Origin of the sequence: Solibacillus sp. FSL H8-0523 (genome assembly GCF_038051985.1) — a bacterium.
In the GTDB taxonomy this organism is placed as follows: Bacteria; Bacillota; Bacilli; order Bacillales_A; family Planococcaceae; genus Solibacillus.
The window spans coordinates 2,940,059-3,055,401 of record NZ_CP150291.1; the positions used below are offsets into that span (position 1 = coordinate 2,940,059).

Annotated in this window: 105 protein-coding genes, 1 tRNA gene, 1 riboswitch and 1 other annotated feature (2 of these 108 running past the window's edge); of the genes, 28 read left to right on the forward strand and 78 right to left on the reverse strand. The window is 39.0% G+C overall.

What is annotated here, in order from left to right; translation table 11 throughout:
• From NSQ62_RS14735 to NSQ62_RS14750, 4 genes are all read right to left on the reverse strand, one after another.
• On the reverse strand, positions 1 to 709 hold the start of the coding sequence (locus NSQ62_RS14735) for a GGDEF domain-containing protein (protein ID WP_341320891.1). 980 nt of this gene lie to the left of the window's left edge; the window shows 709 of its 1,689 coding nt (coding positions 1–709); the start codon lies at positions 707 to 709; its stop codon lies off the left edge, out of view.
• Positions 710 to 784: 75 nt separating this feature from the next.
• The gene (locus NSQ62_RS14740) at positions 785 to 2,035 is read right to left on the reverse strand and encodes a folylpolyglutamate synthase/dihydrofolate synthase family protein (protein WP_341320892.1); all 1,251 of its coding nucleotides are present in this window, start codon (positions 2,033 to 2,035) and stop codon (positions 785 to 787) included.
• A complete protein-coding gene (locus NSQ62_RS14745; protein ID WP_341320893.1) occupies positions 2,036 to 3,301 on the reverse strand; it encodes a folylpolyglutamate synthase/dihydrofolate synthase family protein in 1,266 nt (421 codons plus the stop codon). It abuts the gene before it with no gap.
• Positions 3,302 to 3,398: 97 nt separating this feature from the next.
• Entirely contained in the window at positions 3,399 to 6,041 is a 2,643-nt protein-coding gene (locus NSQ62_RS14750) for a valine--tRNA ligase (RefSeq protein ID WP_341320894.1), read from the reverse strand.
• A gap of 176 nt (positions 6,042 to 6,217) precedes the next feature.
• Positions 6,218 to 6,599 (reverse strand) — a binding site (T-box leader).
• A gap of 105 nt (positions 6,600 to 6,704) precedes the next feature.
• Here NSQ62_RS14750 and NSQ62_RS14755 point away from each other — a divergent pair.
• On the forward strand, positions 6,705 to 6,896 hold the full coding sequence (locus NSQ62_RS14755) for a hypothetical protein (RefSeq protein WP_341320895.1): 192 nt from the start codon (positions 6,705 to 6,707) through the stop codon (positions 6,894 to 6,896).
• Between the two features lie 64 nt (positions 6,897 to 6,960).
• Here the strand turns inward: NSQ62_RS14755 and NSQ62_RS14760 are convergent, their stop codons facing one another.
• The 16 genes from NSQ62_RS14760 to NSQ62_RS14835 all read right to left on the reverse strand — a co-directional run bounded on the left by NSQ62_RS14760 (position 6,961) and on the right by NSQ62_RS14835 (position 28,034).
• Positions 6,961 to 7,584 (reverse strand): alanine racemase, encoded by a 624-nt coding sequence (locus NSQ62_RS14760; RefSeq protein ID WP_341320896.1) that lies wholly within the window; start codon positions 7,582 to 7,584, stop codon positions 6,961 to 6,963.
• 57 nt (positions 7,585 to 7,641) lie between these two features.
• Positions 7,642 to 8,931 carry a glutamate-1-semialdehyde 2,1-aminomutase gene (hemL, locus tag NSQ62_RS14765; RefSeq protein WP_341320897.1) on the reverse strand — a complete coding sequence of 430 codons (1,290 nt, stop codon included), beginning with the start codon at positions 8,929 to 8,931 and terminating at the stop codon, positions 7,642 to 7,644.
• 1 nt (position 8,932) lies between these two features.
• On the reverse strand, positions 8,933 to 9,913 hold the full coding sequence (gene hemB, locus NSQ62_RS14770) for a porphobilinogen synthase (protein ID WP_341320898.1): 981 nt from the start codon (positions 9,911 to 9,913) through the stop codon (positions 8,933 to 8,935).
• Positions 9,910 to 10,647 (reverse strand): uroporphyrinogen-III synthase, encoded by a 738-nt coding sequence (locus NSQ62_RS14775; protein ID WP_341320899.1) that lies wholly within the window; start codon positions 10,645 to 10,647, stop codon positions 9,910 to 9,912. Before NSQ62_RS14775 ends, hemB begins: the two co-directional genes overlap by 4 nt.
• The gene (gene hemC / locus NSQ62_RS14780; RefSeq protein WP_341320900.1) at positions 10,637 to 11,569 is read right to left on the reverse strand and encodes a hydroxymethylbilane synthase; all 933 of its coding nucleotides are present in this window, start codon (positions 11,567 to 11,569) and stop codon (positions 10,637 to 10,639) included. Before hemC ends, NSQ62_RS14775 begins: the two co-directional genes overlap by 11 nt.
• 84 nt (positions 11,570 to 11,653) lie before the next feature.
• Positions 11,654 to 12,481, reverse strand: coding sequence for a cytochrome c biogenesis protein CcsA (gene ccsA, locus NSQ62_RS14785; RefSeq protein ID WP_341320901.1), 828 nt, complete (start codon positions 12,479 to 12,481; stop codon positions 11,654 to 11,656).
• 211 nt (positions 12,482 to 12,692) lie between these two features.
• Positions 12,693 to 14,048, reverse strand: coding sequence for a glutamyl-tRNA reductase (hemA, locus tag NSQ62_RS14790; protein WP_341320902.1), 1,356 nt, complete (start codon positions 14,046 to 14,048; stop codon positions 12,693 to 12,695).
• 220 nt (positions 14,049 to 14,268) lie between these two features.
• On the reverse strand, positions 14,269 to 17,247 hold the full coding sequence (locus tag NSQ62_RS14795) for a vWA domain-containing protein (protein ID WP_341320903.1): 2,979 nt from the start codon (positions 17,245 to 17,247) through the stop codon (positions 14,269 to 14,271).
• 12 nt (positions 17,248 to 17,259) lie between these two features.
• Entirely contained in the window at positions 17,260 to 18,714 is a 1,455-nt protein-coding gene (locus tag NSQ62_RS14800) for an S-layer homology domain-containing protein (protein WP_341320904.1), read from the reverse strand.
• Positions 18,715 to 18,807: 93 nt separating this feature from the next.
• Positions 18,808 to 20,505 (reverse strand): phosphate ABC transporter ATPase, encoded by a 1,698-nt coding sequence (locus NSQ62_RS14805; protein ID WP_341320905.1) that lies wholly within the window; start codon positions 20,503 to 20,505, stop codon positions 18,808 to 18,810.
• Between the two features lie 98 nt (positions 20,506 to 20,603).
• Entirely contained in the window at positions 20,604 to 20,777 is a 174-nt protein-coding gene (locus NSQ62_RS14810; RefSeq protein ID WP_341320906.1) for a YjfB family protein, read from the reverse strand.
• A gap of 138 nt (positions 20,778 to 20,915) precedes the next feature.
• Positions 20,916 to 21,497, reverse strand: coding sequence for a ribosome biogenesis GTP-binding protein YihA/YsxC (yihA, locus tag NSQ62_RS14815; protein ID WP_341320907.1), 582 nt, complete (start codon positions 21,495 to 21,497; stop codon positions 20,916 to 20,918).
• The gene (lon, locus tag NSQ62_RS14820; protein ID WP_341320908.1) at positions 21,497 to 23,839 is read right to left on the reverse strand and encodes an endopeptidase La; all 2,343 of its coding nucleotides are present in this window, start codon (positions 23,837 to 23,839) and stop codon (positions 21,497 to 21,499) included. Before lon ends, yihA begins: the two co-directional genes overlap by 1 nt.
• A 152-nt stretch (positions 23,840 to 23,991) precedes the next feature.
• Positions 23,992 to 25,263, reverse strand: coding sequence for an ATP-dependent protease ATP-binding subunit ClpX (clpX, locus tag NSQ62_RS14825; RefSeq protein ID WP_341320909.1), 1,272 nt, complete (start codon positions 25,261 to 25,263; stop codon positions 23,992 to 23,994).
• A 402-nt stretch (positions 25,264 to 25,665) separates the two neighbouring features.
• Positions 25,666 to 26,952, reverse strand: coding sequence for a trigger factor (tig, locus tag NSQ62_RS14830; RefSeq protein ID WP_341320910.1), 1,287 nt, complete (start codon positions 26,950 to 26,952; stop codon positions 25,666 to 25,668).
• 107 nt (positions 26,953 to 27,059) lie between these two features.
• Complete coding sequence (locus tag NSQ62_RS14835) at positions 27,060 to 28,034, reverse strand: tetratricopeptide repeat protein (RefSeq protein WP_341320911.1); 975 nt, start codon at positions 28,032 to 28,034, stop codon at positions 27,060 to 27,062.
• Positions 28,035 to 28,276: 242 nt separating this feature from the next.
• Between NSQ62_RS14835 and NSQ62_RS14840 the strand changes: the two genes are divergently transcribed.
• The 4 genes from NSQ62_RS14840 (at position 28,277) to nspC (ending at position 32,368) form a co-directional block, all read left to right on the forward strand.
• Complete coding sequence (locus NSQ62_RS14840) at positions 28,277 to 28,735, forward strand: hypothetical protein (RefSeq protein WP_341320912.1); 459 nt, start codon at positions 28,277 to 28,279, stop codon at positions 28,733 to 28,735.
• Positions 28,736 to 28,896: 161 nt separating this feature from the next.
• Complete coding sequence (gene proC, locus NSQ62_RS14845; RefSeq protein ID WP_341320913.1) at positions 28,897 to 29,706, forward strand: pyrroline-5-carboxylate reductase; 810 nt, start codon at positions 28,897 to 28,899, stop codon at positions 29,704 to 29,706.
• A gap of 233 nt (positions 29,707 to 29,939) precedes the next feature.
• Positions 29,940 to 31,175 carry a saccharopine dehydrogenase family protein gene (locus NSQ62_RS14850; protein ID WP_341320914.1) on the forward strand — a complete coding sequence of 412 codons (1,236 nt, stop codon included), beginning with the start codon at positions 29,940 to 29,942 and terminating at the stop codon, positions 31,173 to 31,175.
• Between the two features lie 32 nt (positions 31,176 to 31,207).
• The gene (nspC, locus tag NSQ62_RS14855; protein ID WP_341323947.1) at positions 31,208 to 32,368 is read left to right on the forward strand and encodes a carboxynorspermidine decarboxylase; all 1,161 of its coding nucleotides are present in this window, start codon (positions 31,208 to 31,210) and stop codon (positions 32,366 to 32,368) included.
• A gap of 52 nt (positions 32,369 to 32,420) precedes the next feature.
• Here nspC and NSQ62_RS14860 read toward each other — a convergent pair whose 3' ends face one another.
• From NSQ62_RS14860 to NSQ62_RS14870, 3 genes are all read right to left on the reverse strand, one after another.
• Positions 32,421 to 33,563 (reverse strand): hypothetical protein, encoded by a 1,143-nt coding sequence (locus tag NSQ62_RS14860; protein ID WP_341320915.1) that lies wholly within the window; start codon positions 33,561 to 33,563, stop codon positions 32,421 to 32,423.
• Positions 33,550 to 34,047, reverse strand: coding sequence for a sigma-70 family RNA polymerase sigma factor (locus tag NSQ62_RS14865; RefSeq protein ID WP_341320916.1), 498 nt, complete (start codon positions 34,045 to 34,047; stop codon positions 33,550 to 33,552). Before NSQ62_RS14865 ends, NSQ62_RS14860 begins: the two co-directional genes overlap by 14 nt.
• Before the next feature lie 323 nt (positions 34,048 to 34,370).
• Positions 34,371 to 35,822, reverse strand: a complete 1,452-nt coding sequence (locus NSQ62_RS14870; protein ID WP_341320917.1) for a YdiU family protein — start codon at positions 35,820 to 35,822, stop codon at positions 34,371 to 34,373.
• A 210-nt stretch (positions 35,823 to 36,032) separates the two neighbouring features.
• Between NSQ62_RS14870 and NSQ62_RS14875 the strand changes: the two genes are divergently transcribed.
• Positions 36,033 to 36,623 carry a biotin transporter BioY gene (locus tag NSQ62_RS14875; RefSeq protein WP_341320918.1) on the forward strand — a complete coding sequence of 197 codons (591 nt, stop codon included), beginning with the start codon at positions 36,033 to 36,035 and terminating at the stop codon, positions 36,621 to 36,623.
• Positions 36,624 to 36,776: 153 nt separating this feature from the next.
• Positions 36,777 to 37,355: a TetR/AcrR family transcriptional regulator gene (locus tag NSQ62_RS14880; RefSeq protein ID WP_341320919.1), complete on the forward strand. Its 579-nt coding sequence runs from the start codon at positions 36,777 to 36,779 to the stop codon at positions 37,353 to 37,355.
• Positions 37,356 to 37,417: 62 nt separating this feature from the next.
• On the opposite strand, the gene tatA is transcribed toward NSQ62_RS14880, so the two are convergent.
• From tatA to tatC, 4 genes are all read right to left on the reverse strand, one after another.
• Positions 37,418 to 37,597 carry a twin-arginine translocase TatA/TatE family subunit gene (tatA, locus tag NSQ62_RS14885; RefSeq protein ID WP_341320920.1) on the reverse strand — a complete coding sequence of 60 codons (180 nt, stop codon included), beginning with the start codon at positions 37,595 to 37,597 and terminating at the stop codon, positions 37,418 to 37,420.
• A gap of 15 nt (positions 37,598 to 37,612) precedes the next feature.
• Entirely contained in the window at positions 37,613 to 39,334 is a 1,722-nt protein-coding gene (locus NSQ62_RS14890) for a GMC family oxidoreductase (RefSeq protein ID WP_341320921.1), read from the reverse strand.
• 20 nt (positions 39,335 to 39,354) lie between these two features.
• Positions 39,355 to 40,095, reverse strand: a complete 741-nt coding sequence (locus tag NSQ62_RS14895) for a gluconate 2-dehydrogenase subunit 3 family protein (RefSeq protein ID WP_341320922.1) — start codon at positions 40,093 to 40,095, stop codon at positions 39,355 to 39,357.
• Between the two features lie 205 nt (positions 40,096 to 40,300).
• Positions 40,301 to 41,035: a twin-arginine translocase subunit TatC gene (gene tatC / locus NSQ62_RS14900; RefSeq protein ID WP_341320923.1), complete on the reverse strand. Its 735-nt coding sequence runs from the start codon at positions 41,033 to 41,035 to the stop codon at positions 40,301 to 40,303.
• 128 nt (positions 41,036 to 41,163) lie between these two features.
• Between tatC and NSQ62_RS14905 the strand changes: the two genes are divergently transcribed.
• Together NSQ62_RS14905 and NSQ62_RS14910 are read left to right on the forward strand one after the other, a co-directional pair.
• Entirely contained in the window at positions 41,164 to 41,415 is a 252-nt protein-coding gene (locus tag NSQ62_RS14905) for a hypothetical protein (protein WP_341320924.1), read from the forward strand.
• Positions 41,416 to 41,641: 226 nt separating this feature from the next.
• Entirely contained in the window at positions 41,642 to 42,091 is a 450-nt protein-coding gene (locus tag NSQ62_RS14910) for a universal stress protein (RefSeq protein WP_341320925.1), read from the forward strand.
• Positions 42,092 to 42,141: 50 nt separating this feature from the next.
• Here NSQ62_RS14910 and NSQ62_RS14915 read toward each other — a convergent pair whose 3' ends face one another.
• Positions 42,142 to 45,321, reverse strand: coding sequence for a DEAD/DEAH box helicase (locus tag NSQ62_RS14915; protein WP_341320926.1), 3,180 nt, complete (start codon positions 45,319 to 45,321; stop codon positions 42,142 to 42,144).
• A gap of 175 nt (positions 45,322 to 45,496) precedes the next feature.
• Between NSQ62_RS14915 and NSQ62_RS14920 the strand changes: the two genes are divergently transcribed.
• Together NSQ62_RS14920 and NSQ62_RS14925 are read left to right on the forward strand one after the other, a co-directional pair.
• Complete coding sequence (locus NSQ62_RS14920; protein WP_341320927.1) at positions 45,497 to 45,967, forward strand: DUF2975 domain-containing protein; 471 nt, start codon at positions 45,497 to 45,499, stop codon at positions 45,965 to 45,967.
• 9 nt (positions 45,968 to 45,976) lie between these two features.
• Positions 45,977 to 46,183 carry a helix-turn-helix transcriptional regulator gene (locus NSQ62_RS14925; protein WP_341320928.1) on the forward strand — a complete coding sequence of 69 codons (207 nt, stop codon included), beginning with the start codon at positions 45,977 to 45,979 and terminating at the stop codon, positions 46,181 to 46,183.
• A gap of 44 nt (positions 46,184 to 46,227) precedes the next feature.
• On the opposite strand, the gene NSQ62_RS14930 is transcribed toward NSQ62_RS14925, so the two are convergent.
• The 3 genes from NSQ62_RS14930 to NSQ62_RS14940 form a co-directional block, all read right to left on the reverse strand.
• A complete protein-coding gene (locus NSQ62_RS14930) occupies positions 46,228 to 47,211 on the reverse strand; it encodes a M23 family metallopeptidase (protein WP_341320929.1) in 984 nt (327 codons plus the stop codon).
• A gap of 6 nt (positions 47,212 to 47,217) precedes the next feature.
• Positions 47,218 to 47,937, reverse strand: a complete 720-nt coding sequence (locus tag NSQ62_RS14935; RefSeq protein ID WP_341320930.1) for a polysaccharide deacetylase family protein — start codon at positions 47,935 to 47,937, stop codon at positions 47,218 to 47,220.
• Positions 47,938 to 48,270: 333 nt separating this feature from the next.
• Positions 48,271 to 48,519, reverse strand: coding sequence for a hypothetical protein (locus NSQ62_RS14940; protein WP_341320931.1), 249 nt, complete (start codon positions 48,517 to 48,519; stop codon positions 48,271 to 48,273).
• 430 nt (positions 48,520 to 48,949) lie between these two features.
• On the opposite strand from NSQ62_RS14940, the gene namA reads away from it, so the two are divergent.
• Positions 48,950 to 49,960: an NADPH dehydrogenase NamA gene (gene namA, locus NSQ62_RS14945; RefSeq protein ID WP_341320932.1), complete on the forward strand. Its 1,011-nt coding sequence runs from the start codon at positions 48,950 to 48,952 to the stop codon at positions 49,958 to 49,960.
• Positions 49,961 to 50,016: 56 nt separating this feature from the next.
• Here namA and NSQ62_RS14950 read toward each other — a convergent pair whose 3' ends face one another.
• The 6 genes from NSQ62_RS14950 to NSQ62_RS14975 all read right to left on the reverse strand — a co-directional run bounded on the left by NSQ62_RS14950 (position 50,017) and on the right by NSQ62_RS14975 (position 58,455).
• A complete protein-coding gene (locus tag NSQ62_RS14950) occupies positions 50,017 to 52,380 on the reverse strand; it encodes a bifunctional 2',3'-cyclic-nucleotide 2'-phosphodiesterase/3'-nucleotidase (protein WP_341320933.1) in 2,364 nt (787 codons plus the stop codon).
• Positions 52,381 to 52,587: 207 nt separating this feature from the next.
• The gene (locus tag NSQ62_RS14955) at positions 52,588 to 53,073 is read right to left on the reverse strand and encodes a hypothetical protein (RefSeq protein WP_341320934.1); all 486 of its coding nucleotides are present in this window, start codon (positions 53,071 to 53,073) and stop codon (positions 52,588 to 52,590) included.
• A gap of 223 nt (positions 53,074 to 53,296) precedes the next feature.
• Positions 53,297 to 54,706 (reverse strand): 4-hydroxyphenylacetate 3-monooxygenase, oxygenase component, encoded by a 1,410-nt coding sequence (gene hpaB, locus NSQ62_RS14960; RefSeq protein ID WP_341320935.1) that lies wholly within the window; start codon positions 54,704 to 54,706, stop codon positions 53,297 to 53,299.
• 94 nt (positions 54,707 to 54,800) lie between these two features.
• Positions 54,801 to 55,484 carry a TraR/DksA C4-type zinc finger protein gene (locus tag NSQ62_RS14965; RefSeq protein ID WP_341320936.1) on the reverse strand — a complete coding sequence of 228 codons (684 nt, stop codon included), beginning with the start codon at positions 55,482 to 55,484 and terminating at the stop codon, positions 54,801 to 54,803.
• A gap of 95 nt (positions 55,485 to 55,579) precedes the next feature.
• Positions 55,580 to 56,560, reverse strand: a complete 981-nt coding sequence (locus NSQ62_RS14970) for a VanW family protein (RefSeq protein ID WP_341320937.1) — start codon at positions 56,558 to 56,560, stop codon at positions 55,580 to 55,582.
• Positions 56,561 to 56,790: 230 nt separating this feature from the next.
• Positions 56,791 to 58,455, reverse strand: coding sequence for a ribonuclease J (locus tag NSQ62_RS14975; protein ID WP_341320938.1), 1,665 nt, complete (start codon positions 58,453 to 58,455; stop codon positions 56,791 to 56,793).
• 132 nt (positions 58,456 to 58,587) lie between these two features.
• On the opposite strand from NSQ62_RS14975, the gene NSQ62_RS14980 reads away from it, so the two are divergent.
• Both NSQ62_RS14980 and NSQ62_RS14985 read left to right on the forward strand, forming a co-directional pair.
• A complete protein-coding gene (locus NSQ62_RS14980) occupies positions 58,588 to 59,028 on the forward strand; it encodes a cell wall hydrolase (RefSeq protein WP_341320939.1) in 441 nt (146 codons plus the stop codon).
• Between the two features lie 91 nt (positions 59,029 to 59,119).
• Positions 59,120 to 59,626: a ferritin gene (locus tag NSQ62_RS14985; RefSeq protein WP_341320940.1), complete on the forward strand. Its 507-nt coding sequence runs from the start codon at positions 59,120 to 59,122 to the stop codon at positions 59,624 to 59,626.
• Between the two features lie 243 nt (positions 59,627 to 59,869).
• Here NSQ62_RS14985 and NSQ62_RS14990 read toward each other — a convergent pair whose 3' ends face one another.
• A complete protein-coding gene (locus tag NSQ62_RS14990; RefSeq protein ID WP_341320941.1) occupies positions 59,870 to 60,439 on the reverse strand; it encodes a carotenoid biosynthesis protein in 570 nt (189 codons plus the stop codon).
• 187 nt (positions 60,440 to 60,626) lie between these two features.
• On the opposite strand from NSQ62_RS14990, the gene NSQ62_RS14995 reads away from it, so the two are divergent.
• Complete coding sequence (locus tag NSQ62_RS14995) at positions 60,627 to 60,812, forward strand: hypothetical protein (RefSeq protein WP_341320942.1); 186 nt, start codon at positions 60,627 to 60,629, stop codon at positions 60,810 to 60,812.
• Between the two features lie 108 nt (positions 60,813 to 60,920).
• Here the strand turns inward: NSQ62_RS14995 and NSQ62_RS15000 are convergent, their stop codons facing one another.
• The 12 genes from NSQ62_RS15000 to NSQ62_RS15055 form a co-directional block, all read right to left on the reverse strand.
• The gene (locus NSQ62_RS15000; RefSeq protein ID WP_341320943.1) at positions 60,921 to 61,979 is read right to left on the reverse strand and encodes a hypothetical protein; all 1,059 of its coding nucleotides are present in this window, start codon (positions 61,977 to 61,979) and stop codon (positions 60,921 to 60,923) included.
• A 366-nt stretch (positions 61,980 to 62,345) separates the two neighbouring features.
• Positions 62,346 to 62,419 (reverse strand) — tRNA-Arg (locus tag NSQ62_RS15005).
• A 179-nt stretch (positions 62,420 to 62,598) separates the two neighbouring features.
• The gene (locus NSQ62_RS15010; protein ID WP_341320944.1) at positions 62,599 to 63,099 is read right to left on the reverse strand and encodes a metallophosphoesterase; all 501 of its coding nucleotides are present in this window, start codon (positions 63,097 to 63,099) and stop codon (positions 62,599 to 62,601) included.
• A 91-nt stretch (positions 63,100 to 63,190) separates the two neighbouring features.
• On the reverse strand, positions 63,191 to 63,784 hold the full coding sequence (locus NSQ62_RS15015; protein WP_341320945.1) for an XTP/dITP diphosphatase: 594 nt from the start codon (positions 63,782 to 63,784) through the stop codon (positions 63,191 to 63,193).
• Positions 63,784 to 64,536, reverse strand: coding sequence for a ribonuclease PH (rph, locus tag NSQ62_RS15020; RefSeq protein ID WP_341320946.1), 753 nt, complete (start codon positions 64,534 to 64,536; stop codon positions 63,784 to 63,786). Before rph ends, NSQ62_RS15015 begins: the two co-directional genes overlap by 1 nt.
• A 124-nt stretch (positions 64,537 to 64,660) precedes the next feature.
• Positions 64,661 to 65,461 (reverse strand): glutamate racemase, encoded by an 801-nt coding sequence (racE, locus tag NSQ62_RS15025; protein ID WP_341320947.1) that lies wholly within the window; start codon positions 65,459 to 65,461, stop codon positions 64,661 to 64,663.
• A gap of 16 nt (positions 65,462 to 65,477) precedes the next feature.
• Positions 65,478 to 65,921 carry a MarR family transcriptional regulator gene (locus NSQ62_RS15030; RefSeq protein WP_341320948.1) on the reverse strand — a complete coding sequence of 148 codons (444 nt, stop codon included), beginning with the start codon at positions 65,919 to 65,921 and terminating at the stop codon, positions 65,478 to 65,480.
• A 72-nt stretch (positions 65,922 to 65,993) separates the two neighbouring features.
• On the reverse strand, positions 65,994 to 66,215 hold the full coding sequence (locus tag NSQ62_RS15035) for a LuxR C-terminal-related transcriptional regulator (protein ID WP_241369357.1): 222 nt from the start codon (positions 66,213 to 66,215) through the stop codon (positions 65,994 to 65,996).
• 69 nt (positions 66,216 to 66,284) lie between these two features.
• Complete coding sequence (locus NSQ62_RS15040; protein WP_341320949.1) at positions 66,285 to 66,728, reverse strand: thioesterase family protein; 444 nt, start codon at positions 66,726 to 66,728, stop codon at positions 66,285 to 66,287.
• A 160-nt stretch (positions 66,729 to 66,888) separates the two neighbouring features.
• A complete protein-coding gene (sdhB, locus tag NSQ62_RS15045; protein ID WP_341320950.1) occupies positions 66,889 to 67,665 on the reverse strand; it encodes a succinate dehydrogenase iron-sulfur subunit in 777 nt (258 codons plus the stop codon).
• Between the two features lie 17 nt (positions 67,666 to 67,682).
• The gene (gene sdhA, locus NSQ62_RS15050; RefSeq protein ID WP_341320951.1) at positions 67,683 to 69,428 is read right to left on the reverse strand and encodes a succinate dehydrogenase flavoprotein subunit; all 1,746 of its coding nucleotides are present in this window, start codon (positions 69,426 to 69,428) and stop codon (positions 67,683 to 67,685) included.
• 90 nt (positions 69,429 to 69,518) lie between these two features.
• The gene (locus tag NSQ62_RS15055; RefSeq protein WP_341320952.1) at positions 69,519 to 70,133 is read right to left on the reverse strand and encodes a succinate dehydrogenase cytochrome b558 subunit; all 615 of its coding nucleotides are present in this window, start codon (positions 70,131 to 70,133) and stop codon (positions 69,519 to 69,521) included.
• Positions 70,134 to 70,402: 269 nt separating this feature from the next.
• Between NSQ62_RS15055 and NSQ62_RS15060 the strand changes: the two genes are divergently transcribed.
• Positions 70,403 to 70,825: a YslB family protein gene (locus NSQ62_RS15060; protein WP_341320953.1), complete on the forward strand. Its 423-nt coding sequence runs from the start codon at positions 70,403 to 70,405 to the stop codon at positions 70,823 to 70,825.
• Positions 70,826 to 70,868: 43 nt separating this feature from the next.
• Here NSQ62_RS15060 and NSQ62_RS15065 read toward each other — a convergent pair whose 3' ends face one another.
• The 3 genes from NSQ62_RS15065 to trxA form a co-directional block, all read right to left on the reverse strand.
• Positions 70,869 to 71,366, reverse strand: a complete 498-nt coding sequence (locus tag NSQ62_RS15065; protein WP_341320954.1) for an ACT domain-containing protein — start codon at positions 71,364 to 71,366, stop codon at positions 70,869 to 70,871.
• Between the two features lie 99 nt (positions 71,367 to 71,465).
• A riboswitch (Lysine riboswitch) is annotated at positions 71,466 to 71,668 on the reverse strand.
• A 29-nt stretch (positions 71,669 to 71,697) separates the two neighbouring features.
• Entirely contained in the window at positions 71,698 to 73,491 is a 1,794-nt protein-coding gene (uvrC, locus tag NSQ62_RS15070) for an excinuclease ABC subunit UvrC (RefSeq protein ID WP_341320955.1), read from the reverse strand.
• A gap of 100 nt (positions 73,492 to 73,591) precedes the next feature.
• Positions 73,592 to 73,906, reverse strand: a complete 315-nt coding sequence (gene trxA / locus NSQ62_RS15075) for a thioredoxin (RefSeq protein ID WP_341320956.1) — start codon at positions 73,904 to 73,906, stop codon at positions 73,592 to 73,594.
• A 255-nt stretch (positions 73,907 to 74,161) separates the two neighbouring features.
• Here trxA and NSQ62_RS15080 point away from each other — a divergent pair, with 255 nt between their 5' ends.
• Positions 74,162 to 75,199, forward strand: a complete 1,038-nt coding sequence (locus NSQ62_RS15080; protein WP_341320957.1) for a M42 family metallopeptidase — start codon at positions 74,162 to 74,164, stop codon at positions 75,197 to 75,199.
• Positions 75,200 to 75,406: 207 nt separating this feature from the next.
• Here NSQ62_RS15080 and NSQ62_RS15085 read toward each other — a convergent pair whose 3' ends face one another.
• The 10 genes from NSQ62_RS15085 to zapA all read right to left on the reverse strand — a co-directional run bounded on the left by NSQ62_RS15085 (position 75,407) and on the right by zapA (position 86,475).
• Complete coding sequence (locus NSQ62_RS15085; protein WP_341320958.1) at positions 75,407 to 76,384, reverse strand: electron transfer flavoprotein subunit alpha/FixB family protein; 978 nt, start codon at positions 76,382 to 76,384, stop codon at positions 75,407 to 75,409.
• Between the two features lie 56 nt (positions 76,385 to 76,440).
• Positions 76,441 to 77,214: an electron transfer flavoprotein subunit beta/FixA family protein gene (locus NSQ62_RS15090; protein ID WP_341320959.1), complete on the reverse strand. Its 774-nt coding sequence runs from the start codon at positions 77,212 to 77,214 to the stop codon at positions 76,441 to 76,443.
• A 47-nt stretch (positions 77,215 to 77,261) separates the two neighbouring features.
• Entirely contained in the window at positions 77,262 to 78,035 is a 774-nt protein-coding gene (locus NSQ62_RS15095; protein ID WP_341320960.1) for an enoyl-CoA hydratase, read from the reverse strand.
• A gap of 16 nt (positions 78,036 to 78,051) precedes the next feature.
• Entirely contained in the window at positions 78,052 to 78,633 is a 582-nt protein-coding gene (locus tag NSQ62_RS15100; RefSeq protein ID WP_341320961.1) for a TetR/AcrR family transcriptional regulator, read from the reverse strand.
• Between the two features lie 98 nt (positions 78,634 to 78,731).
• Positions 78,732 to 80,423: a long-chain-fatty-acid--CoA ligase gene (locus tag NSQ62_RS15105; RefSeq protein WP_341320962.1), complete on the reverse strand. Its 1,692-nt coding sequence runs from the start codon at positions 80,421 to 80,423 to the stop codon at positions 78,732 to 78,734.
• A gap of 381 nt (positions 80,424 to 80,804) precedes the next feature.
• Positions 80,805 to 81,218 (reverse strand): DUF350 domain-containing protein, encoded by a 414-nt coding sequence (locus tag NSQ62_RS15110; RefSeq protein WP_341320963.1) that lies wholly within the window; start codon positions 81,216 to 81,218, stop codon positions 80,805 to 80,807.
• Between the two features lie 69 nt (positions 81,219 to 81,287).
• Positions 81,288 to 83,651 (reverse strand): endonuclease MutS2, encoded by a 2,364-nt coding sequence (locus tag NSQ62_RS15115; RefSeq protein ID WP_341320964.1) that lies wholly within the window; start codon positions 83,649 to 83,651, stop codon positions 81,288 to 81,290.
• A gap of 192 nt (positions 83,652 to 83,843) precedes the next feature.
• Positions 83,844 to 85,547, reverse strand: a complete 1,704-nt coding sequence (polX, locus tag NSQ62_RS15120) for a DNA polymerase/3'-5' exonuclease PolX (protein WP_341320965.1) — start codon at positions 85,545 to 85,547, stop codon at positions 83,844 to 83,846.
• A 122-nt stretch (positions 85,548 to 85,669) separates the two neighbouring features.
• Positions 85,670 to 86,209 (reverse strand): CvpA family protein, encoded by a 540-nt coding sequence (locus NSQ62_RS15125; protein ID WP_341320966.1) that lies wholly within the window; start codon positions 86,207 to 86,209, stop codon positions 85,670 to 85,672.
• 5 nt (positions 86,210 to 86,214) lie between these two features.
• Positions 86,215 to 86,475 carry a cell division protein ZapA gene (gene zapA, locus NSQ62_RS15130; RefSeq protein WP_341320967.1) on the reverse strand — a complete coding sequence of 87 codons (261 nt, stop codon included), beginning with the start codon at positions 86,473 to 86,475 and terminating at the stop codon, positions 86,215 to 86,217.
• Between the two features lie 256 nt (positions 86,476 to 86,731).
• Here zapA and rnhC point away from each other — a divergent pair, with 256 nt between their 5' ends.
• A complete protein-coding gene (gene rnhC / locus NSQ62_RS15135) occupies positions 86,732 to 87,667 on the forward strand; it encodes a ribonuclease HIII (protein WP_341320968.1) in 936 nt (311 codons plus the stop codon).
• Positions 87,668 to 87,691: 24 nt separating this feature from the next.
• Here the strand turns inward: rnhC and NSQ62_RS15140 are convergent, their stop codons facing one another.
• Positions 87,692 to 88,063: a VOC family protein gene (locus NSQ62_RS15140; RefSeq protein ID WP_341320969.1), complete on the reverse strand. Its 372-nt coding sequence runs from the start codon at positions 88,061 to 88,063 to the stop codon at positions 87,692 to 87,694.
• A gap of 104 nt (positions 88,064 to 88,167) precedes the next feature.
• Complete coding sequence (locus tag NSQ62_RS15145; protein WP_341320970.1) at positions 88,168 to 89,679, reverse strand: DHA2 family efflux MFS transporter permease subunit; 1,512 nt, start codon at positions 89,677 to 89,679, stop codon at positions 88,168 to 88,170.
• Between the two features lie 166 nt (positions 89,680 to 89,845).
• Between NSQ62_RS15145 and NSQ62_RS15150 the strand changes: the two genes are divergently transcribed.
• Positions 89,846 to 90,742 carry a TetR/AcrR family transcriptional regulator gene (locus NSQ62_RS15150; protein ID WP_341320971.1) on the forward strand — a complete coding sequence of 299 codons (897 nt, stop codon included), beginning with the start codon at positions 89,846 to 89,848 and terminating at the stop codon, positions 90,740 to 90,742.
• A gap of 115 nt (positions 90,743 to 90,857) precedes the next feature.
• Here NSQ62_RS15150 and NSQ62_RS15155 read toward each other — a convergent pair whose 3' ends face one another.
• Both NSQ62_RS15155 and NSQ62_RS15160 read right to left on the reverse strand, forming a co-directional pair.
• The gene (locus NSQ62_RS15155) at positions 90,858 to 92,303 is read right to left on the reverse strand and encodes a DEAD/DEAH box helicase (RefSeq protein WP_341320972.1); all 1,446 of its coding nucleotides are present in this window, start codon (positions 92,301 to 92,303) and stop codon (positions 90,858 to 90,860) included.
• A 19-nt stretch (positions 92,304 to 92,322) separates the two neighbouring features.
• A complete protein-coding gene (locus NSQ62_RS15160) occupies positions 92,323 to 93,216 on the reverse strand; it encodes a LysR family transcriptional regulator (RefSeq protein WP_341320973.1) in 894 nt (297 codons plus the stop codon).
• 123 nt (positions 93,217 to 93,339) lie between these two features.
• On the opposite strand from NSQ62_RS15160, the gene NSQ62_RS15165 reads away from it, so the two are divergent.
• From NSQ62_RS15165 to NSQ62_RS15175, 3 genes are all read left to right on the forward strand, one after another.
• Entirely contained in the window at positions 93,340 to 94,530 is a 1,191-nt protein-coding gene (locus NSQ62_RS15165; protein WP_341320974.1) for a coenzyme F420-0:L-glutamate ligase, read from the forward strand.
• A gap of 186 nt (positions 94,531 to 94,716) precedes the next feature.
• The gene (locus NSQ62_RS15170) at positions 94,717 to 96,102 is read left to right on the forward strand and encodes an amino acid permease (RefSeq protein WP_341320975.1); all 1,386 of its coding nucleotides are present in this window, start codon (positions 94,717 to 94,719) and stop codon (positions 96,100 to 96,102) included.
• Positions 96,103 to 97,162: 1,060 nt separating this feature from the next.
• A complete protein-coding gene (locus NSQ62_RS15175; protein ID WP_341320976.1) occupies positions 97,163 to 98,089 on the forward strand; it encodes an NlpC/P60 family protein in 927 nt (308 codons plus the stop codon).
• A gap of 99 nt (positions 98,090 to 98,188) precedes the next feature.
• Here NSQ62_RS15175 and murF (NSQ62_RS15180) read toward each other — a convergent pair whose 3' ends face one another.
• The 4 genes from murF (NSQ62_RS15180) to murF (NSQ62_RS15195) all read right to left on the reverse strand — a co-directional run bounded on the left by murF (NSQ62_RS15180) (position 98,189) and on the right by murF (NSQ62_RS15195) (position 102,927).
• Positions 98,189 to 99,502: a UDP-N-acetylmuramoyl-tripeptide--D-alanyl-D-alanine ligase gene (murF, locus tag NSQ62_RS15180; protein ID WP_341320977.1), complete on the reverse strand. Its 1,314-nt coding sequence runs from the start codon at positions 99,500 to 99,502 to the stop codon at positions 98,189 to 98,191.
• A 125-nt stretch (positions 99,503 to 99,627) separates the two neighbouring features.
• A complete protein-coding gene (locus tag NSQ62_RS15185) occupies positions 99,628 to 100,902 on the reverse strand; it encodes a YheC/YheD family protein (RefSeq protein WP_341320978.1) in 1,275 nt (424 codons plus the stop codon).
• Between the two features lie 68 nt (positions 100,903 to 100,970).
• Entirely contained in the window at positions 100,971 to 101,408 is a 438-nt protein-coding gene (locus NSQ62_RS15190) for a hypothetical protein (RefSeq protein WP_341320979.1), read from the reverse strand.
• A 148-nt stretch (positions 101,409 to 101,556) separates the two neighbouring features.
• On the reverse strand, positions 101,557 to 102,927 hold the full coding sequence (gene murF, locus NSQ62_RS15195) for a UDP-N-acetylmuramoyl-tripeptide--D-alanyl-D-alanine ligase (protein ID WP_341320980.1): 1,371 nt from the start codon (positions 102,925 to 102,927) through the stop codon (positions 101,557 to 101,559).
• A 143-nt stretch (positions 102,928 to 103,070) separates the two neighbouring features.
• On the opposite strand from murF (NSQ62_RS15195), the gene NSQ62_RS15200 reads away from it, so the two are divergent.
• Positions 103,071 to 104,285, forward strand: a complete 1,215-nt coding sequence (locus NSQ62_RS15200) for an ATP-grasp domain-containing protein (RefSeq protein WP_341323948.1) — start codon at positions 103,071 to 103,073, stop codon at positions 104,283 to 104,285.
• Between the two features lie 167 nt (positions 104,286 to 104,452).
• On the opposite strand, the gene NSQ62_RS15205 is transcribed toward NSQ62_RS15200, so the two are convergent.
• Together NSQ62_RS15205 and NSQ62_RS15210 are read right to left on the reverse strand one after the other, a co-directional pair.
• Positions 104,453 to 106,624 (reverse strand): YheC/YheD family protein, encoded by a 2,172-nt coding sequence (locus NSQ62_RS15205; RefSeq protein WP_341320981.1) that lies wholly within the window; start codon positions 106,622 to 106,624, stop codon positions 104,453 to 104,455.
• Between the two features lie 25 nt (positions 106,625 to 106,649).
• Positions 106,650 to 107,072 carry a CotY/CotZ family spore coat protein gene (locus NSQ62_RS15210; RefSeq protein WP_341320982.1) on the reverse strand — a complete coding sequence of 141 codons (423 nt, stop codon included), beginning with the start codon at positions 107,070 to 107,072 and terminating at the stop codon, positions 106,650 to 106,652.
• Between the two features lie 276 nt (positions 107,073 to 107,348).
• Here NSQ62_RS15210 and NSQ62_RS15215 point away from each other — a divergent pair, with 276 nt between their 5' ends.
• On the forward strand, positions 107,349 to 107,888 hold the full coding sequence (locus tag NSQ62_RS15215) for an ECF transporter S component (RefSeq protein WP_341320983.1): 540 nt from the start codon (positions 107,349 to 107,351) through the stop codon (positions 107,886 to 107,888).
• A 247-nt stretch (positions 107,889 to 108,135) separates the two neighbouring features.
• Here NSQ62_RS15215 and NSQ62_RS15220 read toward each other — a convergent pair whose 3' ends face one another.
• Positions 108,136 to 108,405 (reverse strand): hypothetical protein, encoded by a 270-nt coding sequence (locus tag NSQ62_RS15220; RefSeq protein ID WP_341320984.1) that lies wholly within the window; start codon positions 108,403 to 108,405, stop codon positions 108,136 to 108,138.
• A gap of 118 nt (positions 108,406 to 108,523) precedes the next feature.
• On the opposite strand from NSQ62_RS15220, the gene NSQ62_RS15225 reads away from it, so the two are divergent.
• A protein-coding gene (locus tag NSQ62_RS15225; RefSeq protein WP_341320985.1) for an IS3 family transposase occupies positions 108,524 to 109,881 on the forward strand; the annotation gives its coding sequence in 2 pieces (ribosomal slippage) (positions 108,524 to 108,977 and positions 108,977 to 109,881; 1,359 coding nt in all).
• Positions 109,882 to 110,029: 148 nt separating this feature from the next.
• Positions 110,030 to 110,191 carry a hypothetical protein gene (locus tag NSQ62_RS15230; RefSeq protein ID WP_341320986.1) on the forward strand — a complete coding sequence of 54 codons (162 nt, stop codon included), beginning with the start codon at positions 110,030 to 110,032 and terminating at the stop codon, positions 110,189 to 110,191.
• Positions 110,192 to 110,282: 91 nt separating this feature from the next.
• On the opposite strand, the gene NSQ62_RS15235 is transcribed toward NSQ62_RS15230, so the two are convergent.
• Positions 110,283 to 110,510 (reverse strand): phosphoglycerate mutase, encoded by a 228-nt coding sequence (locus NSQ62_RS15235; RefSeq protein ID WP_341320987.1) that lies wholly within the window; start codon positions 110,508 to 110,510, stop codon positions 110,283 to 110,285.
• Between the two features lie 316 nt (positions 110,511 to 110,826).
• On the opposite strand from NSQ62_RS15235, the gene NSQ62_RS15240 reads away from it, so the two are divergent.
• Complete coding sequence (locus tag NSQ62_RS15240) at positions 110,827 to 111,225, forward strand: pilus assembly protein PilB (RefSeq protein WP_341320988.1); 399 nt, start codon at positions 110,827 to 110,829, stop codon at positions 111,223 to 111,225.
• A gap of 526 nt (positions 111,226 to 111,751) precedes the next feature.
• Here NSQ62_RS15240 and NSQ62_RS15245 read toward each other — a convergent pair.
• Positions 111,752 to 112,291 carry a hydrolase gene (locus NSQ62_RS15245; RefSeq protein WP_341320989.1) on the reverse strand — a complete coding sequence of 180 codons (540 nt, stop codon included), beginning with the start codon at positions 112,289 to 112,291 and terminating at the stop codon, positions 111,752 to 111,754.
• A gap of 126 nt (positions 112,292 to 112,417) precedes the next feature.
• Here NSQ62_RS15245 and NSQ62_RS15250 point away from each other — a divergent pair, with 126 nt between their 5' ends.
• Positions 112,418 to 112,912 (forward strand): nucleoside-diphosphate sugar epimerase, encoded by a 495-nt coding sequence (locus NSQ62_RS15250; protein WP_341320990.1) that lies wholly within the window; start codon positions 112,418 to 112,420, stop codon positions 112,910 to 112,912.
• Positions 112,913 to 112,959: 47 nt separating this feature from the next.
• On the opposite strand, the gene NSQ62_RS15255 is transcribed toward NSQ62_RS15250, so the two are convergent.
• Both NSQ62_RS15255 and pheT read right to left on the reverse strand, forming a co-directional pair.
• Positions 112,960 to 114,678, reverse strand: a complete 1,719-nt coding sequence (locus NSQ62_RS15255; protein ID WP_341320991.1) for a methyl-accepting chemotaxis protein — start codon at positions 114,676 to 114,678, stop codon at positions 112,960 to 112,962.
• 273 nt (positions 114,679 to 114,951) lie between these two features.
• Positions 114,952 to 115,343, reverse strand: partial view of a phenylalanine--tRNA ligase subunit beta gene (pheT, locus tag NSQ62_RS15260; protein ID WP_341320992.1) — the final stretch only. It continues 2,014 nt past the right edge of the window; the window shows 392 of its 2,406 coding nt (coding positions 2,015–2,406); its start codon lies beyond the right edge, outside the window — the gene reads right to left on this strand; the stop codon is at positions 114,952 to 114,954.

Consider the following 115,343-nt stretch of genomic DNA (forward strand, 5'->3'; position numbering starts at 1 on the left):
GCAAATCTACAATATTTTCAAGGGTTTTGGACTTTTGCTTTGTTTCATCATAATTACGCGAAATACTCGCGACCATTAAATAGCAAAGTAACGCACCAATCAAAGAAATTTGTCCGTACATTTCAATAGAGGCATATAGCACCGTCCCTAATAAAATAAACACTACTCCATATAGTAATTCCGTAAGAGCAAGTTCTTTTTTTGCCAGAGAAACGGCCGACTTTTTTTGAATTAACATAAAAATCAAGCCACTAAACACTAAAAAGATGCTATAAAATAAGCCATTCACAAATATCATCTGTAAAAAAGACTGTTCTACAAATTCAAAACCTAACATCACCATTACATAATAAGACAAAAATGGGCCAACAAAAAACACAAAAGCATATACTGGATAATGGGTGTAATTCCCTTCTTTTGTCCGACTAAAAAATAAAAAAATCATAATTGCTAATTGATAAAATAGTAGCATCGCCATAGGTCCATACAAGTAAAGCAATGGAATGACAAGCCAATAAACATGCATTCGCTTAACATTATTTATCTTTATTGGATAACAGGCGGCTATCATTGTTACAAACGTAAAATCTAAAATCGTTAATATATCCATGTTACTTACTGATGTTATATTCATCACAAATACAAGAGTAACTACACCAGCAAGCAGATATATAATATTTCGCCTACTTTTTTCTAGATTGCTAAACATATTTTCCCCCATTAGAATCCCTCAAACTAATACCATAGTATCAAAAAAGGAAATACCTGTCATCTTAGTCCCCCGTTAAAGTTGAAGCTTTTGTCTAATCTCACTCAGTAAATAAAGGGACCCTGTTACAATTCGAATTTTCCCTAATTCAACCGGCTGACGTAAAAAAGCACCTACATTTGCTAACATCACCTTATGTTGTGCATGACTTTTTTTCATTAATAGCTGTGCAGGCATTGCACGTGGGTTATGAATATCCACAAAATAAAAGACATCGCTCACTTGCTCAAGTTGCTGTAAAATCGTTCCTACATCTTTGTCTGCCAATAAGCCAATGACAAATTCGATTGTTTGATCAGGAAACTGCTGCTGAATGGTTTGGACGAGCATGTCGATGCTTGCTGGATTATGTGCGCCGTCGAAATAAACATTTGGTAACACCTCTTCAAAACGCCCTGCTAACTGTGCTTGCATAACAGCTTGTTGAATTTTTTCAGGATGCAAAGGTTGGTCGAAAAATTCCAGTACATGTAAAAATGCCGTAATTGCTAACGCCATATTTTTCCCTTGATGCGGTCCTTTAAATTGACGTGTTAACTGTTCAAGTTTCACATGACGTTCGAGATTAGTATACGTTTCACCATGCTGCTCTTCTATGATAAAAAACGTCTCACCGTACGTTTCAAGATGTGCTTGCTTGTGCTTCGCCTCTTGTTCAAAAACCGGCTGCACTTGCTCTGGCATTTCACCTAATACAACAGGACGTTCCTTTTTAATAATCCCGGCTTTATGCGCAGCAATACTTTCTAACGTCGTACCTAAAAAATTCGTATGCTCAAGTGCGATGCTTGTAATAATCGAAACGATTGGTTGTACCACATTTGTGCTATCCATACGTCCCCCCATGCCCGCTTCAAGTAACACTAAATCCACTTGCTGCTGCTTGAAAAATAACAGCGCCACTACCGTTAATAGCTCAAAATCAGTAAGTTTGCCACTTAAGCCTGCATCACGAAGCTGTTTAAAAATTATATCCAGTTGCTGTGGTTCCATCGCAAGCCCGTTGATTTGAATTTGGTCGTGAACATCAACAACGCACGGCGACATAAATTTCCCTACGGATAGATCATACGCACGTGCCATCGCCTCCACAAAGGTTAAGGTAGAGCCTTTACCATTCGTCCCAGCAAAGTGCACCACCTTAAGCTCGCGTTGTGGATTACCGAGAACATCCAGTGCGTGTTCGATGGAAGCAAGGCCGGGTTTAATCGCCGTATCACTCACAACCTGCCAGCGTTCTTTATATACATCTAATAACGGAATCATTTACAACCACCCTTTATGCACAAAATAGCCACGCACTTCTGCGATAAAATACAGAGAACCGGTAATGACAAGCACGTCTCGATCGGATAACTCGGACATTTTTTGCTCCACTAGAGTCGTCCAATCCGCATGTGCAGATTTGTTTCCATGTGTGCTTTGTTCCAATAACTGCTGTGCGGTTGCCGCTCGTGGTAATGCAATTTGTGTGAAATGTATTTCTGAAGCGACTTGATCCATTAGCCCAATGCTCACACCATGGTCCTTATCTTGTAATGCCGCGTAAACAAAGACATAATTTTTATCAGGTACAACTTGCTGCAACGTTTCAATTAATGCTGTAGTCCCTTCTGAATTATGCGCACCGTCTAATACGATGTTGTCACGCACCCATTCAAAGCGCCCTTCCCATTTGGCATGTTTTAGCGCATCACGCAGCTTCACTTCATCTAGCGCACCTAAAAATAGCTGTGTTGTCGTAATAGCAAGGGCTGCGTTGGCAATTTGATGCTCGCCAAACATGGCAAGCTCGACATTCGCTAGCCTTATTTCCCCTGTATAATCAAATTGCGTCGTATGTGAATTTACGAAAAACTGCTCATTTAATGCGTAAATTGGCGCTGTTAACTTTTGCGCTGTTTCTTTAATAACGCTAAGGGCTTTCTCATTTTTCACACCAATCACGACTGGTTTTCCCGTTTTAATAATCCCGGCTTTTTCAGCTGCAATTTGAGCATACGTATCTCCTAGCATATCGGTATGCTCAAGAGAAATTGTCGTAATGACGGACACTTCCGGCACAATCACGTTCGTTGAATCTAACCGCCCACCAATACCTGTTTCAAGTAACGCCACATCCAATGCTTTTTCAGAAAAATAAATAAGTGCGAGTAATGTCATAAATTCAAAAAAGCTCGGGAATTTACCATCAAGTTTATTAACAACTACTTCGGCTAACTTGTTTGCAATGCGTAAAAAATCCTCATCCGAAATTTGCTGTTTATTAATCGTCACACGCTCATTGGCACGTTCTAAATGCGGTGAAATAAATGCGCCTACCGTTAAACCATGTGCCATTAAAATTTCACGTGTTGCATTTAATGTAGAACCCTTACCATTTGAACCGGCAAAATGAATGAACTTTGTTTTCTGCTGTGGATTGCCAAGTGCTGCTAAAATGATCTTCGCTGACTCTAATGGTTCCCCTTTATACTGACTCGCCTTTAAGCGAAAAATAAAGTCTGTGCATTCTTCCATTGATTGAAACATATTCTCTCTCCCTAACGATAACTATGTAATAGCTCCTATTATAACGGACTATGCAAAAAAGAGGCACCGAAAATTCGGTACCTCCACTTAATGAAGTTTACATTGCTTTTAATTCTGCAATACGTTTTTCAACAGTTGAATATTTTGCTTCGTAGTCTGCAAGCTTTTCACGCTCTACCGCTACTAACGCTTCCGGTGCTTTTGAAACGAAACGCTCGTTTGATAATTTACCAGAAACTAATTTTACTTCTTTTGCCCATTTTTCAAGCTCTTTTTCAAGACGGACAATTTCTTCATTAATATTGATTAAACCAGCAAGTGGCATGAAGATTTCCGCGCCTGAAATAACTGCTGACATCGCTTGTGCTGGTGCTTCAATTGCCGCACCAATCGTTAAGCCGTCTGGGTTACAGAATTTCTCGATATAGCCTTTGTTCGCTTCAAGTACTGATGCTGTTGCAGCGTCTTTTGCTGAAATCGTCATCGCTACTTTTTTACTCATTGGCGTATTTACTTCTGCACGGATATTACGAACCGAACGGATTAAGTCCATTAATAATTGCATGTCGCCAGCTTCTGCTTTGAAGTTAAATGCAGGGTTTACAGTTGGCCAAGCCGCTACTGTAATTGATTCGCCTTCATGCGGTAAATGCTGCCAAATTTCTTCTGTTACGAATGGCATTAATGGGTGTAATAAACGCATTGTGTTATCTAATACGTATGCTAATACTGAACGCGTTGTTAATTTCGCTGCTTCGTCTTCACCGTATAATGGTAATTTCGCCATTTCGATGTACCAAGAACAGAAATCATCCCAAATGAAGTTGTATAATTCACGGCCAACTTCACCGAATTCGTATTTATCAGATAAGGCTGTTACGCGCTCAATTGTTTCGTTTAAGCGTGTTAAAATCCATTTGTCCGCAGTAGAAAGGTCGCCTGTTAAATCGATTTGCTCGAATGTTAAGCCTTCCATGTTCATTAATGCGAAACGAGATGCGTTCCAAATTTTGTTTACAAAGTTCCAAGTCGATTCAACTTTTTCTGTTGAGTAACGTAAGTCTTGACCTGGAGAAGAACCTGTCGCTAAGAAGTAACGTAATGAATCGGCACCATACTCTGCGATTACTTCCATTGGGTCAACACCGTTACCTAATGACTTCGACATTTTACGGCCTTCTGCATCACGTACTAAACCATGGATTAATACGTCTTCAAATGGACGCTTGCCTGTGAATTCTTTCCCTTGGAAAATCATACGGCTTACCCAGAAGAAGATGATGTCATAACCCGTTACAAGTGTACTTGTTGGATAATAACGCTTGAATAGCTCTGCTTCCTCGTTTGGCCAATCCATTGTTGAAAACGGCCATAATGCAGAAGAGAACCACGTATCAAGTACGTCTTCGTCTTGTGTCCAGTTTTCTTTATCTGCAGGTGCATCTTTCCCTACGTATAATTCACCAGTTTCATTGTGGTACCAAGCTGGAATTTGGTGACCCCACCATAATTGACGAGAAATACACCAGTCATGAATGTTTTCCATCCAGCGGTTGTATGTGTTTTCGAAACGGTTTGGTACGAAGTTTACTTTTTCCGCTTCATCTTTTTGCATTTCTAATGCTTGTTCAGCAAGTGGTCCCATTTTTACGAACCATTGTTTTGACAAGTAAGGCTCTACTACTGCGTTCGTACGCTCAGAGTGACCTACTTGGTGTACGTGTGGTTCGATTTCAACAAGCACGCCGGCTTCTTGTAAATCCACAACAATTTGTTTACGGCATTCGAAACGATCCATGCCAGCATATTTACCAGCTAAATCATTCATTGAACCATCTTCGTTCATTACTAAAATACGCTCTAAGTTATGGCGATTACCTACTTCAAAGTCGTTCGGGTCATGTGCTGGTGTCATTTTTACAACACCTGTACCGAAGTCTTTATCTACATAGTCATCTGCTACGATTGGAATTTCGCGGCCTACGATTGGTAAAATAACCGTTTTACCTACTAAGTGTGCATAGCGCTCATCTTCAGGGTGTACAGCTACACCAGAGTCACCCAGCATTGTTTCTGGACGTGTTGTCGCTACGCGTAATACGCCCGAACCATCTGCAAGTGGGTATTCCATATGGTAGAATGCGCCTTCTACTTCTTTGTGAATAACTTCAATGTCAGAAAGAGCTGTTTTTGCAGCTGGATCCCAGTTAATAATGCGCTCACCACGGTAAATTAAGCCTTTTTCGTATAATGTTACGAATACTTCATTTACAGCTTTGTTTAAGCCTTCATCTAATGTGAAGCGCTCTTTTGAGTAGTCTAAGGCTAAGCCTAATTTCGACCATTGTGCACGAATGTGAGAAGCGTATTCTTCTTTCCATTCCCATGTTTTTTCTAAGAATTTTTCACGGCCTAAATCATAGCGAGAAACGCCTTCACTGCGTAATTTTTCTTCTACCTTTGCTTGTGTGGCAATCCCTGCATGGTCCATACCTGGTAACCATAATGCATCATAGCCTTGCATGCGTTTCATACGGATTAACATATCTTGTAATGTTGTATCCCAAGCGTGACCAAGGTGTAATTTACCTGTTACGTTTGGTGGTGGAATTACGATAGAATAAGGCTCTTTATCGCTTGTTGGGTCTGCTTCAAAAAATTTACCGTTTAACCACCATTCATAGCGGCCGGCTTCTGTTGACTGTGGATCATACTTTGTTGGCATTGTTAATTCAGTCATGTGTCTCTCTCCTTTAAAATGAATTCAACTTAAATCAAATTCGCCTTGGCGTATTTGCCTCCAGTTTTTTCGAGGTAACTCGAAAAGTTCCTTTAAAAAACTGTGACATCTGCCAGAGGCTTGTTTTAGCGCGTTTGTAAATATGCGCTAAAACACAAAAAACTCCCGTCGTCTAAAAAAAGGACGAGGGAGTTAAGTCGCGGTACCACCTTTAATTCCGTTTGGATTTAGTAAAGCGCTCGCATACGTCGTCACTTGCTTCACTCGTCCACTCGTGAACTACATGTTCAACTCGTGTCTTCGCTCAGCTACGTTCCTCGTCTGACAAGCGCTTTCTTTAAATCCAAATCATTTAAATAAGCGCTCGCATATGCGTGCGTTCCTATGCCCAATCGGCACTTCATTCGATAACGGTGTTTAACCGGAACTTAGCTACTCATGGTTCACTAAGTCAGCTCCTAGGCTACCTTCTGTAAATGCTATGTAGAAACTTTTCAGCTACCGTTTCCTCTCTAGTACATCGCAGGATTACATACTCTTCCTATTCAACGCTTCAAATATATAGTTGGTCTTTATTTTATGATGTTTTACATGAAATATCAAGTGCTGTGTTTACACATGTTCATTTGACCGAACATATACTGTACAAAAGGAGTTTTTTTGTTGCGAAGAAATTATAATCCCTACCTATTACCCCCATGGCTTCGGAAATTTCGCTTTTTAATGCGGCAGTGTATTCTCCCGTTAACGATTTTCCAGGCAATCCGAACAATTTTTCTCCCGACAACCGGTGATATTATTTTGTTGTTTATCCTCATTTTATTTAGTTATCTATTATTAACAGATTTCATTTGAACTTTTCTCTAATAAAACGTTAAAAAGGCAATAAAGATTCGACTTCATCTTTATTGCCCTTTCATTATTTACGCGCTGTATTAAGGTGTACTTGTACAACACTATATGCTTCTGCTAGCTGCTCTAAAAAATCAACCTCTTCACTTGAAAGCTGCGGCGTTTCTTCGATGAGTGTTTTCACATATTCTAGTGGCTCTTTTGCTGGTGATTCTTCCTTTATTGCCTCTGTAACCGGCACCTCTTCGATGATTACTTCTGATTTCTTCTCTTCTTGAACCGGTTCCACTTCTTGAACGAGCGTTTTTTTCTCTACATCACAGCGTACATCCCAACTACATACGCATTGCCCCGCTTCATTAATTTCAACCGAGGATTTCAATACGTTTACAGCGACATTTTCTATATCGTCATTCGGTAAATCAATTGAAAACGGCATAGCGTACTCAAAATAAGCCTCATCCTTTTCAATGTCTACATGCTCAATGAACGTGCCTTCTTGAGCAGATGCGTCACGTTCCTTAAAATCAAATTGCATATTACCCTTTAACACGTATACGCCTTTTATGACGATGGAATCCTCTTTATTTTCACTGTGCCAATTCGGTTCAACCTTAATAACAGAGCCCTGTTGGACGGTACCGAAATGAGCTGGGAAACATAATACTTCTTGCATTTGCCAATTTTGCATAAAAAAATCCCCTCCCTACGCTTTACGATATGCGTAGAAAGGGAATTTATGAACATTTTAGCGTGCTAACTTCTCAAATACGTTATGGAAGGCTGCTACTGTTTTTGCAATATGCTCTTCCGTATGAGCAGTTGAGATAAACAAACCTTCAAATTGTGATGGTGGTAAGAAGACACCTTCCTCAGCCATTAATTTAAAGTATTCAGCGAATAATACTAAATCAGATGTTTTCGCTGATTCGAAGTCTACTACGTCTTCATTTGTGAAGAAGAAGCCAATCATCGAGCCTGCACGGTTGACTGTATGCGGAATATTGAATTTCGTTGCAGCTGCGCGGAAACCTTCTTCTAATTGATCACCAAGTTTTTGGAAATATTCATAAGAAGCCGGTGTTAATTGCTCTAATGTCGCGCGGCCTGCCGTCATTGCAAGTGGGTTTCCTGACAGTGTACCTGCTTGATAAATCGGACCAGCTGGCGCGATTTGCTCCATAATTTCACGTTTACCTGCAAATGCACCAACTGGTAAACCACCACCGATTACTTTACCTAGCGTTGTTAAGTCCGGTGTTACACCGTAATAACCTTGTGCACAGCCGTAGTCTACACGGAAGCCCGTCATTACTTCGTCGAAAATTAATACTGTACCATATTGTTCCGTTAACGCGCGTAAGCCTGTTAAAAACTCTGGCTTTGGTGGGACAACGCCCATGTTCCCAGCTACCGGCTCTACAATAACAGCCGCTAATTCTGAACCAAATTTTTCGAATACGATTTTCGTTGCTTCTAAATCGTTATAAGCAACGGTTAACGTGTTTTTCGCGATATCTGCTGGAACCCCTGGAGAATCTGGTAAGCCTAGTGTAGCGACACCAGAACCTGCTTTAATTAATAATGAATCGCCGTGTCCATGATAAGAACCTTCGAATTTCAAAATTTTATCGCGACCTGTATACCCGCGCGCTAAACGTAAAGCTGACATTGTTGCCTCTGTACCAGAAGAAACGAAACGGATCATTTCAATACCAGGTACGCGGTCCATTACTAATTTGGCTAATTCATTTTCAGAAAGAGACGGCGCACCAAATGAAGTTGCTTTTGCCGCTTGCTCTTGAATCGCTTGTACTACTTTTGGCTCTGAGTGACCTAAAATAAGCGGCCCCCAAGATAATACATAATCGATATACTCGTTGCCATCGATATCGGTAATGATTGCCCCTTTACCTGAATCCATGAAAATTGGATCTAAGTTGACTGATTTGAATGCACGAACTGGTGAGTTTACACCACCTGGCATTAAGTCAATTGCTTCAGTGAATGCTGCTTTTGATTTTTCGTAACTACGCATCTTATTTTTCCCCCAACCAACGACATACGTCTTTTGCATGATAAGTAATAATTAAGTCTGAACCTGCACGCTTCATACCTAGTAATGTTTCCATTACGACTGATTTTTCATCAATCCATCCATTTTGTGCAGCCGCTTTTACCATTGAATATTCACCTGAAACGTTATACGCAACAACTGGTAATGTGAAGTTGTTTTTCACATCACGGATAATATCCATATATGCTAAAGCTGGTTTTACGATTAAGAAATCTGCGCCCTCTTCTACATCAGAAGTTGCTTCTCGGATTGCTTCCATACGGTTTGATGGATCCATTTGATATGTTTTACGGTCCCCGAATTTCGGTGCACCCTCTGCCGCTTCACGGAATGGACCATAGTAGCTAGACGCGTATTTTACCGCATAAGACATGACTGGAATATGCTCAAAACCAGCAGCATCTAAACCAGCACGAATCGCTGTTACAAAGCCGTCCATCATATTTGATGGTGCAATAATATCAGCGCCCGCCTCAGCTTGAGAAATCGCTGTTTGTGCTAATAAATTTAAAGATGGGTCATTTAAAATTTGCTCATTTTCAACAACGCCACAGTGACCATGGTCTGTAAATTCACATAAACATGTATCAGCAATAACTAATAGCTCTGGGTGGCGTTCTTTAATCAGACGCGTTGCCTGTTGAACAATACCGTGATTGTTGTAAGCACCCGTTCCAACTGCATCCTTCTCAGCCGGAATCCCGAATAAAAGGACCGCGCGAATGCCTAAGTCGGCGATTTCATCCACTTCAGCACCTAAATTATCTAATGATAATTGGAACACACCCGGCATTGAGCTTACTTCATTTTTAATATTTTCACCTTCAATGATGAATAACGGGTAAATTAAATCTTCTTTGTGTAAGTAGGTTTCTTTTACTAATGCACGCATCGCGGACGTTTGACGTAGGCGACGATGACGTTGGAAATAAAGTTCTGTCATGATGATTCCTCCATGATAAGCTGCTCGATGACAGCTTGCATCGTATAGATTTTCGGTTGCACAATCGGTATAACACCGTATTTCTGTAATGCGGCTGTTGTAATATGACCAATCGATGCATATTTCGCCTGTTCCCACGCGGCATCAGGTACGATCTTTTGTGCGTACAACTCTACCGCCGAGGGACTTGCGAAAATGACGATTGGGTTTGGTTCATTTAGAACGCATGCTTTTAAATCCTCTACATATTGCTCACACGGCTTTGTTTCATATACCGTCCATTCATCAGCGCCTGTACCATCATGAATGGTGCTTTTCGCCAGCGAGCCACGTATAAATAACGCACGCTCATTTGCTTCAAGCTCAAATTCCTGTATAAACACATCTGCGCTATAAATCGTCGGCATAAAATCAATCGAAATTCCGTGTTGATTCAGTAAAGCGGCTGTCTTTTCACCGACAGCCGCAATTTTTATATGGTTTGGTAAAGTTCCTTCAGAGCGTTCGAGCTTATTCACAAAAAACTTCACTGCATTTTGACTTGTGAAAATCAGCCAAGCATACGTCTTAAGATTACGTAAGTAAGTTTGCTCTTCTTTTGTCACTTTTTCAACTGTTTCGATTAACGGATAGCAAAAAACTTTGCCACCATGCTGTGTGATTAGTTCTTTAACAGACATGACTACACGTGAACCCGTTAAAATAATCGATTTTGTAGCCAGTCTACTCAGCATCTAGCTCAGCCTTTACTTTTTGAATCAAATCAAAGGCACCCTGCTCTGTTAATTTTGCTGCAACTTGTTTCCCTAACGCGTCCGCATCTGTACCCGTTAGTGTTTCTTTGTAGCTCACAGATGCATCTGGTGCAGCCACTAAGCCTGTTAGTGTAATGGTTTCCCCATCAACCGTCGCATAGCCTGCGATTGGCACCTGACAACCGCCATCCATTGCTGCTAAGAACGAACGCTCTGCATGCGCCGTTTGCCACGTAGTAGCATCGGTTAATTTCGCTAACTCCGATAGTAACTCCGCATCATTCGCGCGACACTCAATTCCTAGTGAACCTTGTGCTACAGCTGGTAAGCAAATATCTGTATCTAAATATTCTGTTACGACATCGTCACTCCAACCAAGGCGCTTTAAGCCTGCTGCCGCTAAAATTATCGCATCATAATCTTCTGTTTCAAGCTTATTTAAACGTGTATCTACATTTCCACGAATCCACTTAATCTCAAGGTCAGGACGTACAGCAAGTAACTGAGCAGAACGGCGTAAAGAACTAGTGCCTACGACTGCACCTTGTGGCAATTCAGCAAATTTCACATTGCCTTTTGAAATAAACGCATCACGCGCATCTTCACGAGGTGGGATACAGCCAATCACTAAACCTTCTGGCAGTACAGCTGGCATATCCTTCATTGAATGCACAGCAAAGTCGATTTCTTTATCGAAAAGTGCTTGCTCGATTTCTTTTACGAATAAGCCTTTACCCCCAACTTTAGAAAGCTGCACGTCTAAAATACGGTCACCTTTTGTGACGATTTCTTTAATTTCAAATTCAAACGGTACACCCGCTGCTTTTAATTCATTAATAAACCAATTCGTTTGTGTTAATGCTAATTTACTTTTACGTGAACCTACAATAATTTTTCTCAAGTTACTCCGACCTTTCTGTTATACCTCAGCAAAATTGTGTATGAATTCGGCATGTGCAAATTCAGGACAATCCGCTGAAAGAAGTTATACCCATAGATGGAAATTCGATAGCTTGCTGCCGAGAAAGAAATTCACGACAACGAGTAAAAATAAATAAATATGTACGCGCGCATACGTCGTACCAAGTAATGTGCCTTTACGGTGTAATAAGAAAATGATTAAATACACAACCGACACAATAAATGAACCCATAATCTTCACATCAAAAATTGATACTTCTTCTATTGTTAAAAATGCCCACTCTAGCCCTAAAATTAAACTAATTAATAGTAGTGGTACCCCAACAATCGTTGAATAATTAATCCAGCTTAATGTTTGCTGTAAATTTGGTAACCTTGACCATAAATTATTCAATTTCTTTTGCTTCAACAAGCGGTACAAGATTAAATATAAGAGCGCAAAAATAAATGCGACAGAAAACGCAGCATACGATAAAATCGCAAAACTTATATGAATCATTAGCATTTCTGAAATGAGTGATTCCCCGACAATTTGTTGTGCCGATTGCGGTGAAAATAAATGAATCGTCACAAAAATAAAGCTCAATACATTGATAAAAAACACCGGCAAATCAACACGAACGATGCAATGTAAAACAATCGACAACATCGTGAGAAGCCACGCATATATAAAGACGCCTTCATACAGAGACAATATCGGGAAGCGTTTTGTTTCCAATATAAAGAGCATTAAAAATACCGTTTGTAAAACCCATACAATTGAAACAATCCAAAATGCCACGCGTCTACATTTCACATTTTTATATAAGTAATCAATAAAATATAGCACGATACTGAGCGCATAAAGAATAATCATGAGCTCATATAATCTTGCCATCACAACTTCGGTCATATTATGCACTATCCCCTATATAAAATTTGCTCTAATCATCATTTATTGATACGGCAAACATTAAGCAAACCTCGCGTTTATTCGCCTATAACACTAAATGAAAAAAGCGCTTTCGCTATCTATAAGTTTACCATATAGATACGAAAACGCTTATGTTTTATTTGAAGAAAGTCTGTCAATAAGGCCTAGTTTCTATTGGCGAAGCGACCAATCAATAAGATAAACGTGGCTCTAAATTTGCATTTTGAGGCTGTTCATCTTGCTGCGCTTTTTGTTGCATTTGATTTACTTCACGCTCAACATCTTCTTCGATTCCGAAGATTTGTTGGAACAATTGAAGTTGTGCCGCAGCATCATTCGAATTAGCTAATTCTTTCGCCTGTAAAATCGGATTTTTCAACAGCTGATTAATAATCGACTTCGTATGCTTATTTAAAATTTTACGTTCGCGTTCTGTTAACTCTGGCATTTTATTTTCAATACTTAGCATTGTTTCCTCTTGGATCGATGCCGCTTTTTTACGTAATGCGGAAATGACCGGAACAACACCTAATGTTTTAAACCATTCTTTAAATTCCACAATTTCATCTTGAATCATCGCCACAATGTCATTCGCAGCACGTTCACGCTCTGCTAAGTTGGCTTGTACAATTCCTTGCAGGTCATCGATATCATAAAGGAAAATATTTGGTACATCGCTAATTTTCGGATCTAAATCACGTGGGACCGCAATATCGACCATAAATAGCGGGTCACCTTTACGGAACTTTGCAACGTCCTTCATTAGCTCATAATCAATCACGTACTCTGTCGCACCTGTAGAACTAATTAAAATATCGGCTTCAAGTAACGTACATTGTAATTCTGTCATACCCTTTGCATCGCCATCAAACTTTGATGCTAAGTTTTGAGCTTTTTCAAATGTACGGTTAATTACCGTTACTTTTCCAACACCGTTCCCATGAAGATTTTGAATCGCGAGTTCACCCATTTTACCAGCACCTAAAATCGCGACATGCTTGTTTTTTAATGAACCGAAAATCTTTTTTGCTAATTCAACCGCTGCATATGAAACCGATACAGCGTTTTCCCCAATCGCCGTTTCACTATGAGCGCGCTTTGCAAACGTCACAGCTTGTTTAAATAAATGATTATAGACGGTGCCCGTTGTCCCTAACTCTTGTCCTTGTAAAAAGCTTTTTTTCACTTGACCTAAAATTTGCGTCTCACCTAACACCATCGAGTCAATTCCTGCTGTTACACGGAATAAATGATCTAATGATGCATCCTCTTCTCGAATGAATAAATGATCCTCAAATTGTTCCATCGGGATGTTAAACCAGTTTGCTAAAAACTGTTTAATATAATAACGACCTGTATGCAATTGATCCACGACCGCATAAATTTCTGTACGGTTACATGTAGAAATAATTACATTTTCTAATATGCTTTTTTGATTTTGTAGCGCTTCCATCGCATTCGGAATATCAGATTCGATAAATGATAATTTCTCACGGATTTCGACTGGCGCTGTTTTATAATTCAAGCCTACTACCAATGTATGCATGAATCCCCCACACCTCACACGTTCAAATTGACAAATTTTATTGTAACATAATTACAGCATGTTTCACTTCGATATTGTGAACATGCTATGAAATAAATATGACGACCTAAATTAGAATTATTCTAAAGTAAGTTTAACAAAGTTCCGTTAACAATTCAATGCGTTTGGCTTAGAAAAAGGTTCCGCCAACATAATTATTACTGGCGGAACCTCATTTTTTTTACATATTATGAATTTTCATTGCAATGACATTTCCGTCCGCGTTTAATGCTTGGAATTCAACCTCTGTAAATAGATCGAATTCTGGGAACTCATACAAGTTCGGTCGATGCATATAACGCGATGAACCACGTGCCGGTAAATCGTATTGCGTATTACCACTTGTTGTGTAGAAAATAACACGAACACCTTTTACTTCTGTACAGCTTGTATTCACATCTGCAATAATCGTCACTTTTTCTGTCTCAATTCGTACATCTGTATTATTAAACAGTGTATCCCCAACTAAGCAACTATTATTACTTACTGGTGTTTTACATAAAATCGAATTAATAATCGATTGTAACGCACCGTGTAAATTTTCGATTTCTAAAATATTTTGATACGTGCCTTTCGTTTCAGAGGCAATATCTTTTAACAACTTTTCATTGACTTGCTTATACGAGCCTACAGAAACGGTATGAATCACAATGCCGCGTTGCTTCGCTGTACGTAACACATCATCTAAACCACTCGTATTAGAATAACCATCTGTAATTAAGATAATCGCTTTGTTCGTATATTCGTTCGTTGTAAAGTTATTTAGCGCAGTTTTTAACGATGTTACAATGTTTGTTCCGCCCCCACGTTTTTGATTTAACAAGCTATCCATTTGAGCAATTTCTTCTGCCTTATCCGTCACCTCATGGATTGCTTTTGTGTTAAATCGATATACATGTGTTGGGTCTGCTTGTAATTGTGCGGCTGTTTGCTTCACCTTATCTTTTGTAAAGTTTACTGGATCACGACCATTCATCGAACCTGAATGGTCAACTACAAACATAACCTCTGATTCTACTGAACATAAATTGTTCTCAAAACGTTGATTCGCAAAAATCTTTTTCGTAATTGTTTGCCCTTTTAATGATCCAATTACTTTATCGTAACGAGCATCTAGATCCACTAAACGAACCTTTACATCCGATTTACCATAAACAATATCATCAAAGTAAACAACTGCTGAGCCTGGGCTACCTGTTCCTTTATTGTAGTCCTTTGTATTCGTATTAAATGATACGACACGAGTTTTACCGTTATATGTTACTTCTACTGTACCGCGGTAATCAGTAATAATATAACCACTTGGCGCTACTAGATTGACAATAATCTTTGTATAACGGTCCATACCTTCTGGACGCTCTTGCAATTCTTTCCCTTTTAGTAATACTTCAATTTTTGAAATGGCCCCTTGTAATTTACCAATTAATTCAGGACGCTCTTTTTGTAAAATGTTTTTATCCATTAAACTTAATCGATCATACATTGCTTGAATGACTCTAATTGTATCTTCATGTGCTAATGTAATGCCATCTGAATTCGGGACAAACTCATTATTATCTAATAGATAAATAATAACTGCATGAATCATAGAATCATATTTTGCTGTATATTCATCACTAATGACGCCTTGTAAATCGTAAGAAGCACGCCCCTCACTATTGATTGTATAGGTCACCTTTGCTGAACCTAAGCCCCCCCATGATGAATCATTTTCAGGGCCCTCAATCATGTAAGTTAAAATTTGTTCGAATAATTGTACAGAAATGATTTGTCCGTGTAATTTCAACTCAGCATTGCCGTATTGAATTTCATCAGAAGTGACGTCACCTTGAGTTAACGTCCCTTGTTGATTTGTATACATTTCCCATTTTGTACCTGTCATTAATTTCTCATCGACATCGAAACTTTCTATATCAATTGTACCATTTGGCGTAAATGGAACTGTTACTGTATTTACCAGACCACTAGGTAATGCGGGTAATGGCTTAATACCCGGGTCAACGTTACCACTGTTCCATTCGGTTTGCTCTGGATCATATACTTCATACGTCACACGTAGCTCTGCTTTTGGTATGTAACGAACAGAGGCTTCAATCACTTGATTTTTATAGGTGTGATATTTTTCCGTCGGGTTCACCATTTCAAAGCGAATCGTATCTACTAACGATTTAGATGATGCTGGTGCTGTGACAAATACATTTAAGTGCGGACCATCCGTATACACAGTTGTTGCTTCTTTACCTGTACTTGTATTTGTATCCGAAACTTTTGCACCTGCCACCGATGTCACTTTAAACGCTAATGACTCCTCATACGAAATATCATTCCCATAGCTATCTCGTAAATCAATCGAAATGAGTGTTGAATCGACTCCATTGGCAATCAACTCTTCATTTGCTACAGAAATACTTTTTACAGCTTTATAGATATCTGGTCGTGTTTGTTTATCATTTGTACTTTGCCCAGGTGTTGTTGGAATATTTACTGTGCTATTTTTAGATGTAACAAAATTTGTTGGTAACGTAATTTTGTTATTGTCTTTTCCTGCAGCAGTAGTTGCTAAGCCTTCAATTTCAAGCTTACCTTGGTTATGAATACGATACATAAAAATCGCAAAGTCTCCACGTTTTAATGTATTATTCGGCACATAATCTTCATATGTTTTCTTGCCCGTTGTCCCAACTGTAATATCATTCATGTACAAATAACGTACAGCTTGAATTTCCGATAAGTCTAAACCGCTTGCTGCTGCATAAATACGTGCAAACTGACCACGTGATAATGTAGCTGAACGTTTACTTTTGTTTGTTACACCGTACAGTGGGATATTTAAATTGCCGTAGTAATTATAGTAAAAATCATTTTGGTTTGTATCCATTGTTGAAAGATCAAATTGGAAGTTTTGATCTAGTTTAGAAAATGCCTTTATTAATTCTAATTCCGAAACAGCATCACTTGGTTGAAATTTATTACCTGGCTTAATTTCTAAATAGTTGTTATCGATAACCCATTTGATTGCAGTATATTTCGCATTTGTTGTCGGAATATCCGCAATTTTTGTATTAGCCGCTTCAACTGGTGAAGCACTAAATGGCAACATTAACGAAAGAATGAGAACGCTTGATAAAACAAGCGCCATATAACGCTTTAGTTTTTTCATAAAAGTACCTCCCTAGTTGAAGAACAGAATATTGTCACGATAGTTTTCTTTTAAGTCTGCTTCTAAATAGCGTAAGAAGCGTTCAATAATTGCAGCTGATTCTGCACGTGTTAACTTCCCTCTTGGATCGAATGTGTTATTGTCTTTTCCTTCTAAGAGACCGATTTCTGTTGCAACATACACTGAATCACGTGCGTAGTCTGAAATTTTCTTGTCATCCTTATAATGGGTAGCAAAATTTGGATCTGGTGCTTTTTGTTCAAGACCCAATGCACGCACCATAATTGTTGCAGCTTGCTCACGTGTTAAAAAGCTATCTGGTTCAAACGTTTCAAGGGTAATTCCTTTAATAACGCCTTTATTCACAGCTGCTACCAGATAATTGTGATCTTTGACTGTACGTTTTACATCTTTAAAAATCGTCTTTGTTGGTGTTTTTTTCTTCGTATTCTCTAATACACGAATGTCAATTGCTTTACCAATTGCAATTGCAAAATCATAGCGCTCAGCTGGCGTATTCGGAGAGAAGAAATTCGATTCGTCATCTAAAATACCTAAAGAATATAACTTTTCAATTTCCTCACGTGCCCAACTTGATGAAAGGTCACGGAATTTCGGGATTTTTAGCATTTCGATTAATGGCATATACGCAATATCAATCGCTACTTTCCCACTAGCATTCGGTAAATCAAATTCATACTCTGACAATGTATCGGCTGAGCTAATTGTTTTATAGTTCCCATCAAAACTCGATAAACTCGCTTCGCTTTCGTTGTACTCTAATGTGCGTGATTTAGCCGTAGAAACTTTATTTTTAACAATGCCTACCGTTCCATTAGCAAAATGAATTTCGATTTCGTTTGTTTGGGTTTCCGTAGCACCCCAGAAGTTTTCATAACCTTCGTCACGACTATCAATATGCACGGTAATTGTTTGCGTTGTCGATGATTTCCCTCTACCGCCTTCAGCTGATACAACTGAATACGTTTTTCGTGCAATCGCATTGCCTGCATAATAGTCAGAAGCTGGACGTTTGTCTGTAACAGTACTATCTGAAAGCTGATAATCTAACAGCGTAAACGTCTGTGAACCAATCGTTACTTTTTCTGTGAATTTTGTAACTGTTCCCGTTGCTGTGCTTTGCCCAATTTGTTCATAATTTGTTACATCATATGTATAGGCAAAATTTCGCGATAATTTTTCACCATTAGGACCTGTCAGCGTTAATTTATAGGTTTCTGTAAGCTTGCCTTTACTTTCCTTCGTGGTTACAGTAACTGCCTTATTCGTTCCAGTGAATTTAACCGGTTGGCCTGTCAAGAAAAAGTATTCTTCATATTCATACTCATTTTTTATGCCACCTGAAAAATCAATCGATTGAGCTGAACCTTTAAGTGGTACTGCTAGTAACAGCATCAACACAAACGAACTGCTTAACAGAAACAAAAGCTTAAACTTCTTGTTCACGCATACTTCCCTCATTTCATATAAATACATAGATTATTGCTACTCATGAAATAATGATTGGCATGAAGGGTGTATACCTTCATGCCAGATACTTTATTCATTTACCATTAATACATATACGTTTGATGTTGAACTAGCTATTGCAGTAATATGATCTGTTGCTTTCACGTCATTAATAGTGATAACTTTACCGTTTTTCACAATCATCGCTTTCGATACATCAATCGATAACGCACCATAGCGTGAGCTCCAGCTACCATCTCTATTCCATTGGCTACTATCTTTTATCGATATTTTTTGTGTACTATAGTTCACCGAGTCAACGCGTCCTGTTAACGTTAATGTTGCAAGTTTTTCACCAGGAACAAAGTGAATCCCTTGAATATGACCATCATTTACATAAAAATACCCGTAATACGGATTTGGTGAGTTTGAATAGCTATCATATAAATCTAAATCAAGCTCAGGAATTACTTTGAATTTTGAAGAACGGTCGATTTCTGAAGCAATAGTTGAATTACTAAATGCAAACGGTGTAATTGTGCTATTCGAATTCCAGAAATGATTATTAAAGTGTTCTAAATTTGATAATTCCACCTGATAAGCACCTACATCAGCTACATCAATACGACCAAAGTATAGGTCATATTTTGATAAGTTTGGAGCAATAAATGCATCATTTGAAATGTTTACAACATGAGCATACTCACTTTTCGTTGCACCATCCGTTAATACAAATGCCGTAGTAGCAATTGGCGATTGATTTGAACCTAATGAAATTAACCCCTCCGGCTCTACTAGACGCCCATTACGAATTAAAATCGAACCTTTATGATATTGAATTTTTAATGTATTACGTAATGTCAACGTGTTGACATTTAACGATACACGATCAATAGGTTGATAGTACGTTCGTTCATTTTTAGCTAAGACAATCATTTTATCTACGACTTCTTTGCTAAATTGTTTTTTCGTTACAAAATAAATTTCACTATTTTTATAGTTCTTTAACTGTGCCTTTGAAATTTTTTTATTGCCTACATAAATCGAAGTCTTATTTGTAAATGTATATGTCTTTTGCGCTGTTGTCGTATCTGTGCCAAAGCGCCAATTCAATAATGGGTGTATATTTTTAACAACCATTGAATTTTTCGTAGTGTTAACTGAATTCACGTTTGCCTTATATAATTCTTCAACTAATGCCGCTGAACTAATAATATAAATTTCGGCTATACGAGACGTTTTTGCCGTTGCAAACTTTAAGCGCACACGGTCACCAACATAAATTGCACTCACATCAACAGATCCGTTATTTTTGAACACTTCTGTACTACTTGAAATCGAATAATTCTTTGCAGAAGAGCCATCCACCTTCACTTGAAGTTGTAAGCCGTTCGGATCTACCGATGTAACCGTACCTGTTAATTGCTTTGTATTTGCAACAATTGAGCCATCCTCAACATTTGTTAAAGCTCGCATTTCTTTGATTTTATTAAGTTTTGTCGTTATTGTAACGGTCATCCCGTTTTTAAAGCCTTCAATCGTTGTTAACGTATTATTAATGTAAAACTGGTTTGTATTGGCTACTTGGAATGTACCTAATGTACCACTATTATTTTTCAATGTGATCGATTTTAGCGTACGTGTCACCGTACCATCTTTTGCTTCAGTTTCTGTATATTGTGCGCTTACAAAAGTATATGTAGTTGCTGCCTCAGCTGTCTTTCCCATTGGAAAAATTGCTAAAACAACCATAATTGCCAATAACGCTATTGCCCATTTCTTTAGCAACTTACTTTCCCCCTCTTATATTAATTCCCTGTAATAATTATATCAAAATGGATTGTAAAATAGTTCATTGAATACCATCCGTGGATTTGATTGTATATTTATATTGACACATCAATCGTGTGACCTAATGTTGGGTGTGGAGCATCTAAAATTTCAAGTAACTGTTCTGTAGATTGCTCTTGAAATTCCAACGTTTGTTTTGTAACAGCCAATGAAACGTTTTGCATTAATTCTGCCTGTTTCATCGACATTGCTAATGCTGCAATATCCATCTCTAGCACCTCCCTACACCTTTTATCGACAAATACGCATAAATATCAAGTATTTAATATAGATTTGAGAAGTCAATTGCTCATTTTTGCATATAAAAAAAGCAATCCCACCAAAAAAGTGAGATTGCTTTTTTCCACTTAAAAACGTCCTTCGATTTCAGCCCAAGCTTCTTCAAAACCAAGACCTTTTTCTGAAGAGAAGATTAATAACGGATCTTCTCGTTCCATTTGTAATACTTCGCGGACAATCTTTTTGTGTTTATCCCATTTACCTTTCGGGATTTTGTCTGCCTTTGTCGCAACAACGATTACTGGAATGTTGTAATGCTTTAAGAAATCATACATCATTTGGTCATCATTTGTTGGATTGTGGCGGATATCGATGATTAGCACAACTGCACGTAACTGCTCGCGGCCCATGAAGTACTTTTCAATCATTTTCCCCCATGCTGCGCGTTCAGATTTTGACACTTTCGCGTAACCATAGCCTGGTACGTCAACGAAATACAGCTGCTCTTCAATACGATAAAAGTTTAACTGTTGCGTTTTACCGGGCTTTGACGAAATACGTGCCATTGCTTTACGGCCAATCATACGATTAATGAACGAAGATTTGCCGACATTCGAACGCCCCGCTAACGCAAACTCAGGTAAACCGTCTTCTGGGAATTGTTCTTCTCGGACAAAACTTCCGATCATTTCTACGTTATGGACTTTCATTACTTCCTAAAACCTCCATCTAGTGCAATCGCTAATACTTCTTCAGCTTGCGACACTAGTTTAAATGTGAGCTGCTCACGAACTGTTTCTGGAATATCATCAATATCACGTTCATTGTCTTGCGGAATAATAATCGTTGTTAAGCCAGCGCGGTGAGCACTTAACGATTTTTCCTTTAAACCACCGATAGGTAAGACACGACCACGAAGCGTCACTTCACCTGTCATACCGACTTCGCGTTTAATCGCTTTGCCTGTAATCGCTGAAACGATTGCCGTTGTCATTGTAATACCTGCAGAAGGGCCATCCTTTGGTACAGCACCTTCTGGAACGTGAATATGAATGTCATGCTGCTCGAAATAATCGGCATCTAGTCCTAAATTGTTTGTTAACGTACGGACAAATGATAACGCGATTTGAGCAGATTCCTTCATCACATCGCCAAGCTTCCCTGTTAATACTAACTTTCCTTTACCAGGCGTTAACGAAACCTCAATTTGAAGTGTATCGCCACCAACCGTTGTGTACGCAAGACCTGTTGCGACCCCAACTTGGTTTTCCGTTTCGGCTTGACCGTAACGGAAGCGGTGTTTACCTAGCATATCAACTAAAATTTTTGATGAAACCGTTACTTTTTTCTTTTCATTAGAAACGATTTTCTTCGCCGCTTTACGACAAACTGTTGCAACTTGGCGCTCTAGGCCACGCACACCAGCTTCACGCGTATAATAACGAATTAAATCTGTAATTGCTTCATCTTTAATTAGTAATTGTGCTCTCTTTAAACCATGTTCCGTCATTTGCTTAGGAATTAAATGGTTTTTTGTAATTTCCACTTTCTCATACTCGGTATAGCCTGCGATATTAATCACTTCCATACGGTCAAGCAGAGGTGCTGGAATTGTACTTAAATCATTCGCTGTTGCAATGAATAATACGTCTTGTAAATTGTACGGCTCTTCGATGTAGTGATCGCTGAACGTATTGTTTTGCTCAGGATCTAACACTTCAAGCATTGCTGCTGATGGGTCGCCACGGAAGTCATTCGACATTTTATCGATTTCATCCAGTAAGAATACAGGATTTGTCGTCCCTGCTTTTTTCATTCCTTGAATAATACGACCCGGCATTGCACCAACATACGTACGGCGGTGACCACGGATTTCTGATTCATCACGCACACCACCAAGTGATACACGCACAAATTTACGGTCTAAGCTTTCGGCGATTGAACGCGCTAAGCTTGTTTTACCAACACCTGGAGGTCCTGCTAAACAAAGAATCGGTCCGCGTAAGTTATTCATTAATTGACGCACAGATAAATATTCTAACACTCGCTCTTTGACTTTTTCTAAGCCATCATGATCGCGGTTTAAAATCTCCTCTGCATACTCAATATCAATGCGGTCCTCTGTTTTTTCACTCCAAGGAATTGACACTAACCATTCTAGGTAGTTACGAATAACACCACTCTCAGCACTTGCTGCTGGCAGTTTTTCGTAACGATCCAGCTCTTTAAACGCAACCTTTTGTGTCGATTCCGGCATGCCTGCAGCTTCGATTTTTTTACGAAGCTCCGCAATTTCGCCCGTTTTACCGTCGCGATCGCCAAGCTCTGTTTGAATGGCTTTCATTTGCTCACGTAAATAGTATTCCTTTTGCGTGCGCTCCATCGCTTGTTTTACTTTTGAGCTGATTTTCTTTTCTAAGTTCAGAATTTCTTGCTCATCATGCAAGCGAATCATTAAATGATCTAAACGTTTTTTAATGTTTGTAATCGCTAATACTTCTTGTTTTTCACCGATTTTAAATGGTAAATGAGAAGTGATGACATCCGCTAAACGACCTGGTTGCTCAATGTCTAAAACTGATTCAATTGTTTCTGTCGTAATTTTGTTCGACGATTTTGCATATTTTTCGAAGTAGGTTAATACCGTACGCATTAATGCTTCTGTTTCAGAATCTTTATACGTTTCGTCCTCAAAAATCTCTAGGTCAGCAATTGTAAATTTATCTGATTCTTCATAGCTCAGCATTTTTGCTCGGTGTAAGCCCTCTACTAAAATGCGTAGTGTACCGTTTGGTAATTTTAGCATTTGCTTCACTTTTGCTAATGTACCCATTTCAAACAAGTCTGATTTTACCGGAGCTTCAACACGTAAATCTTTTTGTGTAACTAAAAAGATTGTGCTATCTCCTAACATTGCATGTTCTAGTGCAGCGATTGAACGCTCACGTCCCACATCAATATGTAAAACCATTGTGGGGTATACTAAAAGTCCTCTTAAAGGTAAAACTGGCATATTCGTTAATTTTTTCGTCACGCGGGTATTCACCTCCATCCGAATCTTTAAAAAAAACCCGCATTTGTAGTATGTGTCAGCTATTGATAAAATTTTCATCGCCAATATGTATTTTCTATTTGTAAGAAAAAGCTGACTTTGGACTTGTTTATGAAGTCTAAGTCAGCTACATCATTGGAAAACTTCAGCGATTATGCTGTTGTTTTTTCATTATCATCTTTTGTATAAACTGTACCGTCTTCTAATAATAGTTTTGGTTCAGCCTTGTCGCGAATTGTTTCTGCTGTGATGACACATTTTTTAATGTCTTCACGAGATGGTAATTCGAACATCACATCTAACATTGTCGCTTCGATGATTGAACGTAAGCCACGTGCACCTGTTTTACGCTCAATTGCTAATTTTGCAATTTCAACTAACGCATCAGGTTCGAACTCTAGTTCTACTTCATCAAGCTCTAACATTTTTTGATATTGTTTTGCTAATGCATTTTTCGGCTCTGTTAAGATTTGAACTAATGCATCAACATTTAATTGCTCTAATGTCGCTAAAACTGGTAAACGACCAATAAACTCTGGAATTAAACCGAATTTTAATAAGTCTTCAGGAATTAACTGAGCCATTAATGAACCGTCTTCCTCGTTCTCTTTGTTCGGGTTTGAGCCGAAGCCGATTACTTTTTCGCCTTGACGACGTTTAATAATAGATTCGATACCGTCAAATGCACCACCTACGATAAATAGGATGCTAGATGTATCAATTTGTAAAAATTCTTGGTGTGGATGCTTACGTCCGCCTTGTGGAGGAACGCTTGCTACTGTACCTTCTAGAATTTTAAGTAATGCTTGTTGTACACCTTCACCTGAAACATCGCGTGTAATCGATGGGTTTTCAGATTTACGTGCTACTTTATCGATTTCATCGATGTAAATAATCCCTTTTTCAGCGCGCTCGATATCATAATCGGCAGCTTGGATTAATTTTAATAAGATGTTTTCTACATCCTCACCAACGTAACCAGCTTCAGTTAAGCTTGTTGCATCTGCAATAGCAAATGGCACATTCAGAATACGTGCTAACGTTTGAGCAAGTAATGTTTTACCACTACCAGTAGGTCCTATTAATACGATGTTCGATTTTGCTAATTCTACGTCATCAATTTTTGAATTTGAATTAATGCGCTTGTAGTGATTATATACAGCAACCGCTAATGCTTTTTTTGCACGTTCTTGCCCGATTACGTATTCACCTAAAATATTTAAAATTTCTTTAGGCTTCGGAATATCTTGGAATTCAATTTCTTCTTCGATACCAAGTTCCTCTACTACGATCTCTGAACATAATTCGATACATTCATCACAAATATAAACACCTGGTCCTGCAACCAGCTTTCGAACTTGTTCTTGTGGCTTACCACAAAAAGAGCATTTTAAATTGCCTTTTTCATCATTAAATTTAAACAATTCGGTTCACCCCTATTCAAGCAACAATCTTACAAGATTCTATTCGTTTTATCAAATAAATTGACTGCACCTTGTTGCCTCGTTGTTATCAGTTATTATAGTTCAATATTGGAAAAATGCTAGATAAATAGAATAATTTTGCACTTTCATTATATTTACCATAATAAAAGAATAAAAATCACATGTATGTATTATTGCACATTTTTCTAGTATGTATAAACTTTAAACGCTTATGTGATAAAACAAGGTACGGAAAAAACCGTACCTTGTCATTCATTTCATCTGATTTAGTTCGATTCGCATTAGTAGATAGACGGTAGCCCAAATATGAACGCGATTAAACCGCTATTTATTCATTTCCATGGTAAATAAATAGTTTAATGAAATGGATTCATATTAAAATTAGTTAATTTTAGCGTTTTCTACTAATAACTCAACTGTTTTTTGAGTGCGGATATCATTCGCAAGGATTGATGTACCACCTAAAGCAGTTAAGATTTGGTCTTTGTTCATACCAAATTGAGTAGCCATTTTTTCGATTTCTGCATTGATTTCTTCTTCAGTAACTTCGATGCTTTCAGCTTGACCGATTGCTTCTAATACTAAAGATACTTTTACGCGGTTAGCAGCTTCTTCAGCCATTTGTGTACGTAATGCAGCTTCGTCTTGACCTGAGAATTGGTAGTAAAGGTCTAGATTCATACCTTGAGTTTGTAAACGTTGACCAAATTCTTGGATCATACGGTCAACTTCTGTGTTGATCATACCTTGTGGAATTTCAACTTCTGCATTTTCAGCAGCTTTTTCAACTAACTCATCGCGCAATGTTGCTTCTGCGTCAGCTTCTTTGTTAGCTTTTGTAGTTTCTGTTAATTTAGCTTTTAAAGCTTCAACCGTTTCAACTTCTGGGTCGATTTCTTTTGCGAACTCATCTGTTAATTCTGGTAAAACTTTCGTTTTAACTTCTTTAACTGTTACTACGAATTTCGCTTCTTTACCTGCTAATTCAGCAGCGTGGTATTCTTCTGGGAAAGTAACTGTTACGTCTTTAGTTTCGCCAGATTTAGTACCTACTAATTGCTCTTCGAAGCCTGGGATGAATGAACCAGAACCGATTTCAAGTGGGTAATCTTCACCTTTACCACCTTCGAATGCTTCTTCACCTACGAAACCTTCGAAATCGATTACAGCTGTATCGCCTTCAACGATCGCTTCATCTTCTTTAATTTCTAATTCTGCTTTTTTAGCTAATTGAGCGTCAATCATAGATTGGATCTCTTCATCAGTTACTTCAGCAGATTGTTTAGTTACTTCTAAACCTTTGTAATCGCCTAATTTTGGTTCTGGTTTCACTGTTACTGTTGCAGTGTAAGTGAAGTCAGTACCTTTAGCGAAGTTTTCAGTACCAGAAACTTCTGGGTAGTCAACTGGCTCGATACCAGCTTCGTCTAATGCTGTTGGGTAAGAACCGTTAATAACGATTTCTAAAGCATCTTGGTATAATGCTTCTACGCCATACATTTTTTCAAATACTGGACGAGGCATTTTCCCTTTACGGAAACCTGGTACGTTGATTTGTTTAACTACTTTTTTGAAAGCTTGGTCTAAAGCATTATCCACTTCTGTAGCTGGTACAGTAACTGTTAATAAGCCTTGATTACCTTCTTGTTTTTCCCATTTTACTGACATGTATATTACCTCCAAAGTTAACATTCGTTTGATTTACAAACTGTCATATATATTGTTTGACAACCATTTTAGTATAACATAGATGCACAATGTTTCAACTTTTTTCACTACCGTTGTAAATCCGACATATATTCTAATTTTTGTAAAAAATCAACAAATTCATGATTCGTCTCTGTTAATTCACCAAACATCATTTTCACAAATTCAACATAGCCTACCGCTACATCCTCATTATTATAACCAATCCATTCGAATGGGTACAGTACAATTGCATGTTTTGCTAGTAAATGCCCTAAAACTTCTAGCATTGATGGATGTCGTTCTAACATTTCCGTAATTTTTGCTGTAACAGCTTGAAATTGAGGGAGCTTTGTTGGGAGCTCAAGCTGTGAAGGGTTTACGGTAGCCATCTTTTCAAACTTCGTAATCGCAATGTCTACATTTACTTGCTGCTCTACTAATAAAATAAGAAGTAAGCTTTGAATGAATGGATGCACCGATTCTGTTTCAATAATGGTTTTAATTTCTTCTACTAATGGGCGGATATTTTTTTCTGTCATTTCGTGAATTTGTAATAATTGTTGCTGCACAGGCAAGCCTAAGAATTGCGTTGCTTCAAACACTTCATCATCTTCGATCTCAGCTTGCTCATAATATGCGTCTTGATTTTGTGCAATTTCTTCGTTTAAATTTTTTAACCGTTGAAACTTTTCAATTTCTTCTGGTGGAATAACCTCTTCCTCTAATAGAGACTGAATGATTTTTTCTACTTGTTTAAATTGGCGTAGTTGCATGCAAATGGTTAAATACAGTTCCATTACTTCAAAATACATACTAGGGCCCTTCGCAAGTATATCTTCACAAATCTCTTTTGCACGATCATAATTTTTCGCCTCATATAGCGAGTAGGCAAACACACTTAACGATAATTCGTCCCCCTCGTCTAACGTGAGTGCCTGTTCAAATAAGTCATTTGCCTCCTCAAAGCGATTTTCCTCTGCGAAAGCTTTCGCTTCATTAAACAGACGTTCAACCATACCAGGAAATAAAATGACCTTACGTTGTTCTTTTTTATTTTTCATCTCTATCAGCTCCATTAATGGCTTACATCCTTTAGTTCGCATAATACTATTTTACGCTAATATTTTTTTAAAATGCCATAAAAGTTCATAATTTTAACACTTGAAATAATTTACATCGTTTGAAAATTGTATATACTAAGAACCAAGTTAGATATTTTTTCCATCTTTTTTCGTGTTTACTAATTCATTATTCCCGTTCGATTCCATTAATAATCTAATTCATTTTAAAGGAGTGTTACTTTATGGTTGTACTTTCTCAAAACGTCTTATTAGATTTTAAGCCACGATTTGAAAAATCAGTAGAAAATTTACCGATTTCTGTTGTTAGCCGTAGTACAGCGATCGTCAACGATGCTGAGTATCCAGTGAAATTCGACTTCATTACTGAAACATTTGTCGATTACAAAAAGCAAGTAGTGACCACAAATATTATTCAAATTGATGGGACAATTCCAGGTACCATTAAAATCGGTGCGTTAATGGTTGTCCCACAACATATCAACATTACATGTGAATATGAAATTTTATCCATTACGAACAATGAATTAAAAGCGTTAGTACAGGATGAAAACCCCATGCTATTATATAGTAACTGGCTACTTGAAGCGATTGAAAATGAAACACTTGTGCTTGAAGTAAAAACAGATACTGGACAATATGTTGATTGGCCCGTTGGTATTAAAAATGCTTACTTCTTATAACCCCCTTTGCGATGCTAATTCGTTAGTATCGCTTTTTCTATTTTAAAATAATCTTCTAAAGGCAGGAATCACTATCATTTTGTTTTCTTTGTTGTCTATTGTATACTAATCGCTATGCACATTTTAGTAGATAGCTATGTTAGAAAGAAGGAAAACTTTACATGAAATATGGATTTATTGGGCTTGGAAATATGGCAAGTGCCATCATTCACGGGATGATTACGAGTGATCAATTTGCCCCTACAGATGTATACGGAATTAACCGTTCTTCGGAAAAGACAACAAAATTAGTAAATAAATATGCAATTCAAGCGGCTTCTTCAATCGAACAATTAATGCAGGAAGTTGACGTTATTATTATAGCAGTCAAACCTCAAATGTTTGAAGATGTCATACCTACGATTCAGCAGCACCTAACAGACAATCATGTAATTATTTCAATCGCAGCCGGTAAATCACTTGAGTATTTACATGATCAACTCGGTCAAAGCACACCAATTTTCCGTGTGATGCCGAATATTAATGCAACAATTGGTGCTTCAACAAGCTGCTTCTCTACCCTTTCGGCAACTGATTCACAAAAAGCACTTGTAGAGCAATTATTTTCAACAGTTGGAACGATTGTCGAACTACCTGAAAAACTATTCTCTATTTTTACGACGATTGGCTGTGCTTCGCCTGCATTTACTTATCTTTATATCGATTCTTTAGCACGTGCAGCAGTTCGCGAAGGAATGCCAAAAGATATGGCATTAGAAATTGCAGCAAGCTCTGTACTTGGAAGTGCCAAAATGGTGCTCGAATCCGATTCACATCCATGGGCGTTAATCGATCAGGTGTGCTCACCAGGCGGCACGACAATTCAAGGTGTCACATCACTTCAAGTCAACCATTTCGAAAGCACAATTTACGATGCAGTCGATGCTGTCACAAATAAAGATGCATTGCTTCAAAAACAAACAGCAAAATAATCGTTCACCTAGTGGTTCCACATCACTAGGTTTTTTTGACTTGTTTTTTTCATATATCATTACTATCAAATTCACAACACTTAAAGACAATGGGAAATAGTGAAATTTTTTCACAATTGATACATTCCTGAAAAAAATTAAAAAACACAATTGCTAACTTTCATACTATTTTATATAATCAATCTTGTTTCAGTGAAACAACAATAAAAAATGATTGGGAGCGTGACAAGAAATTGGGTAAAGCATTGATTATTGGAGCTGGCGGTGTCGCTAGCGTAGTGGTACATAAATGTGTACAAAACGCGGAAAGTTTCGAGGAGATTATGATCGCAAGCCGAACAAAATCTAAGTGCGATGCTTTGAAGGAAAAATTAGACGGTGGGAAAACGATTATTCACACAGCACAGGTGGATGCGGATAACACAGAAGAGCTAATTGACTTAATCAATGGATTTAAACCAGATGTGGTGATCAACGTAGCTTTACCATATCAAGACTTAACAATTATGGATGCATGTTTAGCAACTAAGACGCATTATATCGATACGGCGAACTATGAACCGTTAGAGACTGCGAAATTTGAATATAAATGGCAATGGGAATATAAAGAGCGCTTTGAAGAAGCTGGTATTACTGCGCTTCTAGGTTCTGGTTTCGATCCAGGTGTAACAGGCGTATTCACTGCGCATGCACAAAAGCATCACTTCGATGAAATTCATTATATCGATATCGTGGATGCAAACGGTGGCGACCACGGCCTTCCATTCGCAACAAACTTCAACCCGGAAATCAACATTCGCGAAATTACTGCGAACGGCCGTTTCTGGAAAGAAGGCGAATGGGTTGAAACAAAGCCTTTAGAGCACAAAATGGTCTACAACTTACCTGAAATTGGCGAAAAAGATTGCTACCTTCTCTACCATGAAGAATTAGAATCTTTAGCGAAAAATATTAAAGGATTAAAACAAATCCGCTTTTGGATGACATTTGGCGAGAAATATTTAACACATTTAAATGTTCTTGAAAACGTGGGCATGACGTCAATCGAGCCAATCGAATTCCAAGGCCAAATGATTCAACCAATCCAGTTCTTAAAAGCCGTTTTACCAGACCCAGCAACGTTAGGACCTCTTACAAAAGGGAAAACAAACATCGGCTGTATCGTACGCGGCTTAAAAGATGGCAAAGAAAAAACATATTACGTATACAACGTATGTGACCACCAAGAGTGCTACCGTGAAGTAGGCTCTCAAGCAATTTCTTACACAACAGGTGTACCAGCGATGATCGGGGCAATGCTTGTGATGAACGGCGAATGGCAAAAACCAGGCGTTTGGAACGTAGAAGACTTCAATCCAGACCCATTCATGGATGCGTTAAATAAATGGGGCTTACCATGGCAAGAAACTGAAAATCCTGAATTAGTAGACTTAGACTTTACGAGCCAAAACGTTGAGGTTAAAGCGTAATGGCGAGCGTGAAGGAGGATCATAAGCCTTTAATGACAGCTGCTCTTGAAAAAGAAACAGGCATTGACTGGCATACAGCACCCTCACCGGCCTTCGTTGTTGACGAACGCCTACTCGAGCGTAACTTAACACTCTTAAAATCAGTTCAAGATCGTACAGGTTGCGAAATTTTACTTGCGCTTAAAGGATTTTCAATGTGGTCTACATTCCCAATGGCTCGCAACTACTTAGCCGGGATTACATCGTCTTCTTTATTTGAAGCGCGCTTAGGCTTTGAGGAGTTCGGCAAGGAAGTACACGCCTATGCACCTGCATACGCGGAACACGAAATTGACGAATACTTAACGTATGTCGATCACATCGTCTTTAACTCATTTGACCAATTAAATAAGTACAAAGACAAAGTGCTAAATCACGAGAAAAACATTTCGATTGGTTTACGCGTGAACCCTGGTTATTCTGAGGTGGAAACACCACTTTATGACCCATGCTACATTAACTCACGCTTAGGCATTCCAGTGGAGTCATTCCGCCCGGATGAACTAGATGGTGTCGAAGGGATTCACTTCCATGCGATGTGTGAGCAAGGTGCTGATGTATTAGAACGTATTTTAGTTCATTTTGAAGAAAAATACGGCCAGTACTTACACCAAATGAAATGGGTGAACTTCGGTGGTGGCCATCATATTACAAAGCCTGGCTATGATGTCGAGCTACTTGTAAAACTTATTAATCGTATTCAAGAAACGTATGATGTGAAGGTCATTTTAGAGCCAGGTGAAGCAATTGCTTTAAATACGGGCTACTTAGTGGCTACTGTTCTTGATATCGTACACAACGGTATGGAGCTTGCGATTGTTGATTCTTCGGCAACATGCCATATGCCAGACACGTTAGAAATGCCGTACCGCGCGCATATTATCGGCTCAGGTGAAGCAAATGAAAAAGCCTACACATACCGTTTAGGTGGCATGACATGCTTAGCCGGTGACATTATCGGCGACTATTCGTTTGATGAACCATTAAAAGCGGGTGATAAGCTCGTGTTTACCGATATGGCGCACTACACAATGGTAAAAACGCATATGTTTAACGGTGTGAACTTACCAAGTATTTGTTCTTATAATGAAGAAGAAGGTATGAAAGTTATTCGTACGTTCCACTACGAGGATTATAAAGGGCGCTTGTCTTGAGAAAAGTGCTAAAGAAAAAGCAGAAACGCGTAATCATGCGTTTCTGCTTTTTTTAATTTAGCGGGGTATAAATAGGACGCCCAAACGATGGCTGCCAAATCCCTTGTTCATTTTTCGCCATTCCCGCCTTAGATGGAAGCCCATTTTCCCCTGTAAAGACGATCCAGCCTTTCGTGTCAGACTCTTGCTCAAACGTTGCATTCTCTATTCCATTAAAGTATCTTGCAATTGATAGACGATTCAGTTCAGGTGTAAACATCTGCTTCCGTACTGCTTTTGTTTTTTCATAGTATGCTTTCACTTCAAGTGTCTCTTTATTTTCTACAGTTGTATAAAGTGCTTCATACGTTTTAAAGTCTTGCTCGATGTCACTGAAGATAAACATTTTCACAATCGTAACAGGTGAAATATCACGTAACCGCTCTAAATCATAATCAGTTTTGAACGCCTCATATACCGCATGTTCTTCTGATGTTAACGTAAGTGCTAATTCATCTGGTGCATGAATGGCCGTCACTTTCCCGATTAATTGCGCTTCTTTAATCGTTAATAGTCCCTGCTTTTTTTCATCGTAATTGTTGTGGTAAACAACGAGCTCATCGTTCGCTGTTTTAATCGTTTCATTTGTAAACGGTGTAAACGTCACCCCCCACTCCTCAAAATAATATGGGTTTTTAAATGGATCCTGTTTTGTATCACCCACCATTTTCTCTCCAAGTCCGCGCACCTTTAACACCGTATTATTCACCCGAACTTGTCCCTCATCCATGGTAACCGTATTATTCGCTAGGCCAAAGAGGGTAGAAACAATGATTTTATTTTCTAGATAAAACATGACATAATCTCCATACGTAATTGGCGCCTCTTGCTCAACGACCAATGGAAACGTTCCAAACATCCATTGTTCACCAAGTAAATATGCATATGCATGTTCAATCACTTCTAACCCAGTTGCATCTTTAATGATTGGGAGTAGTGATTCCCCCTCACTTGCTGTGTGTACACTTTTTTGCGGTGCAAACTGCGCAAATAATATAATACTAAGTAAACAGCAAAGGGCAACTGACACCGAAATCACTTGCCAATTACGTTTTTTTTGCTTGGGCTTCGTCTCGAGTAACCGCTGTTTTAATTCATCTGTAAATGGAGCATCGTGCTGCAGTTCCTTTTGCAACTTTGATTTAAATTCCTTCATAAAAGAGCGCCTCCAGTTCCTGATCGTTTTTTAGTAATCCCCTCGCTCGACGAATTCGCGTTCGCACGGTGTTTTCTGACACTTGTAATAAATCCGCCATTTCAAACACACTAAATTCTTCGTAATAAAACAAAATCAGTACTTCTCGGTAATGCACGGGTAGTGCAAACACACATTCTTTTAACGTCGCTGTTTTTTCTGTTGCTAAATATGCCTGCTCACTGGACGGCTCACTTTTACGGATAGGTATCAGTTTAGATAAGAGGGCTTTTCTTTTTTGCTTACGTAATTCATCGTGACAGCAATTAATCGCAATCCGTGTTAAATACGTTTTTAGCGAAGCCTCACTGCGAAAATCCTCTTTATGTAACGTGAATTTCAATAAAACATCCTGCGTAATTTCCTCTGCAAGCTGACGATCTTTCACGTATAAATAGCTAAAATGATATAAATATTCGCCGTACTGCGCTACGATTTGTTCCACCGATTCCTCACCTCTTTTTCCTATTTTACAGCTTAGACGAATGATTTCTGAAAAATTGTTCAACTTTTTTCAAATAATAAAAAAACATGAAACAACCTGTTTAGGTCGTTCCATGTTTACTTTTTAAGCTCGTCATTCAGTTGAATATGAAACTTTAAACGTTTTCGTTCAACCGTTGCATGTGCCGAACCGCCAAGCGGCATCCTCTACGTCTTCAACAATTAACATCTTGACCAAATTCATCACTCCGCACTTATTTCTGCTTTTATGCTACTGGAAATTCCCATAAAAAACACCATAGCTTTATACTATGGTGTAAAAATTCAGGTCCCGCAGTAACTAACAAATGGTGGTGTGTCATCTGTTGGTGGGTTGGTAAATTTAGCATCTACTGGTGTATAAGGGTTTGTAACCGCCTGTAGCAACTGTAAAAAGAATGAAGGCTCCCCATCAACAAAATCGTTAATCGCTTGTTCCACCAGATGATTGCGCGGAATCACCACGGGGTTCACGGTTTTCATCAATTGTCTGGCCTCGTCAATGGTTGTCCCCTGATCCATTAAACGCGTATGCCACTGCTGCTCCCACTGCGTATATTCCTGTGATTGGAACAAGGCATTTGTAGGATTATGTCCGTCTGTTAGTGCTCGGAATGTATTAGTAAAGTCCGCCTCATACTGCTCCATGTGTTCAAGCAATTGCAAAATCAACTTTTCATCCTGTGGCTCCGTTGTCAGTAACCCCAGCTTGTCACGCATTTCACTAAAATAATACGCTTCAAAAATAGTTGGGAATTTTTCAACGACCGGCTGTGCAAGCTCGACTGCTTCCTCAACGGTTGCCGCGAGAATCGGTAATAAACTTTCGGCAAAACGCGTGAGGTTCCACAGTGCCATATTCGGTTGATTGCCATATGCATAGCGCCCTTTTTTATCAATCGAACTAAACACCGTAGCTGGGTCAAACGTATCCATAAACGCACATGGCCCGTAATCAATCGTTTCCCCGCTAATGGTCATATTATCGGTGTTCATCACTCCGTGAATAAAACCGACACTTTGCCATTTTGCGATGAGGGCAGCCTGGTTGTCTAATACCGCTTCTAATAAAGCAAGATAACGATTTTCCGCCTGCATGACTTTTGGATAATGACGTTCAATTGCATAATCCGCTAATTTACGTAAATCTTCTTTGTCCGTAAACGTTGCCGCATATTGAAACGTCCCAACACGTAAATGACTTTCGGCAACACGTGTCAGCACAGCACCTTCTAACGCCTGTTCACGTATAATCGCCTCACCCGTTGAGGTAACCGCTAGGCTACGTGTCGTTGGGATATGAAGTGCATGCATCGCTTCACTAATAATAAATTCTCGTATCATTGGACCAAGTGCAGCACGTCCATCGCCACCTCGTGAATACGGGGTGCGTCCAGAGCCTTTCAGCTGTATATCTACACGTTCGCCAGTTGATAGTATATGCTCGCCTAGTAGTAACGCACGTCCATCACCGAGCTTGCCAAAATGCCCAAATTGATGTCCCGCGTAGGCTTGTGCAATATTTGCTGCCCCTTCGAGCTGGGCATTCCCCGCTAAAAACGCTGCACCATTCTGTAATAGCGCGTCTGCATTAAGTTCTAACTGTTCTGCTAATGTGCGATTTAAAATTGCAATCGATGGATTTTCTACTGTATCTAGGTCTACCTTTGTATAAAAACTTTCAGGTAAAGATGTATAGCTCGTCTCGAACTGAAATCCAAATTGCTGCTTTTCCATAAAAATGTCACCCCATTCTTTCTTACGTTTATTATAGCCATGTCATGTAAAACAAACCAAAGGAAAAAGCTTTATCAAGCAAAAGTTACAGTTCATATAATCCACATAAATTTTAGTTAACCCCACAAAAAAACAAGTTGACATATAACTATTACACATCTATCATTTAAGTTAACTTAAATAAAAATCCAGTTAACAAAGGAGTTCATTATGCAATCCATTTCTTCAGCACGTAGTTTTAAAACAGTCGATTTCATTTATTGTGCGCTATTTGCAACGCTAATGATGATTGGCGCTAACATTACATCATTTGTTCCATTTTTAGTAATTGGCGGTGTACCAATTACTTTACAAAGCTTTTTCGCGATTTTAGCTGGCCTTGTGCTAGGTAGTAAAAAGGGAGCGATTGCTTGTACAGTGTATATGTGTATTGGGCTTGCCGGTGCTCCTGTGTTTTCTAAGTTTACTGGCGGATTTTCAGCTCTGTTATTTCCGACATTCGGCTTTATTATCACCTTTATTTTAAGTGCGTATGTTGCAGGTAAAATTGTCGAGCACTACAAAACGAAAAAATCTTACATCTTCGCCGCATTGATTGCGCTAGCAATTAATTATATACTCGGCACTACTTGGCTTTACATAGCCTATACGTTATGGGCTGCCGCGCCAGAAGGATTTACTTACGCAATGGCATGGCTATGGATGCTACCACCTATGCCAAAAGATCTTGCATTAGCAATTTTTGCTGGTATTTTTGGTTATCGTATACAAAAAATACTCAAAATATTACCATTAAAGTAGATTTCTATCTAAATATTCATTAAATTAATCTATTATTTTTGTGATTTTTTTAATAAAAATCCATTTTAATTGAGATATTTTTCAATTTATTTACGCTATTATCCGTATTTTTTAAAATTCATACTATTGTTATAATTTTATAAGGTGATTAATTTGGACGAACGTCGTATTAGAAGAACTAAAAATGCCTTAAAAATACATTTTATTGCACTTGTTAAACAAAAGGGCTATCCAGCTGTAACCGTTACAGATATTGTCGAGCAAGCGGATTATAACCGTAGTACGTTTTATGCCTATTATTTAGACAAAGAGGATCTTGCCAATCAATTATTAGAAGAAATGATGCTGTTGCTTGAAGAGTCTTTCCGAAAACCTTTTGAGCAATCAAAAATCGTGCAATATGAACACATTGAAAATCGTGCGCAAAATACATTTTTCCAGCATATTTTCGAATACCGTCATTTTTACGAATTACTAATGGTCGCACAAACCATTCCTAATCTAAAGGATCGGTTTTTAGAACAATTTACAAATATGTTTTCTAATATCCATTACTTAGATGCATCAAAAAACATTATTACCATTAAGCGTTACAATACCTATAAAATGTACGGTTCTTATGGCATAATATTAGACTGGATTAAAAATGGTTGCACCGAAAGCCCTGTGCAGCTTTCTGAAAATATGCTAACTATTTTTCAAACCAATTCCAATTCATTTCGATTTATTTAAAAAGGTAGGAATCAAAAGTGCATTTTGATTCCTACCTTTTCTATATTATATATAAGAAACTATTATTTTTCGTCTTTTTTTGTAGGCTCGATATCTTCAACTAGTTCTTTCGTAGATGTTTTAAATTCGCGTAACGTTTCACCAACCGCGCGTCCTAATTGAGGTAATTTTGCAGGGCCAAATAAAATTAACGCTAAAATTAAAATAATAATTAAGCCTGATACACCTATACTTTGAAACATGTGCATACACTCCTTTTATTTTGGTTCGACTAATAAGCCGCCCTCTTTTAAATATTGAATCATACCTTCTGCCGCACGATATGTTAGTGCAGCCATTGTCGGTGTTGGATTTGTTGGTCCAAAATGTGGGAATGCCGAGGCGCCGCATACGAATAGGTTTTCATAATCCCACATTTGCAAATAATTATTGACTGCAGACTCTGCTGGATTTGACCCCATAATTGCTCCACCTGCATCATGCTGGAATGTAAAGCGACCACCGAAATGCTCAGCCATTGGGTGTGCAACGACTGAAGTAGCGCCCATTGTTTCTAATAATTCCACACATTTTCCCGATAAAAATTCTTGGCGTTTAAAGTCCATTTCGTCATAGTCAAATGTCACACGTAGTAAGGCATCGCCATTCTCATCTTTATACATTGGATCTAAACTTAAATAGTTTTCTTTGTATGGTAAAAAGGCACGCTGAGATACAACCGATAATGTACGGTGATAATAATGCAATGATTTTTCTTTAAACTCTTTACCCCAGCTTGGTGTTCCTGGTGGCACTGGATTGTTGGCAATTGGTTCATTCCCCATTAAATGCATTTCAATTTGTCCACCATGGATGAAGTCTAGTCCTGAATGGTCAAAATTGTCAGCATTAAAGTCATTGTAGGCAGAACCCCATGCACCTGTTCCGATAAAGCTATTAAATTTCTTGTCATCAAAATAGCCTGTTGCTCCTAAAATTGTATGGTGATCTGTATAGTTACGACCAATAATTCCTTTACCTGTAGCTGGATTATATGGTTCACCGATATTTGATAATAGTAATAAACGAACATTATTGAAAATATAGCTTGTCAGTGCAACAACATCTGCCGGCTGATCAAATTCCTCACCCGTACGTACATCACGGTAACGAACACCTGTCACTTTTTTACCGTCCGTTAAAATACGCGTTACGAGTGAATGCGTACGTAATTCAAACTTGCCTGTTTTTTGTGCTGTTGGAATAACCGTGACGATTGGGTCAGATTTTGCGCCGTATTCACAGCCATAGTTCCCACAAAATGCACAATATTGACAAGCATTTAACTGCTCTCCATCTGGATTTATATAGTTTTCTGTAACATTCCCTGTAGGTACACGGTATGGATGACAGCCTAATTTTTCAGCTGCTTCGTGGAATAGCTTCATTGCTGGTGCCATTTTTAAGGGTGGTGTTGGATAAGGTGCCGAACGCGGGCCCGCTAAAGGATCCTCTTCCCCTGAAATACCGGCCATTTGCTCGAATTTCGTATAGTACGGTTCGATTTCGTCGTACGTTATACCCCAGTCTTGTAATAGCATATTTTTGGGGATTTTACCTTCTCCGTAACGTTCCACAGTTTTCGAACGGATTTCAAAATCATATGGGAAATAGCGATACGTTTGCGCACCCCAGTGAGCACCACCACCGCCTGTACCAGTACCAAGTACAAGTGCACCTTCATCACGCACTGGTTTTGCGACTTGGTCGGCTGTATTTCGGAATGTTAACGTATCCTTTGTCAGTTTTTGCATTAACTCTTTACGAATATTATATTTTAACTCATCGTGTCCCATTAAATAATCTTCTACCGAGCGCTCTTCTCCGCGCTCTATGCCGACAACATGATAACCCGCCTTTGATAATTCAGCAGCGACAATACCACCTGTCCAGCCCATACCTGTTGTAACAACATCTACTTTTGGTAAAACGGTAACCATTGTTTCCCCTCCAACAATACTTAGTGTTTATGTCCGCCTACTGAAATCGGCTCTATTTTTAAAAATTCTTCTTCTTCTGCATATGCTAAATACGACATTTGAGCACCAGGAAACTCTTTCATTCTCCAGCCTGCCATATTTTTATTGCCGCCATATAGTGGATCGCAGAAACAGCCCTGTAATGTAGTAGCACGTAGTAATGTGAAGAACATTTGAGATGGTACTAAATTCATTTTTACTTCGCCAGCTTCGAATTTTTGTAAAATCGCAATGCGCTGTTCCTCGTTTAATGTATTAAAATTAGCACCATGCTCGCTTTTAGCTACGTCGTTTAATGCTCGCGCTCCCGTTATAAAAATTTCACCATTATTTAACGCTACTTCTCCAGGTTGGAATGGTGCTTTACGATAATCGTCCGCATTCATTCCCCAAGGTCCAGCAAGCTGTTTGTCTAAAAAATATGGCGCCCCAAGTGTAACGGCACCTGGGCCATGTTCGTCTTCTGGATAAATAACATCCATAGCAGCTGAAATCGCTTCGAAATCCGTTTTGCGACGGAAAAATTGTAAGGCTTCAGTAAAATCTACGTGATGTCCACTATCCGTTGTTATTGTTGCAGGAGCTTCAACTTCATTGCGTTTTGTAAATAATGAACCGATTGAGCCACCTAATACAAGGCCGCCTACCGTTAAACCTGAATTTTTTAAAAAGCTACGTCGTGATGATTTTTTTTCTAATAAGTTCTCTTTGTTGTCACTCATACTATATCCTCCCATTTACCGACTCTAAAATGAAATGATTCCCTTATTACCGTAAACTTTCCAAAAAAAGTTCACAACCATTAAATTCTCTTCAAACGTATGAAGAGCCAACACTTTTTGATCATTTGTTGGATAATACAACAAATCAATAGAATATGTACGATTATAAAAAATAAAGGGTAGCTATGAGCTACCCTTTATCTGATCATGCTATTTTTTTCTTATATTCCTTACGCTCGATATAAACAGCTACCGTGATACTTAATTCAAACAATAGTAACATTGGTACAATAATTAAAAAATCTGATAGAAAGTCTGGCGGTGTGATCGATACACCAATAACTACTAATGCAATATAAGCAAGTTTTCTCGACTTTTTCAATAACGCTGAACTCAATAATCCGATTTTAGTTAAAAAACCAATCACCACAGGCATTTCAAAGATAAGTGCCACTGGAATTAAAATCCCGAATAAAAATGAAAAATATTGTTTCATACCATACGTTTCTGTTGCACCAATCGAATCATTAATCGTTTGCATAAAGCCCATCATTAAAGGAAAAATGATGGTATACGCAAAGGTAATACCGAATACGAACAGTAAAAAGGCAATAGGAATATAAATAAAGGTTCCTTTACGTTCATTACGATTCAACCCTGGTTTCATAAACTGCCATGCCTCATACATAGCAACGGGCAATGTTAAACCTATCCCAACGATGAGTGCACATTGCAAATAAATAATAATACCATCTGTGTAATTAAATAAATTCCATGAAACGCCAGTAGCCACTTCATGTGATTTTAATTCATTTAAAATTTGTGGTGAAAAATAAAAGCCAATGCCAAGTGTGATGACAAACACAGCGAGCGTGACAACCAAGCGTTTTCGTAATTCAGTTAAATGTTCAATAAGTGTATATTCTTCCAATTTTCTCACCTCTATCCAACAGTTCATAAAGCAATTATTGATTATAGACTAAAAAAAAAATTTTGTGAACCTGAAAAATATATGCTATTATTTGTAACCAGCATTGTAAATTCATTTCTAAAAAGGAGGAAATTCCTATGACTCATCAAAATGAAGGTGAAATTAAATCGGTCTTTCAAATTTTATTAGCCATTTTTATTAGCTTTGTTTTGCTTCGATTTTTAGCTGTATTTGCTGTCAATTATTCATTTATCGCGGCACTTGGTGTCATCATTGGCGCAAGTATTATGTACTTTAGTTTCCGTAAATCCAATGAATTTGATTTATTTGTTGCGATAACTTGTTTATTAGCCATTCCTTATTCAATTTTATTTAGTTTCGTGATTTAACTATCAGATTCTAACGTTTAAAATGTATATCAAAAAAGCATCATTTTTCATAAGCTCGAAAAATGATGCACTCCATTATTCTCTTCTAGCTCTTCCCTACCGCTCATACTAACTGCAGTTATTTTGCTGTATTTACTACAGGATTTTTTGAAATTTCAATAGCTTTAATTTTCCAATTCCCATTTCTTTGTTATAATTATGAAGAATACTAAAGGAGGAATTTCCTGTGTCGAATAATTATCAAAATATAGTCGTTGCCGTTGACGGCTCCACATTATCTGATTATGCCTTTAAAAAAGCGATTGACGTAGCCAAACGCAATGTGGGCTCTACGTTACATATTATCCATGTCATTGATACAAGCGTTGCCACATCATTTGATATGCTGTATGACAATATGGTTGAGCTCATTCGTCAACATGCCGAAGTGTTATTAAGTGGCTGTGAAACACAAGCAAAGGATGCAGGTCTTGACAACATCCAGACGATTCTAACAAAAGGTGTACCGAAGCAAGTGTTATCAAAAAAATTACATGAGCATGTACAAGCCGACTTAATCATTTGTGGTGCAACAGGGGTTAACGCTGTAGAACAAATTTTCATTGGCTCTAACACAGATGCGATTGTACGCCATGCAAAGTGTGACGTATTAGTCGTTCGCACACCTGAACAATAATTAATAAAAGTCTTAAATAGAGGGTATGAGGATTTTTCCTCATACCCTTTTTAAATCATTAAGATTTCCCTGATATCCTGCTCTGTTAATGTGGCTGGCTGCTCGGTATCTAAAATATCCGCAATCAGCGTCTTTTTCCTATGCTGCAATTGATTCATTTTTTCTTCAATCGTCCCACGGGCAATGAGTTTAATCACTTGTACGACATGCTTTTGCCCCATTCGATGCGCGCGATCAGCCGCCTGCTCTTCTACTGCCGGGTTCCACCATAAGTCATATAAAATAACCGTATCCGCTCCGGTTAAATTCAGCCCTGTGCCACCTGCTTTTAACGAAATTAAAAACAGATCACTTTCCCCTTCATTAAAGGCATTGCATAACTGAACTCGTTCCTCTGATGGCGTTTGACCGTCTAAGTAAAAGTAAAACTCCCCGCGCTTTGTGAGCTCCGTTCCAATGAGCTTTAGCATTTGTGTAAACTGTGAAAAAATGAGTACACGACGCCCTGAATTTTTCGCTTCCTGTAAAATACGAAGCAACTGCTCAAACTTCGCCGAGCTGCCCTTATAATCCTCCACAAATAATGCCGGATGACAGCAAATTTGGCGTAGTCTCGTAATCCCTGCTAAAATACGAATTTTATTTTGCTGGAAGGTCTCTTTATCTAAATGCTTCATCGTATCTTCACGCAGTTTCGCTAAAAACGCCGCGTACAAAGCCTTTTGCTCTGGTAGTAGCTCACTAAAATCAAGCGTTTCTTCCTTACCTGGTAGCTCTAGTAACACATCTTCCTTCATACGACGCAGTAAAAACGGACGCACGCGACGCGCTATATCCTTACGTTGCATATGTTTAAATTCCTCAAGCGCGCCAAATAGCTGCGGGAATATGACACGGTAAATCGACCACAGCTCAGCAAGGGAATTTTCAATCGGTGTACCGGTCAAGCCAAAGCGATTCGTTGCCCTGATTTTTTTCACCGTACGTGCCGTTTGGGTTAACGGATTTTTAAAGGCCTGTGCCTCATCAAAAAATACCGTATGGAAATGCTGACGCTCATAAAATGTACTATCGCGGCGCAATAATGGATACGTGGTAATGACAACATCATGCGTATCGAGTTGCGTGAGTAATTCACGGCGCTCTTTTGTAGAACCATCGACAATAATGGCTTCGATTTCCGGTGCAAACTTTATCATTTCATACAACCAATTATACGCTAATGAGGATGGACAAACGATTAACACCGGCTGTTTATTTGCTCGAATGATTTCGAGTTCTGACACGATATAGGCAATACTTTGAATGGTTTTTCCTAGTCCCATATCATCTGCAAGTACGCCACCAAAGCCGTAATTCGCTAGTAGCTTCAACCAAGAATAGCCGTGCTTTTGATAATCACGTAACACGGGCTCTAAACTTTCTGGTACATCAAATGCTAGTACTTCTGGCTGTAAGAGTTGCTGGGTAAATAATTGAAACGACTCTTCTGCTTCAAATATTTCGCTCTGCTCAAACTGCTCTAAAAATGGAAGCCCCTCTAAAATCGGCATATTAAATGTGAGTTCGTATTCTTCATCCTGCGTGGGAATCGCTCGTAAAAAGCGTGCGATTTCTTCCATCTCATGTGTTTCAAGTGATAATAAGGCACCATTTGCAAGACGATAAAATTTTTGCTTAATCGTTAAGCCGGTTAGAATTTCTTTAATTTGTTTATTCGTCACGCCGTCCATCTCAAATTTAAATTCTAACCAATTCGTGCGCTCATGCTGCACGTTAACACGAATTTTCGGAAAGTTATTTTCTTTTGCAATGCGTAATTTTACCGAATTAGTCGTATAGATTTGCGCAAGTTTTTGTAGGTTTGGCAACGTATGATACAAAAATTGATACTCCAGCTCATCATTTTGCATATAATAGCCACCTTCTGTTTTCGTAAACCCACTCTCATCCATCACCTGCAAAATCGCCGCTTCCTTTTCGAAATCACGCAGTATTAAGATGTCATCAGCAATCGACTTGTCTTCTAGCGGCTGGATAAAAAATTGACCGTAATGAAATTCAAGGCCAGCAAGTAAACGGTTATTTACTCGGTCTAAATACAGCTTGGCTTGCAGTGGAATCGTCATTTGTTCTTTTGTAATGTCTTTGGCAATTTCTACATGTCCTATTTTCTTTAACTTCGGTACGATGACATCTAAAAAGTGATGTAACTGCTTTTCTTCAATAACGAATTGTGGTTGTTTTGCAAAAAGTTGCTGTAAATCCTTCACCTGCTTCGTGCTTTGCGTTGACAAGGTGTACAGCTTATTTTCCATCAGTAATGCGTGATAACTTTCAAATAATAGGGCGTTTTCTAAGTTAGGAATGCGCATGACATACTGATGATCTAGCTTTTCTACATAAAATGCTAAGGGAGACGGCGCCTCCTTATAGTGAAAGCGATGAAACAGCTCACGATTCGATTGCACAACGACCTCCTGCTCTTTAGCTAGCTGTGGCGCAAGCTTTTGCCAGGCAGATGGCGGTATAAACAGCATCTCCTCAAATAAATGAAAGGCATCCTCTTTAAGTGCGGCATCTACATAAAGTGCTTCGTCTTGAATAATTTCTGTCAGTTGCTGCAAAACTTTATTTTGGTTCGCTTCAAAACAATGCGCACTCTGGTCATATGTAAATTGAGGTGCAATTTTGTATGCTTTAGCCTTTGACACCGCTTGTAAAAATGGTCGAATCGAACGAATTGGAATATCTTCAACCTTTAGACGCATCGTAAATAATCGTTCGTTTTTCGTCAGTTCCATCGGTGTTAAGACAAATTGCAACGCTAATGTTTCGCGATGTTCAAAATGACGCTGATAGCCACTTCCGTGCGTTTGCTGCTCGTCAAAAATCGAGAATAATTCATTATTAATTCCAACCTGCTCTTGATGTTGCCATTCCTTTTGCTGTTTTTGTTGCATCGCGATGAGCACTGCCGCTACGTGCTGACACTTTTTTGTAAACTGAATGAGACGTTCACAGCTACAGCTCGTTTGAATATCTTTTGTGCTAGTTGTATTTTGTATGCGTACCTGAAAGTCTTCTGTACTTTTTACAATGGCTGTAAGCTGATGCTCATCCATTTCTGTAATCATTACTTTTCCCGTTTGATAAAAGGTTTGCCCCTTTTTATAAGAGACAGTGCCGCATAGCTCTTTCATTTGTTTTTCTGTTATGTTGCTGTCCATGCTCATCCCCTCCTACTCATTCCCTCTATTTTCGCACGATGTCCTTACGATTTCTATCCATCTCGCTCGAAACATTCACTAACAACAAATATAAAACGATAATCGATACTTTTTTATTGTAAAACGATAAATTTCATTTTATGATATGGCTATAAACAAACTGTGAGGTGTTTTTATGAAACGCGAAACTATATTTTTACGATTAGCGGTCATTATTCTTGGCTTACCGATTGTCGGCTTTTTAGCATTTTTAACGTATGATTTAATAACTGTACCAAAAAAAGAGGGCTTCTCATTATTTATTCCAATGGTGCTCGTGCTCTACTTGTCAGCGATTCCGTATTTCTTTGCCCTGTTTCAAACAATGAAGCTACTCGGACAAATCGATCGCAATGAGGCTTTTTCTAATATTTCTGTAACCGCACTTAAAAATATAAAACGCTGTGCCATTATTATTAGCGGACTATTTATCGTGGATCTTCCATTTTTATACCGTATCGCTGAAATTGATGATGCGCCAGGTGTGTTACTATTTTCACTAATGATAATTTTTGCATCCATCGTCATTGCGGTTTTTGCGGCCGTCTTACAAAAGCTCTTAACAAGCGCATTAGAAATGAAATCTGAAAATGATTTAACGATTTGAGGTGAACATATGCCCATTATAATTAATATTGATGTCATGCTTGCAAAACGAAAAATGAGTGTCACGCAATTATCCGAACGTGTTGGGATTACGATGGCCAATATGTCGATTTTAAAAAACGGCAAAGCAAAAGCGATCCGAATTTCTACATTAGAAGCGATTTGTGAGGCACTGGATTGCCAGCCAGGGGATGTACTAGAGTATGTGAAGGAATGAAAAAAAGGTCTGTCCATGATTTTTGGACAGATCCTTTACTTATGCTATCGATTTTTCTCCCATTTCACTAAAGACGGGTATGGGTCATATGCCCATTCCGTCCGGCCATTGAATTTGTAAATGCCGTAATGCAAATGCGGAGGGAATTTGCCAGCCGTGCCTTCTTTTCCGTAGCCTGTACTGCCTACATAACCGATAACTTGACCTGTCTCCACAACATCCCCCTGCTTCAACCCTTCGTCAAATGAATGTAAATGTGCGTAATAATGATAGGAGTTTTGATGATCTCGAATACCAATACGCCACCCACCGAAATCATTCCAGCCGATGATTTCAACAACACCATAAGAGGAAGAAACAATCGGCGTGCTATAATGCGCGAAAATATCCGTACCTTCATGGATACGCCTACCACCCCAACCACGATTTGCACCGAACGTACTTGTATAGCTATACGTATAGTTTTTGGGAATCGGGAACGTATAGCGGTTTAAATCGATTGTCCCAAACTTAGCGAACAATTTCGCGATTACTGCGATTTGGTTGACGGCCTGCTCGTTTTTATAATACTCCCACAGCGCTAATTTAAATTCCTGTTCACTATGCCCATATTTCCGCAAATAATTTGCCAGTGTAAATAATACATCTTCATCATCCATAGGCGAGGCAACACCATCTCCGTTGCCATCAAGACCAAGCCCACCAAATAGTTGAATTGAATTCGGAGACGTATCATTTTCCAACGGATTTAATGCACCAGCCCAATACTCGTTTGAAAATTGAATGGCAATGAGGCTGTCCTTTGTCGGAATATCTTGCCGTACCGCCTGAATATTGCGCTCGTACTGATCGATTGCCGCTAAGTAATACCACGGGATGACGAAATCTTGAAATTGCACGTAGTATTTCATGCGGTGCTGGATGCTTTCTTGCCTTTTGTCTTGATCACTTGCTTGATAATCAGCTTGCTCCACGCTTGTAACAGCAATTGCAGCGACAACCATTGCTACTAATGTTCGGTGCACCATTTTACCTCACTTTCTAGCCTGTTGTAGCTTCAGCATTTCTGAAATGGTAATGAATGTATAGCCTTGGTTTTTAAGCTCTGGTAATAATTTTTCTAATGCTTTAACCGTTTGCTCACGATTCCCTCCGCCATCATGAAACAAAACGACATCTCCTTGTTCCACACCAGTTAACACTTTATTAACAATTTGATTTACACCTGGATTTTTCCAATCCTCTGTATCTAAATGCCATGACCACATGACGAGTTTATAGCCTTCGTTTGCGACATCTTTCACTAGCTTTTCCGAATAATAACCTTCAACTGGCCGGAATAACCTGGGTGAATATCCTGTAATCCCATAAAGCGTGTCATCCGTTTGCTGTATTTCTGCCATCACCTTTGAAACATTTTTTGTATAAGGATGCGTGTACGTATGATTAGCAATTTCATGGCCGGTATCATACATACGTCGAACAATTTGCGGATACTTTTCCGCCTGCTGCCCCACAATAAAAAAAGTGCCTTTCGCATCGTATTGATCCAGTAAATTTAATACTTGTTCGGTATGTGTTGCATGCGGGCCATCATCAAATGTGAGTGCCACAACCTTTTGCTCGGTTTGAATGTCCCAAATAATATACCCTGCATCTTCATAATATTTGCGTCCTTTTTCTGCAGCTGTTCGGTCTATCATATAAAATGCAGAAACCGCCGTAAAAACAAAAATTGTTAAAAAAAAATCCATTTCCTTTTCATACGTTCGCCACTTCCTTCAAAAAATTCATTAAGCTTAGTATTGGTCATTAACGTAAAATTATCGGAGGAAGATAAAGGTTTTTACAAAAAAATCCCGATTAGATTGCCGTAGCAACATAATCAGGAAATTTGGTTAGCAATATCGATTGAGCATTTGCTCCTTTGTTTCCACAATTTCAGCACGAAATGCTTGTGGTCCAAGTACTTCTATATTCGTACCTTGACTAAGTAGCCACATTTTGATGCCGGTTCCGAATACCTCTGCCTTTAAAATAAGTAGCTTCTTCGGTTACCTTTGTTATTTTTGCAGTTGGCAATTGGTCTATAACCGCTTGTGTTGACGTTTATTACTCGTAATAAAATAGGCACCTTTTGTTCGATTGTACTCTAAATATTCGTTTTGTCGTTCAGTTTCGATATAGGTACGAATATTCTCTAAATCGCGTTGAATCGTTTTTTCGCTTACCCCAAAGCGCACAGCCTCTTGTTTTTTAACAATCCCTTGTTCCTGTTGTAGACGATCATACATCGATAAAATACGACTTACTTGCTTTTGTCTTTCCTCATTCATCCAATCACCTCGGTAGTATGTATATTAACGCTTTAATTGGACCTATAATGACCAAATCATCTTGTATAATATAACTAGTTAAATTAAAATCTATTATACCACAATATGGATAATACTGGTTCGCATTTAATACTATTCACACAAAATAAAGAGAGATTCATATGCCAACCCCTCAATCTCAAATGATTTTTTGTGCAAATTGTGGGAAACTTATCAAAATCGAAATATATAGGGATGTACTAACCGCCGAAGAGCTTTTGAAAAAAATGCTACCGAAAAATAAATGCCTCTGCCGCATCTGCAAAAAGAAGAAAATACTTTTTGGTGCACGCCACAAGTAATTTACTAGAAATCTAAAAGCAATTCCTAGTAAAATAATCTGATTTTTTGTTATACTACTTGCAGTTTAGTAGAAAGTGAGGGAATTTTTGTGACTTTATTATTTGAACCTTTTCAATTACGTAATCTAACATTAAAAAATAAACTGGTAATGGCTCCAATGTGTATGTACGAAGCCGATCAGGACGGACTCGTAAAACCATTTCATATCGTGCACTATACTTCGCGTGCTGTAGGTGGAACAGCGTTAATTTTATTGGAAGCAACAGCTGTTGTACCAGAAGGGCGCATTACCGATCAAGATCTTGGTATTTGGTCAGTTGAGCACATCGAGGGATTATCCCAACTCACAGCACAAATGAAGCAATACGGGGCTGTACCAGGCATTCAGCTTGCACACGCTGGTCGTAAAGCAACTGTTGAGGGAGATATTTTTGCACCTTCTGCAATTGCCTTTAGTGACCATTACAAAACACCACGTGAACTAACAATTGAACAAATTCAAGAAGTTGTCGGGGCATTTAAAAAAGCGGCTGAGCGTGCCATTCAAGCAGGCTTTGACGTATTAGAAATTCATGCCGCACATGGTTATTTAATTAATGAATTTTTATCGCCACTTGCGAACAAACGTAGCGATAACTACGGTGGCAGTGCTGAAAATCGCTACCGTATTTTACGTGAAATCATTGATGCAATTCGTTCGATTTGGGACGGTGCTTTACTCGTTCGTATTTCAGCAGAAGATTATGCAGAAGGTGGCTTAACGCCAGCAGATTATGTGGAATTTAGCCAATGGATGAAAGCACAAGATGTTGACCTCATTGATGTATCAACTGGTTCAGTTGTTCCAGCACCAATCCACCCATTCCCACTTTATCAAGTGCCTCATGCGAAAAAGGTAAAGGAAAGTGGCTTACCGGTTGGGGCTGTTGGACTGATTACAACAGGTACAGAAGCAGAGTCCATTTTACAGAATGGGGATGCTGACCTCATTATTATAGGCCGCGAGCTACTGCGCGACCCTTACTTTGCCTACCGCGCTGCGAAGGAATTAGGCGTTGAACTTGAAGCGACTGTGAAAACGTATAAGCGTGGATGGTAAGATTAAAAAAACAACACCTGTAGACGCCGTGTCTACAGGTGCTGTTTTTTTTTATATTAGTTTGCTTTTAAAGAATACTTACCAAAGCCATCTGTACCTTCACCGATGTACTCGATCGTTGTATTCCCTTCTAAAACATTTACTGCTTTTTTAGATGATTCAAATACTACATTTACACCTGCTGGAATCGGTGCAAATTTCCAGTTACCGTCTGCTGATGGGTCGATTGTTTTTTCTTCTAAAATGTAATCGATAATCGCTTGACGGTTTTCATCTGGATAGATTTCTGTTGCTGTTGCATTACGTACGCCTGGGAACGTACCATTTGCACGATAGTTATTTGTAGCTACGATAAACTCTTGTGCTACATCAATTGGCTTACCATCGAATTGTAAGTTGACAATACGAGATGCGCCTTCGTTGATTAATTTACCGTTAGGGTCATATTTTGCTGGTTGTGTAACATCGATTTCGTATGTCACACCATCAATTACGTCATAGTTATATGAGCGATATTCTGTGTTAATTAACTGTTGCTCTTCTTTCGAAGTTACGTCAATTTGATTGAATTGACCTGCCGACATTTCTAACCATTCTTTCACGTCAGCGCCTGTTACTTTTAACATTGATAATGTATTGTCATAAAGGTAAAGGTCAGCTACGTTTTTAATCGCTAATTCACCAGCTGGAATGTACGTGTAGTAATCTGCATCACTACGTGTACCTGCTTTAAATGGTGCACCTGCCGATAATACAGGAAGGTTTTCGTACGCTGTGCCTTTCATTTTGTTTTTCACATAAATCGTTTGTGCATTGGTTACGATTTGAATTGATGGATCGTCTTGAACTTGTGAGAAGTAGCTATGAATCGTTGCTGTTGTTGTTCCTACTGCTTGACGCACATAATCAATTGTTCCTTCATGTGCTGCTTTTACGCTGTCAACCACTTCTTTTTTCACATCGGCATTGTCTTTATTGATGGCACGTACAGCACCTGTACCTGTTGCCACATTCCATTCTTCGCCGTCTTGTTCAAGCTGTAAATCAATTACACCTAAATGGCTACCATATTTACCAGGCATGACAAGTGGTACACCGTTCATTGTCCCTTGTGCTTCATCTACATTTGTTAAAGAAGGGTCCACTTTATCTCCAGGGAATACGCCGTGCGCATGACCTGTTACGATCGCGTCAACATCTTCAATTTTTGATAGTAAGTATGAGATATCCTCTTCGCCTGCTTCATGTGTTGCATCCCCAATACCTGAGTGAGAAAGCACGACAATGACATCTGCACCCTCTTTTTTCATTTGAGGTACAATTGCTTCCACGGCTTGTACTGCGTCATCTACCACAACTTTACCTTCAAGGTGTGATTTATCCCATTTTAAAATTTGAGGTGGTACGATTCCTGTTACCCCAACATTAATTGTTGATTTATTACCTTGTGAATCAACTACTTCTTTTTCAATTAATACATACGGTGTGTATTTTAACGCTTTTGTTGCTGCGTCACGTACGTTTGCATTTAAATACGGGAACGTCGCATCATCAGCTACTTCATCAAAGAAATCTAAGCCATAGTTAAATTCATGGTTACCTAAAGTCGCTGCGTCGTAACCTAATACGTTCATCGCCGCAACAGATGGATGTGCTTCCCCATCTTTTAATGTTTGAACAGCTTGTACGTAAGAACCTAGTGGCGTACCTTGAATGGCATCCCCATTATCAACTAATAATGTATTTGGATTTTCCTTGCGTGCCTCATCGATTAATAATGCTGTTTTCGCAAGACCTAAGCTGTTTGACACAGTATCTTTATAGTAATCATAGTTCATGATGTTTGTATGAATATCTGTTGTTGCTAAAATACGTAAAGCAACGGTTGTGTTTGTTGCTACTGGGCTGTATTCTGCTAAGAAACGTTCTAAAATTTTCTCTGCCTGCGCTTTTGTTACAGCATCTTTTGGACGGATTGTACCGTCTTCAAAGCCCTTTAATAAACCTAGGCCAATTGCTTGTGCCATTTCCGCACGGTTGCCTTTTGCGATGTTGTTACTATCTTTAAACTGATTGAGTACGTCTTCTGAAAACGTTTTGTCACTGTCAAGACCACGTGCTGCTATTATAAATGCATGTGTACGTGTTAACTTTTCATTCGGCGCAAATTCTGTAGCCGTTTTTCCTTTAATTAACTTTAGCTCGACCGCTTTTTCAATATAAGGCTTTAATGATTCTGGCACGTCTTTAAATTTTACAGATTGACCTGTTCCTAAAGGTACGCCAAGTGCATCGATTACCTCTTTAACAAATTCACCTCGTGTAATTTGCTCGTTTTTTGCTGCCTCTGTTGGCATTGCCATAGCACCACTAGCTAAAAGTGATAACGTAAGCGCTGAAGCTGAAAGTTTTTTCCACATACATATTCCCCCAGTATTTTATTTTATTATCATATTCATAATATCAAATTTTTCGAACAATGCAGATTATTATTATAAAATTAACAAAATATTTACACTTTCTAAAAGGAATCTCGTTTTAAATCATTTAAAAAATGTAAAAATTGAGATTTTTAAATTCAAAAACCCACTGAACAATTAGAATATTCAGTGGGTTTTTCGTGGTATTTATTTAGCAATTGTACATTTTTCAAAAGCCTTTTTAGTTTCGCTGTATAATATTAAATTCGGAACACGGTAGGTTTCCTTCGCAATAAATATTTCTTTAAAATGCTTTTGCAACGTTACTAAACGCTCTTCTTCTGTAGAACAAAGAAAGAACTGGTTTGTCATAATATCAAATGTCGTCGTTTGAATTAATGTATCACCATCATACGTATGCACAACAAGCTTCGGTACACCAAATGTAATCTCTAATTTATGCGTAATAAGTCCGTTACAATTCTTCATGAGTTGAATGAAATCATCCAAGTAAGGCAAAGTATAAATAATTTGTTGGAATGGTAAATCCGTTAACATTGTATTTAAAATTAGTTTAAAAAATTTAATTGTATATATGCTTTCAAAGCTACTATTTTCATCGTTATTTAACTGTTCATACGTAAAAGGAACTTCAAAAACTTTACCACTATCTGCTTTAAATGATAGATTCACTTGAAACACCTACTTTTTTAAATTTCGCTAAGGTGTACTAGTTACTACTAATAATACAGTAAGTAATTTCCATAGCGTCAAAAGTATTATAACACAATTAGTACAAATGTCTCTATTTAATATTTTATTCATTACTTTTGATTCACTACTAATTTTTCCGAACTCAAATTGCTAGTAGTTAACTGTTCATTTTACATACAAACGTTAGAAATTATCGAATCCTCTAATTTGTCAGTATTTCTTGATCTAAGTTATACAGCACCCCCGCCATTCGCTCCGGATCCCCGAAGAAAAAGCGTTCATATAAAGTTTGACGTGTACCGAATGGGCTCATCGTTACATCCCAAGCAAGTCTAAATAGCCTCACGCGCTCCTCGCCTAGATGTGATTTCGATTGGAGAAAATGATTCAATTCTTCCTGCAACACCGACTGAAATGAATTTTTGGTCGGGATATTTACTAAACCACTTGCTCCTAGTAACTGAATAATTTCAATCATTCGCGGATACATTTTCGGATAAATAAGAATCGCTGCTTCTAACGGCGCTTGCTCTGGGCACATATAGCCATATGCATGTAGCTTAGCATTATGCTCAGATTTTAATAACAAGGCCTCCATCGTTTCACGTAACACAATGATTTCCGTAATTTTTTGCTGTACATGAGTGTACTCTCCTATTTGAATCGAATCCACGATTTTTTGTGCAATGTCTAATAAAAATTCCGTTTTCTTTACTTGCCGCGCGACAACCTGATGTAACGAAAGTGGGCGAAATAACGAATTTTGTGCAAATAGATTCGCGACCTGTACATTATTTACATAAAATACACGCTCCCACGGGATAAATACTTGATCAAAAATAACGAGCGCGTCGATTTCATCAAACTTTGAACTTAAAGGGTAATTATAGGCATCGTCTCCAAGTACAAATGATTCACGGCATACAAACTTCAAGCCGCGCGTATTACTTGGAATAGCAAAAGCAAACGCACGATTCCGATCGCCGTCACCACTTGACGACATGACAAAAATTTCATCGGTGATGCCACCCTGTGTTGCCAGCAGCTTTGCCCCGTCAACAATAATTCCCTCATCATTTTGCTTGATAATTGTCGCAGCCACCGCTTTTTCATCAAATTCAATATACAATTTTGAACGATTCACCTGTGGATCAATGAATGTATGCGTGATTGATAAATCATTTTCGCGTGCATATTCATAGTAGGCCTGTAAATGCTGTGGGAAGCAATTTTCCTTGCCTTGGAAGTAATCGGTCGAACAAGCGAATGCCGTAATGACAGTATTCATATAATCTGGGCTTCGTCCCATTAACCCATGATGGTACTCGGCAAAATGCTGCACCATTTGCCGACGCTTGATTAAATCTGCCTTTGTTTTAGGCTGTAAAAATGAAGTCCCAACTAAATCATTTGTAGTAGGCGATTGAAATGTCATGACATCTTTCAGCTTTTCATCCTGCTGCATCGTATAAAGTGCAGCCTGGCTATGCATAATCCCTTTGAGCGCACGGTGCTCTGATAATTCCCCATGTATACGATGCCCATCAATCCACACCTCTGTCCCTAGCTGATTGATTCGCTTTATATATTGTTCGCCCGTAATGGCAGGCATTCACTCACTCCTTTTGTCACTCTATTATATGCAAAGAGTAAATGGCACGTTTCAATAAAAAATTGAAAAAGCCGAGGCAAATACGCCCCGACCATTACTCCTCCAAATAATCATGCTTTCGTGCTTCATCCGCGTAGGCTTGTGAAATTTGACCTTCTATTTGGTCATCTTTCGAAAGATGTAAAACTTCTAACGCTGCATACCGGTCTTCTCCGGTTTCATCGTATAAACTATTGTACTTTTCAAAATCTCCTTCAAAATCGGACGGCGTATCTGAGTTGCCATACTGAGCAACCACTTGGAATGAATCTTCATCATCTTGCAATTCGTCGTCTGCTTCTCGATTCGAAAAGGAATTATCCACTGGTGGCAAAATTACGGATTCTTCAATCGGACGGTCTGAAGCAACTGCGTTTGTTTCGGTATGTTCAATGCAAAATGCCGTATAGGGAATTGCCCGTAAGCGGTCATATGGAATCATTTCCTGACATTTTGCACAAACTCCGTAAGTACCGGCTTCTATTTTGTCTAATGCTTCATTTACTTGCTTTAACAAGTCCTCACTATGAACAAGTAAGGCGAAATCTTTTTCACGGTCGTATAACTCCGTTCCTAAATCGGCTGGATGATTATCGAGCGTCGACAGCTCATCCGTGGCATCACGTAAGCTATCACGTGTTGTTACTTCATTTCCCCTTTCAACCGTTGTTAGGTTTAATTCTTGTTTTTGTTCAATAAGCTGCTTTTTTAATTTTGCTAATTGTTTCGTGGTCAGCATCGCTCTTCACTTCCCTTCATTTGTAGTATGGGCGAAATGAAAGAAATCATTAAAGTGAATTTTTTTGAATGGATTACGACCATTTCTATCTACCTTTAAGCATTTTCTAGCATCACTTTATAATGACTTGCCGTGCGGATTTCAATTGTAAGCGCACCTGATTCATAAAACGTTTTGATTAAGTAAGGGACACCACTCGTATTTTGAAATTTAAAATCTAACGTTCCATACGATACCGTTGCGTCTCTACCTGCAGGCACATAGCCAATGCTTAATGAATGGTGGTGACGCTCTGTTATCCGCACCGCCATTTGGTCAACTGCATTAAATAAGGTGGACGACGTTTGACAAATCCCACCGCCAATTCCTAGAACCAATTGTTTATTAACAATTTCATATGCCGATTGATAGCCTTTTTCTTCCGTTCTTTCTCCGACCATCGTGTTAAATGAAAAATAATCGCCTACTCCTACGATAATGTTATTTAGCGCATGTGCGGAGAGCTCGATATTTTTACTTCTCCCTTGTTCTGACGCTTGAAAGTAGGTCGTATAGGACGCAAGAGCGACCTCACTCAAAGTAGATATTTCTTCTTCTTGGTAATGACTGGCCATTTCATATAACGGCAAATGTACTTCACCACCATTTTCAGAAGCCTTCATGATGCTGTCTACTAATTCACTTTCTTTTAAGATGACACCGGGATTGCCCTTTATTATTTGACCATTTTCCGCTAGACGGTCTAACTCCATTGTTTGATCGTATCCCGTTGAGGTTTCTGTTCCCCTTGCTAAATCCTTTGCCATTTTTTTTAACTCGGTTTCGTACAATGCCTCGTCCGCTTCATAGCCTAACTCTTTTGGCATAATAGTTTGAACCGTTTCTAGTGTTCGTGGATCAACTAACGTAATCACTGCTGGCTTAGCACTTTGTTGTGACTCATCTGTTGCAGTCGTTCGTATTAGATCTATTTCGACAGTATGAGTATCGTGTGGTTCTGTGTGTATGGATTGTTCTTGACAACCACTTATAAATAAAAGCAAACAAATAAGCAATAATGCTCCCCAAGTTTTCATCGCACGAATACTCCTATCTATAAAAGCCAAGATACTTCTATTTTATTCAACACCTGCGAAAGATGTGCTATGTAAAAAAGCATCGATTCCCCCTAAATAAATAGAGGAAATCGATACTTAGCTCATTTTAGTTCTTCCCTGGCTTTCCATTATTATTTGGTTTTCCAGGTTTCGTTGGCTTACTTGGCTTAACTTTAATAATACCCGACGTTTCCCCATCAGTTACTACACTAGATTTCAATGACAATTGGTAAAATCATCGGACTCTTTTTCGTCAACGTATAAATATATTGATCGACTACCTTTTTAATGGCCCTTTTCATTGCAAAAGGGTTTGCTTCGTTAAATTTCAGCACGGCCGTTTTCGCTAGTTCGTTAATATCATGAATTAGCCCTTCCGAATCCCTCGCATAAACAAATCCTCTTGAAATGGTATCGGGATCTCTAATAACCGAGCCATCCACTTTACTAATCGTTACGACAATCACGAGCATCCCATCTTCTGCCAAACGTTTCCGATCACGTAGCACGATGTCGCCTACTTCACCCGCACCAACGCCGTCTACATACGAGTCTCCAGCAGGTACCGTTCTTGTTTGCCTTGCTACCGTGCCGAATATATCGACCACATCCCCATTTTTTAAAATAAATGTGCGCCCTTTTTTCACACCAACAGCTTCTGCGAGTAAGCGATGGATATGTAGCATACGGTACTCACCGTGAACCGGTATAAAGTATTTCGGTTGCATCAACGTTAGCATTAATTTCAAATCCTCTTGGTAGCCATGACCGGATACATGTAAACCGGTAACACTCGAATTGCCGTATACAACCTCTGCGCCAAGCTGGAATAAGTTATCGACGATTTTTGAAACATCCTTTTCATTCCCTGGAATCGGTGACGCTGCAAAAATAACCGTATCGCCTTGCTCGACTTTAATATCTCGATTACTACCTGTCGATAAACGAGACAGCGCTGCTAACGGCTCACCCTGACTACCGGTGCAAACAATGACCACACGCTCTGATGGCAATTTTTCTACATCTTCTACATCAATTAACATCCAAGTTGGAATCGTCAAATAACCTAGCTTCTTTGCAACGGCCGTTACACTTTTCATACTCCGTCCTAAAAACAACAGCTTGCGGTTTGTTTTGTCAGCGGCATCGATAATCTGTTGAATCCGATTGACATTCGAAGCAAACGTAGAAATAAAGATTTTACCCGTCGCCCTTAAAAATTGTTGCTCTAACTGATTGGCGACCAATTTTTCCGATGGTGTGGAACCTGGCCTTTCCGCATTCGTACTTTCTGAAATTAAACAAAGCACCCCTTTTTGCCCAATGTTCGCCATCTTATGAATCTCCGAAGTTTGACCATTGACAGGGGTTAAGTCGAATTTAAAATCACCCGTATGCACGACATTTCCTTCTGGAGTTTCGAAAACGAGCCCTAAACAATCCGGGATACTATGACTTGTTTTAAAAAACGTCACTGCCATTTTTTCAAATTGTAAATGTGAGTCTGCTGTAATTTCCGTCAATTGTGCGTCACGCAGTAGCTTATGTTCCTTTAATTTTAGCTCAATTAAACCGAGCGTAAAACGAGTGGCGAAAATCGGGATATTACATTTTTTCAAAAGATACGGAATCCCACCAATATGATCCTCATGACCATGCGTCACAAGACAACCTTTGATTTTTTCGCGATTGTCCTCAAGGTACGTTAAGTCAGGAATGATTAAATCTATCCCCAACAAGCTTTTGTCCGCAAATTTCACCCCGCAATCAACAAGTAAGATTTCATCTGCATATTGAATGACATACATATTTTTTCCGATTTCATTAATGCCACCTAAGGCAAATATTGCGAGTGTATTTTGTGCGCCCGTCAAACAATTCCCTCCTAAAGTTACCATTCTGCTCTTGATAGTATTGCTTATAAAGGGTCATAATATACCGCAAAATCCTGTACAAATCGGACATCATTTTTTCATTTTTTCATACTATAAGCATGAGGTGAAAACATGCCAAGAGTAAAATATCGCGAGGCAGATGTCGATTTAATGGCACGTATGATGCGTGCTGAAGCAGAAGGTGAAGGCAAACAAGGCATGCTCTATGTCGGAAATGTCATCGTTAACCGCGCTATTGCGGATTGTAGTGATTTTCGTGATGTGCGTTCAATTGAAGATGTGATTTTTCAAGTACAAGGCAATAACTACTCTTTTGAAGCCGTACAAAAAGGCAATATGTTTTACCAGCGAGCGCGTGATACTGAACGCAGACTTGCGCGCCAAACATTAGATTTTTGGCGCCAACATCCCGCTAAATACGCCCTATGGTACTTTAATCCATCCGGTGCGTGCCCACCAACGTGGTACGGCCAACCATTTACTGGACAATTTAAAGAGCACTGTTTTTACGAACCTGCACCAGGAACTTGCGAAAGCGTGTATATCGGGTAAGGGCACCCAATTTCCTTGCTAATTCCTTGGCTTTATTTTACAATCAAGCCAAGGAAATCGTTAACCGACGATTGCTCAAGGAGGAATTTTCATGCTTTCAGACAAACTACACGCTGCACTCAATGATCAGTTAAATTACGAATTTTATTCAGCACATGCTTACTTAGCGATGGCTGCCTATTGTTCTGATAAATCATACGATGGTTTTGCGAATTTCTTTTTAATTCAAGCCGAAGAAGAGCGCTTCCATGCGATGAAATTTTATCATTTTTTAAGCGACATGGGCTACCGCGCAACAATTGATGGCTTCGACAACCCTGGCAATGAATTCAAATCAATTTTAGATGCATTTGAACAGGCACTAAGCCACGAAAAAGAAGTAACACGTCGTATCTATAACTTAGTTGATATCGCATTAGATGAACGCGAGCACGCAACGAACGCCTTCTTAAAATGGTTTATTGATGAACAGGTAGAAGAGGAATCAACATTCAACACACTCATCGCCAAAATTAGCCGCATTCAAAATGACTCAAACGCTTTGTTCATGCTTGATGCCGAACTAGCTACCCGCACATTTAACCCAGTGGCCGAATAAATACGTTAAAAAGGGACTGCGCGAAAAGTGAATACTTTTCGTGCAGTCCTTCGTTCATGTGTTAATTAACCGCTTTAGCCGCTAAGCCTCCTAACCCAGCCCCAATAACGCCAATATGTTTCAAGAATACTCACGCCCCTCATTACGCTTAGTACGTATGGCAACGTTTAAAGTCATTGCCCGCTAAGGACACCATAAATAACGAGGACAAGCGGCAAGATAAAACAAACGGCATAAAAACAGCTAAATACAACCGCATTCACAATGGAATAGCCTAATTTGGCGCTTCACCGCACGTGTAATTTCTACATCTTCTAATAAAGAATGTTGCAAGCTCGTATGGCCTTCGATTTTTTCGTATGTTTCCTTGTCAAACAGTAAAAACGCACCGTTCGCGGCAGTAGCAGCTGGCCAGGTTGTCTGACTCGCCAAATAAATAGGTAAATGAAAATTCACAAAAAAATGCATCATTGGAATGACTAAAGGATCGAGCCAATTCGTATAATAAAAACGCGGAAATCCGGTAATGAGACCCACCTGTCTACGCTGTAGCGGATTCTGTATCGCTAGTTTTGAAAGAATGGCATGTCCTGTAGCAATAACCATCACCCATGCAAAGCCAATTGCAATCGGTACACCAAAAACTTTCGGCGCAAATTGATTCATATATGTATAGGCACCGAATAAAATTTCGTATGCTGAGCCAAAATATTCAATAATAAAGGTTGTTAGAAAAACCAATACCGAAAACATGAATCCTAATCCGTTCGAGTAGCGAATCATAAAGTACACGACACCTAAAACCCCTCCCACTCTGAAATTTGCTCCTCTTACCTATTCACTTTATACCTAATTTGTAAACTTTTACGTTATGAAAATATCATGTGTTGGGGGGGAACTCAAAAAGTAAGAAGAAGCGTTAAAACATGTTTTTAGTTGTTATTCTTGCGGGAAATACTATCATACCCATTTTACTCGCTCGAAAGGAGAATGCTTGAATATGAGTATCGTGAAATTTGTCGTCATCATTTCTTGGATTTATTGTGTCGCTTATCTGTTATTTGGTTTCCCTCAGGATACACTCCTTATGCGTACAGCAACTGGGGTGATGGTGATTATTTTTACTTGTAGTATGTTCTATGGGTTATTAAAGGTTGTCGAGCGTGGGAGGTTGGGGAGAAATTAAAGGTGCTGGTTCAGAATGAAATCCATCAATCACAACAAAAGTGCTTGTCCCGAAAGTATTTTTGGAACAAGCACTTGTTGATTATTTTTCGTTCGTATAGTGGAACCATCAAGCTTTTGTACTTCCCCCAGGATTACGCAACCACGACCAGAGAATCGCTAGTACCAATAAGATTCCTAAATAACCCATGACCGCGTACACTTTACTAATTAGCGTCGTAAAACCTATAAGGCTAATTGCAAATCCTACTAGACAGAGCAGCATGACAATAATTTTAAATGAAAAACGCTCTGGAGTCACAATACGCACAGCTAGTATATAAAGTGTTCCAATAGCCGTACTATAAATCATTGCAAGTAAAATAATAGACATGATGATGCCCATCACCGGATGAATCTGTTGCGCTAACATAAGCGTGGGCATTTCTACGCCCCTTACAACGTCCATTTTCGCAAAGAGCGCCAGGTTGATTAGAAGAATTAATAAACCTAGTAGGAGACCTCCTAATGCACCACCGCGCTTCGCAACGTTTCTGTCCACTACAGTACCACCAACTACAATTAACATCGCTGCCGCCGCGGAAAAATTAAACGACACATACAATACCGTACTAAGTAGCCAGTGAGGGGTTGCAGAAGGCTGACTTTTCGAAAGTTCATTTAGTTCACTGATCGAGTAATCCATTGTAAATAAAGAATAAATTAATAAAATAAAAATAAAACCTAGTAAATATGGCGTTAAGGTCGCTAGAATTCCGATAATATTTTCCGCATTCCACAAAAGCGTAAACATGACGGCCAACACCATCAACATGCTACCAACTGATGGCTCAATCATGTACATTTGATTAAAAGCTGAGCCTGCGCCAGCTAACATGACAATAGCAATGCCAAATAAAACGAAACAAATTAACAAATCTAGCACTGGTCCGAAAAAACGACCCCCAATATAATATAACCCTTCCTTATGCGAAGTCGTTTGTAAATCAGAGCCCATTTGCGCAAGTGTCATTCCTAAAAAGGAAAAAATAATCGCGGCTACAATACAACCAAAGATGCTAGTAACACCATAACTCGTAAAATATTGCATGATTTCTTGACCTGAAGCAAAGCCTGCACCGACCACTAAACTAACAAACGCAGTTGCAATTTGTAGACTCTTTTTCAATATGCACCTTCTTTACCGACTTAATTAAATCAACATTAGCGAATGTTATTAAATCCTGCATGATAGTAGCATAATATGTAGAGGGACTAGAGGTTATTACGATATGGAAATCTAATGAGGGGGAGTTCGGGTTTGTTAAAAGAATTTCTAAACTCTTGCGAAGTTTATTAATGAATTACAGAATACCTACTAACAATTTTTATTTATGTCCTCCATAAACCACTCAGTTCAATGTTTCATAATTTAATTATCTCAATATCCACTTGATACCTTAATTTCAAATAAAAAAACGCTCAAACCCTTATAAAAATAAGGATTTGAAGCGTTTTTACTTCGATTCAAAATCATCAATTATGAACCTATTTACGACCCAGGAGGGATTCGAACCCCCGACCGACGCCTTAGAAGGGCGTTGCTCTATCCAGCTGAGCTACTGAGTCATGTTTTTCAACCAATTGGTATCAAAGACAATTTTTATTATAGGATAGAACGAAAGAGAAGTCAACACTATTTTTAATAAAAAATATTATTTAAATAAAGTAATATTTCCAAAAACTTCCCTTGTTCCAAAACAAGCAGGGAGCCCCGTTCTAGAAAACAGGGTTCCCCTATTTATTCATTAACGCTCAATAAACATTTGCTCAATCAAATTATTATTGTCGTCATAACAATCTAATGTAAAATGGGTTGGCGAGATTGTACATGTTACAAACGATTTCTCTTCAATCTGACGCGGCTTTTTCAAGCTACCTGGATTAATAAAAAACGTGTCATCAATATATTCCGCGCCTAAAATATGCGAATGCCCAAAGCAGACGATATTTGCGCCGAGTTCCTTTGCACGATATACAAGCTTCATCGGAGAAGATTTTACATCATATAAATGGCCATGTGTCACGTACACACGCTCACCATTTACCTGAAACAAAATTTCCTCTAAATAGTTTGGATCATGGTCACAGTTACCCTTTACGCGCTCCATGTTTTGCATCACTGGGTGGGCATACGGCAGTTCACTATCACCACAGTGGATAATCTTGTGCGCGTCAGGATGGTAGCCCTTTACACGTTCAATGATTTCCTCATCACCATGGGTATCACTTAGTATCAATAGTTTCATTTTTCCCCACATCCTTTTCCAGTAATCTACGCTTAGTTTGCCAGTAACTTATATAAAATTCAATTATTATGCATAATTGTCCAGAATCCGTCTATTTCAGTAATTCTGCTAATTGCAGAGCAAGCTTGCGAATCGCATTACCGCGGTGTGAGATTGCCCCTTTTTCCTCAGCAGTAAGCTCAGCCATATGTTTTTGCAATGCAGGCACGTAGAAAATTGGATCATAGCCAAAGCCGTTTCTTCCTTTTTTCTCATGGGCAATGACACCTTCACACGTACCGAAAACTGTTTTTGTGTCCATATTTGGTCCAGCAATCGCTAGTGCACAGCAAAAACGCGCTGTACGCGCTTCTTCTGGTACATCCTTCATGTTTGCTAACACTTTGACCATGTTTGCTTCATCGTCGTGGTCGCCTGCGTAACGTGCAGAATACACACCTGGCTCACCATTTAACGCATCAATTGCTAGGCCACTATCGTCTGCAATCACAATTTTGCCAAGTAAATTCGCTAACGTTTGCGCTTTTAAAATCGCGTTTTCTTCAAACGTTGTACCTGTTTCTTCAATTTCTAAGTCAGGCGCTACTTCAAACATTGTTACCACTTCATAGCCAAATGGATTAAATAATGCTTCGAAGTCCTTTGCTTTCCCTTTGTTTTTCGTGGCAATGACGACTTGCTTCATTACGCTTCCACCTTTCCAATCAGTGCAGCTAGCTCGCCTAGTGCCTCTTTTTGAATGTTGATTAGTTCGGCAATTCCTACTTCACCTAAGTCTAACAGGTCATTTAATTCCGCTCTTGAGAAAGTTGCTTCTTCGCCTGTCCCTTGTAATTCAACAAATTGACCTGCACCGGTCATAATAACGTTCATATCAACCTCTGCTGATGAATCTTCAATGTAGTTTAAGTCAAGTACTGCACCAATTTCAGCTAGTTTACCTACGCTTGTTGCAGCTAAGTAATCTGTTACAGGAAACTTCGCGAATGGCTTTTCTACGCCTAATTTAGCGATTGCTTGTGTCATAGCAACGAATGCTCCTGTAATTGACGCTGTACGTGTGCCTCCGTCTGCTTGAATCACATCACAGTCTATCCATAACGTTTTCTCACCCAGCGCTTCTAGATTAACGACAGCACGTAATGCACGGCCGATTAAGCGTTGGATTTCCATTGTGCGGCCTGTCACCTTACCTGCAGATGATTCGCGGCGTGTACGTTGTTCTGTGGCACGTGGTAGCATTGAATATTCTGCTGTAATCCAGCCTTTGCCTTGTCCACGTAAAAAGCCTGGTACTCTATCTTCAATTGTCGCTGTACAAATTACTTTTGTGTTTCCCACCGTAATCAGTACTGACCCTTCTGGATGCATTAAATAATTATTTTCAATTTGAACTGGACGTAATTCATTCACAGCTCGTAAGTCATGTCTAGTCATTAGAGACCTCCTCAATTTGTTCGCGCACTAATCTTATCATACTTTACTAGTAGCCTAAAGCGGAAATGCCCCCATACATAGAAAAAAACCCAAATTAGAGGGTACCCTAACTTGAGTTTGATTGTTATTTTTCAAACGAGATTTTATGAAGATCGAGCGCACCTTGCTCCAACCAACGCTCCGCAATCGAACGAAAGATCGGTACAGAGCCGGAAGCATGAAATACATGCTGTGGTGGCTCTTTTTCCGTACGCAATTCACCTTTGTAGCTTAAAATCGCTTCCACGTCTTTTGCTGTTTCCTGTGCACTTGATAACACGTGTACATCAGGTCCGACAGCTGCTTCAATTTGCTTTTGTAAAATCGGGTAATGCGTACAGCCTAAAATCACGGTATCAAAGCGTTCGTTTTCAATCGGTTTTAATCCTTTTTCAACAAGATTGTACGAGAATTGCCCTTCATATTCACCACTTTCAACAAGTGGCACAAATGTTGGACACGCAAGTGGAATGACCTTTGCTTTTGTCGAAAGCGATTTAACCGCTTCCTCATAAGCACCACTTTTAATTGTACCTTCCGTTGCTAACACGACGATTTCGTTACGCTTTGTTTCTTTAATTGCTGCTCGCGCCCCAGCATTAATTACACCTAAAACAGGGAATGGCATATGCTTTTGTAAGCTTTCTAGCGCCACTGCTGTAGCTGTATTGCATGCAATAACGAGCATTTTGACATTCATTTTCTCCAGTGCCTTTGCCATTTGCCATGTAAAGTTACGCACTTCTTGTTTTGAGCGAGGCCCGTATGGACAACGCGCCGTATCACCGATATAATAAATTGTTTCATTCGGTAATAACTCCATAATTGCTTTCGCGACAGTTAATCCGCCGACTCCTGAATCGATTACACCAATTGGGGCATTCACTAGTACCGCCTCTATCCTATTTCATTAATAAATGTAGCTTCTGCAAATGTTTTAATAATTGCTCAAATTCTTCTCCGTCAAATTCGCCGGTAATATCGCGTAAATATTGTTGACGCTTCATAATGACTTCCTGAATAATACGCTCCCCCTCTGGTAAGAGGTGAATACGTACAACACGACGATCGTTTTCGTCACGAACTCGTTGTACAAGCTCATTTTTCTCCATACGATCGACTAAATCTGTTGTTGTTGAAAACGCTAAATACATCTTTGTTGATAAATCGCCAATTGTCATATCACCTGACTCTTGCAACCATTGCAGAGCAATAAATTGCGGAGGTGTAATAATATAATTGCTTAATATTTCGCGACCTTTTTGCTTAATTAAGTGAGAAATGTATCGTAATTCTTTTTCTAAGATTGCTATAGATTCAGAGCTATGTGTGCTTTGATCTTTCATCTACTTCATTCACTCCCCGAACGTTTCATATCTCTATTTTGATGTTTTTTTCATAAAATAGCAAGTATCCATTCAGTTTATTGACAATTCTTGCAACCGCAATAATTCGATGAGTGCCTGCGTTCGACTGGAAACACCTAATTTTTGTATTGTATTAGAAATGTGATTACGTACTGTTTTTTCACTAATGCCAAGTTTCGCTGCAATTTCTCGTGTCGAATAATCTTCAATCAGTAGTTCGAATATTTCTCGTTCTCTTTTCGTTAACAGCGAACGATGCTGCGGACGAGTCATTGTGCAACACCCTCCTATCCTCTTCTTTGTACAGTATGTCATGTACGAATGGGAGGTGAGGGCGTTTAACTATTTCCCAAGCAATATTTTTTTCTGTTCCTCGAGTAAAGGAACGCCTTTACCTGTTTCATAATTCAATTGAACAAGCGTACCCCGGCCTGTATAGCACACCTCATCCTTTTCATTTTTCACTAAATAATGTAGATCCATGGATGAATTACCGATTGAAGCGGCTTTGACATAAATCGTCAATGTCTCATCAAAAAACACTTGGTTCAAGTAGTCACATTGAATATCTGCTACAACCAGCATATTTTTCCCTGTAGGGCTATTGGTAAAATCAAAGCCAAGCGCTTTAAAGTACTCAATACGTGCATATTCAAAGTATGCAAATACCTTCGTGTTGTTTACATGTCCATACATGTCGGTTTCTGAAAAACGTACCTTTACTGTTGTCGAAAATGAAAAGCCGGCCATCCATTCTTGTGGATCTTGAATATAAGTTGCTCGCATACTATTTCCCCCTCAGAACTTCAAATTTCATCATCCCCCGACAATGAATACGCGTTCATTATAGCATAATTTGTCATTTTCGAGCCATAAGAGAATTATATAAAAAAGCTTTCACTAAAAAAGACCTCCACAAATTGTGGAGGTCTTTTGAGTTTGTTGATTAGTCAACCATGTGGTCAGAACCGAAGAAGTTCTTGAACATTTGAACTGATGCTGCACGGTTAAGAGCAGCGATAGATGTTGTTAAAGGAATCCCTTTAGGACAAGCAGCTACACAGTTTTGAGAGTTACCGCAGTTAGCAAGACCGCCGTCTCCCATGATTGCTTCTAAACGCTCGTCTTTATTCATCGCACCAGTTGGGTGAGTGTTGAATAAACGAACTTGTGATAATGGCGCTGGTCCGATGAATGAAGCTTTTTCAGACACGTTTGGACATGCTTCCATACAAACACCACAAGTCATACATTTAGATAATTCGTAAGCCCATTGACGTTTGCGCTCTGGCATACGTGGACCTTCGCCTAAGTCGTAAGTACCATCGATTGGAACCCATGCTTTAACTTTCTTAAGTGCGTTGAACATACGCTCGCGGTCAACTTGTAAGTCACGGATGACTGGGAAGGTTTTCATTGGCTCTAAACGAATTGGTTGCGTTAACTTGTCTACTAATGCAGAACAAGATTGTTGTGGACGTCCGTTGATTACCATTGAACATGCACCACAAACTTCTTCTAAACAGTTCATATCCCAAGATACTGGAGTCGTTTTTTGACCGTCAGCAGTTACTGGATATTTTTGAATATGCATTAAAGCAGAAATTACGTTCATACCTGGACGGTAAGGAACTTCGAACTTCTCAACGCGTGTAGCACCATTCTCAGAATCTTGACGAACGATTTCTAACTTAACTGTTCTACCAGTATTTACTGTTTCCATTTTCTAGTTCCCCCTTCTTACGCAGAATAGTCGCGTTTACGTGGTGGAATTAACGAAACGTCTACTTCTGCATAAGTAATAATTGGCTCGCCCGTAGCAGGATCGAACTTCGCCATTGTTGTTTTTAAGAATCTTTCATCATCACGCTCTGGGAAATCTGGTTTGTAGTGAGCACCACGAGATTCATCACGCATTAAAGCACCTTTTGTCATAACTTTTGCAAGGTATAACATGTTCTTTAATTGGCGAGTGAAGTGAGCACCTTGGTTCGACCATTTTTGCGTATCGTTGATGTTGATTTTTTCCCAACGCTCTTGTAACTCAGTTAATTTCGCATATGTTTCCTCTAATTTAGAGTTTACACGTACTACTGTCATGTTGTCAGTCATCCACTCACCAAGTTCTTTGTGAAGTAAGTAAGCGTTTTCTGTACCATCCATTTTCAGGATAGCTTCCCATTTTTCTTGCTCTTCTTTTTCGCGACGTGTGAAGATTTCTTCTGGTAAATCTTCCGCATGCTTTTTAAGACCTTTAATGTACTTAACAGCATTTGGACCAGCAACAGAACCACCGTAAATTGCAGATAGTAATGAGTTCGCTCCTAAACGGTTCGCTCCGTGTTGAGAGTAATCACATTCACCCGCTGCGAATAAACCAGGGATTTCAGTCATTTGATCGTAATCTACCCATAAACCACCCATAGAGTAGTGAACTGCTGGGAAGATTTTCATTGGTAATTTACGTGGGTCATCCCCTACGAATTTTTCGTAGATTTCGATGATACCACCTAATTTGATGTCTAATTCATGTGGATCTTTGTGAGATAAGTCAAGGTATACCATGTTCTCACCGTTGATACCTAATTTTTGGTTTACACATACGTCGAAGATTTCACGAGTCGCGATATCACGAGGTACTAAGTTACCGTAAGCTGGGTATTTTTCTTCTAAGAAGTACCAAGGCTTACCGTCTTTGTAAGTCCAAATACGACCACCTTCACCACGAGCAGATTCTGACATTAGACGGTTTTTGTCGTCACCAGGAATTGCTGTTGGGTGAATTTGGATCATTTCACCATTTGAATAAGTAGCACCTTGTTGGTAAACGATTGAAGCTGCTGAACCAGTGTTGATTACAGAGTTTGTTGTTTTACCGAAGATGATACCAGGACCACCTGTTGCCATGATTACAGCATCAGAACGGAATGATTTAATTTCTTCAGAACGTAAATCTTGTGCTACGATACCGCGGCATACGCCTTCGTCATCCATAACAGCACCAAGGAATTCCCAGTGCTCATATTTCGTTACTAAACCAGCTACTTCGTGAGCACGAACTTGCTCATCTAGTGCGTATAGTAATTGTTGACCAGTTGTTGCACCAGAGAATGCTGTACGGTGCATTAACGTACCGCCGAAACGACGGAAGTCAAGTAAACCTTCTGGCGTACGGTTGAACATTACACCCATACGGTCCATTAAGTGGATAATACCAGGTGCTGCATCACACATACCTTTAACTGGTGGTTGGTTCGCTAAGAAGTCGCCACCGTATACTGTATCGTCAAAGTGGATCCATGGAGAATCCCCTTCACCTTTTGTATTTACTGCTCCATTAATTCCGCCTTGCGCACAAACAGAGTGTGAACGTTTTACTGGAACTAACGAGAATAATTCAACTGCAGTACCAACTTCAGCTGCTTTAATCGTAGCCATTAAGCCTGCAAGACCGCCACCAACGACGATAACTTTACTCTTTGCCATGATTATTTCTCACTCCTCATTAAATTGCTAATTACTTTTACTCACATTTCATTTTGCTTCTTAACTATGTATAAGTTCTCAAGTTAAGAATTAAACGAATGATACGATAGCCGCAACACCAACGATCGTTAAGATTACAAATACTAACATTGTAATGTAAGTAACGATTTGTTGAGATCTTTTAGATTGTGTAATACCCCAGCTCACGCAGAACGACCATAAACCGTTTGCTAAGTGGAATGTTGCTGATACGATACCTACGATGTAGAATGCTAACATTAATGGATTATCAACGATTTGAACCATCATATCAAAGTTAACTTCTTCACCAAACGCTTTTTGCACACGTGTTTGGAAGATGTGCCAAGCGATAAAGATTACTAGGAAAATACCTGTGAAACGTTGTAAAACGAACATCCAGTTACGGAATGTGCTGAAACGTTTCGGGTTGTTCGTTGCAGTAAATGCAATGTACACTCCGTAGAATCCGTGGAACATTAATGGAATATAGATAATAATCCATTCCATTGCTAACAATAACGAGTGTGGAAGTAATTCCATCACGCTAGTAGCGTTATTGTAAGTTTCTTCACCGCCAACTGCAGTAAAGTTCAAAGATAAGTGGAACACCAAGAATAACCCGACTGGAACTACGCCAAGTAACGAGTGTAAGCGGCGCCATAAAAATTCACGATCTTTCGACAAAACTGTTACCCCCCTTAGTACTTGAAATACACATAAACACCGCCACGAAATTGTTGACGCTGTTGTTGACTGCATATTTCATCATGGTACAATATTATGACATGTCCATTGTACTCTCAACAGGTACTAGCGTCAAGGCAACTGAGTATATTTAATAATCATTTTAAAGACGTTTTTACGCTGTTTAGAGTTAAAATTTTTCTACTTATAACATTATTTCTTCTCCTAGAATTAAAATTATAAGAAAATTTATGAAAGAGGTTTTTACTATGGAAGAGCATAAAATGAAAACGATTCCAGCTTTTGGCTATGAAATCATTCGTGATCATCTACTTCATTCAATTCTAGGGAAACACGAAGAGGATGTATTGTATTGGGCAGGGAAAGAATTAGCAAGGAAATTCCCGTTATTTTCATTAGACGAGCTTCCATCATTCTTTACTGAGGCCGGCTGGGGCGTTTTAACACTCGAGAAGGAAACGAAAGATGAAGCCCATTACATACTGATGACAACAGATGAGCAATCATTAAATATCGAAGCACGTTGCTTCCGTTTGGAGGCGGGCTTTTTAGCCGAACAAAAACAAAAACAACTAGGTTTTTTAACGGAATGCTATGATGAAAAATACGAAAAGAAAAACTGTGTGAAATTTACTTTGAAGTGGGATTTGAAGGAAAAAATAACGTGGTAAAAATAGCAGTACATGGATTAGTCAACCCATGTACTGCTATTTTTTATGACGCTGAAGTTTTATGAACAGCTAAATTAAATTCATCATGCAACGCATTTGCCGCGCGTACCATTTCTTCCTGCGGCACAACGACGGACACTTTAATTTCTGAAGTACTGACCATTTTCACTGGAATATGCTCACGGCCTAATCGTGCAAACAGGCGCGCTGCAACACCTGGATTAGACACCATGCCTGAGCCAATGAGCGATACTTTCGCTAAGCCCACTTCAAAATCCGCAAAGCTAAAGCCTAATGATAATTTGCTTGATTCTAACACACGTAAACTTTCCGCAAACTCATCTTTGGTAATCGTAAAGGAAATCGTCGGCTTCACACCATCAATAACCACCTGCACAATAAGATCCACATTGATTTGATTTTCAGCTAATACACTAAAAACTTCTGCAAGCGATGCCGTTTCATACGAATCATAACCAATTGTTAAACGAATAATATCTGATTCATACGCCACACCGCGTACGATTATTTTTTTTTCCATTTCTACAACTCCTTTAATTAACGTTCTTCCACATCACGCTCATGCAAAAGAAAGCACAACAACTAAGTGTATGCTTCTTGCTTGCTCGTTTAGTACATCTAGTGTGATATTTCTAGATTTTTTCTGGCATGCTTGTTACTCTTGCAAAACCGCAAAAAAAAACGACCTCCCATATTCATGGAAAGTCGCCGTCAAGATCTATTAAACGTAATTACTTCGGCAGGATCCCCTTTCGATTGCTGTCTTCGGAATTGTTCTCCCTCGAGCAATGTACTCTTGAATCCTGCACCTCTATCATTCGAAACGATTGAATTGTCAATATATTAACGGATTACTGGTCTTTTTTCAATGAAATTTCCTGAAAATGTTTGAAAATCGATTCCGCCAGTTTCGGTGGCAAACCTGCTTCTTGTAACTGTAATTCACTGGCCTCACGAATTTTTTTCACTGACCCAAAATGCTTCATCAGCTGCTGTTTGCGCTTTGGTCCTACACCTTCAATGTCATCTAGTACAGACTGAATCGCATTCGTTTGCTGTTGCTGACGTAAGAAAGTAATCGCAAAACGGTGGACCTCGTCTTGAATACGCTGCAATAAATAAAAACCATCGCTCGTACGTTTAAGTGGCACGACTTCAGGTGGGCTCCCAAATAATAACTGCGACGTATTATGCTTGTCATCCTTTGCAAGTCCGGCAATCGGTATGCTTAATCCAAGCTCATCCTCTATCACTTCGCGCGCGACTTCCATTTGCCCCTTACCACCATCAATCACAATTAAATCAGGCAATGCTAAATTTTCACGCAACACACGTGTATAGCGACGACGAATGACTTCGGCCATCGCTCCGTAATCATCATGCTTCGCGGCCTCTCGTGTTTTATATTTACGGTACTCCTTTTTCGCTGGCTTGCCGTCTATAAACACGACCATCGCCGAAACAGGGTCAGTACCGTGCATATGGCTGTTGTCAAACGCTTCAATACGAAGTGGGATGGGAATATCCATCGCTTGCGCTAACGCCTCACACGCACCCACTGTACGCTCCTCTTGACGTTCAATCAGTTGGAACTTCTCATGCACCGCGATATTTGCATTTTTCATCGCTAAATCAACGAGTTCTTTTTTCGTACCTCTTTTTGGAATAATGACTTTCGTGTTTAAAAGACTTTGTAAAATTGTTTCATCAATCGTATTCGGTACAAATATTTCCTTTGGTAGTAGGTGATTCGCTTGCTCATAAAAGTGACCGACAAACGTTAAAAATTCCTCTTCTGGCTCGTTATAAATCGGAAAAATTGTGACATCACGTTCGATTAACTTCCCTTGGCGTACGAAAAACACTTGCACACACATCCAGCCTTTTTCCACTGCATAACCAAATACATCGCGATTTGTTAAATCATCCGAAACCATTTTTTGCTTTTCCATAATACTATCAATATGCGTGATTAAATCACGGAATTCTTTCGCACGTTCAAACTCTAAATTTTCAGCTGCATCGAGCATTTTTTGTTGAAGTTCGTCCTTAATTTCGTCGACGCCACCGTTTAAAAACTTCGAAATTTGATTGATCATATCGTCGTATACTTTTTTCTCAATATCCTTCACACACGGCGCTAAGCACTGCCCTAAATGATAGTACAAGCACACTTGGCTTGGCATCTGCGTACATTTACGTAACGGATACAAGCGGTCTAGTAATTTTTTCGTTTCATTGGCTGCATAGGAATTCGGATAAGGTCCGAAATATTTTGCTTTATCCCTTTTAATTTTACGTGTAGTTATTAGCCTTGGATGACGTTCATTCGTTATTTTAATATATGGATACGTCTTATCATCTGTTAGTTTAATATTGTATTTCGGATCATGGAGCTTGATTAAATTTAACTCTAAAATCAGTGCTTCTAAGTCACTCGATGTCACGATATATTCAAAGTCCTCAATCTCACTCACGAGGCGTGCTGTCTTCCCATCATGACTGCCTGTAAAATACGAACGGACACGGTTTTTCAACACCTTTGCCTTGCCGACATAAATGATGGTGCCTTGGCGGTCCTTCATCAAATAACAACCCGGTTCATCCGGTAAAATTTCTAATTTTGCTTTAATGATTGCATTCATGCTCTTCACCTATTTACTGTGTCGTTACTAGTAGTGTACCCGATTCAACGACAAGAAAAAAGCCGTACACCTTGGTAGGCATACGGCTCGTTCATGGATCTTATTTGTTGTCGTTAATGAAGTCGATTAACGCTTCTTTAGGCATGAAGCCAGCTGTTTTTGCTTTTACTTCGCCATCTACGAATAATAGTAATGATGGGATAGACATGATTTGGTATTCAGCAGCAGTAACTTGGTTGTTATCCACATCAACTTTAACGATTTTAACGTCGTTACCGATTTCTGCGTCTAATTCTTCAAGAACTGGAGCGATCATTTTACATGGACCACACCATGCAGCCCAAAAGTCTACTAAAACTACACCATTTGAAATTTCTTGTCCGAAAGTTTGATCTGTACCGTGTACAATTGCCATATTAAAATAGCCTCCTTAATTACAATATGCATGTAGTATAGCATGATTTGGCAATTATAAAATAATAAAATGCTCGCGGAAATTGGATATACGGTGAAATGTTGGAAACCGGAAGATTAAAATGCTATTTCTTCTATCATTTTAGTCAAGATAATGGTCTTTTATACAATTGATTGGGGTAAACAAAACGTAGCTTTTCTTCTTTAAAAAAGTAGAGTAAGCTAGAGTACAGAGTAGATAAAGGAGGTATTTCCATTGATTACAATCAATAAAGAACGCGTGCTTCAAATCGCAAAGGACTTACTACAGCAACATAGCCCTACTGGTTATTGCCATGAAATTATGGATACAATTGAACAGTACGTTTTGAAAACAGGCTATGCGTTTGAACGCACATTAAAAGGTGGCGGCATCATTTCCATCCCTGGTGCAAACGAAGGCAAGGTAATTGGTCTTTCTGCGCATGTGGATACATTAGGGGCTATGGTTCGCTCGATTACTAGTCACGGTACATTAAAATTCACGCTGTTAGGTGGACCACTTGTGCCAACTTGGGACGGTGAATATGTATTTGTTCGTACACGAGACGGCAGAACGTATAGCGGTACGATTTTAAGCACAAGCCCTTCAGTACACGTATTCGAAGACAGCAAATCTAAAAAACGAGAACCGCAATTTATGGAAGTGCGTCTTGATGAAAAAGTAAAAACAAAAGACGATGTATTAAAGCTTGGCATTGGTGTTGGTGATTTTATTTTTATCGACCCGAAAACAACGGTCACAGAAAGCGGCTTTTTAAAGTCTCGTTTCATTGATGATAAAGGAAGTGTTGCGGTATTATTAGCGCTACTTGAAATCATGAAAGCGGAAAATATCGTACCTGCTTATCCCGTGAAAATTGTCATTTCAAATTATGAAGAGGTTGGGCATGGTTCATCGCATATCCCTACTGATATTACGGAATACATTTCTGTGGATATGGGCTGTATCGGGGACGATTTAAGCTGTACGGAATATGATGTTTCGATTTGCGCGAAGGATTCAAGTGGTCCATATGATTACGAAATGACATCAACGTTTATTGAACTCGCGAAAGAAAACAATCTGCAATACGCGGTCGATATTTATCCGATGTACAGCTCGGATACAAGTGCTGCCTTGCGTGGGGGTAATAATATCAAGGGTGCGTTAATCGGACCTGGTGTACACGCCTCACACGGCATGGAACGTACACATTATGAAGCGTTAGAAAATACGATGAAATTGATTTATCTTTACATTACGAAAAAATAAACGCAAAAACAGCACTGTCCGAGAAGTGTTACTTTTCAGACAGTGCTTTACTCATGTATTCATGATCCGCGGTGACACGTGGTCGAAAGTAAGACGAATGCTAAGATCGTCAAATCCTGTGACAACGCATTCATGACCAGCATCGTGTTGGCCTCCATCGCGCAAAACGGGATTGACCAGAAGGCTTTCTGGTCAATCCCGTTTTTTTTATGCGTTTACTTTTAACGCTTTGAATTCTTCGATTAGAAGTGGTACTACTTCAAATAAATCGCCTACAATACCGTAGTCTGCTACTTTGAAGATGTTTGCTTCTGGATCTTTGTTGATCGCGACGATTACTTTTGAATTCGACATCCCTGCTAAATGCTGGATTGCGCCAGAAATACCAGCAGCGATGTATAGGTCAGGTGTAACAACCTTACCTGTTTGACCAATTTGTAATGAGTAATCGCAATATTCCGCGTCACATGCACCACGAGATGCACCAACTGCACCGCCTAGTAAATTCGCAAGCTCTTTTAATGGCTCGAAACCTTCTTCTGATTTCACACCACGACCACCTGCTACTACAACTTTCGCTTCAGAAAGGTCTACACCTTCTGTAGATTTACGAACAACCTCTTTAATGATTGTACGTAAGTTTGTGATGTCTACAGTAACAGCTGATACATCACCAGAACGAGATGCATTTTTTTCTAACGGTGCGATGTTGTTCGGACGGATTGTTGCGAAAACTACGCCGTCTTTCACTTTTACTTTTTCAAACGCTTTACCAGAGTAGATTGGGCGAATGAATACCGTAGCATCACCAGCGCCTTCGATTTCTGTTACGTCTGAAATTAAACCAGATTTTAAGCGAGACGCGATTTTTGGCGATAAGTCTTTACCTAAAGACGTATGACCAAACACGATTGCTTCTGGATTTTCTTGTTCAACGACAGCTAAAATTGCTTGGCTGAAACCGTCAGATGTATAATTTTTTAAGTGTGGGTGCTCCACAGTCACAACGCGGCTTGCACCGTATGCGATTAGCTCCTGCGCTAAACCTGCCACAGCATCCCCTACTAATAATCCTACTACTTCACCGCCATCAGCGATTTGTGTACCTGCTGCAATTGCTTCGAATGAAACGTTACGTAAGCTTCCTTCACGAACCTCACCTAACACTAAAACTTTCTTTGACATGAATATCCCTCCATTACCATCTTCGTAAAACTTCGATTTATTTTCGTTTTCAATGATTAAACAACTTTTGCTTCGTTGTGTAATAAGCTAACTAATTCTTTTACCTGATCCGTTAGGTCACCTGATAACACACGACCAGCTGCTTTTTGCGGTGGTAAATAAATTTCAACCGTTTCTAGTTTTACTTCAACATCATCTTCATCGATATCTAAATCATCTAGCTCAAGTTCTTCAAGCGGCTTTTTCTTTGCCTTCATGATACCCGGTAAAGATGGGTATCGTGGCTCGTTTAACCCTTGTTGAGCAGTTACTAATAATGGTAAAGATGTTTCTAACACCTCAGAGTCACCTTCGATATCACGAACAATTTTCACATTAGTTCCATCAATTTCAAGTGAAGTAATTGTTGTTACGTAGTTAATGCCTAAAAGGTCTGCTAAGCGAGGACCTACTTGGCCTGAACCACCATCGATTGCCACGTTACCTGCTAAAATTAAATCTGCTTCTTTGTCTTTTAAATATTCTGCTAGAATGTAAGCTGCAGTATATTGATCTAACTCATCTAAATCATCTTCTGTATTAATTAAAACTGCTTCATCAGCGCCCATTGCTAGAGCTGTACGTAGTTGCTTTTCAGCATCTTCGCCACCGATTGTTACAACTGTTACTTTACCGCCTAATGCGTCACGCTTTTGGATTGCTTCTTCAATCGCATACTCATCGTATGGGTTGATGATGAATTCAGCACCATCTTCTTGAATTTTACCGCCTGAAACGACGATTTTTTCTTCTGTGTCAAAAGTACGCTTTACTAATACATAAATATTCATAATCTAGACCTCCTAAAAGCTTTTAATTTAATCCCGTTTACACGGTTTTATTTACCTGTAAATACTGGTTCACGTTTTTCGATAAATGCTTGAATGCCTTCTTTTGCGTCACGAGATACGAATACTTCACCAAAGCTATTTGCTTCAGCAGCAACCCCGTTATAGAATGACGGTGATTTTCCATATTGTAGCATTTGAATGGCAGCTTTTAAAGCGATTGGAGACTTTTTCGCGATTTTTTTCGCGATGTTTAGCGTCTCAGGTAATAGGTCTTCATCAGAGAATGCACGGTTTGCTAATCCCCATTGAACCGCTTCTGCACCTGAAATTGGATCGCTTGTAAACATCATCTCCGCTGCTTTTGCTACCCCTACATAGCGTGGTAAACGCTGTGTACCAGCAAAGCCTGGAATAATGCCTAGTGAAAGCTCCGGTAAGCCTAGTTTCGCTTTTTCTGTTACGAAACGCATATGGCATCCCATCGCAAGCTCTAATCCGCCACCTAATGCTGCACCATGAATCGCTGCGATGACTGGCTTTGAAAAGCTTTCAAGTCGTTCGAATACGTCTTGACCGTTTTTCGCTAAGCCGGCAAACTCTTCGCCTGACTGTACGCTTGTAAATTCTTTAATGTCCGCACCGGCAGAGAAAAATCGTCCCTCTCCGTGAATGACAATCACGCGTACCGCATCATCATGTTCTACAGCGTCTAATAATGCATTGACGTCTTGGATTAAACCTTGTGATAGCGCATTTGCTGGTGGTCTTGAAATTGTAGCGATTGCTACATTTTCTTCTACTGTCCAACTTAGAAACTCCATTTCCCCACATCCCCTTTTATGCTTTTAGAGCATTTAACAATAATGCTTGTATTTTTGGAGCCTGTTCCATTAAGTCATAGCGATATTCATTGATTACCCATGTTGTCGTAATTTCGTCAATTGTTCCAAAGACCATTTGACGGGCAATACGCACATCCATCGTTGGATTGAATTCCCCATTTAGCATACCTTCGATGATAATTTGATCCAACAAAATTAAATATTCTTTTAGAATAGCGTTAATTTTCGATCTAATTTCTTTATTCGACTGCCTTAATTCCAATTGAGTAACCGTTGCTAGATGGCGATCACTCGATAAAACATGAAAATGGTTTTCAATCATTTTGCTTAACTTATCGGAAGAAGAATCTCCACTTTTTATTATAGCCTGTAAATTCTCTACGAAAATACCCATTTTTTCCTGAAACACAGAAATTAAAATATCTTCTTTGTTTTTAAAATATAAATAGATTGTTCCATCAGCTACGCCAGCCTGTTTTGCAATTTTGGATACTTGAGCTTGATGATAGCCATTTTCCGAGATTGCAATGACTGCAGCATCTACTATTTGCATATACTTGGGTTTATTTCGTTTCAAGTTGCTCACCACCAAAAAAAAATGAAAACATGAATGACCATTCATTCATGTTTTCATAATATAGTTTCTAGAACTTTCTGTCAATAGTTCGCGCTGGTTTATTTTGCTTCTTGCGCCACCATTTTTTGTTTTTCTTCATCCACTAATGTACGACGTAAAATTTTACCTACCGCTGTTTTTGGTAGTTCTTTACGGAAGTCATAGAAGCGCGGTACTTTGTAGGCAGCTAAGTTTTGACGGCAGAATTCATTTAATTCTTTTTCCGTAACGGTTTTTCCTTCTTTTAAAACGATATACGCCTTCACCGTTTCGCCGCGGTATGGGTCAGGAATCCCCGCTACAACACATTCTTGAATGGCTTCATGCTCATATAAAATTTCTTCCACTTCACGTGGATAAATATTAAAGCCACCTGCAATAATCATATCTTTTTTACGGTCAACTACGTAGAAGTAACCGTTTTCATCCATGTACCCTAAGTCACCTGTTAAGAACCAGCCGTCATTGAATGTCATCGCTGTATCTTCTGGGCGATTCCAGTAGCCCTTCATGACTTGTGGCCCTTTGATTGCGATTTCGCCTACTTCACCAGGTGGTAAAATTTCAGATTCGCCTGAACGTAAGATGACTGAATCTGTATTCGGCCATGGTAAACCGATTGAACCGTTAATACGATTATCCCAAATAGGGTTTGCGTGCGTTACCGGTGATGTCTCTGTTAAGCCATAACCTTCTACGACGCGACCACCCGAAATCTCTTCGAACTTTTCTTGTACTTCAAGCGGTAATGGCGCAGAACCACTTAAACACGCTTTGATTGTTGAAAGATCATATTTTTTTAGATCTGGGTGATTTAACAGCCCGATATACATCGTTGGCGCACCCGGGAATAGTGTTGGCTTTTGCTTATCGATTGTTTTTAATGCTTGCTCTGCATCAAATTTCGGTAATAATACCATCTTCCCTTGTTGCATTACTGACAGGATCAATACCGTTGTCATGCCGTATACATGGAAGAACGGTAAAATACCTAAAATCGTTTCTTCCCCTTTATTACATTTATACATCCAAGCGTCACACATCATTGTGTTTGCGATTAAGTTTTTATGTGTTAACATAACACCTTTCGGGAAGCCTGTTGTACCGCCCGTATACTGTAGTAGCGCTAAATCATTTTCAAAATCAAAATCTAGCGGAATATCCGAAGCTGTTGTGGATTTCATAATTTCTGTGAATAAATGGTTAGTCCCACTATGCTCGACTTTTACACTAAAGCCATATTGTTTCTTTTGAATAAATGGATACACTAAGTTTTTCGGGAACGGTAAATAGTCTTTAATGCCCGTTACAATCACGTTTTCAAGATTCGTCTCTTTAATAATTTTCATAGCACGTGGATATAAAATATCCATTACTAAAATTACTTTCGCACCGGAATCAGCCATTTGGTATTGCAATTCACGCTCTGTATAAAGTGGATTCGTTTGAACAACAATCCCACCCGCATACATCGTACCATAGTAAGCGATTACTGCTTGTGGACAGTTTGGTAACATGACTGCTACACGATCGCCCTTCTCCACCCCTAGAGAACGCAAATAATTCGCAAATTTTAGTGCCGATTGATGTAGCTCTTTGTACGTCATTTCTTTCCCCATGAAATGTAGCCCGACTTTGTCCGGTACGTCTTGTGCAGCCTCCGTCAAAAATTGTTGCACCGGAATTTGCGGAAAATCCAACGTATGCGGAATTCCCTCCGGATAACTAGAAAGCCAAACTTTTTCTGTCATAAACCTTCTCCCCTTTGCTAAAAAGCCTTATTCGTTTCCATTAGTATAATTAAAAAAGGAAATTCTTTCAAACTATTTAGTTCGAATTTTCTTTTATTTTCTCGTTAATTCACGATTTCTCTTAGTTAATGTTATGATTTTTATAACAATCTCATACATGATAATCGAAAAATCTTATATTAACTTTCAATATATGTTTTTGTAGGAAAGTAAAAAATATTTTTTAAAATGTTACTTTTTACGTATAAAAAAAGCAGACAAACCATTCCTCGTTTGTCTGCTGCTGCATTTAAATTGTTGCCATATAATAAATTCCTACTGCAAGGAACACTACACATACGACTAATAAAATTTTCGATAAAGTTTCCATCACTTGTCTCCCTAAGATATACTTGCCCCAATTACAAATGATAATCCTAATGAAATCGTAAATGAAATAAATCCGACAGAACGATTGTCTGCTGCAATTTCCTCATCAACATTGAATTTCGGAGTTAAAAATTCAAACAATAAATAGGCAAAAATTAATAAGATAAAGCCGTACAGTCCCCAACCGAGCATTTCTACAAAGGATGTATGCTGTTGGATGGAATATCTGAAAATGTTGCACACTCCGAGGATTTTACCGCCTGTCGCTAATGCAACGGCCAAATTCCCTTTTTTAATTTCTTCCCAGTTTTTATATTTCGTCACGATTTCAAATAAAATCATCGAGACAAATAAACAAAGAACTACTACGCTAAAATAGCCTGCCGTTTCAACGAGAGGATGGTGCCAAAAGTTTGAACCTAGCAATCCATGTACCCCCTTAACAAATTTTCTTCTTATACCTAATATTAGCTAATTTTGCAAAAGGAGCAACCATTATTTTAGCTCAACAACGGTCACACCGAACCCACCCTCGCCTGCTTCACCATAGCGGTAGGATTTGACGCGCTTATTTTTTTTCAAGAAACTTTGAATGCCTTGGCGCAGTGCCCCGGTACCCTTACCATGAATGATTGATACACGTGGATAATTAGCCAGTAGTGCATCATCTAAATATTTTTCTGTAAGGATAAGTGCATCCTCATAGCGTTCTCCGCGTAAATCTAACTCAAGTTTCACATGTGAATTACGGTTTTTGACGTTCATTGAGGCACGCGTTACTTTTTCTTTTTCCGGCTTGATGTATTCTAAATCGCTATCTGGTAGCTTCATTTTTAAAATCCCGATTTGCACAACCCACTCGTCGCCTGATTGATCGAGAATTGTTCCTTTTTGACCGTAGCTTAACACTCTAACTTCATCGCCGACTTGTAAGTTTTGCTTACGTTCACGTACAGCGACTGCTTTTTGTAGCACTTTATTTTCTTGTGGTGCGGCTTCATCTAAACGTTTTTTTGCATCGATTAACTCGTGCTCTTTTACGTTGGCAGCAGCATCGGCTTTCATTTTACGTAATTCTTCGATGATGCTTTCTGCCTCACGCTTCGCTTCATCAACAATTTTACGCGCTTTATCTTTCGCCTTTTTCTCTAAGCTTTCTTTCTTTTCGTCATATGTGCGTAAGCGCGTTTCAAGCTCCGCGCGAATTTGTGCAGCATCTTCAAGTAAGATGTGCGCTTCATCCGCTTCACGCTCTGAACGAAGACGGCTTTCTTCTAATGACGCAATCATCGACTCAACTTCGTGACGATCAGTGCCTGTAAACGACTTCGCACGGTCAATCACGGTGTTTGTTAGCCCTAAACGCTTTGAGATTTCAAAAGCATTCGAACGTCCCGGTACACCGATCAGTAGACGATAGGTTGGACTCAGTGTTTCGATATCAAACTCGACACTGGCGTTCACTACTAGCGGACGGTTATAGCCATACGCTTTTAACTCCGGATAATGCGTCGTTGCCATGACACGGGCACCACGGTCTACCACTTCATCTAAAATAGAAATCGCTAGGGCCGCCCCTTCTTGAGGATCCGTACCCGCACCTAATTCATCGAATAGTACGAGTGATTTTTCATCAAATTTACTTAAAATATCAACAATGTTCACCATATGAGAGGAGAACGTTGACAGTGACTGTTCAATCGATTGCTCATCACCGATATCCGCAAAAATTTGATCGAACACCGAAAGCTCCGAACCATCAAGTGCAGGCACTGGTAAGCCAGACTGCGCCATTAACGTACAAAGACCAACTGTTTTCAACGTAACCGTTTTACCACCTGTATTTGGACCCGTGATAACGATTGCCGTTACATCACGCCCAAATTCGATTGTGTTTGCGACCGCCTCTTCAATTGCTAAAAGTGGGTGGCGTGCACGTACTAAACGTGTATAGCCGTCTTGATTCATTTTCGGCATCGTACATTTATTTGCTTGACCATACTTGCCTTTTGCCAAAATGACATCCACTTCACCTAGTAGCTGCACTAAAACAAACAGGTCATGGGCAACTTCCGCTACCTTTGCTGTTAGCTCTAATAAAATACGCTCAATCTCAGCTTTTTCTTTCACTTTTAGACGTTGCACTTCATTATTGGCCTGAATTACTGACTCCGGCTCAATGAATAATGTTTGCCCAGATGCAGATTGGTCATGCACAATCCCACCGTAATGCGAACGGTATTCTTGTTTTACTGGAATAACAAAGCGGTCATTACGAATGGTAACAATCGCGTCTGATAGCATTTTTGTGGCATTCGAACCGCGCGTTAAGCTCTCTAATCTTTGACGTACCTTTGACTCCTCAGAACGCAGTGACTGACGAATCGAGCGCAGTGTAGCACTCGCAGAATCCAGTACTGTTCCGTTATCATCAATACAGTCATTAATTTCATGCTGCAATGCTGTGAGTACCGGCATTTGTTCTTTACGCTCACTAAAATGAGGAATCTCAATGGCCTTTTCTGATTCAATATCTTCAATGAAATTACGCAAAATACGACTTGCACGAATGGTGCTTGCGATTTCCATTAATTCCATTGGGCTCAGCATGCCGCCGATTTGTGAGCGACGTGCATGTGGACGCACATCAAAAATACCGCCTAATGGTACATTGCCTTTCACGCGTAAAATCGCTAGGCCTTCATCCATTTCGGCTAATAATTCAACGACAGTTTCAAAATTCGTTTCAGGTACTAACTCTTCAATCGCTTGCTTCCCAATTGAGTTCGTACAAAATGCCGCAACTTGTTCGCGGACTTTATCAAATTCTAGTGTTTTCAATGCTCGCTGTTCGATCATGAAAAACACCTCCTAGTACTATTATTTATTTTTCATTAAGAAAAGTGCATTCGCGCCCGTTTAGCCCCGACAGACATTGGAGGACCCGTCGCAAAAGTAAACGTTCCACCACTTTTGCAGGAGGGTTCGAAATGGCCAAGGGGCTGGCGCGAAGGCCTAGACACTGCTATAAAGGTGAAATTTTATATTTACTTATCTTTTAATAAAGGCTTCAAATTGCTCTTTTGACCATGTATTGACGATTAACTCTTTATTTAACCATGCTTTTTGTGCATATTTCACGCCGATTTCCATAAAGCGCAACTGATCAATCGCATGCGCATCGGTATTAATCGCGACTTTCACATTTTTCTCCATCGCTAGCTGTAAATGCTCGATGCATAAATCTAAACGGTATGGATTGGCGTTCAGCTCTACTATTTTACCATGCTCCGCTGCCCAATCAATTAAAAGTGGCACATCAGGGTCATAGCCACCACGTTCACCAACGATTCGACCTGTTGGATGTGCAATCATATGCACGTACGGATTTTCTACAGCCGTTTTTAAACGTGCCATAATTTTATCCTGAGATTGTGTGAAGCTTGAGTGAATCGACGCAATGACAAAGTCTAGCTCTTTTAGTACATCATCATCAAAATCTAAGGTACCATCTGGTAAAATGTCCATTTCTGTCCCGTGGTATAAGCGGAACTTTGGATTTTTTTCATTAAATGCATAAATATCGAGTTTTTGCTGCGCTAAACGCTCTGGCGTTAAACCGTTTGCCACTTTTAAATATTGTGAGTGGTCGGTAATGACTGCGTGTGTATAGCCCTTAGCTATGAGCGCTTGGCCCATTTCCTCTACGTTATGCGCACCGTCTGACCATGTTGTATGCATGTGTAAATCGGAGACGATATCTTGTAATTGCACTAACCCATCCAACTCGTCTAAACGGTCTAGCTCTTTTCCACTTTCACGCACAGTCGGCGGAATGAACGGTAAATCAAAGTGTGCGAAAAACTGCTCTTCGGTTTCAAATGTTACAACCGAGCCATCTTCTTGCTCAACACCGTATTCACTAATCTTTTTTCCCATTGATTTCGCCAGCTGACGCATACGGACGTTATGATCCTTGGAACCGGTAAAGTGATGTAAAGCCGTCGCATATTCTTCACGCTTTACTAAACGGAAATCGACACTAATCGGCTCTTCGCGGTCTAAAACAACAGATACCTTCGTATCCCCCGCTGCAATTGTTTCTAAAATGGCTAAGCGTGTTAAAATTGCCTCTCGTACGACTTCATATGCACTTGTAGCAACGATAAAGTCAATATCCTTACTCGTTTCTGCTACACGTCGGAAGCTGCCGGCTACCGAGAACTTCTCCACTTCCGGTATACTTTCCAGTAACGCATTAATTTCAAGTACTGCCGGCTCAAGCTGCCAAATCGGTAAACGTTCTTTGCGTGTGCCAAAGTTTTCAAGCTCTTTTAAAATTTTCTCTTCCGTCTTTGCCGCAAAGCCTGCTAATTCACGGACTTTCCCTGCCTCACATGCCGCTTTTAACGATTCTGCATCTGTGATAGTTAACTCTTGATAGAGCTTCGCCAGTTTTTTCCCGCCTAAGCCAGGTAGCTTCATTAAGGGTACAAGCCCTTTTGGTACAATGGCTTCCAATTCTTTTAGTGTGGAAGATTTCCCTGTTTCCACTAATTCTAAAATCACCGCAGCTGTCCCTTTACCAATGCCTTTAATAGCCGTAATATCCTCAATTTCACTTAGACTTCGCTCGTCTGCTTCAAGTGCGGCAGCCGCTTTACGAAATGCCGATACCTTAAACGGATTTTCAGCTTGTAATTCCATATATAACGCAATTTTTTCTAATGTGCGAATAATGATCTTTTTATTCATAATAATACCCCTCTCTTTAAAAAAGCCTCCCCCGAAAATCGAGAGAAGCTTTCACATGATTTTTAGATTCGGCTTTCACTTCATTTTAGTAGGTAGTAAGCACCTGGTGAATTAAGGTAACTCTAATTTTTATAAATATACCACCAGTTTTGGAAGATGCTCGTGATCACTGGTGTATGTTCGAGTATTAGCCCTGTTAAGAACGAGCTGTCGACAATCGATTGAATCGATTCAATCGGTAGTAATGCAATGACATATAACCCGATAAATAAAATAATGTAGGCCTCAATAAAGCATAGCACCGCACCTAATACGTAGTTTACCGAACTTAGTACAGGTAAATACGTTAAAAAATCAAACATCGAACCTAAAATTTGTAAAGCAATTTTCACCGCAAAGAAAATCAGTGCAAAGGCAAATACACGGTAAAACGTACGATCGACATCCAGTGAATCTAGCACTAGAGTCATCGTGGAACCTTCCGTAAAGCCTGGATACGGAATCCATAGCACAAATTTATCAGCAAGTGGCTTATAGTAAATAATCGCGACTACTAGCGCAATTAAAAAGCTTGCGATATTGATTAATTGCACAATTAATCCACGCTTGGCACCAATAATTAAACTAATAATAAAGACTGCAAGAATAAATAAATCTAACATGTATGTCAACCCTTCAACTGTTTCAATTGTTCTTCTAATTGTTCATATTGCTCTTTTAATAATAAATAATCGTGAACGGAATTCACTGCTGTTAAGACAGCAAGCTTGGCACTATCTAATGACGGATTCAGTCCGCTAATTTCACGCATCTTGTCGTCAACAATCGACGCGACTAATCGCATATGACCTGTTGATTCTGTTCCTACCATTTTATATGTATGCCCATAGATTTCTACGGATATGCGATTCTTTTCTTGCTCAGCCAAAGTAACCCCTCCAAAAAAGAAGATATAAACAGTCATCAACACCGCGATTTTGAATTATTTGCATGTTGTGCACGTCTGATTTCTGTTGTTATTAAAACGATGCCATTTTTATATTGTACATCATATCATTTCCAATTTCATTATCGCAACCGTATGCCTGTATTGTCTATCGGAATTAGCAAAACAATATGTCATTTTCACTTTTTTACAATTCACGCTATACTTGTGTTAACTTACGTTAATGAAAGGAATTCCTATGACAAATATTGTTTTACAAGTTTCTTCTGCGATTCAACAAAAAATTAAAATGCATTATCAAACTTCGTTAATCGAACGCAAGGCACCGGGTGTCATTTTCGCAGCTAAGCTTGCTGATACCGCCATTACCGCTTATAAATCCGGCAAGGTGATGTTTCAAGGTGCTGGTGCGCAGCGTGAAGCCGCACGTTGGTCTACGGGCGCTACCACAACGACATCAAAAATAACGAACACAAAAGGCGACAAACTACCTGAAAACTTTGCAACATTTTCTGTGATTGGCTCAGACGAAACCGGCACCGGCGATTATTTCGGACCTGTCACCGTTGCAGCGGTTTACGTGCCGGCTGATAAAATTGCACTTGTACAGGAGCTTGGTGTTAAAGATTCGAAGCAATTAACGGACGAGTATATGCGTAAGGTTGCACCAGACTTAATGAAAGTTTGTCCTCACAGCATTTTAACGCTACGTAATGATAAGTATAATGCCATCCAAGCACGTGGCTATTCACAAGGGAAAATCAAAGCGCTGTTACACAATCAAGCGTTAAAGCATGTATTAACAAAAATCGCACCCGATAAACCCGATTATATTTTAATCGACCAATTTGCTGAGCGCGGCATCTACTATAATCATATTAAAAACGAAAAACAAATTATTCGTGAAAATGTACTTTTTTCTACAAAAGCGGAAAATTTACATGTTGCAGTTGCTACAGCTTCGATTTTAGCGCGCTATGCATTTTTAAAAGAAATGGATCATCTAGCTGAAATTGTTGGCTTTCCCATACAAAAAGGCGCAAGCGGCAAAGTAGATGAAATGGCTGCAAAAATTTGGTTAAAGCACGGCGAAGAAACGCTGAAATCCATGACAAAGTGGCACTTCGCCAACACAGAAAAAGCACGAAAATTACTCCAAAAAAAGAAGGGATGAAACGTATTTTTCATCCCTTTCGTGTTATTTTTCTGTAATCGCGAAATAATTACCTTCATCATCGGCAAAGTTAAATACTTTGCCAAACTCCATACTCACCAGTTCTCCAACCGTAATCCCTTTTGCTTGGTATTCTTCATACAGCACCTCTAAATTTTCGCCGTAAAACATTAATGACGGTGCACCTAAATTTAACTCTGGTGACATTTCTTGAATTTTCTTTTTGTCATGTAATACAAGGCTCGTATGTGCGTCATCTGTTGGCGCAAGTGTAATGATGCGCAGCCCATTATCGACGTCTGAAATAAGCTCAAAGCCTAATTTCTCTATCCAAAATTGTTTAGCCTGTTCTTGGTCATTGACATAGAGCATGACTTGGCCTAATTGTTGAATCATAGCGTCACTCCTTTTTTTACTCTTTCACTATACCCGAATATGGAAAAAGAAAAAACGGTAGAGCTACGAATGCTCTACCGATTTAATATTTATTTTTGTTCTGGCTACTTGCCTGTATAGTCTTCACGTTTTGTAATATCTACACGTTTCATGAATGCCGCTAAAATAAACGCTAGAACCGTAATACCGGCTGCCACGAAGAATGAATAGGTAATCCCATCTAACATGGCCTGTTGTGTAATTTGTTGTTGTAGCTGCGCTAATTGTTCTGCGCTTGGCTGTGCTGCACCAGGAACGGCATTTGCTTGCATATCCGCAACGATTTCAGCTGCGCGAGTTTTTGTATGCGCGTTAAAGATCGTTATTAATACAGCCGTACCAATTGCGCCTGCAACTTGCTGCGCCGTATTGTTCATCGCTGTACCGTGTGCATTTAAACGGTTTGGTAATGCATTTAAACCGTTTGTCATAATTGGCATCATGACCATTGAAATACCCAACATACGAACTGTGTACATCGTAATGATGAATGTATACGTAGAATCAACCTCTAAATAACCAAGTCCAATCGTAGCACCTGTTGCAATCGCTAAACCTGTCATTGCTAAAATACGAGGGCCAAATTTATCGAATAATTTACCCGTAATTGGCGACATAATCCCCATGACAATTGCGCCCGGTAGCATCATCAAGCCTGCTTCAAACGGCTCAATACCACGGATATTTTGTACATAAGCGGGTGTTAAAATCATCCCTGAGAACATCGCTACAGATAATACCATTGAAACTACTGAAGCTAATGCATACGCAGGAAATGTGTAAATACGTAAATCAAGTAATGGTTCCTCTAATTGGAACTGACGGATAACGAACCAAATAATCCCAACCGCACCTACTGCGATTGTGCCCCAAACTTCGATTGCATCCCAGCCAGCAGCACTTGCTGTAGAAAAACCGTATAATAAACCACCAAAGCCGATTGTTGACAATACAAGTGAGAAAATATCAATTTTCGCTGGACGGTTTGGTAAAACATTGTCTAACTTCCAAACTGCTAGTAATAAGGCAATTACAGCAATCGGTAAAATCATTTTGAACAGAACGCTCCAGTCATAATGTTCAACAATCCAACCAGATAATGTTGGTCCAATTGCAGGTGCTAACACCATAACTAAACCAAAAATCCCCATCGCTGTCCCACGTTTTTCAACGGGGAAGCTAATTAACATGACGTTCATTAACAGCGGAGACATTGTCGCTGCCCCTGCCGCTTGAATCATACGGCCTGCTAATAAAAAGCCAAATGATGGTGCAAACGCAGCCATCGCTGTACCCACAACGAAAATCACCATCGATAAAAGGAATAATGAACGCGTTTTAAATTTCGTAATTAAATAAGCGGACGCCGGCACTAAAATACCACTTACCAGCATATATCCTGTTGCCAACCATTGTACGGTTGAAAAGTCCTCAATATCAAATGCCACCATTATTGAAGGTAGTGCTACGTTAAGTAACGTGTTATTTAAAAACGCTACGAATGCCCCAACAAATAATACAGCAATCATTAAATAAGGAGGTTTTTTAAACGTTTTCACGTCTTGAGTTTTTTCCATAAATGAAACCCCTTTTTTCTTGTCAAATGAATAAATATTTTTACACTCGAATCATTTTATACTCATAGTCCAATAAATTCAACTTTTTTATACCGATAGTCCAAAAACGTTGTAGTTTCCATTGTTAAACAGTAAACTATAAGTACAAATTACACGGGGGCATATAATGAATTTACGAAAAAGACAGGTACTCGATGCGGCACTTCAATTATTTACTGAAAAGGGCTTTCATAATACGTCCATTCAAGATATTTTAGGAAAAGCTATGATTTCAAAAGGTACCTTTTATAACTACTTCTCATCAAAAACCGAATGCTTTATGGCTATCCTAGAACAGGTACGCTACGAAGCGAGCTTACGCCGTCACGAATTACTCGATGGCAATGATCCAGCAGATGAAAACGTTTTGATTGAACAAATTATTGTTTTAAGGCAATTGAATAAAGAACAAAATCTTGTGTCCGTTTTTGAAGGGATTTTTCAATCAAATGATATTGAATTGCGGGATGCACTGATGCGTAATCGCTTATTAGAAGTAGAATGGCTGTCCAATCGCTTTATAGATGTATTTGGTGAAGAGGCGTGTCCGTATACACTTGAGTTATCGATTGTATTTTTTGGCATTGTACAGCACTTATCATTAGCACACCGCGCTTTTTATAGTAAATCTGCGGATGTGAAAACAATGGTTTCACTTGCGTTTCGTAATATTAAAGTTATTTTACCCGAAATGCAAAAATCCAATGATGTTTTAATAACAGCAGGTTCTCTACAGCTCATTGATGAAAATACGTACTATCAAACCGTTACAAAAGAAATGATTATCGAAAAACTCGAGGGCTTCTTATCTGAATTACAATATAACGAAACACATGTTATTGGGCTTCAATTTACAAAAACTTTACTGGAAGAGCTCTTACGTAACCCTTTACGTGGGGCAGTCATCGAAGCCTTATTAAAACCATTCCGCGCTGCTTTTTCTAGTTCATCACACGAAGCAGAAGCCATTGAACTTGCCAACATGATCTGGTTTTACATCAAAAATACATTTAACCCAAAATAAAAGCATTCACTTCTAAATTATTAATTCAGAGGTGAATGCTTTTTTTAAAATAAGCAAGTATAAAATTTTACCGTTCTATCCGTGTCTAGGCTAAAAAGGTACTTTGGCACTTTTCTCAGTTTGTACTATTCGAAATATGAACCTTTAATAGCTTACCTTTAACTGGCGTTGTTTTCATTGCTTTTAATACGGCATGGCCTTTACCGTTTAAAATTTCGATAAACGTTGAGGCATCTAAAATTGTAATAATCCCAATATCTGCTGCTGTGATACCTGGAATTTTACAGAGTGTGCCGACAAAATCAACCGCGCGTAATTTTTTCTTTTTCCCACCATTGAAATAAAGCTTCGTAATGTTTGCATCTACTTTTTCATTCTTTTGCTTTTTCTTTTGTGGACGGGCTTGCATTTTTTTCTCAAATGCCTCTGCTTTTGCTGCAACTTCCTGATGCGTAGGTAGTGGAGCCGGTGCAATTTTATAGCCGATATATTCTTCAATGCTTGCTAAAAAGTTATATTCATGTGGCGTTACAAATGTAACAGCCTTCCCTTCTTTTCCGGCACGGCCTGTACGACCTGTACGGTGCACGTATGCCTCTTTTTCAAGTGGAAGGTCAAAGTTGATAACTAGTGAAATATTATCAATATCGATCCCGCGTGCTGCCACGTCTGTTGCAACTAAATAACGGAAATCCCCTCGCTTATAATCATTCATCACCATTAAACGTGTTGATTGCTCCATCCCGCCGTGCAATTGATCGACGCTATACTCACGGTCATATAAATAATCATATACTTCATCAACACGCGCCTTTGTACGACAGAAAATGATACATGTATCTGGATTTTCAACAACGGCTACTTTTTCAAGTGCTGCGAGTTTCGCTTCTTCTGGCACTTCAATCATCGCATGCTCGATTTTTGGTGCTTGCTGCTCTGAATGGACTTCGATATCTAGTGCATTATTTAAATGACGACCTGCAAGGGATTTAATTTCCTCTGGTACCGTCGCAGAAAATAACATCGTCACATGCGGCTCTGTAATATGTGATAAAATCGCCTCAACTTGCTCAACAAAGCCCATATTTAACATTTCATCCGCTTCATCTAAAATCACATAGCGAATTTTATCTAACTTTAATGTCCCTTTTTCAATATGGTCGAGTACGCGGCCTGGTGTTCCTACTGCAACATGTGTTTTTTGCTTTAACTCATCTTGCTGATAACGGAATGGTTGCTTACCATATAATGCGGCTGCTTTTACGCGTTTGTAGCGCCCGATATTTGTAAATTCTTCCTTCACTTGCACGGCTAGCTCACGTGTTGGCGTTAATACTAACGCTTGTGGCTTGTTTTCTAACCAGTCGATATTTTCACAAACCGGAATCGCAAACGCTGCTGTTTTCCCGCTACCTGTTTGAGCTTTGACGATTAAATCTTTGTTCACTAATGCATGTGGTAATACCTTATGTTGCACCTCTGATGGTGTATGGTAATCTAAATCGCTCAGCGCTCGTGTAATTTCTTCTGATAAATTGTATTGTTTAAAGTCGTTTGACATATCGTTTCCTCATTTTCTGTTAATGTATAATCCCTGGTTCGACAATGGCGATAAATTTTTTGGTTGCTTGTGAAATCGGCACGGTTTTTAAATGCACGATGCCAATGTTACGTTTTGGGATTTTTTGTTGTAACTCAATCTCATATAAAAGACCACGCTCAATATAATCCATCGAAAATTCCTTTGTGACACTTGCAATACCCAAATTAATTTTCGCAAATTCTAATACCAAATCATGCGAACCCAGCTCAAACTCTGGTGAAATCGCATACCCTTGTTCCTTTAAATAGCTTTCCACATAGTTGCGTGAATTCGCCTTTTTCTCTAAAAAAATGAGTGGCAACTTCATTAGCATATCGAAACTAATTGGTTTTTTTGTTAAGTTTTTATATTTTTGCCCGCATACAAATATATCATGAATCTCCTTACAAGGTACAACTTGAAGGTGGTCATCCGTTACTGGCAAGTTGCAAATCCCTAAATCTGCTTCCCCTGCTTTGATAAACGTTAAAATTTCACTCGTAGTCCCGTTTAATACTTTTAATTTTATCCCAGGATATCTAATATGAAACGTTTCTAAATATGGTAAGAGGAAATGGCGTGAAATCGTATCACCTACCCCAAGACGTAATTGTCCCGTTTGTAGGTTTTTAAATTCAGCTATTTTTTCTTCCCCTGCATCGAGAATACCTAACGCAGAATTTACATATTCATGTAAAAGTTCGCCTTCATTCGTGAGTGTAACCCCTTTAGGTGTACGATTAAATAGTAAGGTTTCGAGTTCCCTTTCGAGCTTTGAGATTGACTGACTCACTGCTGGCTGTGTCATGTACAGCTCTTTTGCCGCATTTGAAAAGCTTTTATTCCGACTCACTGCATTAAAAATTCGATACAGTTCTAATTTCGCTATCATATAACCACCACTTATATCTGTTATTAGAAATATTAATTTTACTTATATCACATGACTACGTTATAGTAAACCTTGTGAGTTAAAAACAAAACAATAGATGTTTACATATAAGGAGAGATTATTTTGGAACGTGTAGTAGGAACAGTTGTACGAGGTCTTCGTGGCCCAATCATTAACGAAGGTGACGACATTGTACAAATCGTCGTTGATACAGCATTAAATGCATCGAAAGTTGAAGGTTATACAATTGAAAATCGTGACATCGTAACCGTTACAGAATCAGTAGTAGCACGTGCACAAGGGAACTACGCTAAAATTGCAGATATCGCTACGGACGTACAAGCAAAATTCGGTGATGACACTGTTGGGGTCATTTTCCCAATCCTTTCACGTAACCGTTTCTCAAATATTTTAAAAGGGATCGCAAAAGGCACGAAAAAAATCGTTCTTATGTTAAGCTACCCTTCAGATGAAGTAGGAAATCACTTAGTAACATTAGACGAATTAGACGAAAAGGGCATTAACCCTTGGACAGACGTTCTAACAGAAGCTGAATTCCGTGGTCACTTCGGCTATAACAAACATACATTCACTGGTGTTGATTACATTGAATACTACAAAGAATTAATCGAAGAACAAGGCGCTGAAGTAGAAGTGATCTTCTCGAACAACGCAAAAACAATTTTAGATTATACGAAGAGCGTACTAACATGTGATATTCACTCTCGCTTCCGTACAAAACGCTTACTAACGGCTGCTGGTGCAGAAAAAATTTACGGTTTAGATAACATCTTATCTGAATCAGTAAATGGTTCAGGCTTCAACTCAAACTACGGTTTACTAGGCTCTAACAAATCAACAGAAGAAGGCATCAAGTTATTCCCAGACAACTGCCAACCAATCGTTGATGACATCCAAGCGAAAATCTTAGCTGCTACTGGCAAATTAGTAGAAGTGATGATTTACGGTGACGGTGCGTTCAAAGATCCAGTAGGACAAATTTGGGAACTAGCTGACCCAGTTGTATCACCTGCATACACACCAGGTCTTGACGGTACACCGAACGAAATTAAATTAAAATATTTAGCAGATAACGATTTCGCAGCATTATCAGGCGAAGAGTTAAAAGCGGCGATTAAAAATTACATTAACAACAAAGAAGATGATTTAACTGGTCAAATGGCTGCACAAGGTACGACACCTCGTAAGCTGACTGACTTAATCGGTTCTTTATCTGACTTAACTTCTGGTTCTGGTGACAAAGGTACACCAATGATTTACATCCAAGGTTACTTTGATAACTACACAAAATAATACCTTCAACTAGGTGCTTAAATACGCACCTAGTTTTTTATGTCTAATTCCCCTTTTTCATCGTATTTTATTGCTTAAAATCGCAAACTCTTTCTCACTTCAACGCTTCAACCCAATAAAGCGCTTTTATATTCTGAAAATTTATGATATTATTTTGATTATTGATTCAAAGGAATAGGTGTAATTATGAAAAATTTATTAAGAAAAAAGCCAATCGGTGACCTTTTACACAAAAAAGGTACGATGGAGCTTCAAAAAACTATGGGGCCATTTGATTTAATGCTTTTGGGCGTTGGTGCAATCGTCGGAACGGGGATATTCATTCTTCCTGGTACGGTTTCAGCGCAGCATGCGGGACCCGGTATTGTATTCTCATTCATTATCGCAGCCATTGTTTGTGCATTAGCTGCACTCTGTTATTCAGAATTTGCTTCTACGGTTCCTGTAACAGGCAGCGCTTACTCATATAGCTATATTGTATTTGGTGAAATTGTCGCTTGGTTTGTCGGGTGGGCGTTACTACTTGAATACGGCTTAGCAACAGCAGCCGTAGCAACAGGCTGGTCAGGTTATTTTGTTACGTTAATAGAAGGCTTCGGTATTCACTTACCTCAAGCGTTAACAAGTTCATTTAGTATAGAAAACGGCACGTATATTAACTTACCTGCTGTGATTATCATTTTTGTTATCGGCTCTCTTCTATCATTAGGGATGAAGGAATCAACACGCTTCAATGCAATCCTTGTCGCACTAAAAATCAGTGCCGTTTTATTATTCATTATTGTTGGTGTATTTTACGTGAAACCAGAAAACTGGTCACCATTTTTACCATACGGTATGAGTGGCGTATTTACGGGTGCAGCGCTCGTATTCTTTGCTTACTTAGGCTTTGACGCGGTGTCATCAGCTGCCGAGGAAGTAAAAAACCCACAGCGTAATATGCCAATCGGAATTATCGGGTCCTTAGTTATTTGTACGATTCTTTATGTGGCAGTTTCACTTGTCTTAACAGGTATCGTTCCTTATCAGCAACTAAATGTTGCAGATCCAGTAGCCTTTGCGATGAAATTCGTCGAACAAGACTGGGTAGCCGGCTTTATTTCGCTAAGTGCGGTTATTGGGATGTTAACTGTAATGTTAGTTATGATGTATGGTGGCACACGTTTATTACTAGCCTTTTCTCGTGATGGCTTAATGCCAAAAATGTTGAAAGAATTACATCCAAAACGTAAAACCCCGATGAAAAATACATTTATTTTTACAATCGTGATTTCAGTCATTGCCGGTTTAGTTCCACTTGGTACATTAGCTGAAATGGTAAACATGGGGACTTTAATTGCGTTTATCTTCGTGTCAGCAGGCATTCTTTATTTACGTAAAAATAAAGACTTACCAACTGGTGGCTTTAAAGTGCCGTTCTATCCAGTATTACCAATCGTCTCGTTATTATTATGTATTTTCTTAATTAGCCAGCTATCTGTACACACATGGATTGCATGTGGCGTGTGGTTTGTACTCGGCATCATCCTGTACTTCGTGTACGGCAAGAAACATTCCGCTTTAAACGAATAACTTATCTAACGAATCCAGCATTTTTTCTATCTTGAAAAAATGTTGGATTTTTTTATTTGACTAGGAACAAAAGCGCTAAAGGGCCCTTTCAGCCCCGACAAGCTTTGGAGGGTCCGACTAGAAAGTAAACGTTCTACCACTTTCGACGGCGGGACCGAAAAGCTCGAGGGGCTGGCGCTTTAGCCTAGACGTAGATAAAACTTTATGCAAAGTTATCTGCAATGCGATAATCAATAATTTCCTTAACAAGAAGCCAATTCATTACGTGTTATCGCCTACATATGGACATCATTTCTGAATAACTTACACTATCTGTACGAAAGAAAGGAATATGTGACGATGTATCCGTTTAATAATCAACAAGATGATTTCGAGCCCTTCAATTGGCAACAACAACCTGGCTTCTTTCCACCTGGCCCTCCTGGATTCCCTGGATCTTCTAGACCCCCTGGACCTCCTGGCTTTCCGGGACCTTCTGCGCCACCCCCTGGACCTCCTGGGGGTAACATGCAATCCCCTTCACCAATGGGGCCCCCTCCTGAATTCACGCCCGCTATGACAAACTGGCATCCCGGTTCAGGAAATATGCGAAGCTGTTTATACCGCAACACGTATGTTTGGTTAAATAACCGCACTGATTTTTGGTACTTCCCGACATTTGTATCGCGAAATATCATTTTCGGCTTCAGATGGCGCCACCGACTTGGCTGGGTCTATCAGCCATTGAACCCAAACAGCATTCGTTCATTCCAGTGTTTTTAAAAAGAAAAGCGTATTCGCGCCCGTTTAGCTCCTTAATTATAGGGAACGATAAGATGAAAACAAAGTGAGCTTGAACTTTGTTTTCATCTTTTTTGTTTAAATTTTTATCCATGTACCTGCATAATATCCAAATCGCGGTAGTTGAAACATTTGTCATTGAATTGTAATTTACGCTTTTAAACCCACTAGTCACAAGGCATTGGCAGATTCCAAAAATCCATTGGAAACATTTACCTCCAAGAATTATGTATTTTCCATGCTAAAGTCGTAGGTGAAATCAATTTGGAGGTATTCTATTATGAAAAAACGTTTCTTAACAACGGTTGCATTAGCAATTGGCTTTAGTTCGTTATCTGCGCTCCCTGCAACTATCGAACCCACAACTGTACATGCAGCAACTGTTCAAAATAATAATCAGGCTGTCGCTTTGAAGGCCAATCAACTAATCAATACCGCAAAAGGTTTAATTGGAAAAGCCACATACAGTAGTACTATTTATAAATCGACTGCGCCTTATAAATTTTCATGTGCCACATTCTTAATGTATATATTTGAGAAAAATGGTGTTGATTTAGCAACTTATAATGAAGACTATATGATCAAGCAAGGTACATATGTGCCACGTAGCCAGCTCCAAAAAGGGGATTTAGTTTTCTTTAAAAGCAAAAAAACAGGGACAGACCCCGATCATGTTGGGATGTACATCGGCAATAACAAAATCATTCATATGGCCGATTCTAAACAAAATATCGTGATTTCTGATTTAAATAGTAAGCCGTATTACAAAGAAAATTATGTAACCGCGCGTCGTGTACTTCCTTCGCTAATGAGTGCAAATCCTGCAACAAAAGGTGATAAAATCGTTGAAAAAGCATACGCTACGAAAAATAGTGCGAAAATTGGTTCTATCAATAACGATGCTTCATTACGATTTACTACAGGTGGTTTTATTGAATATACGTACCGTAAAAACGGTGTATCATTGAATACAAAAACGATTAGTGCACAAATGAAGCTTGGTACTGCTGTTTCAAAGGCCAACCTAAAAAAAGGTGATTTAGTATTCTTCAACAGTAAGAAGGGCTCTAAAATTCCAACGCAAGTAGCCATTTATGCAGGCGACCACCGTTTAATCATTCCAACAACTAGTGGTGTGATTACGCGTGTACTATTAGTAGACTATTATAAAGATCATTACATTACCGCTAGACGTGTCATGAAGTAACCTTGGCACATCGTTTATCCAAAGACAAAAGCTCTATCACTCGGACAAGATGTCGTGTGTGATAGAGCTTTTTTGTATGAATCAGTTTTACCATTTACCTTACTCGCTACTTTTCAATTGTTTGGCAAAATGTATCATGGCTCGACTCGACATGGGTCCTTTTATCAATAGTATGGACTGTGCATCTAATTGCGGCTTCAACAGTTCATATACCCCTTGAACATCCTTAAACATATACACTTGTGCTGTTGTCCCATCTGCAAGTGCTTGTTTGGCAATATGGGCTGCTTTTGATCCAACCGTAATTAAGGTGTGAATAGGATAAGTAGCGACTAAACTGCCTAACTCGCTGTGATATTTTTTTTCGAATTGTCCAAGTCTTTTAATATCCCCTAATACTAAATAGCGCTTCTTCCCTTTACCGATTGCATCGATTACCTTTAATGCGGCTTCTACAGATGTTGGGTTATTGGTCCATGTATCATCGATGATTGTGCTTCCTCCTAACCCTGTAGAAAACTGCAAATGTCGCTCCATTTGTTTGAATGTCCTTAAGTGCATAATCGCCCTTTGTATAGAGAATCCTAGCTCCTGAATGACCGCCAAAACGGCAAGTACATTATACACTTGGTGTTCCCCGTAACCTGGAATATAGGCATTGTACGTTTGATTGTTTACATGCACCTGAAATTTCATGCCCTTCGCTGCAAATTCAATATTTGTTGCGGTAATATGTGCCTCATTGTGAAGACCAAATGTAATCACTTTGTTTTTGTACGTGTCTATCGGGAGTTTTTTTGTATTTTCATCATCCGCATTGATTATTAACGTGCCACCAGCGCGAATGCCCTGTAAAATTTCTCCCTTCGCTTGAATGTAGCCATTTAAATCTTTACAGCCATCTAAATGATGCACACCGATGTTTGTAATGACACCAATTGTTGGCTGGTATACACGACATTGATGGCTAATGTTGCCCGAATTGCCTAAACCTAATTCGAATACTGCTGCTTTCGTCTCGTCTTCAATGCCAAGTAAATACCCTAGCGACTGACGTGGCTCGTTAATACTGCTGATCGATGTTTGAACCAACATGTCTTTGCTTAAAATGTGTTTCAGCATTTCTTTTGTCGTTGTCTTACCGCAAGTTCCTGTAATCGCAACAACCGGGATTTCAAACAAGTTCCGGTAGTACGTACAAAAATCCCAGTATGCCTGTAACGTATTGCGCACGTGAATAACAGTTATGTGAGCTGGCGCATCCTTTAGCTGTTCTATTCCTTTATCTGAAACAAGCACAGTCGATATCTTAGCTTTTAATGCGCCCCAGTTCACTTCGTCACTTTTGCGAACAAAAACAAGCGTATTCGGTGCGATTAATGCTTGCGAATCATAGTACATTACCTGCTTCACATCCCCTGTTTCTGTTCCGCTAATTAATTGCCCTCCTAGCAATTGGCGAATGGTTTTTACATGTAAAGCTCGGATAAAATCGCCCCCTTATCATAGAATATGAAAGTTCATTCAAATTTCTTAGGTCATCGATTCATACGTATATACTCCAGTACTGTATTGTACATCGCGGGCTCTTCTAAATTTTTAAAAAGCGACAAATCCGGTACATAATTCCCTTCAAGTATCCAAATCTGACCAAAGTTCGTTACGGCAACGTCAAAGCCAATGATTTTTCGTTCTGTAGGTTCATCAAGCAATTTAGATGCCGCTATACACATGCGATCCATACGCTTATCAAGTCTTCGATGGAATAATGAAAGTACCGTAGACTGTTTTAATGCTATGGGCAATGGCAAAACGGCCTCTACTGCATTCGTTACAAAAAAGTGAGGCCCAGCCACCTTCACAACTTTGCCGGTTACATGCCAATCATTTTTTGCCTTTTGTGTCATGACCCGTATATCAGAGAAACGCTGATTAATCGTTGCTAAGGCAATGCCCCGTTGAATAATGTAGTTATTTTCAATGGCCACATGTTTCCGAATATGTTCAGATACTTGCCCGATACCCTGTATCATCCATTTTTGTCGCCCTATCTGAATCTCATAACTTCGCCTATTCATTTTAGAAATTTTTATAATTCCTTTTCCTTGTTGTCCATTGCAAGGCTTTAAAAATACAAGTGGATATTTCTTTAAATATTGAGTAAATGTTGCTCGCGTTAGTAAATCGGTTTGTGGCATGTATTTCGCTATGCTTTGATATTGATTCCATTTGCTGACTGAGAAATGCAAAAATGAATCAGTAATCGCTACATCCCCTGCAAGGGTAAATGACAACTCTATTACAATGGATTCACAAAGCGGATAAAATGGTCCTAGTTGCTCCGCTGCCATAAGCGCTAATTTTTTCAACCTTGCTTGATGCATGAAATAAGCAAGCGCTTCTATAACGTTACTTGTTTGTTTTGACGAAGCCGTAACATACCAATGTCCATTACGTTTGTGAACGGTTATAAACCGGCGAAAGCTTTTTTTAGTAAGATGTGTTGAATTAAGTTGCGGTTGCATAACATAATTTCTATCACCTATAACTTGTTGAATCGATTCATAAAGACGCGTGCCCTCTAGCCCTTCAATTGTTTCTAAATTTGTTCTTACACGGAACTTCCCTTGCTGTTTTTCCACAAAAATGGAATCCATTCCGGTGATCGGTTTTAGAATGATTTTATTTGTACTTTTCAACATGGAAAACAGCGTAGCTTTTGAAAATCGTTCAGTCACCACTACATACGGACTTAGTTGTTCCTGCTGCATCAGAATTTTATATTGGCCAATTCTCCCCCTTATCACATGCATGATGGCTTCCCCCAATACATTTGATAAAATGAACTGTCCAGAGTTACCTTTTGGACAGTTCTCTACGTCTAACTTTGACAGCCTACTGCAACAATCGATCCTTGTTCAACCTGAACTGTACCGCCTTGATTAAAGAATTCTGTAATGACGAAGCTTTGAACTAAATCATTCTCAGCCGTTGCTACTTGATCCCTAAATACTGCTACAAATGAATATTGTGTCATGCCAACCAGTCCTGTACCTTGAACCGTTACAACACAGTTCTGGCCTTCTCTTCTACATGTCACATCAGTAATTTCATTCGCTGTGAATAAAAAATTATAACGATTTGGTGTTTCGGTATCTTCAAATCGTAGTGAAAGTGTAGAAGTATTAAGCGTAGAAATACATACATTTGCACGGTACGTTAAATTACCAGTGATATTTCCACGAACCCCGTTGATCCTAACATTGACCCTTCTGGCAAAAGCATTTACTTGAACACCACATGGACAAATTCCTCCCATTGTTCTCCCTCCCTTCCTGTAAGATTAATACATTATATTCATATAATATTGAAGCTGCTTGTGTATTTGCCACTAATGGTTCTATTGCCCACATGCGTGTCCTGTATAAATGTTTTATTGATTTCCCATAAAAGCTCATAACCAAATCCTATTTTTTCTTTAGTTTCGTTGCTAATTCAAACATCGTTTTACTATACATATCTCCCTTAATCAAAATAATCGTATTGGGATTCATTTCATTTTTTAATAATTCGTAGGCGAGCACACTATTATTAAAACGATATACTGGTGCTTGTATGCCTAGCGCGAGTGCGTGGTCTGCTAGTATTTTTGCATGCTCTCCCACTGTAATGAGTAGATCTACGCCTTTTTCCTTTACAAGCTCTGCAGCTTTTTTATGAATATACGTCCCCCATGAACCAACATCGGTAATCGTCCCAATTACTGCAATCCGTTTTTTTTCCTTAGCGAGCGCATTTAAAACATTCAGTCCCGCCTCTAAAGAAGTGGTTGTAATGCTCCACGTATCGTCTAGCAGGAGTGCGCCATTTTGCCCTTCAACCAATTGCAATTGCTTATTGAGTGGTCTGAAACTTTGCAGCTGTTTTGCAGCTTGCGGAATCGTTAATCCGATTTCAGTAACCGCCGCAATAGCTGCTAAAGCATTCAATACTTGATGCTCTCCAAAACCTGGTACATAAATTGGATGTTGCTGCCCTTTATGAACAACTGTAAATGCCATCCCGTTTATACTGTATTGAATATTTTTTGCCACAAACTCATTGGCGTCGTCTGTACCAATTGTTATCATTTTGCCGTTAAATTTAGAGAAATCGATTTTACGCGTATTTAGATCCCCCGCGTTGATAATTAACACGCCACCATCCAATATGTCTAACATCTCTGCTTTTGCCTCAATATAGCCTTCTAATGTTTTACAATAATTGAGATGGTGTTCGCCAATGTTTGTAATAATGCCTATTGTTGGCTTGAAATACTTTCCTGCTTTCAATAAATCCCCCGGTCCCCCTACAGCCGTTTCAAAAACGGCAGCCTCAGTATCTTCTTCAATACTCAATAAATATGGAAAATGAGCCGTTCTAGAATTCGTACTAAACTGTGTTGCCGTTACTTTTTTATAGGGCGTTACGATATGCTTAATCATTTCCTTTGTTGTTGTTTTCCCTGCCGTCCCTGTAATCGCCACAACCGGTAGCTGAAATTGTGCGCGGTAAAAGCGAATAAATTTCCATAAAGCTTCTTCTGAATGTTTGACGTTGATGATTGTCACGCCACTTGGAAGCTCTTTTGTTTGATAAGGCCACTCTGTTACTAATACAAGCGGAAAAAAGGAAACTAAATTTGTCCAGTTCATAATGCGTTTTTCAATAAATAAAACCGTATTCGGATGCTTCACTTGCCTTAACCGATAAGCCCCGTGCCCAATCTGAACAGCTGGGCCATGTGTATGCTGACCTGAAATAATGGTGCATAATGTTTCAACGGATATTGGCTTCATCTCATGTTTCACCCTCCTTTCCCTCTTAGCATATGTACACAATCAGTTCACTACGTAGTTATTTGTATTACATAGGATGGATAACCAGAGAAAAATCCGTTCTCGCCATACATTTAAGAGGAGGTACATCCTTATGAATGGAGGTGAATGAATTGAAAACCATTATATTTATTGGAACAAATAAGTCCGGATCAAGTAGAGAGGCGACGAAAGCAGCTGAAAAATTAGGCTATTTTACCGTTCTCTTCACAAGTAATGAACGGCAATTTGAACAGCGAACAGAATACGAGGAGATTCATAAAATGACCATACTGGATACAACCAATATAGAGCAAATGAAATCGGAAATTACAAAGCTTCAAGAATTAGGCTTTGATATTAAACTGATTGTTAGTTTTGTTGATCCATATGTGCATGTTGCAGCGTTACTATGCGAACAATTTTGCCAAAATCTCACCTCCACAAGGGCCATCGAAATCATGGAAGATAAGGAACAAACACGAACATTTTTGTTAAACAAATCCTATTCTCCACAATTTACCGTCCTCGGACCAGCTGAACAACTAACAGGCAAAGTGACCTTTCCACTCATTATCAAATCTCCCAAATCAACGGGATCCAAGGATGTCTTGTTTGCCTCGGACAACAAAGAATTACACAAGCATCTCACAACACTTCGCAACAAATATCCAACTGAACCCATCATTACGGAGGAATATTTAAAGGGAGAGCAATATTTAGTCGAAGTAATTGTACACAACCATCAGCCTCAGATTATCGCTGTCATCAGGCAAGATATTACAAAGGGGAAACGATTCATTATTACAGGCTACCAACTATTTTCAACGGTACCTCCTAAGTTGTTAGAAAGTCTTAACACACTTTGTCAATCACTCGTCGAAACCTTTGAACTGAAAACAGGGGCATTTCATATTGAATTGCGTCTAACGAATAGCGGTTGGAAACTGATTGAAATTAACCCACGTATTTCAGGTGGCGCAATGAACAAGATGATTGAAGCGGCATTTGGGTTTAACTTAGTCGAACAAACATTAAAACTTTACCTCGGAGATGAACCGGATTTTACACCAAAGCATAATGATTACGTCTATACAAAACATTTAATCGTCCATCACAAAGGTATTTTAGAAAAGGTAACCGGCAAGCAACGCGCGTTAAAATGCCCTGGTATTTATGATGTGTATGTGAAGCCCAAAAAAGGAACGATACTCATTCCCCCATTATCGATGGGCCACCGCTATGCGTATATCATCGCGCAAGGGGCAACATTAAAAGAAGCGGTTGCACGAGCAAACCGTGCAGCAAGTGAAATTAGATTTCATATGCGCAGGCTGTAAGAAAAGCGCATTCTCGCCCTTTAAGCCCAAGAAACATTGGAGACCCGATGCAAAAGTAAACGCTCCACCACTTTTGCAAGAGGGTTCGAAATGTTGCGAGGGGCTGGCGCGAATGCCTAGACAAAAAGGCTTTACGAAAAGTATTTCACTTTCCGTAAAGCCTCTTTTTATGCTTTAAATTGGCGATCTAAAAATTGCACGGTCTCAAACATATTTGTTTTACTCGCACCCTTTATTAAAATCGTATCCCCTTTTTTCACAAGCCCTTTTAAAAATGTATGCAACGCCTCTTTATTAATAAAATGCTGAATGTTCGCTCGTGCTAACCCATTTCGCTGTGCAGCATCTCCAATTTCCTCTGTTCGAAAACCGTAAGTAACTAATTGGTCGATTTTTTTCGCAGCGATATAAGCACCCAGTTTGCGATATTCTTCCTCCCGTAAATCTCCAAGCTCACGCATCTGCCCAATAAGTGCGATTTTTCGCCCCTTCCCAACCTCACAGAGCACATCAAGTGCAGCGCGAACACCTTGTGGATGAGAATGCACCGTATCATCAATGAGTAAAATATCATCTCGACAATGATAGAGGGTTAACCGGCGTGGTGGTTTTTTAAACACTAACCCCGCTTTAATTTCCTCCGGAGAAAAGCCTAATTGATCGGCTACAGCAACCGCACAAAGCGCATTATAGACATGATGCTCACCTAAAATCGGAATGTACACCGAGATTTCTTGATTTCGTAGTTTCATGTTAAACGCCATGCCCTCCTGTTGATACCTGACATGGCTAGCCATATAATCCGCCTTTTGGTGAATACCGACTGTTTTAATTGTTCCTTTAAATTGATTGGTGAGTAGCCATTTCGAGTTCGCATCATCGCTATTTAAAATTAAGTAACCTTGTTGATCCATCCCTTGAATAAGCTCAGATTTTGCTTTTGCCACTCCCTTAATATCCCCATCAAAATTGCCGACGTGCGCTAAGCCAATGTTTGTGACGACACTAATATTCGGTTGAATGATACTACAGTGATTTTTGATGACACCAGGATAAGCCATGCCATACTCTAGTACAACTGCCTTATGCGAATCATCAATAAGTTCCTTATGCTTTTTCGTGTGCTCGGTCGTATTCCAATAATCCTTCGATTCAAAAATTGTCCATTTCTTCGATAAAATCGAGGCAATAAATGCTTTTGTCGTTGTTTTACCAGCACTTCCTGTAATCGCGATGATTGGTCGATCGTTCGCTTTCACGGCTAATGCACGCCCCTTTACCTGTTCTATTTGTGCCTTTACCTCCGCTGAATGCTGCGCGAGGTAATTAGCATACTGAAGCGTATGTTTGACAACATCAAGTTCTAAATAAAAGGCAGGTGGACATCCCGGTCGCCAGTTCACTTCATAAATCCACAGCTTGCCATTTTCATCTAGGCCCACATCAATCCCGATTTCATCGATGACTTCATCAAATTTAATCATTTGGATTTCGTCTAAATGCCGCGCTAGCGACAAGCCGAAATGCTCTAACATTCGCTTTATATTAAAGGCTTCTTCTTTAAATTCCAGCTGCAAAAAAGGCTCCAAATAATTCGTAAAGCCCCCATTATTAATATTTGGAATAATCGAACCATGTGGCGCTACACGAGGGTAAACCGTCGTAATGACCCACTGACCCTCCCCATTTTTCTGAACGTGAATTCGAAAATCAAACACTTGCCCATTTTTCATCGTCGATTGAATATACGGTTGTACGATGAAGGACTCTTCTGTTAATTGTTGCTGTAAAAACGAATCGAGCTGCGCTTTTGATAATGTTTGCCTAGTGGAATCCTTTTGCACCTCATAGCCATTCACTAATTTTGAAATAAAATAAATACCTTTGCCTTTTCGTCCTTCAACGGGTTTAAATACCAATTTTTTATACATTTGAATTTGTTCATAAAATTGTTTTACTCGTTTAATATTAGTCGTTGGAATTAAATAGTTTGCAAATTCCTTTGCCTCGATTAAGCGCTTGGTAATGTTCAATTTGTTGCCAATGGAATTCGTTGTAAATGGAATTTCACTTCGTAATTGCTTGATGATATTCCTAGATATAGCTAATTTTTCTGGACTACCCGCGTTATAAATGACATCTGGAAATGACACATTCTTTTCTTGCCAAACCCCATTTTCTAACACTTTCGCTTGAATTGTTCGCGTCGTGAAATTGACCGCTCTTGGTGTAAAATAAAAAAAATCCAGTCCCTCCGCCTTTGCTACTGCAGCAAACGCATAAGATTTCAATACGGTATCTGGATTTTTTCGATGATGCAACATGCCGATTGTTGTCACTCGTTATACACTCCCTTTACACTTGTTACCATTTTGACTCGATATAAAATTTTCCGCCTAACAATGCTGGTTCTAACAGTTGGACAGCTAACATCGAACGCATATCTATTGTCAATTTTGCTTCTGTTTTCTCTAAGCGCATCACATCTTGCATGATATTTGTATCTTTATCATCTAAATCAAATGCGCGTAATAGCGTTAGCGTGACGTGTGATTTTTCAATTGCTTCGATTCGGAAATAACTTGTTTCGGTATGTGTTTTTGGATTAATGACGGTAAATGGTTTGCATTCTTTTGTCATGAAATAAAATGGGATCGTATCACTTCCGACTATTTTCAAAAATAGATGACCGTAATACTTTGACCAAGAGTTGGCAAGTAAGTCTTGCAAGTGTTTCAAATCAAAAAGTGCGTCATACAGCCCATTGCGCATGTTTTCATCCTTCACAACCCTTCTCCCTTCCTACTTGGTCCTTCGCATCTACCTCTGACAAATTACTTCTATCTACGATATGAACAACCTTAAAAGTTGGCGATAGACATTGCCTAGTTGTTCAAAATTCCTGTGTATTTTCGTTTTAAAAAATGACATCCGCTTAAACTGACCTCTTTACATTTACCATTTTTGGTACTTTTAAAGGGCTCAAAGGTTTGCTAAGGTTATCAGTATTCGCGAACACGTTTAAATTTCAGCTGAAACAATAACATTTTAAGGGAGTATCAAATGGAAAATATAGTTACTTCGGTAAATTCTAAGAACAAAACATTTCAGATCATTTTATCAGCTATGCTTATTTCACTTGTTTTTGTTTCGACATTATTTTTAAACATTCGATTACCTATTGCCGCAAATGGTGGCTTAGTACATTTAGGCTCAGCAATGCTTTTTATCATTTCGATTATTTTTGGGCCAAAAAAAGGAGCGATTGCAGGGGCATTCGGGATGGGGCTATTTGATTTGGTGTCAGGCTGGACGCTTTGGGCACCATTTACATTTATCGCCCGGGGATTACAGGGCTATGTGATTGGGAAAATTGCTTGGTCATTTCATCGTCAAGGAAATTATGTTCTACTAAATAATTTTGCAATTATTATTTCGATTCCGGTTATGCTAACGGGCTATTATATTTGTGAGGCCATTCTTTTCCAAAGTTGGATCATCCCATTTGCATCGATTCCAGGTAATTTAGTTCAAAATACGGTTGGGCTTTTGATTGCCATTCCGGTTTGCATTATGTTGAAGAAGCTACCTCTTTTCAAGTAAATCATTAAGGATTCACCGTATTTTATACGTGATTTCATTCATGAAGGCCTATGATGAATTCTTGTTAAAGTACGCTCAAATCGTTGCGATCATTGACTTTTCATTATAATGCATAAAAAGATGCATAAATAACGTTCATACAAATAGCCACGAAACGTTTGTGTAAAAACGTTTGTGGCTCTTTGGCGTGTTCCCAAACTTTTATTTGGGAACGTTATTCTAATTAGGTTTGTATATTTAATATAGATTACTTTGATGATGTAGAAATAGGTGACGTTTGTTTTTCCCAATCAGTTGGTCCCTCATTTGGTTCAATATACTTTCTCCAATACTCTCCATTTTTCTTATCAAAAATAATAATATTACTGTCATTTGGTGAGATTAACTCATACCTAAATTGCTCGTTAGATGTTTTATTGACGGATTTAGATTTTAAAGATTGCGAAATAAAAAAAGAACCTAAAAGAATGCATATTCCCAAGAAAATAATAGATATAGACGTTAAGTGTTTCTTCATCTAAGGACCACCTTTTAACATAATTACTTTATTATACTATTTTATATAACCTTCCCAAAGCGTTGTTGAACTGCACCCCATTTGTTAGACACAATACTAACGAATGAGGTGTTTTTTCATGGCTAAAATGAGTGCCGGACAAAAATTAGCGGCGGTTGAACGCTATCTAAATAGTAAGGAAAGCTCCAGAACAGTCGCTGCGGATTTTGGTATTTCACATCGTTATTTACTCACGTTGGCGAACCAATATCAAAAAAATGGCGTAGAAGTGTTCGTCAGACGATATACAAATTACACAAAAGCATTTAAACTAGACGTACTTAACTATATGACTGAACACGGTACGTCCTTAAACGAAACGGCAGCGATTTTCAATATTGCGGCTAGTACGTCGATACGGAATTGGCAAAAACAATTCGAAACACTAGGAGAAGATGCCCTTCAGCCAAAGAAAAAGGGGCGTCAATCTATGAAAAAAGAATCGACTAAACAACCTAAAAACGCACTAGTAGAAGGTTCACCTGAAGCACTACAGGCTGAAATTAATCGTTTACGTATGGAAAATGAGTATTTAAAAAAGTTGAATGCCTTAGTTCAAGCCAAGGAAGCATCACCAAAGAAGACAAAGTAAAAGTCATCTATGAATTAAGGCATAAATACTCGGTGAAGGCGCTTGTCGCATTCGCCAAAATCAAACGCAGCACGTACTACGATATCGTGAAGAAGATGGATCGACCAGACCGAGACGCTGATTTAAAAGCGGACATTCAAGCAATTTACGATGAACACGAGGGTCGTTATGGCTACCGTCGTATTCGTGATGAGCTGGCGAATCGTGGGCAAAAAGTGAACCATAAAAAGGTGCAGCGCCTCATGAAAGCGCTTGGTTTAAAGTGTTTAGTGCGCATGAAAAAATATAAATCATATAAAGGCGGAGTTGGTGAAATTGCGGATAATATTTTGAATCGTAATTTCAAGGCGGAAGCACCAAATGAGAAATGGACAACGGATATTTCAGAGTTTAAATTATTTGGCGAAAAGCTGTATTTATCGCCTGTTTTAGACATGTTTAACGGGGAAATCATCACCTACACAATCGGCTCTAGACCGACTTTCTCTCTTGTTTCAGACATGTTAGAAAAGGCCTTAGAACGCTTACCAGAAGACCATAAACTCCTCATGCATTCCGATCAAGGCTGGCATTATCAAATGAAGCAATATCGCCATGCGCTCCAATCGAGAGGCATTGTGCAAAGTATGTCACGAAAGGGTAACTGTTACGATAACTCGGTGATGGAGAATTTCTTTGGCATCATGAAATCTGAATTCCTTTACTTAAAAGAATTTGAAAGTATTGAGCACTTTAAAGAAGAGCTCGAAAAATATATTCATTATTACAACACGAAACGGATTAAGGCTAAGTTAAAAGGCATGAGCCCGATACAATATCGATTACATGCCCAACTAGCTGCCTAAACGAAACGTAACTATCTTTTCGAAATTACTTCTACTTTCATCAATGACCAGTATTAGGGTCTATATTATGGAATGCATAGTTTTCATTGTATGCAAAAACAAAAAAACAAATATGTTAAAATAAGGATAAAAAGTAGGAGTGATAGAATTGCGCTCAATTAAAATAATGTTATTAGGTATCGCATTGATGCTTATAGCGATATACATACCACACGAAATTGCTTTTAGAACAGGTGGTTCTGAAATTTTCCTTTTAGCTTTAGGATTTATTCTTGTAGTGATTGGATTATTAGTAAAGGATAAGCGATAATCTTCCTATAACTGTCTAAAATAACCGTGTCTAACTTTTAGGGGTCACTTCATGTTTGGGAAGGTTTTTGAATATTGTTGAACATATGGGTTTAGCGGTCCATAGTATTATTTGTATCATAGTGTACGTTCATCTTAACTTTGTTCAACTCTTTATCAATTTTGGAAATTAACATATGTAACTCTTCATTTTCTGAAGCAGTAAAGGTTTCACCTCTTTGTTTGCCTAAAATTACAGTTTGATTAATCAATCCCAAACAAGATTTAACCAATGCCAAATCAATATTTATTGCTTCTTTACTTGTATCTAATCCATACATTTATACCACCTCTTTCTATAAATTATATGATAGTGATATTTATTTTTCTACCAAATAGTGGGGGTTTTCGACTAAATGAAAAAACGCACTAGCATACATGAGCCCTATAGAGTATGTACTTAAAAAAGTTTATCTTATAGGGTTATTTTTTAGTTGATAGTAGTTAAAGTTACCAAACCGTTGTTTGGGAACCTTATTTAGTTTATTTACGTATAGATTAAATGTGGATTATGCGTTAGATGATTATCTCACAGCTCCTTCATATTTAAAATTCCTGTTTTATGAGATAAAATAAATTGAAAAGGGGTTATTCGATTTGGGGAAAAAATTTATATCTAAAATACTTTTCTTACCGATAATCGTAGCTTTACTTGTCACACTTAGCATTATAAGTTTAGATGGCGATTTAAATAGTGAAGCATTGCCCCCTTCTGAAGTTTCAGAGTTAGTAATGCTTTGTATCCTGTTTTTTTCAGGATTCTATTTTTTTATTATCGTTTTTGTGCTCCCTATTAATATTTACATTTCTAAAAAATTACGTAATAAGCTAAGATCATTTATGCTGTTTAATGGTATAGGGGGGATGTTGGTAGGTTGTATCGACATCTGGTTATTTACTAAAGTTGATTTTGTTTCTATCTATTTGATTTTCCCGTTCTTTTCAATTTTATCCTTAATACCATTTTTTGATTATAATTCGGATGATCTTTCCTAACAAATATGGAGGTGGATTATTTAATGGGCAAGATATTTAGATTTTCACTTTATCTAACTGCCATCATTTCAATTATCGCTATTTATATTTTTTATCCAGACTATAAAGGTGAGTTATTTCCACTTTTTATGGATTTTACAACTTTCTTTATTTTTCTCCCGGCATACTTTTACTTTTTTTGCGGGATACTCCCATTATTATGTATTGTTCTTTTTAAAAATAAGGTACTAAAAATTATATTTATCATTTTTATTCTCACATTTAGCTTCATTAATTCACTTAATTATCTAGCATTTTATTCTATTCAATTGAGATTACTTTTTGATTTAATAACAATACTGCCAACTTTAATATTTTGGGCGATTTTTATTAACTTTAAGGAATTACGTAAGATATCTACTTGCGAAACTAACAATTAGGTTATTCCACGCGAAAGCTTATTTCTTCATAAATAACTGGCACGTTTGGGAACGTTTTTCTCCACGAAAAACATTCCTCAAACAAGTGCTCAATTACATACTTCTTACTATTTCACTAATTGACTAATCGCTTTAAATGTATCGCCCTTTGCTACTTGCTGCATTTCAAATAGGGCCATTTCAACACTGGTAATCGTTGCGCCGAGCTGGAGCATTTTTTGAATACCTACTACACGGTTGCCTGCTGTGCGTGATGACACACAATCAGCTAGCACTTCTACTTCGTAGCCATTGGCAAGTAAATGGGCGGCTGTTTGATACACGCAAATATGTGTTTCAATCCCCGCTAGCAGCACTTTTTTTCGACCCGTTTGCTCTAGCGCTTGTACAAACGCTTCGGTATCATAGGCACTAAACGTTATCTTTTCAATTGGCTGTTGATCGGTTAAGTGCATCGCAATGCGCGCATCTGTTGGCCCAAGCCCTTTCGGATATTGCTCTAGCCATAAAATCGGTATTTGTAACAGCTTAACGCCTTGTACAACATTGGCAATATTATTCACAACAAAATCACTTTCATCCACGATTTGCGCTAATTTCCCCTGAATATCAATTAGCACTAACACCGTTTCTTCTTTATGAAGCATTCAAATTCCTCCCCCTTTGTATTACCCTCTCTATTATACTGAATATTCAATCGAAAGAAAGGGGATTTCTGAGCGTTGAAACAACCCGCATGACCATGTATAGTGAAATAAGAATGGAGGACTTACATGCTACGTCTTAGTTGGCTCATTAGTATGGGCATTAGTTTATTTGGTGTTATGATTATTCAACACTTTTTCACAGTAAAACCCGATGAAGTGGCAAATGGAGGGAATTTAGGCGCATTAGGTATGGCCCTTGTCGCACCGTTTATTTTGCTTAGCTTATTTACTACATATCGTTTCTTTATTGAAAGTTCACGTCATGCAAAAGACCACATGATGCGCATGATTTATTTCGTTTTTGGTGTAGCCTTAGTCATTGTTTTAATTTATTATGCAAACGACTATAAAGCAGATGTATTCGCTCGTTTAGGGGGCGATACAAAAACAGTTGGTTCGCAAATTTACGGCTTCCCATTATTGAACGAATATACAAATAGTATCTTTATTAACTTTTATACATTCGGTATTGTGCACACGATTATTGGCTTAGCTGGTGCAGTTTTAGGTATGCTGCGACCTGTAAAGCCGTCTGAAACGGACAATTTAAACGAACAATGAAAAACCCGAATGTCGCATATCAATGCTTTCGACATTCGGGTTTTTGGTTAAGATAACTTGAACTTTTGTACTTCTTGTTGCAAGCTATCTGCAATTTGTGCTAAATCTTCGGCGTTTGCTGTAATCTCAGCCATCGTTGCAGTCTGCTCCTGTGCTGTTGCAGCCACTTGTTCGCTTGCAGCAGCCGTACCTTCGATAATCGCTGAAATGTCCTGCATCGCACGTTGGACATCCGTCGAATTCGCATATACTTGGTTAAATGCCTCATGCATATGTGCTACATTCGCCTCAGTATGTGCTACGCGGTCTACAATTTGCACAAGTGCGTCACCACCTTTATTAATGACCATCACTTGCTCCTCAACCGCTAATAGATTACTTTCCATCGTTCGAACTGTTACTGATGTTTCTGCTTGAATCGCACCAATCAGCTCCGTAATTTGCCCTGAAGCCAAACGTGATTGCTCTGCTAACGCACGCACTTCCTCCGCTACAACCGCAAAGCCTTTTCCATGTTCACCAGCACGTGCTGCTTCAATCGCCGCATTTAATGCTAATAAGTTCGTTTGATCTGCAATGCTTGTAATCACGGTAATAATGCCGCCAATTTCTTCAGAACGTTTCCCTAGTTTTTGAATCGATTCGGTCGCAAATGATACCGTTTGTGTCACCGTGCTTAAATGCTTAATCGCATCACTGATTGCGGCCTGCCCCTCTTTTGCAATCGTTGTTGATTCTGTTGCCGTAACTAGCGTTTCTTCAGCCTCGCGTAAAGATTCGTTTACTTCTAAAATCGTTTCACCTAACATTCGTAAAATGCCTTCAATCTGATTAGACTGTTGTGAAGCACCCCCTGCTATTTCATTAATTGTCTTGGCAATTTGACTGGAGCCCTCACTTGTCTGAACAGATGATTCCGATAAGATTTGCGAAGCACTTGCTACTTGGGTTGCGCTATTCGCAACAACACCTATTGTTTCTTTTAAACGCACTTGTACCGCATTAAAACTATTTGCTACCCTTGCGATTTCGTCATTTCCTTTCCACTCTAACACTCTACCATTTAAGTTTAATTCGGCTAACTCGTTTGCATTTTCTTGAATCTTTTTAAGCGGTCTTGACACTTTATATTCCACATATAAACTAATGACTGAAATCGTTAACACCAATAATAAAATTTCAATTGGCTTCTTTTTCCACATATGCATAAATGCAATTTTCCCATAAGGAGCCGTTGAAATAGCAGTAGACCACATACCAACTACTTCGCCATTCGTATTAAGAATTGGGTCATAAACCGCTTCCGCACTTTCCCCCTCTACTTCAGAAAACCCAGTATACCGTTCCTTATTCCCCAACACTTTTGACGTTATCTCACCTAACGTGTTGGTATTGATTGCACGCTGGCCGTTTTCCTCAATATTTGTACTTATTCTTACATCATCTTGGAAAATTGATACATAATTCCCTTTTGTTAATTCTCCAACTACATCTACAATCTCTGTATTTCCAACTAAATTAACTGTTCCCTTATGTAGGTCGCCGTCAATTATTGCCCATTCCCCCGGATATTTCGCTTCAATATAAGCTCGACTTAAATCAATATCTGATAGTAACTTTGTTTCAATCGTATCAATTAAATCTGCCTTTTGACTGAAGTAATTATAGCCCGATAATACAAAAACAAGTAAAACGATACTATTGAATAAAATAAAGTTAATTTTTGTCCGGATTCTTGGCGATTCTGCGATAAAATTCCTTTTCATATAATTAGCCTCTTTTCTGTCTGTATGCTTGTACAATTCAAAATAGCTATGCAAGTAGTGACAATACTGTTCTAGTTATTCTTCTCTTTTTCCTTCAAATCCGACCTAAATTTACACAATGTTTCACTATATTTTTACTTTTTTCTGCATAGCTCTTAAAAAATCCTTCAGACTTCTAAGAAAAAATTTTTCATTTAAGAAAACGATGAACAAATCGCCATAAAAAAAACAGCCTATAGCACATTGGCTATAGACTGTTTGTTCATTATAAAATTAGCGTACTTCCGCGCCAGCTTCCGCTAATGCTTTTAGTACTTTGTTATGTGCTGCTACGACTTCTTCATCTGTTAACGTACGTTCTGGATCGAAGTATGTTAATGAGAAGGCCACAGATTTTTTACCAGGTGCCATTTTGTCGCCTGCGTAAACGTCAAATACTTTAACGTCTTTAAGTAAGCTTGTGCCTGCACCTTTAATGATTGCTACGATTTCTCCTGCTGCAGCTGTTACATCAAGCTCTAGCGCGATGTCACGGCTCATTGCAGGGAAGCGTGGGATGATGTTGTAAACTAATGCTTCTTTCGTCGCTGCTAAAATCGCACGTAAGTTTAATTCCGCTACGTATGTTTCTTTCACATCAAATGCTTTTTGCTCTTGTGGATGAA

Excerpts from the sequence above, each read along its gene's own strand:
- NSQ62_RS14740 (WP_341320892.1), bottom strand. The coding sequence starts at position 2,035 with ATGATTCCGTTATTAGATGTATATAAAGAACGCTGGCAGGTTGTGAGT.
- NSQ62_RS14745 (WP_341320893.1), bottom strand. The coding sequence starts at position 3,301 with ATGTTTCAATCAATGGAAGAATGCACAGACTTTATTTTTCGCTTAAAG.
- NSQ62_RS14750 (WP_341320894.1), bottom strand. The coding sequence starts at position 6,041 with ATGACTGAATTAACAATGCCAACAAAGTATGATCCACAGTCAACAGAA.
- NSQ62_RS14760 (WP_341320896.1), bottom strand. The coding sequence starts at position 7,584 with ATGCAAAATTGGCAAATGCAAGAAGTATTATGTTTCCCAGCTCATTTC.
- hemL (WP_341320897.1), bottom strand. The coding sequence starts at position 8,931 with ATGCGTAGTTACGAAAAATCAAAAGCAGCATTCACTGAAGCAATTGAC.
- hemB (WP_341320898.1), bottom strand. The coding sequence starts at position 9,913 with ATGACAGAACTTTATTTCCAACGTCATCGTCGCCTACGTCAAACGTCC.
- NSQ62_RS14775 (WP_341320899.1), bottom strand. The coding sequence starts at position 10,647 with ATGCTGAGTAGACTGGCTACAAAATCGATTATTTTAACGGGTTCACGT.
- ccsA (WP_341320901.1), bottom strand. The coding sequence starts at position 12,481 with ATGACCGAAGTTGTGATGGCAAGATTATATGAGCTCATGATTATTCTT.
- hemA (WP_341320902.1), bottom strand. The coding sequence starts at position 14,048 with ATGCATACATTGGTAGTAGGCTTGAATTATAAAACAGCGCCAGTCGAA.
- NSQ62_RS14795 (WP_341320903.1), bottom strand. The coding sequence starts at position 17,247 with ATGAAAAAACTAAAGCGTTATATGGCGCTTGTTTTATCAAGCGTTCTC.
- NSQ62_RS14810 (WP_341320906.1), bottom strand. The coding sequence starts at position 20,777 with ATGGATATTGCAGCATTAGCAATGTCGATGAAACAGGCAGAATTAATG.
- yihA (WP_341320907.1), bottom strand. The coding sequence starts at position 21,497 with ATGAAAGTCCATAACGTAGAAATGATCGGAAGTTTTGTCCGAGAAGAA.
- lon (WP_341320908.1), bottom strand. The coding sequence starts at position 23,839 with ATGGAGGTGAATACCCGCGTGACGAAAAAATTAACGAATATGCCAGTT.
- tig (WP_341320910.1), bottom strand. The coding sequence starts at position 26,952 with ATGTCAGTAAAATGGGAAAAACAAGAAGGTAATCAAGGCTTATTAACA.
- NSQ62_RS14835 (WP_341320911.1), bottom strand. The coding sequence starts at position 28,034 with ATGAAAAATAAAAAAGAACAACGTAAGGTCATTTTATTTCCTGGTATG.
- NSQ62_RS14840 (WP_341320912.1), top strand. The coding sequence starts at position 28,277 with ATGGTTGTACTTTCTCAAAACGTCTTATTAGATTTTAAGCCACGATTT.
- proC (WP_341320913.1), top strand. The coding sequence starts at position 28,897 with ATGAAATATGGATTTATTGGGCTTGGAAATATGGCAAGTGCCATCATT.
- nspC (WP_341323947.1), top strand. The coding sequence starts at position 31,208 with ATGACAGCTGCTCTTGAAAAAGAAACAGGCATTGACTGGCATACAGCA.
- NSQ62_RS14860 (WP_341320915.1), bottom strand. The coding sequence starts at position 33,563 with ATGAAGGAATTTAAATCAAAGTTGCAAAAGGAACTGCAGCACGATGCT.
- NSQ62_RS14870 (WP_341320917.1), bottom strand. The coding sequence starts at position 35,822 with ATGGAAAAGCAGCAATTTGGATTTCAGTTCGAGACGAGCTATACATCT.
- NSQ62_RS14875 (WP_341320918.1), top strand. The coding sequence starts at position 36,033 with ATGCAATCCATTTCTTCAGCACGTAGTTTTAAAACAGTCGATTTCATT.
- tatA (WP_341320920.1), bottom strand. The coding sequence starts at position 37,597 with ATGTTTCAAAGTATAGGTGTATCAGGCTTAATTATTATTTTAATTTTA.
- NSQ62_RS14890 (WP_341320921.1), bottom strand. The coding sequence starts at position 39,334 with ATGGTTACCGTTTTACCAAAAGTAGATGTTGTTACAACAGGTATGGGC.
- NSQ62_RS14895 (WP_341320922.1), bottom strand. The coding sequence starts at position 40,095 with ATGAGTGACAACAAAGAGAACTTATTAGAAAAAAAATCATCACGACGT.
- NSQ62_RS14905 (WP_341320924.1), top strand. The coding sequence starts at position 41,164 with ATGACTCATCAAAATGAAGGTGAAATTAAATCGGTCTTTCAAATTTTA.
- NSQ62_RS14915 (WP_341320926.1), bottom strand. The coding sequence starts at position 45,321 with ATGGACAGCAACATAACAGAAAAACAAATGAAAGAGCTATGCGGCACT.
- NSQ62_RS14920 (WP_341320927.1), top strand. The coding sequence starts at position 45,497 with ATGAAACGCGAAACTATATTTTTACGATTAGCGGTCATTATTCTTGGC.
- NSQ62_RS14925 (WP_341320928.1), top strand. The coding sequence starts at position 45,977 with ATGCCCATTATAATTAATATTGATGTCATGCTTGCAAAACGAAAAATG.
- NSQ62_RS14930 (WP_341320929.1), bottom strand. The coding sequence starts at position 47,211 with ATGGTGCACCGAACATTAGTAGCAATGGTTGTCGCTGCAATTGCTGTT.
- NSQ62_RS14935 (WP_341320930.1), bottom strand. The coding sequence starts at position 47,937 with ATGGATTTTTTTTTAACAATTTTTGTTTTTACGGCGGTTTCTGCATTT.
- NSQ62_RS14940 (WP_341320931.1), bottom strand. The coding sequence starts at position 48,519 with ATGAATGAGGAAAGACAAAAGCAAGTAAGTCGTATTTTATCGATGTAT.
- NSQ62_RS14950 (WP_341320933.1), bottom strand. The coding sequence starts at position 52,380 with ATGTGGAAAAAACTTTCAGCTTCAGCGCTTACGTTATCACTTTTAGCT.
- hpaB (WP_341320935.1), bottom strand. The coding sequence starts at position 54,706 with ATGCCTGCCATTACGGGCGAACAATATATAAAGCGAATCAATCAGCTA.
- NSQ62_RS14965 (WP_341320936.1), bottom strand. The coding sequence starts at position 55,484 with ATGCTGACCACGAAACAATTAGCAAAATTAAAAAAGCAGCTTATTGAA.
- NSQ62_RS14970 (WP_341320937.1), bottom strand. The coding sequence starts at position 56,560 with ATGAAAACTTGGGGAGCATTATTGCTTATTTGTTTGCTTTTATTTATA.
- NSQ62_RS14980 (WP_341320939.1), top strand. The coding sequence starts at position 58,588 with ATGCCAAGAGTAAAATATCGCGAGGCAGATGTCGATTTAATGGCACGT.
- NSQ62_RS14985 (WP_341320940.1), top strand. The coding sequence starts at position 59,120 with ATGCTTTCAGACAAACTACACGCTGCACTCAATGATCAGTTAAATTAC.
- NSQ62_RS14995 (WP_341320942.1), top strand. The coding sequence starts at position 60,627 with ATGAGTATCGTGAAATTTGTCGTCATCATTTCTTGGATTTATTGTGTC.
- NSQ62_RS15010 (WP_341320944.1), bottom strand. The coding sequence starts at position 63,099 with ATGAAACTATTGATACTAAGTGATACCCATGGTGATGAGGAAATCATT.
- NSQ62_RS15015 (WP_341320945.1), bottom strand. The coding sequence starts at position 63,784 with ATGAAGCAAGTCGTCATTGCCACGAAAAACAAAGGGAAAGCAAAGGAC.
- rph (WP_341320946.1), bottom strand. The coding sequence starts at position 64,536 with ATGACTAGACATGACTTACGAGCTGTGAATGAATTACGTCCAGTTCAA.
- NSQ62_RS15030 (WP_341320948.1), bottom strand. The coding sequence starts at position 65,921 with ATGAAAGATCAAAGCACACATAGCTCTGAATCTATAGCAATCTTAGAA.
- NSQ62_RS15035 (WP_241369357.1), bottom strand. The coding sequence starts at position 66,215 with ATGACTCGTCCGCAGCATCGTTCGCTGTTAACGAAAAGAGAACGAGAA.
- NSQ62_RS15040 (WP_341320949.1), bottom strand. The coding sequence starts at position 66,728 with ATGCGAGCAACTTATATTCAAGATCCACAAGAATGGATGGCCGGCTTT.
- sdhB (WP_341320950.1), bottom strand. The coding sequence starts at position 67,665 with ATGGAAACAGTAAATACTGGTAGAACAGTTAAGTTAGAAATCGTTCGT.
- sdhA (WP_341320951.1), bottom strand. The coding sequence starts at position 69,428 with ATGGCAAAGAGTAAAGTTATCGTCGTTGGTGGCGGTCTTGCAGGCTTA.
- NSQ62_RS15060 (WP_341320953.1), top strand. The coding sequence starts at position 70,403 with ATGGAAGAGCATAAAATGAAAACGATTCCAGCTTTTGGCTATGAAATC.
- NSQ62_RS15065 (WP_341320954.1), bottom strand. The coding sequence starts at position 71,366 with ATGGAAAAAAAAATAATCGTACGCGGTGTGGCGTATGAATCAGATATT.
- uvrC (WP_341320955.1), bottom strand. The coding sequence starts at position 73,491 with ATGAATGCAATCATTAAAGCAAAATTAGAAATTTTACCGGATGAACCG.
- trxA (WP_341320956.1), bottom strand. The coding sequence starts at position 73,906 with ATGGCAATTGTACACGGTACAGATCAAACTTTCGGACAAGAAATTTCA.
- NSQ62_RS15085 (WP_341320958.1), bottom strand. The coding sequence starts at position 76,384 with ATGTCAAAGAAAGTTTTAGTGTTAGGTGAGGTTCGTGAAGGAAGCTTA.
- NSQ62_RS15090 (WP_341320959.1), bottom strand. The coding sequence starts at position 77,214 with ATGAATATTTATGTATTAGTAAAGCGTACTTTTGACACAGAAGAAAAA.
- NSQ62_RS15095 (WP_341320960.1), bottom strand. The coding sequence starts at position 78,035 with ATGGAGTTTCTAAGTTGGACAGTAGAAGAAAATGTAGCAATCGCTACA.
- NSQ62_RS15105 (WP_341320962.1), bottom strand. The coding sequence starts at position 80,423 with ATGACAGAAAAAGTTTGGCTTTCTAGTTATCCGGAGGGAATTCCGCAT.
- NSQ62_RS15115 (WP_341320964.1), bottom strand. The coding sequence starts at position 83,651 with ATGATCGAACAGCGAGCATTGAAAACACTAGAATTTGATAAAGTCCGC.
- polX (WP_341320965.1), bottom strand. The coding sequence starts at position 85,547 with ATGAATAAAAAGATCATTATTCGCACATTAGAAAAAATTGCGTTATAT.
- NSQ62_RS15125 (WP_341320966.1), bottom strand. The coding sequence starts at position 86,209 with ATGTTAGATTTATTTATTCTTGCAGTCTTTATTATTAGTTTAATTATT.
- rnhC (WP_341320968.1), top strand. The coding sequence starts at position 86,732 with ATGACAAATATTGTTTTACAAGTTTCTTCTGCGATTCAACAAAAAATT.
- NSQ62_RS15140 (WP_341320969.1), bottom strand. The coding sequence starts at position 88,063 with ATGATTCAACAATTAGGCCAAGTCATGCTCTATGTCAATGACCAAGAA.
- NSQ62_RS15145 (WP_341320970.1), bottom strand. The coding sequence starts at position 89,679 with ATGGAAAAAACTCAAGACGTGAAAACGTTTAAAAAACCTCCTTATTTA.
- NSQ62_RS15150 (WP_341320971.1), top strand. The coding sequence starts at position 89,846 with ATGAATTTACGAAAAAGACAGGTACTCGATGCGGCACTTCAATTATTT.
- NSQ62_RS15155 (WP_341320972.1), bottom strand. The coding sequence starts at position 92,303 with ATGTCAAACGACTTTAAACAATACAATTTATCAGAAGAAATTACACGA.
- NSQ62_RS15160 (WP_341320973.1), bottom strand. The coding sequence starts at position 93,216 with ATGATAGCGAAATTAGAACTGTATCGAATTTTTAATGCAGTGAGTCGG.
- NSQ62_RS15170 (WP_341320975.1), top strand. The coding sequence starts at position 94,717 with ATGAAAAATTTATTAAGAAAAAAGCCAATCGGTGACCTTTTACACAAA.
- NSQ62_RS15175 (WP_341320976.1), top strand. The coding sequence starts at position 97,163 with ATGAAAAAACGTTTCTTAACAACGGTTGCATTAGCAATTGGCTTTAGT.
- NSQ62_RS15185 (WP_341320978.1), bottom strand. The coding sequence starts at position 100,902 with ATGCATGTGATAAGGGGGAGAATTGGCCAATATAAAATTCTGATGCAG.
- NSQ62_RS15190 (WP_341320979.1), bottom strand. The coding sequence starts at position 101,408 with ATGGGAGGAATTTGTCCATGTGGTGTTCAAGTAAATGCTTTTGCCAGA.
- murF (WP_341320980.1), bottom strand. The coding sequence starts at position 102,927 with ATGAAGCCAATATCCGTTGAAACATTATGCACCATTATTTCAGGTCAG.
- NSQ62_RS15215 (WP_341320983.1), top strand. The coding sequence starts at position 107,349 with ATGGAAAATATAGTTACTTCGGTAAATTCTAAGAACAAAACATTTCAG.
- NSQ62_RS15220 (WP_341320984.1), bottom strand. The coding sequence starts at position 108,405 with ATGAAGAAACACTTAACGTCTATATCTATTATTTTCTTGGGAATATGC.
- NSQ62_RS15235 (WP_341320987.1), bottom strand. The coding sequence starts at position 110,510 with ATGTATGGATTAGATACAAGTAAAGAAGCAATAAATATTGATTTGGCA.
- NSQ62_RS15245 (WP_341320989.1), bottom strand. The coding sequence starts at position 112,291 with ATGCTTCATAAAGAAGAAACGGTGTTAGTGCTAATTGATATTCAGGGG.
- NSQ62_RS15250 (WP_341320990.1), top strand. The coding sequence starts at position 112,418 with ATGCTACGTCTTAGTTGGCTCATTAGTATGGGCATTAGTTTATTTGGT.
- NSQ62_RS15255 (WP_341320991.1), bottom strand. The coding sequence starts at position 114,678 with ATGAAAAGGAATTTTATCGCAGAATCGCCAAGAATCCGGACAAAAATT.